This is a genomic window from Alistipes muris (assembly GCF_943193205.1).
Classification (GTDB): Bacteria; Bacteroidota; Bacteroidia; order Bacteroidales; family Rikenellaceae; genus Alistipes; species Alistipes muris.
Genome location: NZ_CALPDD010000008.1, coordinates 1 through 114,893, shown reverse-complemented (window position 1 = coordinate 114,893; position 114,893 = coordinate 1). Strand labels below are relative to the sequence as shown.

General features: G+C 60.8%; 97 protein-coding genes, 2 tRNA genes and 1 rRNA gene. 29 read left to right on the top strand and 71 right to left on the bottom strand.

Features of this window, described 5'->3' with window-relative positions:
- Positions 1 to 71, bottom strand: a 16S ribosomal RNA gene (locus tag NFR47_RS06195); the annotation flags it as partial.
- A gap of 123 nt (positions 72 to 194) precedes the next feature.
- The gene (locus NFR47_RS06190; protein ID WP_251214701.1) at positions 195 to 407 is read right to left on the bottom strand and encodes a hypothetical protein; all 213 of its coding nucleotides are present in this window, start codon (positions 405 to 407) and stop codon (positions 195 to 197) included.
- A gap of 440 nt (positions 408 to 847) precedes the next feature.
- Between NFR47_RS06190 and NFR47_RS06185 the strand changes: the two genes are divergently transcribed.
- On the top strand, positions 848 to 1,474 hold the full coding sequence (locus NFR47_RS06185; protein ID WP_251214700.1) for a YiiX/YebB-like N1pC/P60 family cysteine hydrolase: 627 nt from the start codon (positions 848 to 850) through the stop codon (positions 1,472 to 1,474).
- 117 nt (positions 1,475 to 1,591) lie between these two features.
- On the opposite strand, the gene NFR47_RS06180 is transcribed toward NFR47_RS06185, so the two are convergent.
- Together NFR47_RS06180 and NFR47_RS06175 are read right to left on the bottom strand one after the other, a co-directional pair.
- Positions 1,592 to 2,257, bottom strand: a complete 666-nt coding sequence (locus NFR47_RS06180) for an MgtC/SapB family protein (protein WP_251214699.1) — start codon at positions 2,255 to 2,257, stop codon at positions 1,592 to 1,594.
- Between the two features lie 9 nt (positions 2,258 to 2,266).
- Positions 2,267 to 4,297, bottom strand: coding sequence for a S8 family serine peptidase (locus NFR47_RS06175; RefSeq protein ID WP_251214698.1), 2,031 nt, complete (start codon positions 4,295 to 4,297; stop codon positions 2,267 to 2,269).
- A gap of 153 nt (positions 4,298 to 4,450) precedes the next feature.
- Here NFR47_RS06175 and NFR47_RS06170 point away from each other — a divergent pair, with 153 nt between their 5' ends.
- Entirely contained in the window at positions 4,451 to 4,918 is a 468-nt protein-coding gene (locus tag NFR47_RS06170; protein ID WP_251214697.1) for a lipocalin family protein, read from the top strand.
- 91 nt (positions 4,919 to 5,009) lie between these two features.
- Here the strand turns inward: NFR47_RS06170 and NFR47_RS06165 are convergent, their stop codons facing one another.
- The 3 genes from NFR47_RS06165 to rpmI form a co-directional block, all read right to left on the bottom strand.
- Positions 5,010 to 5,240, bottom strand: a complete 231-nt coding sequence (locus NFR47_RS06165) for a hypothetical protein (protein ID WP_251214696.1) — start codon at positions 5,238 to 5,240, stop codon at positions 5,010 to 5,012.
- Positions 5,241 to 5,433: 193 nt separating this feature from the next.
- On the bottom strand, positions 5,434 to 5,778 hold the full coding sequence (gene rplT, locus NFR47_RS06160; protein ID WP_251214695.1) for a 50S ribosomal protein L20: 345 nt from the start codon (positions 5,776 to 5,778) through the stop codon (positions 5,434 to 5,436).
- A 92-nt stretch (positions 5,779 to 5,870) separates the two neighbouring features.
- Positions 5,871 to 6,065 (bottom strand): 50S ribosomal protein L35, encoded by a 195-nt coding sequence (gene rpmI, locus NFR47_RS06155; RefSeq protein WP_251214694.1) that lies wholly within the window; start codon positions 6,063 to 6,065, stop codon positions 5,871 to 5,873.
- 214 nt (positions 6,066 to 6,279) lie between these two features.
- On the opposite strand from rpmI, the gene NFR47_RS06150 reads away from it, so the two are divergent.
- Positions 6,280 to 6,999, top strand: coding sequence for an MBL fold metallo-hydrolase (locus NFR47_RS06150; RefSeq protein ID WP_251214693.1), 720 nt, complete (start codon positions 6,280 to 6,282; stop codon positions 6,997 to 6,999).
- A 191-nt stretch (positions 7,000 to 7,190) separates the two neighbouring features.
- Here NFR47_RS06150 and NFR47_RS06145 read toward each other — a convergent pair whose 3' ends face one another.
- From NFR47_RS06145 to NFR47_RS06135, 3 genes are all read right to left on the bottom strand, one after another.
- A complete protein-coding gene (locus NFR47_RS06145; RefSeq protein WP_251214692.1) occupies positions 7,191 to 7,502 on the bottom strand; it encodes a heavy-metal-associated domain-containing protein in 312 nt (103 codons plus the stop codon).
- 164 nt (positions 7,503 to 7,666) lie between these two features.
- Positions 7,667 to 10,039: a TonB-dependent receptor gene (locus tag NFR47_RS06140; RefSeq protein ID WP_251214691.1), complete on the bottom strand. Its 2,373-nt coding sequence runs from the start codon at positions 10,037 to 10,039 to the stop codon at positions 7,667 to 7,669.
- A gap of 69 nt (positions 10,040 to 10,108) precedes the next feature.
- Positions 10,109 to 10,528 (bottom strand): hypothetical protein, encoded by a 420-nt coding sequence (locus NFR47_RS06135; RefSeq protein ID WP_251214690.1) that lies wholly within the window; start codon positions 10,526 to 10,528, stop codon positions 10,109 to 10,111.
- A gap of 179 nt (positions 10,529 to 10,707) precedes the next feature.
- On the opposite strand from NFR47_RS06135, the gene NFR47_RS06130 reads away from it, so the two are divergent.
- The 3 genes from NFR47_RS06130 to NFR47_RS06120 are packed head-to-tail and all read left to right on the top strand — an operon-like array spanning position 10,708 to position 14,446.
- Positions 10,708 to 12,615, top strand: coding sequence for a RecQ family ATP-dependent DNA helicase (locus tag NFR47_RS06130; RefSeq protein ID WP_251214689.1), 1,908 nt, complete (start codon positions 10,708 to 10,710; stop codon positions 12,613 to 12,615).
- A 26-nt stretch (positions 12,616 to 12,641) separates the two neighbouring features.
- Complete coding sequence (locus NFR47_RS06125; protein ID WP_251214688.1) at positions 12,642 to 13,253, top strand: 3'-5' exonuclease; 612 nt, start codon at positions 12,642 to 12,644, stop codon at positions 13,251 to 13,253.
- Positions 13,250 to 14,446, top strand: a complete 1,197-nt coding sequence (locus NFR47_RS06120) for a class I SAM-dependent rRNA methyltransferase (protein ID WP_251214687.1) — start codon at positions 13,250 to 13,252, stop codon at positions 14,444 to 14,446. Before NFR47_RS06125 ends, NFR47_RS06120 begins: the two co-directional genes overlap by 4 nt.
- A 136-nt stretch (positions 14,447 to 14,582) precedes the next feature.
- Here the strand turns inward: NFR47_RS06120 and yidC are convergent, their stop codons facing one another.
- From yidC to NFR47_RS06105, 3 genes are read right to left on the bottom strand one after another with little or no spacing between them, the layout of a single operon-like run.
- On the bottom strand, positions 14,583 to 16,511 hold the full coding sequence (gene yidC, locus NFR47_RS06115; RefSeq protein WP_251214686.1) for a membrane protein insertase YidC: 1,929 nt from the start codon (positions 16,509 to 16,511) through the stop codon (positions 14,583 to 14,585).
- A gap of 15 nt (positions 16,512 to 16,526) precedes the next feature.
- Positions 16,527 to 18,149 (bottom strand): CTP synthase, encoded by a 1,623-nt coding sequence (locus NFR47_RS06110; protein ID WP_251214685.1) that lies wholly within the window; start codon positions 18,147 to 18,149, stop codon positions 16,527 to 16,529.
- Positions 18,150 to 18,161: 12 nt separating this feature from the next.
- On the bottom strand, positions 18,162 to 20,249 hold the full coding sequence (locus NFR47_RS06105) for a DUF349 domain-containing protein (RefSeq protein WP_251214684.1): 2,088 nt from the start codon (positions 20,247 to 20,249) through the stop codon (positions 18,162 to 18,164).
- A 142-nt stretch (positions 20,250 to 20,391) separates the two neighbouring features.
- On the opposite strand from NFR47_RS06105, the gene NFR47_RS06100 reads away from it, so the two are divergent.
- From NFR47_RS06100 to buk, 4 genes are all read left to right on the top strand, one after another.
- Positions 20,392 to 21,057, top strand: a complete 666-nt coding sequence (locus NFR47_RS06100) for a response regulator transcription factor (protein ID WP_251214683.1) — start codon at positions 20,392 to 20,394, stop codon at positions 21,055 to 21,057.
- Positions 21,058 to 21,195: 138 nt separating this feature from the next.
- Complete coding sequence (locus NFR47_RS06095) at positions 21,196 to 22,398, top strand: acetate/propionate family kinase (RefSeq protein WP_251214682.1); 1,203 nt, start codon at positions 21,196 to 21,198, stop codon at positions 22,396 to 22,398.
- A gap of 82 nt (positions 22,399 to 22,480) precedes the next feature.
- Entirely contained in the window at positions 22,481 to 23,386 is a 906-nt protein-coding gene (locus NFR47_RS06090; protein ID WP_251214681.1) for a phosphate acyltransferase, read from the top strand.
- A gap of 139 nt (positions 23,387 to 23,525) precedes the next feature.
- On the top strand, positions 23,526 to 24,593 hold the full coding sequence (buk, locus tag NFR47_RS06085; RefSeq protein WP_251214680.1) for a butyrate kinase: 1,068 nt from the start codon (positions 23,526 to 23,528) through the stop codon (positions 24,591 to 24,593).
- 120 nt (positions 24,594 to 24,713) lie between these two features.
- Here buk and NFR47_RS06080 read toward each other — a convergent pair whose 3' ends face one another.
- The 15 genes from NFR47_RS06080 to aroQ all read right to left on the bottom strand — a co-directional run bounded on the left by NFR47_RS06080 (position 24,714) and on the right by aroQ (position 47,070).
- Entirely contained in the window at positions 24,714 to 26,276 is a 1,563-nt protein-coding gene (locus NFR47_RS06080) for a glycoside hydrolase 5 family protein (protein ID WP_251214679.1), read from the bottom strand.
- A gap of 4 nt (positions 26,277 to 26,280) precedes the next feature.
- A complete protein-coding gene (locus NFR47_RS06075; RefSeq protein ID WP_251214678.1) occupies positions 26,281 to 26,643 on the bottom strand; it encodes a sialate O-acetylesterase in 363 nt (120 codons plus the stop codon).
- A 3-nt stretch (positions 26,644 to 26,646) separates the two neighbouring features.
- Entirely contained in the window at positions 26,647 to 29,274 is a 2,628-nt protein-coding gene (locus tag NFR47_RS06070; protein WP_251214677.1) for a glycoside hydrolase family 2 TIM barrel-domain containing protein, read from the bottom strand.
- A 12-nt stretch (positions 29,275 to 29,286) separates the two neighbouring features.
- Complete coding sequence (locus tag NFR47_RS06065) at positions 29,287 to 31,626, bottom strand: glycoside hydrolase family 31 protein (RefSeq protein WP_251214676.1); 2,340 nt, start codon at positions 31,624 to 31,626, stop codon at positions 29,287 to 29,289.
- Positions 31,623 to 33,428 carry a glycoside hydrolase family 99 protein gene (locus NFR47_RS06060; RefSeq protein WP_251214675.1) on the bottom strand — a complete coding sequence of 602 codons (1,806 nt, stop codon included), beginning with the start codon at positions 33,426 to 33,428 and terminating at the stop codon, positions 31,623 to 31,625. The genes NFR47_RS06065 and NFR47_RS06060 overlap by 4 nt, the downstream gene beginning before the upstream one ends.
- A 71-nt stretch (positions 33,429 to 33,499) precedes the next feature.
- Positions 33,500 to 35,062 (bottom strand): hypothetical protein, encoded by a 1,563-nt coding sequence (locus NFR47_RS06055; protein ID WP_251214674.1) that lies wholly within the window; start codon positions 35,060 to 35,062, stop codon positions 33,500 to 33,502.
- 21 nt (positions 35,063 to 35,083) lie between these two features.
- A complete protein-coding gene (locus tag NFR47_RS06050) occupies positions 35,084 to 35,686 on the bottom strand; it encodes a fasciclin domain-containing protein (RefSeq protein WP_251214673.1) in 603 nt (200 codons plus the stop codon).
- Positions 35,687 to 35,705: 19 nt separating this feature from the next.
- A complete protein-coding gene (locus NFR47_RS06045; RefSeq protein ID WP_251214672.1) occupies positions 35,706 to 37,148 on the bottom strand; it encodes a RagB/SusD family nutrient uptake outer membrane protein in 1,443 nt (480 codons plus the stop codon).
- Positions 37,149 to 37,160: 12 nt separating this feature from the next.
- Complete coding sequence (locus NFR47_RS06040; protein ID WP_251214671.1) at positions 37,161 to 40,265, bottom strand: SusC/RagA family TonB-linked outer membrane protein; 3,105 nt, start codon at positions 40,263 to 40,265, stop codon at positions 37,161 to 37,163.
- 60 nt (positions 40,266 to 40,325) lie between these two features.
- Positions 40,326 to 41,504 (bottom strand): mannonate dehydratase, encoded by a 1,179-nt coding sequence (gene uxuA, locus NFR47_RS06035; protein WP_251214670.1) that lies wholly within the window; start codon positions 41,502 to 41,504, stop codon positions 40,326 to 40,328.
- A 14-nt stretch (positions 41,505 to 41,518) separates the two neighbouring features.
- Positions 41,519 to 42,331: an SDR family oxidoreductase gene (locus NFR47_RS06030; protein ID WP_251214669.1), complete on the bottom strand. Its 813-nt coding sequence runs from the start codon at positions 42,329 to 42,331 to the stop codon at positions 41,519 to 41,521.
- Between the two features lie 2 nt (positions 42,332 to 42,333).
- Positions 42,334 to 43,404: a LacI family DNA-binding transcriptional regulator gene (locus NFR47_RS06025; RefSeq protein WP_251214668.1), complete on the bottom strand. Its 1,071-nt coding sequence runs from the start codon at positions 43,402 to 43,404 to the stop codon at positions 42,334 to 42,336.
- 268 nt (positions 43,405 to 43,672) lie between these two features.
- The gene (locus NFR47_RS06020; RefSeq protein WP_251214667.1) at positions 43,673 to 45,139 is read right to left on the bottom strand and encodes a lipopolysaccharide biosynthesis protein; all 1,467 of its coding nucleotides are present in this window, start codon (positions 45,137 to 45,139) and stop codon (positions 43,673 to 43,675) included.
- A gap of 4 nt (positions 45,140 to 45,143) precedes the next feature.
- Positions 45,144 to 46,607, bottom strand: coding sequence for a pyruvate kinase (pyk, locus tag NFR47_RS06015; RefSeq protein ID WP_251214666.1), 1,464 nt, complete (start codon positions 46,605 to 46,607; stop codon positions 45,144 to 45,146).
- A gap of 19 nt (positions 46,608 to 46,626) precedes the next feature.
- Positions 46,627 to 47,070: a type II 3-dehydroquinate dehydratase gene (gene aroQ, locus NFR47_RS06010; protein WP_251214665.1), complete on the bottom strand. Its 444-nt coding sequence runs from the start codon at positions 47,068 to 47,070 to the stop codon at positions 46,627 to 46,629.
- A gap of 399 nt (positions 47,071 to 47,469) precedes the next feature.
- Here aroQ and thiL point away from each other — a divergent pair, with 399 nt between their 5' ends.
- On the top strand, positions 47,470 to 48,408 hold the full coding sequence (thiL, locus tag NFR47_RS06005; protein WP_251214664.1) for a thiamine-phosphate kinase: 939 nt from the start codon (positions 47,470 to 47,472) through the stop codon (positions 48,406 to 48,408).
- Between the two features lie 48 nt (positions 48,409 to 48,456).
- Here the strand turns inward: thiL and NFR47_RS06000 are convergent, their stop codons facing one another.
- The 18 genes from NFR47_RS06000 to trkA form a co-directional block, all read right to left on the bottom strand.
- Positions 48,457 to 48,738 (bottom strand): septum formation initiator family protein, encoded by a 282-nt coding sequence (locus NFR47_RS06000; protein WP_251214663.1) that lies wholly within the window; start codon positions 48,736 to 48,738, stop codon positions 48,457 to 48,459.
- A gap of 5 nt (positions 48,739 to 48,743) precedes the next feature.
- Positions 48,744 to 49,379 carry a 7-carboxy-7-deazaguanine synthase QueE gene (locus tag NFR47_RS05995; RefSeq protein ID WP_251214662.1) on the bottom strand — a complete coding sequence of 212 codons (636 nt, stop codon included), beginning with the start codon at positions 49,377 to 49,379 and terminating at the stop codon, positions 48,744 to 48,746.
- Complete coding sequence (hpt, locus tag NFR47_RS05990; protein WP_251214661.1) at positions 49,379 to 49,921, bottom strand: hypoxanthine phosphoribosyltransferase; 543 nt, start codon at positions 49,919 to 49,921, stop codon at positions 49,379 to 49,381. Before hpt ends, NFR47_RS05995 begins: the two co-directional genes overlap by 1 nt.
- Before the next feature lie 372 nt (positions 49,922 to 50,293).
- A complete protein-coding gene (gene rsxA, locus NFR47_RS05985) occupies positions 50,294 to 50,872 on the bottom strand; it encodes an electron transport complex subunit RsxA (protein ID WP_251214660.1) in 579 nt (192 codons plus the stop codon).
- A 2-nt stretch (positions 50,873 to 50,874) separates the two neighbouring features.
- Positions 50,875 to 51,459, bottom strand: coding sequence for an RnfABCDGE type electron transport complex subunit E (locus NFR47_RS05980; RefSeq protein WP_251214659.1), 585 nt, complete (start codon positions 51,457 to 51,459; stop codon positions 50,875 to 50,877).
- A complete protein-coding gene (locus tag NFR47_RS05975) occupies positions 51,452 to 52,102 on the bottom strand; it encodes an RnfABCDGE type electron transport complex subunit G (protein WP_251214658.1) in 651 nt (216 codons plus the stop codon). Before NFR47_RS05975 ends, NFR47_RS05980 begins: the two co-directional genes overlap by 8 nt.
- A gap of 13 nt (positions 52,103 to 52,115) precedes the next feature.
- Positions 52,116 to 53,075, bottom strand: coding sequence for an RnfABCDGE type electron transport complex subunit D (locus NFR47_RS05970; RefSeq protein ID WP_251214657.1), 960 nt, complete (start codon positions 53,073 to 53,075; stop codon positions 52,116 to 52,118).
- 40 nt (positions 53,076 to 53,115) lie between these two features.
- Complete coding sequence (gene rsxC, locus NFR47_RS05965) at positions 53,116 to 54,465, bottom strand: electron transport complex subunit RsxC (RefSeq protein ID WP_251214656.1); 1,350 nt, start codon at positions 54,463 to 54,465, stop codon at positions 53,116 to 53,118.
- Between the two features lie 191 nt (positions 54,466 to 54,656).
- Positions 54,657 to 55,553: a Fe-S cluster domain-containing protein gene (locus tag NFR47_RS05960; RefSeq protein ID WP_251214655.1), complete on the bottom strand. Its 897-nt coding sequence runs from the start codon at positions 55,551 to 55,553 to the stop codon at positions 54,657 to 54,659.
- A complete protein-coding gene (locus NFR47_RS05955) occupies positions 55,553 to 55,972 on the bottom strand; it encodes a SoxR reducing system RseC family protein (RefSeq protein ID WP_251214654.1) in 420 nt (139 codons plus the stop codon). The genes NFR47_RS05960 and NFR47_RS05955 overlap by 1 nt, the downstream gene beginning before the upstream one ends.
- 4 nt (positions 55,973 to 55,976) lie before the next feature.
- Positions 55,977 to 57,554, bottom strand: a complete 1,578-nt coding sequence (locus tag NFR47_RS05950) for an NAD+ synthase (RefSeq protein ID WP_251214653.1) — start codon at positions 57,552 to 57,554, stop codon at positions 55,977 to 55,979.
- 180 nt (positions 57,555 to 57,734) lie between these two features.
- A complete protein-coding gene (locus tag NFR47_RS05945) occupies positions 57,735 to 58,496 on the bottom strand; it encodes a zinc ribbon domain-containing protein (protein ID WP_251214652.1) in 762 nt (253 codons plus the stop codon).
- Positions 58,497 to 58,523: 27 nt separating this feature from the next.
- Positions 58,524 to 59,309, bottom strand: a complete 786-nt coding sequence (locus NFR47_RS05940) for a Nif3-like dinuclear metal center hexameric protein (protein ID WP_251214651.1) — start codon at positions 59,307 to 59,309, stop codon at positions 58,524 to 58,526.
- Between the two features lie 4 nt (positions 59,310 to 59,313).
- Entirely contained in the window at positions 59,314 to 59,889 is a 576-nt protein-coding gene (locus tag NFR47_RS05935; protein ID WP_251214650.1) for a MerR family transcriptional regulator, read from the bottom strand.
- 65 nt (positions 59,890 to 59,954) lie between these two features.
- Positions 59,955 to 61,331: a methyltransferase RsmF C-terminal domain-like protein gene (locus NFR47_RS05930; RefSeq protein ID WP_251214649.1), complete on the bottom strand. Its 1,377-nt coding sequence runs from the start codon at positions 61,329 to 61,331 to the stop codon at positions 59,955 to 59,957.
- A 1-nt stretch (position 61,332) separates the two neighbouring features.
- Positions 61,333 to 61,944 (bottom strand): deoxynucleoside kinase, encoded by a 612-nt coding sequence (locus NFR47_RS05925; protein ID WP_251214648.1) that lies wholly within the window; start codon positions 61,942 to 61,944, stop codon positions 61,333 to 61,335.
- 84 nt (positions 61,945 to 62,028) lie between these two features.
- Positions 62,029 to 63,507: a GH3 auxin-responsive promoter family protein gene (locus NFR47_RS05920; protein ID WP_251214647.1), complete on the bottom strand. Its 1,479-nt coding sequence runs from the start codon at positions 63,505 to 63,507 to the stop codon at positions 62,029 to 62,031.
- A 15-nt stretch (positions 63,508 to 63,522) separates the two neighbouring features.
- Complete coding sequence (gene trkA / locus NFR47_RS05915) at positions 63,523 to 64,863, bottom strand: Trk system potassium transporter TrkA (protein ID WP_251214646.1); 1,341 nt, start codon at positions 64,861 to 64,863, stop codon at positions 63,523 to 63,525.
- A 128-nt stretch (positions 64,864 to 64,991) separates the two neighbouring features.
- Between trkA and NFR47_RS05910 the strand changes: the two genes are divergently transcribed.
- Positions 64,992 to 65,252 carry a hypothetical protein gene (locus NFR47_RS05910; protein WP_251214645.1) on the top strand — a complete coding sequence of 87 codons (261 nt, stop codon included), beginning with the start codon at positions 64,992 to 64,994 and terminating at the stop codon, positions 65,250 to 65,252.
- A 538-nt stretch (positions 65,253 to 65,790) separates the two neighbouring features.
- Here the strand turns inward: NFR47_RS05910 and NFR47_RS05905 are convergent.
- From NFR47_RS05905 to NFR47_RS05890, 4 genes are all read right to left on the bottom strand, one after another.
- The gene (locus tag NFR47_RS05905; RefSeq protein WP_251214644.1) at positions 65,791 to 66,252 is read right to left on the bottom strand and encodes a PepSY-like domain-containing protein; all 462 of its coding nucleotides are present in this window, start codon (positions 66,250 to 66,252) and stop codon (positions 65,791 to 65,793) included.
- Positions 66,253 to 66,335: 83 nt separating this feature from the next.
- Positions 66,336 to 67,760, bottom strand: a complete 1,425-nt coding sequence (locus NFR47_RS05900) for a DEAD/DEAH box helicase (RefSeq protein ID WP_251214643.1) — start codon at positions 67,758 to 67,760, stop codon at positions 66,336 to 66,338.
- 112 nt (positions 67,761 to 67,872) lie between these two features.
- Positions 67,873 to 69,213, bottom strand: a complete 1,341-nt coding sequence (gene miaB, locus NFR47_RS05895; RefSeq protein WP_251214642.1) for a tRNA (N6-isopentenyl adenosine(37)-C2)-methylthiotransferase MiaB — start codon at positions 69,211 to 69,213, stop codon at positions 67,873 to 67,875.
- A 100-nt stretch (positions 69,214 to 69,313) separates the two neighbouring features.
- Positions 69,314 to 70,303: a YitT family protein gene (locus NFR47_RS05890; protein WP_251214641.1), complete on the bottom strand. Its 990-nt coding sequence runs from the start codon at positions 70,301 to 70,303 to the stop codon at positions 69,314 to 69,316.
- Between the two features lie 769 nt (positions 70,304 to 71,072).
- Here NFR47_RS05890 and plsY point away from each other — a divergent pair.
- The 4 genes from plsY to NFR47_RS05870 all read left to right on the top strand — a co-directional run bounded on the left by plsY (position 71,073) and on the right by NFR47_RS05870 (position 75,506).
- The gene (gene plsY, locus NFR47_RS05885) at positions 71,073 to 71,774 is read left to right on the top strand and encodes a glycerol-3-phosphate 1-O-acyltransferase PlsY (RefSeq protein WP_251214640.1); all 702 of its coding nucleotides are present in this window, start codon (positions 71,073 to 71,075) and stop codon (positions 71,772 to 71,774) included.
- Positions 71,775 to 71,847: 73 nt separating this feature from the next.
- Positions 71,848 to 73,548: an AMP-binding protein gene (locus tag NFR47_RS05880; RefSeq protein ID WP_251214639.1), complete on the top strand. Its 1,701-nt coding sequence runs from the start codon at positions 71,848 to 71,850 to the stop codon at positions 73,546 to 73,548.
- Between the two features lie 169 nt (positions 73,549 to 73,717).
- Positions 73,718 to 74,770 carry a sensor histidine kinase gene (locus NFR47_RS05875; protein WP_251214638.1) on the top strand — a complete coding sequence of 351 codons (1,053 nt, stop codon included), beginning with the start codon at positions 73,718 to 73,720 and terminating at the stop codon, positions 74,768 to 74,770.
- On the top strand, positions 74,763 to 75,506 hold the full coding sequence (locus NFR47_RS05870) for a LytR/AlgR family response regulator transcription factor (protein ID WP_251214637.1): 744 nt from the start codon (positions 74,763 to 74,765) through the stop codon (positions 75,504 to 75,506). The genes NFR47_RS05875 and NFR47_RS05870 overlap by 8 nt, the downstream gene beginning before the upstream one ends.
- On the opposite strand, the gene NFR47_RS05865 is transcribed toward NFR47_RS05870, so the two are convergent.
- Positions 75,501 to 75,977: a type I restriction enzyme HsdR N-terminal domain-containing protein gene (locus NFR47_RS05865; RefSeq protein ID WP_251214636.1), complete on the bottom strand. Its 477-nt coding sequence runs from the start codon at positions 75,975 to 75,977 to the stop codon at positions 75,501 to 75,503. The two genes, NFR47_RS05870 and NFR47_RS05865, sit on opposite strands and share 6 nt — an antisense overlap.
- A 181-nt stretch (positions 75,978 to 76,158) precedes the next feature.
- On the opposite strand from NFR47_RS05865, the gene NFR47_RS05860 reads away from it, so the two are divergent.
- Both NFR47_RS05860 and NFR47_RS05855 read left to right on the top strand, forming a co-directional pair.
- Positions 76,159 to 77,469 (top strand): glycoside hydrolase family 2 TIM barrel-domain containing protein, encoded by a 1,311-nt coding sequence (locus tag NFR47_RS05860; protein WP_251214635.1) that lies wholly within the window; start codon positions 76,159 to 76,161, stop codon positions 77,467 to 77,469.
- A 95-nt stretch (positions 77,470 to 77,564) separates the two neighbouring features.
- Positions 77,565 to 77,637 (top strand) — tRNA-Lys (locus NFR47_RS05855).
- Positions 77,638 to 77,781: 144 nt separating this feature from the next.
- Here the strand turns inward: NFR47_RS05855 and NFR47_RS05850 are convergent.
- The 5 genes from NFR47_RS05850 to NFR47_RS05830 form a co-directional block, all read right to left on the bottom strand.
- Positions 77,782 to 78,642: a sigma-70 family RNA polymerase sigma factor gene (locus NFR47_RS05850; protein ID WP_004328839.1), complete on the bottom strand. Its 861-nt coding sequence runs from the start codon at positions 78,640 to 78,642 to the stop codon at positions 77,782 to 77,784.
- A gap of 51 nt (positions 78,643 to 78,693) precedes the next feature.
- Entirely contained in the window at positions 78,694 to 80,184 is a 1,491-nt protein-coding gene (locus tag NFR47_RS05845) for a Do family serine endopeptidase (protein WP_251214634.1), read from the bottom strand.
- Positions 80,185 to 80,364: 180 nt separating this feature from the next.
- Positions 80,365 to 81,669: a methionine adenosyltransferase gene (gene metK, locus NFR47_RS05840; protein WP_251214633.1), complete on the bottom strand. Its 1,305-nt coding sequence runs from the start codon at positions 81,667 to 81,669 to the stop codon at positions 80,365 to 80,367.
- A gap of 316 nt (positions 81,670 to 81,985) precedes the next feature.
- Entirely contained in the window at positions 81,986 to 84,439 is a 2,454-nt protein-coding gene (locus NFR47_RS05835; protein WP_251214632.1) for an ATP-dependent Clp protease ATP-binding subunit, read from the bottom strand.
- A gap of 705 nt (positions 84,440 to 85,144) precedes the next feature.
- Positions 85,145 to 86,041: a hydrogen peroxide-inducible genes activator gene (locus NFR47_RS05830; RefSeq protein ID WP_251214631.1), complete on the bottom strand. Its 897-nt coding sequence runs from the start codon at positions 86,039 to 86,041 to the stop codon at positions 85,145 to 85,147.
- A gap of 150 nt (positions 86,042 to 86,191) precedes the next feature.
- Between NFR47_RS05830 and trpS the strand changes: the two genes are divergently transcribed.
- From trpS to NFR47_RS05805, 5 genes are all read left to right on the top strand, one after another.
- The gene (gene trpS, locus NFR47_RS05825) at positions 86,192 to 87,328 is read left to right on the top strand and encodes a tryptophan--tRNA ligase (RefSeq protein ID WP_251214630.1); all 1,137 of its coding nucleotides are present in this window, start codon (positions 86,192 to 86,194) and stop codon (positions 87,326 to 87,328) included.
- A gap of 180 nt (positions 87,329 to 87,508) precedes the next feature.
- Complete coding sequence (locus NFR47_RS05820; RefSeq protein WP_251214629.1) at positions 87,509 to 89,290, top strand: chloride channel protein; 1,782 nt, start codon at positions 87,509 to 87,511, stop codon at positions 89,288 to 89,290.
- A 4-nt stretch (positions 89,291 to 89,294) separates the two neighbouring features.
- Positions 89,295 to 90,059, top strand: coding sequence for an NADH-quinone oxidoreductase subunit B family protein (locus tag NFR47_RS05815; RefSeq protein ID WP_251214628.1), 765 nt, complete (start codon positions 89,295 to 89,297; stop codon positions 90,057 to 90,059).
- 1 nt (position 90,060) lies between these two features.
- Positions 90,061 to 90,609, top strand: a complete 549-nt coding sequence (locus NFR47_RS05810) for a chromate transporter (protein ID WP_251214627.1) — start codon at positions 90,061 to 90,063, stop codon at positions 90,607 to 90,609.
- Positions 90,609 to 91,181, top strand: a complete 573-nt coding sequence (locus NFR47_RS05805) for a chromate transporter (protein WP_251214703.1) — start codon at positions 90,609 to 90,611, stop codon at positions 91,179 to 91,181. Before NFR47_RS05810 ends, NFR47_RS05805 begins: the two co-directional genes overlap by 1 nt.
- A 393-nt stretch (positions 91,182 to 91,574) precedes the next feature.
- Here NFR47_RS05805 and NFR47_RS05800 read toward each other — a convergent pair whose 3' ends face one another.
- Together NFR47_RS05800 and NFR47_RS05795 are read right to left on the bottom strand one after the other, a co-directional pair.
- On the bottom strand, positions 91,575 to 92,456 hold the full coding sequence (locus tag NFR47_RS05800; protein WP_251214626.1) for a class I SAM-dependent methyltransferase: 882 nt from the start codon (positions 92,454 to 92,456) through the stop codon (positions 91,575 to 91,577).
- Positions 92,457 to 92,491: 35 nt separating this feature from the next.
- Positions 92,492 to 94,300: a peptidase U32 family protein gene (locus tag NFR47_RS05795; protein ID WP_251214625.1), complete on the bottom strand. Its 1,809-nt coding sequence runs from the start codon at positions 94,298 to 94,300 to the stop codon at positions 92,492 to 92,494.
- 85 nt (positions 94,301 to 94,385) lie between these two features.
- On the opposite strand from NFR47_RS05795, the gene serS reads away from it, so the two are divergent.
- Both serS and NFR47_RS05785 read left to right on the top strand, forming a co-directional pair.
- Entirely contained in the window at positions 94,386 to 95,657 is a 1,272-nt protein-coding gene (gene serS / locus NFR47_RS05790; protein ID WP_251214624.1) for a serine--tRNA ligase, read from the top strand.
- A 53-nt stretch (positions 95,658 to 95,710) separates the two neighbouring features.
- On the top strand, positions 95,711 to 95,878 hold the full coding sequence (locus NFR47_RS05785) for a DUF362 domain-containing protein (protein WP_087260820.1): 168 nt from the start codon (positions 95,711 to 95,713) through the stop codon (positions 95,876 to 95,878).
- A 418-nt stretch (positions 95,879 to 96,296) separates the two neighbouring features.
- On the opposite strand, the gene trmB is transcribed toward NFR47_RS05785, so the two are convergent.
- The 8 genes from trmB to NFR47_RS05745 form a co-directional block, all read right to left on the bottom strand.
- Positions 96,297 to 97,049 carry a tRNA (guanosine(46)-N7)-methyltransferase TrmB gene (gene trmB / locus NFR47_RS05780; RefSeq protein ID WP_251214623.1) on the bottom strand — a complete coding sequence of 251 codons (753 nt, stop codon included), beginning with the start codon at positions 97,047 to 97,049 and terminating at the stop codon, positions 96,297 to 96,299.
- Position 97,050: 1 nt separating this feature from the next.
- Positions 97,051 to 97,485 (bottom strand): hypothetical protein, encoded by a 435-nt coding sequence (locus tag NFR47_RS05775; protein WP_251214622.1) that lies wholly within the window; start codon positions 97,483 to 97,485, stop codon positions 97,051 to 97,053.
- Positions 97,475 to 98,830 (bottom strand): PSP1 domain-containing protein, encoded by a 1,356-nt coding sequence (locus NFR47_RS05770; protein WP_251214621.1) that lies wholly within the window; start codon positions 98,828 to 98,830, stop codon positions 97,475 to 97,477. The genes NFR47_RS05775 and NFR47_RS05770 overlap by 11 nt, the downstream gene beginning before the upstream one ends.
- A gap of 47 nt (positions 98,831 to 98,877) precedes the next feature.
- Entirely contained in the window at positions 98,878 to 100,239 is a 1,362-nt protein-coding gene (locus NFR47_RS05765; RefSeq protein ID WP_251214702.1) for an MATE family efflux transporter, read from the bottom strand.
- A gap of 429 nt (positions 100,240 to 100,668) precedes the next feature.
- Positions 100,669 to 101,301, bottom strand: a complete 633-nt coding sequence (locus NFR47_RS05760; protein WP_251214620.1) for a JAB domain-containing protein — start codon at positions 101,299 to 101,301, stop codon at positions 100,669 to 100,671.
- 7 nt (positions 101,302 to 101,308) lie between these two features.
- On the bottom strand, positions 101,309 to 102,007 hold the full coding sequence (rnc, locus tag NFR47_RS05755; RefSeq protein ID WP_251214619.1) for a ribonuclease III: 699 nt from the start codon (positions 102,005 to 102,007) through the stop codon (positions 101,309 to 101,311).
- A 92-nt stretch (positions 102,008 to 102,099) separates the two neighbouring features.
- Complete coding sequence (gene fabF / locus NFR47_RS05750; protein WP_251214618.1) at positions 102,100 to 103,347, bottom strand: beta-ketoacyl-ACP synthase II; 1,248 nt, start codon at positions 103,345 to 103,347, stop codon at positions 102,100 to 102,102.
- Positions 103,348 to 103,394: 47 nt separating this feature from the next.
- Complete coding sequence (locus tag NFR47_RS05745) at positions 103,395 to 103,631, bottom strand: acyl carrier protein (RefSeq protein ID WP_251214617.1); 237 nt, start codon at positions 103,629 to 103,631, stop codon at positions 103,395 to 103,397.
- A gap of 176 nt (positions 103,632 to 103,807) precedes the next feature.
- Between NFR47_RS05745 and pepE the strand changes: the two genes are divergently transcribed.
- From pepE to NFR47_RS05730, 3 genes are all read left to right on the top strand, one after another.
- A complete protein-coding gene (gene pepE, locus NFR47_RS05740) occupies positions 103,808 to 104,509 on the top strand; it encodes a dipeptidase PepE (protein ID WP_251214616.1) in 702 nt (233 codons plus the stop codon).
- A 6-nt stretch (positions 104,510 to 104,515) separates the two neighbouring features.
- Positions 104,516 to 104,878: a YraN family protein gene (locus tag NFR47_RS05735; protein ID WP_251214615.1), complete on the top strand. Its 363-nt coding sequence runs from the start codon at positions 104,516 to 104,518 to the stop codon at positions 104,876 to 104,878.
- 125 nt (positions 104,879 to 105,003) lie between these two features.
- Positions 105,004 to 106,230, top strand: coding sequence for a 3-deoxy-D-manno-octulosonic acid transferase (locus tag NFR47_RS05730; protein ID WP_251214614.1), 1,227 nt, complete (start codon positions 105,004 to 105,006; stop codon positions 106,228 to 106,230).
- Positions 106,231 to 106,302: 72 nt separating this feature from the next.
- On the opposite strand, the gene NFR47_RS05725 is transcribed toward NFR47_RS05730, so the two are convergent.
- Positions 106,303 to 107,589, bottom strand: a complete 1,287-nt coding sequence (locus tag NFR47_RS05725) for an L-cysteine desulfidase family protein (RefSeq protein WP_251214613.1) — start codon at positions 107,587 to 107,589, stop codon at positions 106,303 to 106,305.
- A 253-nt stretch (positions 107,590 to 107,842) separates the two neighbouring features.
- Between NFR47_RS05725 and NFR47_RS05720 the strand changes: the two genes are divergently transcribed.
- Positions 107,843 to 108,673 carry a 4Fe-4S binding protein gene (locus tag NFR47_RS05720; RefSeq protein WP_251214612.1) on the top strand — a complete coding sequence of 277 codons (831 nt, stop codon included), beginning with the start codon at positions 107,843 to 107,845 and terminating at the stop codon, positions 108,671 to 108,673.
- 156 nt (positions 108,674 to 108,829) lie between these two features.
- Here NFR47_RS05720 and NFR47_RS05715 read toward each other — a convergent pair.
- From NFR47_RS05715 to NFR47_RS05700, 4 genes are all read right to left on the bottom strand, one after another.
- A tRNA-Phe gene (locus NFR47_RS05715) sits at positions 108,830 to 108,902 on the bottom strand.
- A 194-nt stretch (positions 108,903 to 109,096) separates the two neighbouring features.
- On the bottom strand, positions 109,097 to 110,068 hold the full coding sequence (locus tag NFR47_RS05710) for a hypothetical protein (RefSeq protein WP_251214611.1): 972 nt from the start codon (positions 110,066 to 110,068) through the stop codon (positions 109,097 to 109,099).
- 33 nt (positions 110,069 to 110,101) lie between these two features.
- Positions 110,102 to 111,691, bottom strand: a complete 1,590-nt coding sequence (locus NFR47_RS05705) for a RagB/SusD family nutrient uptake outer membrane protein (protein WP_251214610.1) — start codon at positions 111,689 to 111,691, stop codon at positions 110,102 to 110,104.
- Positions 111,692 to 111,712: 21 nt separating this feature from the next.
- A complete protein-coding gene (locus NFR47_RS05700) occupies positions 111,713 to 114,859 on the bottom strand; it encodes a SusC/RagA family TonB-linked outer membrane protein (protein ID WP_251214609.1) in 3,147 nt (1,048 codons plus the stop codon).
- Positions 114,860 to 114,893: the final 34 nt, after the last annotated feature.

Here is a 114,893-nt window from a genome sequence, read left to right as displayed (position 1 = left end):
TGCCCCTCGACTTGCATGTGTTAAGCCTGCCGCTAGCGTTCATCCTGAGCCAGGATCAAACTCTCCATTGTATAAAATGTTTTGTTCTAAATCTTTAGCTCTAATCTCAAAGGTATTGTTTGAAATCACTCTCCGAAGAGAGTGGGAAAACTTTAGCTGCTCAAATACTTCAAAGAACGCTGTCCGTTATATTGCTATAAAGAACATTTCTGTTTCTGTCGGAGGGTTGCCCCTCCCGGTTCCGTCCGCTGCTTTCGCAGAGCGGAAAGTGGTGCAAAGGTAAAAAGCTTTTTTGAAACCGCCAAATCTTTTCGGAAGATTTTTTCAGAAAATTTTTCAGAATCTTTTCTTAAGCCGAGCGCAAAGGCGAACGTATTCGGACTTTGCCAAGGCAAGAAAAGTTGCATGTGAATGAACCTTTTTCGCTTCTTCGCCGACAAGGCGTCGTTGTCAAAGCGGATGCAAAGGTAATTCAAATTTCCGAAACTCCAAAAAATCCGGAACTTTTTTCAAAACTTTTTCAGAACCCGTGTCGCTTCGGAGGGTTGCTTTCTCTCTCGAAGCGGGTGCAAAGATAAAGGTTTCCGGATGTTATTTCCAAATATTTCAGCGACTTTTTTTTGACATTTTTCCGCGCTTTTTTACACCCGGCTATAAGTCAGGAAGTTAGTTATGAAAAATTTTTACTATATTTGGCTTCATCGCAGATGCTGCACCCCGGCAATGCCCGAACTTATTTGGCATTGCGTTCGATTTGCGTTATCTTTCGCCTTGCAATCGGGTCCCCGGACGACACAGCAACACCGGAAAGCCCGCAGTACGAATTCATACACAAAGATTCAATAGGATGCGAACCCTTATATTATATATAGGTATATTGGGGGCGGCCTGCACCCAGCAGCGGGAACAGCTACGCACGGGCGACCTGCTGTTCCAGGCGGGCAGCGAGTCGGCCATGAGCAGCGCCATCGCAGCCGCTACGGGCAGGGATGAAGCGTTGAAGTTCACCCATGTCGGAATCGCCGTCATCGGCAGCCGGGCCGATTCGGTACTGGAGGCCACCTCCGACGGCGGCGTGCGCATGACCGTACTCAGCGACTTTCTGAACAAGTCCGCCCGGCTGAATGGTCGGCCCGTCGTCGTTGCCAAACGCTTGAAAGACACCGCAGGCATCGCCGCTGCCGTCGCCCGCGCACGCACGTTCCTCGGACAGCCCTACGACTATTCGTTCCGCCCCGACAACGGGAAGCTATATTGCAGTGAATTGGTATGGGAAAGTTACCTCGCCCCCGATGGCCGTCGTTTGTTCCCGGCGCAGCCTATGAATTTCCGTGCCGCCGACGGTTCGATGCCGCCGTTCTGGAACGAGTTGTTCGCAAAACTGGGCGAAGAGATTCCCGAAGGATTGCCCGGCACCAATCCCAACGACATGTCGCGCGACACCTTGCTTACCGAGGTTTTCCGTTGGTTTTGAAAGCCGTGCCGCCGTCCCAGCTATCTGCCGCCGCTCCGAATCCGCCTTGCCGCAACACCACAGCAGCAAATCCGCCGCTCTCAGTTCGCCCTGCCGCCGCTCCGAACCCGTCGCGGCTCAGACAATCCGTTCGACCGTAATGTCCTGCGATTCCCGTAGCAGGTTGACGAATTCTTCCTCCTCGGCAATGCCCTTGGCCCGAATGACCAGCGTCGCCCGGTAGACGGTCGCACCGTCCATGCGGGTCGGTTCGATTTCGTAGGAGATGACCGTGTATTTCGAGGTCTTGAGTTTGTTGAACATGGCGTCGATTACCTCGCGGCGCCCCGACGAGTAGACTATCAGCGTGCGTTTGCGACCCAGCCCGCCGAAAAAGAGGGTCAGCGCTTCAAGCCCGAAAAGCGTCAGCAGCGTCGCCGCCCCGGCCACTACATACATGTGCGCACCCGCCGCCAGCCCGATGCCTGCCGTCGCCCACAGGCTCGCAGCCGTGGTCAGCCCGCGCACCAGCTGACGGTGCAGAATAATCGTTCCGGCGCCGATAAAGCCGATGCCGCTGACCACCTGCGCCGCAATCCGTCCCGGGTCGAAGCGCAGTCCGTCGTGCGTCGCCAGCAGGTCCTCGAATCCGTATTGCGACACAATCATCATCAGGGCGCTGCCCAGCGCCACCAGGAAATGGGTGCGGAATCCCGCATCCTTCACCCGGTATTCGCGGTCAAGGCCGATAATCGTGCCGCACAGACCCGCCGCGCACAGCCGCCAGATAAAATTCCATTCCATGTTTTTTCCTTACAGCCAGCCGTTGTTGGCCGCCACCCGTTCGCGGACGATCAGTGCGATTTCGCGCGACACGGAGGTCTGGCCGATCTGCGTCGAAAGGCGGACCGTCGCCACACCCGTTTTCGAGCACGCAACAACAAGTTTGCCATTGCGCACCGCCAGCGTCCCGATGCCCAGCCGATCCTTCGCCTCGGGCGTCGCTTCCGCTTTCAGCAGTACTCCGGTCGAGCCGCCGAAATAGCGGTCAAGCGGGATTTCGCTCTCCTTGCCGCGTTGTACGTACACGCCCGGCGTTCCCTGGATATTCAGCAGCAGCAGATAGGCATCCACATAGCCCGCTCCCATCTTCTTGCGGTAGTCCGTCAGATTGAGCAGCGACACACCGCCGTTCACATCCATAAAAGGTTTCGAGCCTTTCATATAACCATCTATGTCGTGTACGCTGCTCAGCAGCAGCGATTTGAACTGCGCAGGCGTAAAGCGTTTCCCGAGTTTGGAGGCATACGCAAGCCCCAGCGCCGCCACGCCCGACACATGGGGACAGGCCATCGAGGTGCCTTGCATGTAGCCGACCGACGCTTTCCGGCCGTCGCGGAACTGCATCGCAGGGTCTTCGAGTATCGTGCTCAGCACAGCGCCCTCTTCTTCGTACAGATAGTCGCCGCCCGGAGCCGTAATGTCGACCCAGCTTCCGTAGTCCGTATAGTAGGCAGGTGTGAAGTCCGGGGCCATCGACGCCACGGCCACCGTCGGCGAGTAGGCCCCCGGCCACATCATCTGGTCGCCCACTATGTCGCCGTCGTTGCCCGCGGCGAAAATCACCAGCCCGCCGTTCAGCGGTGCGTTCGGGTCGTCGGCACCCGCATACTTTATAAAATAGTCCACGGCACGTTTCTCCATCCCCTGGGCGATGCCTGCCCATTGGGCCTCGGTCTTCAGGTTCGTGCCGTAGCCCCAGCTGCACTGGGCAATCAGCGCGCCCCGGTCGGCCGCATAGACGAACGCCCGGGCCGCCGCGTCGTCCGCATCGTTGGCCGGGTCGCCGTCGCTGTCCAGAATCTGGCACGACATGATTTTGACGCCGCCTTTGCCGTCGGCTCCGCCCGCTATGCCGCAGACGTCGATTCCGTTGCCGTTGACCGCCGCAATCGTTCCGGCCACATGGGTCCCGTGGTCAGCGTACATCCACTCTTTGTTCTCGCTGTCGTAATAGTTCCCCTGCCAGTTGAGTTTGTCCGTGCGGTTGCAGAAGTTGTAGCCATGGAGGTCATTGCCGAACTCCGCATTTTCGCCCGCATGGGGATTGACCCACATATTGGCCGCCAAATCGGGATGGGTGGACTGCACCGGTTCGTCGAGCACCGCCACCACGATTTCGGGCGAACCCGTACAGAGTTTCCACGCGTCGAACAGATTCACGTCGCACCCCGCCTTGAACTGGAATACGAAGTTGCCGTAGGAACCCAGCGTCTTGTTCCCCGTGTTGTTATAGTGCCATTGGTCGGGCAGGCACGGGTCGTTGGCGGGCATCGCCGCACGCGTCGCAGGACGGGCCGCGGCGGCAGGAACCATCGGCCCCCGGCGCCCCGACTCGATGGGATGTCGGTACTCCACCGCCGAAACGCCCTCCACACGGCTCAGCAGCCCGGCCGCCGCGGTCAGCTCCTCCTCGCTGTCGAAACGGACCGTATACCAGCGGTGGAGCCCGAACTCGCGGTGCCGCTGCTCGTAGCGTGCTTCGTAGGGAAATACCCGGGCGAACCGCTCGGCCCCGATGCGCTCCAGCACAAGGTCCATGTCGGCCACGCCCGAACGGGTCATCGCTCCCCCGCCGCTGCGCGTCGCTGCCTGCGCCGTCTCGATACGCTCGGCCAGCCCGTCGGTCACTTCGACGGACAGGCACCCCGCAACAGCCCCCTGCGGCACACTGAGAATCTTCGCGCCGGACTGCGGAAGCATCTTATCGGAGGCGGTCTCCGTAGCGTCATTCGCACAGGCGGCAAGACCGAGCACCGCCGCTATCCATATCAGTCGTTTCATATCCTTTAATTATAAATATCCGTTTTTGCGCCGGAACACTCCGACCGCCGATAAAGGTAGGAATTTTTCGGTGAAAATCATATTTCGGCCGCCGGATTTTGCAATTTGCCGCCGAACGACTATATTTGTCTGAACATCCAAAACTTCCGAATCATGATGCGACTTTTACAATACGCTTTTCTCGCGTGCGCCCTCTTGTGCTCCTCGTGCAAGAACGACAAGGATTCTGTCCCCACGATTGAGCCCGCCGTGGGCATCGAAATCGCAGACTTCGCCGGGGAATGGCGTCTGAGTGCCTGGTCGGGCGGCACGGACCTCGACAAGGAAATCTATCTGCGGCTCAACGCCGACCAAACTTTCACTCTCTATCAGAACATCGTCTCGCACGGATTCGAGTGCTTCGACGGCACTTTCACGTTCGATTCGCAGAGCGCACTCATCCGCGGCACCTACGCCAGCGGCACCCCGTGGGGGGGGGAATACATCATCGGAGCGCTGACCGAAAACAGCATGCAATGGCAGATGGCCGGGACCAGCGACATCGCCACCTACACCCGCAGCGTCATCCCCAGCCTACCGCTCCAACCCGCCTCGCGCAGCGGCAGCGTACCGTTCCTGTAACAAATACAACAAAACAGCAGAACCTCGGTTCTGCTGTTTTTCGTTCTGGCATAGCGAACGCAACCAATCGGCGTCATGTCATTCTGAATATCTACCCCCTGCTTTCCATACTTTCGATGGAAGGGTTCGTCGCAGTAACGTCCTGCTCGATCTGCTGCTGCGTAGGCGCTTCGCCTGCGGCGGCAGGAGTGATGCGCTTCCCGTTCTCGGGCATGTTCTGCGTCACGGTAGGAATGCGCATGGCGCATCCGGGACGCGTATCGGCGGGGGTCATCTTGTTATTCTGGCCAGGCATGGGCTTGCTGCAATCGGTCTTTTCCATAATCGTCATTTTCCTGCGACCGCTGCAAAACACGTACCGCCCCGAAAAGAAGCAGGCGGGGAACGCCGAAACGCTCTCCGCCTGAAAACAGCTGCCGTCCCCCGATTCGGGCCGTCCGACCCACTACCGGAATCTTGCAACCATCGGACGGCCCTGCCTGCGGTGACCCGCAGCCCGGCCGTCGGCTACATTGCTATTTGACTGCTTTGACGATTGCCGCAAATGCTTTCGGTTCGTTCATCGCCAGGTCGGCCATCACCTTGCGGTTGAGCTCGATACCCTTGGCGTTGAGTTTGCCGATAAACTGCGAATAGGTCATCCCCTGCGCGCGGACCGCAGCGTTGATACGCGTGATCCACAGCGAACGGAACGTCCGCTTCTTGAGCTGGCGGTGTGCATAGGCATACTGCAAACCCTTCTCGACCGTGTTTTTCGCTACGGTCCAAACGTTTCCCCTTGAACCAAAGTTACCCTTGGCAAGTTTCAGAACTTTTTTTCTGCGTGCGCGGGACGCAACGGCATTGACTGAACGTGGCATAGTCTGAAATGTTTTTTTAAGAGCTGTCAGCGACGCGGTTCTCCCGCGTTCTTCGGGGCTGATTCGCTCCGGTTAATAATTTTGCCCGACGGTTATTTAACCAGCAGGTTCTTGATTTTGGCCTCGTCGGCCGGCGAAACGATCCCTGCGTAGCAAAGATTGCGTTTCTGCTTAGTCGTCTTTTTGGTCAGGATGTGACTGTGATAAGCGTGCTTACGCTTGATCTTTCCTGTGCCGGTGAAGGTAAAGCGCTTCTTCGCCGCGGCATTGGTTTTCATTTTCGGCATTGTCGCAAACAGTTATTTAGTTAAACATAGCCTGCAAAAGTACTATTTTTTTCGCATTCTGCAACCTTTTTTGCACGCATAAAACAAAAATTCTTCGTATCTTTGACTTTGTCTTGGATACCCGGGCCCCGGCGATGCCCGAATAAATTCGGCATCGCGTTCGGCTCACTCGTATCCTCGATTCACCCACATGTTGAAAGCAATACTCGTATCTATGTCTCTGCTCTCGTTTTTCGGCTGCGGCCGGACCAAGACTCCGGAATATCCCACCGACACACTGACGGCGCGCGACGGCACCGAATTCACGCTTACGTTCTTCCAACACGCCTCGATAGGCATCCGGATCGGCGGCCACCATATATATATCGACCCGGTGGGCAACTTCGCGGGCCAGCCCAAAGCCGACCTTATCCTGCTGACCCATTCGCACAACGACCATTTCGACCTGGCGACCGTCGAGAAACTGCGGACCTCGAAGACCGACATCCTCAGCGACCGCACCACGGCCGAAGCGTTCGGCATGGAAGGGCACGTGATGCGTCCGGGCAGCATCGCCACGCCGCGCGACTATGTGAAAATCGAAGCCGTAGCCGCCTACAACACGACCAAGGAACACCAGCAGTTCCACCCCAAACTGCGGGAAGACTGCGGCTATCTGCTGACCATCGGCGGCACACGGATCTACGTGGCGGGCGACACCGAACCGACGGCCGAAATGAAAGCCCTGCGCGACATAGACATCGCTTTCCTGCCTGTCAACCAGCCCTATACGATGACCGTCGACCAAGCTGTCGACGCAGTCAAGGCACTGAAGCCCACCATCTTCTACCCCTACCACTTCGGGCAGACCGAATTCAAGACCGACATGGACCGCCTCGTGCGCGAAGTCCGCGCCTTGGACACCACCGACATCCGCGTCTTCCCGATGGAATAAGCGGGCCTACCCTACGGTACACGCACGTTCGCCGAGTAACAGATTCTTCGTCGCCTATGGCACCACAGAATGACAGAGGGCGGGTAAAAGAACGCAGGGGCGAAGTGCGGAAAGGCTGACGGACCGCACAAAGCAAAAAAAAGCCCGGAACCCACTCAAGGCTCCGGACTTTTCATAAACAGCCGACCGAACTATTTGGCGGCTACGCTCTTGGGCTGGGCCTTGACCTTGAGCGAAGCGAGGCCCTTGACGATATTCTGGTCGGAATTCTTGGCGGCATCGTAAGTCACGCTGACTTCCTTGGCTGCCACATCGACCTGGACGTCTTTGATACCCTTGCCCAGCGAGGGAATGTTGTTCATGATTTTCTGCGCGCAATGGTCGCAGTCGATGTCGGTAACGAAGACCGTCGTCACGGTTTTCTTCTCGGCCGCGGGTTTCGCAGCCATCGTCATGCCTGCGCCCATCACCAGCGCCAGGCAAAGCATTGCAAGTTTTTTCATGGTTACTTAAATTAATTCGGTTATGATTATTTCAACTTCTTAACTACGCTACGCTTGTTTTCCTCCTCCTTGCATGGCAAAAAGATTCTTTTCTTCGTTCAAAATGACAAAGGTAAGGATTCAGCGGCACATTACTTTTCACCTTTCACTCTTCACCTTTCACCTTAATAAAGGTTCCAGCGCATGCCGATGTAGAATTTGCGGCCCATAAGCGGTCCCCAAACGTTCATCGAGTTGAACTCCGCCGACCACGGGTTGCCGGCCCCCACAATGGGGTCTTTCTGGCGATAGTCGGCAATGTTCTCGCAGCCCACATAGACGTCGAACTTACCCAGCTTGCGGCTCACCTGCGCATAGAACATCGGATAGCTGGGCGAATAGTTGTCGAAATCGGGCTGTCCGTCAGCCCCGAAACGCGGCACGCGCGACGGACCGTTGAGCTGCGCCGTAGCGTCGAAGACCCAGCGGCGGAACTTGGTGGCATACTGAATGTTGAGCAGCGTTTTGTAGCGGCTCACCAAGGGCCGTTCGACCCGCTTGGTAGTGCCGTCGGGACGGTCGATCGTCATTTCGCTGTCCGTATAGCGGAACGTCGCGAAGATGTCGAGCCGCTCGACGGGCGTCCACGAGAAATCCACCTGATAGGTATCCGTGAAGGAACGGCCGCGGCTGTCGTAGATGTTGATATACTGCGGGTTCCACTCTTGGTCGGCCACCACGGCACGGTAGAACTGCGTGCGGAAATAATCGAAGCTCAGCGTCATGTTGTCCTGCCCCAGCGCCGAGAAAGTCTGCGTCAGGCTTCCGCCCGCGGTCAGTGCCATTTCCATCCGGTCAAGGCTGCGAAAAGCCGTCTCGCTGGCCGCAGTGTCGCCGTCGAAGATAATCCGGCGCCCGGTGGCCAGGATGCCGATGTTGTCAGTGATGACGTTGGTCGAACGGTAGCCCAGGCCCGCCGAAGCTCGCAGCGTGGTCGTCGGCGTAATGTTCCACTTCACATGCCCGCGCGGCGTGAAGTAGAACTTGTCGTAATAGCTGTTGTAGTCGCCGCGCACACCTGCCACCAACGAAAACTTATCCTTGATAGTATAGGTATACTCGGCGTAGGCGCCCGCCTCGTGTTCGGTGCGGTTGAGCTTGTAAAGCGCCGACCCCTGCCCCGCAATCCAGGGCGTTTTGTTGAGCAGCGTCTCGCGCACGGCCGAAGTATGGCCCTGCAAACCCACGTTGAGCGACGAACGGTAGGTGAAATAATGGGCGTACATCAGATTGGCCGACAGCGTGTTTTCGTTGCCGCCGTAATCGTTGAGCCCGAAATAGGCGTCCTCGTTGAAGTGGTCGAAATCGACGACGAAAGCGAGGTTGGAACGCATCTCGTCGGCTTCCTCCTCATCGTAGACCGACGGACCGACGGGGGTGCCGACCTTGAAATACCCGTTGGCTCCGCGGTTGCGGATGTGCGAACCGTAGTGCGGCATGGGCTTGCCCTCGGTCTGCCAGTCCCAATCGTTGAGCATCGCTTCGCGCATGGCGGCCGTGTTCTTGTAGCCTATCATGCCGCCCAAACGGTTTTCCTGCACGAACTTCCAGCCCCAGCGCACCTGCGTACCGTTGTCGGCCGCGTAGAGCCACTTGTTGGCCACGTTGATCTGGTCGGCCTTGGGCAGGTCGCGGAATCCGTCGTGGTTGTGGTCCATCTTGCGCACGTCGGTGTCCATCGAACCGTGGAGCAGCACGACGGACGAAAGTTTCTTGTCGCGCGAAACGGGAAAAGCCGACGACAGATTGACTTCGGGCCGCAGCTCGTCGTCGAGGTAGAGATTGACGAAGAGCCGTTCGTCGTCCGTAGGCTTGCGGTGCTCCAGATTGATCTGGCCCGTGATGGCCTCGTGGCCCGCCGTCACCGACGAAACGCCCTTGGAGACCTGAATCGAGTTGAGCCACATGCCCGGCGTGTAGCTCAGCCCGTAGGGAGCCGACAGACCGCGCATGATGGGGCGGTTCTCGTCGAGAATCTGCGTGTAGGTTCCGGCCAGCCCGAGCATCTTGATTTGCCGCGCCCCCGAAATGGCGTCGCTGTAACCGACGGTGACCGACGCCGAATTCTCGAACGACTCGGCCAGGTTGCAGCAGGCCATCTTGCAGAGCCCCGCGAACGAAATCATTTCGCCCTTGAGAATGCCGTCGCGCTTGACGTAGTTGCCGCTGAGCGTGCCCTCGATCACCACGTCGTCCAGCGCGACGCCCTCGTTCTGCAAGGCGAATTCGACGCGCGGCGTACCGGCCGCCACCTGCAAGGTGTCGTTCAGATAGCCCAGATAAGTAGCTACCAGCTTATTGTAATTCTTGACACGGTGCAGCTGGAACGCACCCGTCGCATCGGTGCTCGCCCCCACGTTCGTGCCGGCCCAATAGACCGCGGCCCCGACCAAAGGCTGCCCTTCGGCATCGCGCACCGTCCCCCGCAGCTCCTGCGCGGCGACTGCGCCGCAAAAGGCAAGGGACAAAAACGAAAGAATGAATGTCTTGATTTTCATGATTTTCCGTAATCGGTTAAAAACTCTTTTCCGGTCGGATGCCTGCACGAGGTATCCGCCGCAACGTTTCTAAGCCGACACGGGAGGAGCCCGCAGTCCGCCGACCGCCAAGAACGGCGCGGCTATCAAAGGAACGGGCTGCGCGGGAGCATTCCGGCGCAGGGCGGGCACATGGGCGGGACACGGACACTCGACCGCCAGCGACGACGGCAGGAACGTCACGGCACAGCGCGTGGCTTTGTCGTCGTCGTTGTGGATGCCGGTGTAGAGCTTGACCGCGGTGGAATGGCGGTCGCAGGGACATGCCGTGTGCAGCGCTTCGGCGCCACCCACGGCCTCGGCGTCAACGTGCCCGGACGCACAGCAGAGGTGCTCCGCAGCGTGGACCGCTTCGAGACAACGGCACGACAACGAACGATAGGCCGTCCCACCCGTCGCCAGCAGATAGACGACGAGCAGCAAGGACGATATGTATCTTCTGAAGCCCATTGTTACCATGGCCGGAAGCCCGACGCTTCCAACGTCGAACGGCCCGACTGACCGCAAAGGTATGAAAAATAACGGAAACATCCAACAACCGGGCCGAAAGAGCAGCCGAAGGAACCCGAAGCGCGAATTATGAATTGCGAATTATGAATTGTGAATTCAAATTAAACTATCTTTGTGCTATGCAACCGGGCGACGAAAAAACATACGAAGCGCTGCGGCGCTACTGGGGATTCGGCGAGTTCCGGCCCGTACAGCTGGAAATCATCCGCTCGGTGCTGGCCGGGCGCGACACGCTGGCGCTGATGCCCACGGGCGGCGGCAAGTCGCTGACGTACCAGGTGCCGACGATGACCCGCCAGGGGCTCTGCATCGTCGTGACGCCGCTCATCGCCCTGATGAAGGACCAGGTCGACCGCCTGCGCGCACGCCGCATCCCGGCCGTCGCCATCCACTCGGGCCTCACACCGCGGCAAATCGACATCGCGCTGGACAACTGCGCCTACGGCGACGTAAAATTCCTCTACGTGGCGCCCGAGCGGCTGGCCACCGAAGCGTTCCGCCTGCGCGTCGAGCGGATGAACGTCCAGCTTATCGCCGTCGACGAAGCCCACTGCATCTCGCAATGGGGCTACGACTTCCGGCCGTCGTACCTGCGCATCGCCGAACTGCGCGAAAAACTCCCCGGCGTTCCGGTCCTGGCGCTCACGGCTTCGGCCACGAAACCCGTCACGGACGACATCATGCACCGCCTGCGATTCGCCGAACCCCGCTTGCTGCGAAGCAGCTTCGCCCGCCCCAATCTATCGTACAGCGTCCGCCGCACGGACGACAAGAACGGCCAGCTGCTGCGTCTGGTGCGCAACGTGGCGGGGTCGGGTATCGTCTACATGCGCACGCGCGAGGGCACCGAACAAGTGGCGGCGCTGCTGCGCGACGAGGGCATCGCGGCGCTGGCCTACCACGGAGGACTGCCCTCCGCCGAACGCGCCCTGCGGCAGGAAGAATGGGTCAAGAACAAGGTCCGGGTCATGGTGGCGACGAACGCGTTCGGCATGGGCATCGACAAGCCCGACGTGCGGTTCGTGGTCCACTACTCGATTTGCGATTCGCTCGAAAGCTACTACCAGGAAGCCGGGCGGGCCGGACGCGACGGACAGCGGGCCTATGCCCTGCTGCTCGCGGCGTCGGACGACAACGCCCGCGCAGAACAGCGCTTCAAGAAGGAATTTCCGCCGCTGGACCAAATCAAGGATATTTACGAACAGGTCTGCTCCTACCTCCAGGTCGGCATCGGCGACGGGGCCGGAACGGCCTGCCTGTTCAACCTCCACGACTTCTGCGCCCGGCAGCACCTGTGGTCGGGCACGGTCGTGGGAGCGCTCAGGCTCCTGCAGCAGAACGGCTATCTGACGCTGACCGACGCGCAGGAGAACCCCGCGCGCATCATGTTCGCCGTCCACCGCGACGACCTCTACAAGCTGCGCGTCGAGCGCAGCGACCTCGACCACTTCATCCGCACGCTCCTGCGCCTGTACAACGGCATCTTCACCGAATTCCGCCCCATCGACGAAGCCGAAATCGCCACCTGGAGCGGCTACACCGCCGACAAGGTCAAGGAGCTGCTCAAGCGGCTGTGGCAGCTGCGCGTCATCCGCTACGTTCCCTCGAACCGCTCGCCTATCCTCTATTTCAACCAGGAACGGCTGCCGCGCGCCGACCTCTACATCGCCCCCGAGACCTACCAGCGGCGGCAGGAGCTGCTGCGCGAACGCTTCAGCCACATGACCGCCTACGCCGCCAACGACACGGAGTGCCGCAGTGCGGTGTTGGAACGCTATTTCGGTTCGGAAGAAACAACAGCGTGCGGCATCTGCGACCTCTGCCTGGCGCGCCGCCGGGCCGCGAAACAGGATGACGGGCTGCCTGCGCGGATACTGGAGCAGCTCGCGGCGGGCCCGGCCAAGGCACGCACGCTGGCAGACGCAGTCGCAGCACCGCCCGAACGGGTGGCCGAAGCGGTGCGCCGACTGCTCGACGAAGGGAAAATCGCGGCCGACGAAGCGGGAAATCTGAGAATTATTGCGTAAATTTGCGGGAACATCACGGCTACCCAATGTCTACGACCAACACCTTTACGGACAAGATAAGCAACGAGCTGACGGCCGGGCTTCCGGCCATCGAATTCCGGGGCGAAATCCGCATTGTCGACCACGAACGCGACATCGCCGCGGCCTGCAAGGAACTTGCGCGGCACCCCGTCATCGGATTCGACACCGAGACACGCCCCTCGTTCCGGCCGGGAGTGACCTACCGCGTATCGCTGCTGCAGCTCTCCACGCCGGAACGCTGCTACCTGTTCCGGCTGAACAAGATACCTCTGGCCAAACCCATCCTGCAACTGCTCGAAGACCGCAGCGTGCTCAAAATCGGCGCCGACGTCAACGGCGACCTGCGCTCGCTGCACCAGATCCGCCACTTCCGCGACGGCGGGTTCGTGGATCTGCAGCTCCTTGCGGCCGAATGGGGCATCGCCGAAAAGAGCCTGCGCAAACTCTCGGCCATCGTGCTGGGCAAACGCGTATCGAAAGCCCAGCGCCTGAGCAACTGGGAAGCGGCGACGCTGACCGACAAGCAACAACTCTACGCCGCGACGGACGCGTGGGTCTGCACGCGCATCTACGAACGTCTGCTGCGAACTCCGAAACTCAAAAAACCGCAACCATGATACCTCAAGTATACCTGCGCAAAGGCAAGGAAGAATCGCTGGCCCGCCGCCACCCCTGGATTTTCTCGGGCGCCATCGACTACATCAAGGCCGAAGAGGAGGAATTCGCCGAAGGGGCGCTGGTCGAAGTCTACACCCGCGCAGGCGAATTCATCGCCCAAGGCCACTACCAGGTAGGCTCCATCGCGGTGCGCGTACTCTCGTTCGAGCGCGAGGCCATCGACCAGGCGTGGTGGAACCGCCGCATAGCCAGCGCCTACGGCGTGCGCCGCACGCTGGGACTGACCGACGACCCGTCGACGACGTGCTACCGGCTGATTCACGGCGAGGGCGATTCGCTGCCGGGGCTGGTGGTCGACATCTACGGCACGACGGCCGTGGTGCAGTGCCACTCGGTAGGCATGTACCTTGCGCGCCGTGAAATCGCCGAAGCGATCCGCGCAGCATACGGCGACAGCATCACAGCCATCTACGACAAATCGTCGCAGACACTGCCCTACAAAGCGGAGCTGAACGCGGTGGACGGCTATCTGTGGGGCACGACGGACCATGCGTCGCAGGTAGTGCTGGAACACGGCAAGAAATTCGTGGTCAACTGGGAAAAAGGCCAGAAGACGGGCTTCTTCCTGGACCAGCGCGAAAACCGCGAACTGGTGAAACGCTACGCCAAAGGCCGCACGGTGCTGAACACGTTCTGCTACACGGGCGGATTCTCGGTCTACGCACTCTCGGGCGGCGCCAAGGAAGTCTGCTCGGTGGACTCGTCGGAGCGGGCCGTAGCCCTGGCGACGGAAAACATGCGGCTGAACTTCGGCGAAGGAGCCCCCCACACCGAAGTGGCGGCCGACGCGGTGGAATACCTGCGCGACATAGGCGACAAATACGACCTGATCATTCTCGACCCTCCGGCCTTCGCCAAACACCACAAAGTGCTCGGCAACGCGATGCAAGGCTACAAGCGACTGAACGCCAGAGCCATGGCGCAGATAAAACCGGGCGGCATCCTCTTCACGTTCTCGTGCTCGCAGGCGGTATCCAAGGAGCTGTTCCGCACGACGGTATTTTCGGCGGCGGCCATAGCGGGGCGCAAGGTCCGCATCCTGCACCAGCTGACCCAACCGGCCGACCACCCGATCAACATCTACCACCCCGAGGGCGAATACCTCAAGGGGTTGGTGCTGTATGTGGAATAGATTTCGGGGCGTTCGCACCTCCGACAAACAAAACCCCGCCACTTCATTCATTATTAACTATACGCTATTCACTCAAAAAAACGCGCCGGAAAAACCGACGCGGTTACTGCATAAGCGGATGGCCCGCTAAGCATTCTTACTTCTTCCGTGCGTGCTGCTGGGCCTCCTGCTGGCGCAGAAGCTCCTCGTAACGCTGTTGGAACTTCGATTTCTTGCCGTTGGACTTCTTGGCGGCATTGGCGGCCATGACGGCCTGAATCTTCCCGTCGTCGACCAGCCGCCGGATGACGAGCGTCTGCCCGATAGTCAGCAAGTTGGAGAGCAGGTAGTAATAGCACAGACCGCTGGCGTAGTCGTTGAACCAGAAGAGCAGCATCAGCGGCATCATGTAAACCATCATGAACTTCATGCCGGCCATCTGCGGCTGCGAAGAAGCGGTCTGCTGGTAATTGTAGTAAGAATAAGCGAAAGTCGAAAGGCACATCAGCAGCGCGAACAACGACACATGGTCGCCGTAGAACGGAATCGAAAACGGCAGGTTCAAGATGCTGTCGTACGACGAAAGGTCGTGCGCCCACAGGAACGACTGCCCGCGCAGCTCGATGGAAGCCGGGAAGAAGCGGAACATGGCAATAAGGATGGGCATCTGGATGAGCATGGGGATGCACCCGCCCATGGGGTTGATGCCTGCCTTTTTGTAGAGCTCCATGGTGGCCTGCTGGCGTTTCATGGCGTCCTCCTGCTTGGGATACTTCTTGGTCAGCTCGTCGACCTGCGGCTTGATAAGGCGCATCTTGGCCATCGAAATGTAGCTCTTGTAGGTGAGCGGCGAAATGACCAGCCGGATCAAGACGGCGAGAATCAGGATGATGATGCCGAAGCTGCCTATGTAATTGCGCAGGAAATCGAAGACGGGGATGACGCACCAGCGGTTGATCCACCCGAAGATGCCCCAGCCGAGCGGGATGAGCCGTTCGAGCGAAAGGCGTTCGCCGCCGGCCTCGACCTTGCGCAGGATGGAATACTTGTTGGGCCCGAAATAAAAGGCGAAGTCGTAGCCCTGCGTCTGCGGAGTATAGGGCACTGCCATCTGTGCGGCGAAGTCCTTGACGTAACCGCTGCCGGGCTGTGCCGTGGCGAACGACATGTCGGCGTAGGAGACGTTCTGCGGAGCGATGAAGACCGACGAGAAGAACTGCTGCTTGAAAGCCACCCAGTTGACCGCCGTAGTGACGTTCTTGGACTTGGTGCCATCGCTCATGCCCAGCTCCTCGATGGACGATTCGTCGGGGAAACGGTAGGCGACGGTCGTATACATGTTCTCGTTCTTGAACCCGCGCTCATTCTGATAGGAGACGTTGGCCCACTGGATGCCGATGGACGACTGGTTGGCCATTTCGGGCGCCATGCCGACCAGCCGCACGTCGAAGTCGACCAGATAGTCGCGCTGGGGCGAGACCCCATTATATATAAGGTATTCGTATTCGAGCCAGGCCCCGCCGCTGACGGGCAGGCGCATGACCACCGACTGCGCACCCTCGGCCGTGGTCCGGACGGGCTCGGCGGCAAAGGTGTAGTCGGCCGTATTGACAGGCACGTTGTTCGTGCCGTTCTTGACGTAGAACGTGAGGGCGAAACGGGCGCTGGCCGGGTCGAACAGCTCGACCGGCTGGTGCCGCTCGTGACGCGGTGCATACTTCGTGTAATCCTTGAGCGTCACGCCCTTGATCTGCCCGCCGCGGGTGGAGAAACGCACCGTCATGACGTCGTTCTCGACGGTGAATTCCTCGGCAGCGGCGGCCTCGGCTGCTGCCAGCGTCTCGCCGACGAGCGAAACCCGGCGCTGCTGCTCCTGCTCGGTGGTCACCGATTCGGCGGCGCTTCCGCTCCCGGCCGCATCGGCGGGCAGCACGGCGGGTGCCGACGCTGCGGCGACCGAATCCTGATAAGCCTGCCACTGGGCCAGCTCCTGCTGGTAGCGCTTCTGCTCGCGGCTGCTGTAAAAGGTGAATCCCGCGAAGAGAAGCGCGATCACCACGATTCCTATGATTGATTTCTTATCCATCTATGAACTGACTATTTATTTTTTCTGTGCGTCGTACTTCAGCGCGGCGCCGACGAACGCGACGAACAACGGCGAGGGGCTCTGAACGGTACTCTTGTACTCGGGGTGGTACTGCGTCCCGACGAACCAGGGATGCCCTTCGATTTCGACCACCTCGACGAGCCCCGTATCGGGATTGATGCCCACGGCGTTCATCCCGGCGTTCTCGAACTGCGCCAGATAATCGCTGTTGAACTCGTAACGGTGGCGGTGACGCTCCGAAACGTTGAGCTTGCCGTAAGCGGCGGCGACCCGCGAACCCTTCTTCAGCTGACAGGGATAGGCCCCCAGACGCATGGTGCCGCCCTTGGCCGTGACCCCTTTCTGCTCCTCCATCAGGTCGATGACGGGATGCGGCGTAGGCTCCATCTCGCTGGAATTGGCGTCGGCGAGGCCCAGCACGTTGCGGGCGAACTCGATGACGGCGCACTGCATGCCGAGACAGATGCCGAGGAACGGAATATTGTTCTCGCGCGCGAAACGCACGGCTTCGATCTTGCCCTCGATGCCCCGGTTGCCGAAACCGGGCGCGACGAGGATGCCGGCCATCTTGCCCAGCTGGGCTTCGACGTTGTCGCGGGTGATTTTCTCGGAATTGACGTAGCGCAGCTTGACCTTGCAGTCGTTCATGGCCCCGGCGTGGACGAACGATTCGCAGATGGACTTGTAAGCGTCGGGCAGTTCGGTGTACTTGCCGACCAAGGCGATTTCGACCCGCCGCGACGGATGCTTGACGCGCTCCACGAAATCGCTCCAGGCAGCCATGTCGGGCTCCTGCTCGGAGGGCAGGCTGAGCTTGTCGAGCACCACCTCGTCGAGGTGCTGGGCGTGCATGCGCAAAGGCACCTCGTAGATGGTGGGCACGTCGATGGACTCCATGACGGCGTTGGCGTCGACGTTGCAGAACAGCGCGACCTTGCGCCGCAGGGCGGGCGTGAGCGGATGTTCGGTGCGCAGCACGAGGATGTCGGGCTGCAAGCCGTTCTCCAGCAGCGCCTTGACCGAATGCTGCGTGGGCTTGGTCTTCAGCTCGCCCGAAGCGGCCATGTAAGGGATGAGCGTAAGGTGGACGAGGGCCGTATTGCGGTGGCCGAGCTGGTAGCGCAGCTGACGCACCGATTCGATGAACGGCAGCGATTCGATGTCGCCGACCGTACCGCCGATCTCGGTGATGATGACGTCGTACTTCTTGGTCTGGCCGAGGAGCTGGATGCGCCGCTTGATTTCGTCGGTGATGTGGGGAATGACCTGCACGGTCTTGCCGAGGTACTCGCCCTTGCGCTCCTTCTCGATGACGCTTTTGTAAATCTTGCCCGTCGTGACGTTGTTGGCCTTGGACGTGGGATGGTCCGTGAAGCGTTCGTAATGGCCCAGGTCGAGGTCGGTCTCGGCTCCGTCTTCGGTGACGTAGCACTCGCCGTGCTCGTAGGGATTGAGCGTTCCGGGGTCGACGTTGATATAGGGATCGAGCTTCTGAATGGTGACCGAGTAACCGCGCGCCTGCAGCAGCCGGGCGATGGAGGCGGAGATGATGCCCTTGCCGAGCGACGAAGCGACGCCGCCCGTGACGAAGATGTACTTGGGTTTCGAGAGTTTCATATTGGATGTATGCTATTCGTTGCTGGTGGACGGCCCGGAGACAGGACGGTCGATTTCGCGTATCTTCTCGACGGTGGCAGCTATCTCGTCGCGCAGGCGGGCGATTTTGGCCTCGACATCGGCGATGAGTTTGTCGGCTCCCTTAGAGCGGGCGAAGAACCCGATGTTGTTTTCGAGCTGCGCGGCTTCCTGCTCCAGCTGGCGGACGCGCCCCGCGAGCTTCTCGCGCTCGGAGCGGAGCCGGCCCTCGCCGGAAGCCTTGAGCGAAGAAACCTTCTCGCGGAAACGGTTCAGCTGCCGGTCGCGCTCGGAACCCCGCACGGCGCGGAACAGCGCGTCGACAACTTCCTTGTAACGCTTCTGCAAAGTCTCCTTGTGCTTGATGGGCACGAAACCGATTTCGCCCCACCGCCGCTGGAAATCGCGGATAAGGTCGTAGCCGCCCTGCCGGACCTCGGCCGCCTGCATCTCGTCGAGCAGGGCGAGCTTCTTCTGCAAATTCTCCTCCTGCTCGCCGCCGACCGACGCGAAATGGGCGCTCTTGCGCTCGAAGAAGCGGTCGCAGGCAGCGCGGAAACGTTTCCAGAGGGCGTCGGAATGACGGCGCGAAACGGCGCCGATTTCTTTCCAGCGGGCCTGCAAGGCGATAAGTTCGTCGGTGGCCTTCTTCCACTCCTCGCTGTTCATCAACGATTCGGCCGCCTCGCACAACTCGCTTTTGAGCTGGAAGTTATGGTCCATTTCGGTCTTGAGCCCGGCGAAGAAGCGACGCTTGGCGTCGTAGAACTTGTCGCAGGCGGTGCGGAACCGTTCGTAAATCCGGGTATTGTCTTTCTTGGGCGCGAAGCCGATGGTCTTCCAGGTCTGCTGAATGGCGAGCAGCCGTTCGCTGGCACGGTTCCACTCCTTGCGGGCGGAGAGAGGCTGCGAAAGCAGTTCTTCGCAGGCGGCGCAAAGCTCGGTCTTAAGTTCGAGGTTCTTCAGTTGCTCGGCTTTCAGGGCGTCGAAATACTCCTGGTGCAGCTTGTTGATGCGCGAAGATGCCGCCTTGAAGCGCTCCCACAAAGTCTCCTTGAACTCGTGGGCCACGGGGCCCGTCTCGCGCCACTCGTCGTGGAGCTTCTGCAGCCTGCGGGAAGCCTCGACGATCGACGGTTCGAGCAGCAGCGCCTCGGCCTGCTCACAAAGGGCGACTTTCTGCTCGTAGTTCTTCTTGAGGTCAAGGTCACGCAGCTCCTTGTTTATCTTGATGAAACCGTAGAAATTCTCGACATGGAGGTTGTAGGTCTCCCACAAATCCTTGACATGGGCCTGCGGCACGATGCCGGTCTCTTTCCAGCGGGCCTGCAGGTCGCGGAACCGGGCAAAGGTATGGTTGAGCGTTTCGTCGGAAGAAACCAGCTCCTTGAGCTCTTCGATGATTGCCAGCTTGGTACGCAGATTGTTCTCTTTCTCGGCTTCGAGGTTGGCGATGAATTCGTCGCGGCGGGCGCGGTAGTCCTTGAAAAGTTCCTTGAAGCGCGTTTCGAGTCCGTCGACCGGGGCCACGAAACTCTCCTCGGGCTCGCCCGATTCAACGAACGCGCGGCGGACGGCTTCGACCTCGGCACGGCGAATCCGGTAGAATGCGATTTTCAGCGCTTCGACCTCGCGGCGGATGCTCTGGACAGGACGCTCGGAAAGCAGGCGGGCGAAGAGGGCCAACAGCTCCTCCTTGGTCTTGCCTGCGAAAGTCTCGGCCGCAGGCTGCGCTTCAGCTTCGCTCTCCTCGGCGGTCTCGCCCTCGATTTCGAGCCCGGCATCGCGGGCGGCCAGCGCGGCGTCCTCCTCCGAAAAATCGACCTCGGACAGCTCCTCCGTCTCCTCGGCGGCCGCGTCGGCGGCTCCGACGCTTTCGGCCTTGATACGGGGACGCCGGGCCCGCGGAGCCTGCTCCCCGGCGGAGCGGGTCTTTTCGGGTGCCGCAAGCGCATCGGGCGACGTTTCAGTCAGTTCGGTCGTTTCGGCCTGCGGCCCGGCCGCAGGAACGTTCAGCGCATCTTCGGCCGCAGGGCCGGCATGCTCCTCGGGAGCCTGGAGAAGAGGATTTACGGTAGCCATCTCAATCACTTTTAGGTCGGTTCCCGGCCGCTGAGCCGAGGAATCTTGCAAATATAGCCATTTTTCCCGGGCCGCCGCACGATTTCCGGGGAAAATTCGTATCTTCGCATAAGCGACGGAGCAAGAACCGAAACAACGAACGATGACAAAACACCGTATCCTGCTGGTCGACGACGAAGCCGACATCCTGGAATTCGTGCGCTACAACCTGCTCAAAGAGGGCTACGAGGTCCACACGGCCTCGAACGGCGCCGAAGCGCTGGAGGTCGCCGCCGCGACCCGCCCCCACCTGATCCTGCTGGACCGGATGATGCCCGTCATGGACGGTGCGGAGACGTGCCGGGCCATCCGCCGCGACCCGCGCCTGCGCGGCACGATAGTGGTGTTCCTCTCGGCGCTGGGCGAGGAAGAGCAGCAGCTGACGGGATTCGGAGTGGGTGCCGACGACTATCTGGTGAAGCCCATCCGGATGAAGCTGCTGGTGAGCCGCGTCAAGGCGATACTGAACCGCATAGACAGCCAGCCCGCACCGCCGCAGCCGGGCATCGCGATAGACCGCGAGCGCTACACGGCCACATGCGACGGCCGCGAAATAACCCTGCCGCGCAAGGAGTTCGCCCTGCTGGACCTGCTGATTTCCTCACCGGGAAAACTGATTCCGCGCGAAGAGATCTACGCCCGCATCTGGGGCCACGAAGTGGTGGTCGGCGACCGCACCATCGACGTCCATATCCGCAAGCTGCGCCAGAAAATCGGCGAACGCCACATCACGACGGTCAAGGGCGTGGGCTACCGTTACGAACCGTGACCGGCGTTTTTTAACGATTTTTCCACCGAAACGGGCAGAAATTCAGACGGACGGCAACTATTTTTATCGTAAATTTGTGCACTCGCAAAAAAATAGCTACATTTAACTTATCAATCTTTAACACGAAGAAATAACGACATGGTAATATTGGTACTCAACTGCGGTTCCTCGTCGATCAAATACCAGGTAATCGACATGGAAGCGGCATCGAGCGAACTGCTCGCAAAAGGCCTCGTAGAACGCATCGGACTTGCGGAGGGCGACCTGACCCACAAACCCGTGGGCAAAGAGAAATTCGAGCTGCACCGGCCGATTCCGGACCACACGACGGGCATCGAGCTGGTCATGGCGGCCCTGACCGACCCCCGGCACGGGGTCATCGGCTCGCTCGACGAGCTGAAAGCCGTAGGCCACCGCGTGGCGCACGGCGGCGAATTCTTCCCGCAGAGCTGCCTGGTCAACGAAGACACGAAAGAGAAGATACGTTCGCTGTGCCAGATAGCGCCGCTGCACAATCCGGCGAGCTTAGAGGGCATACACGCCATCGAGAAGGTCCTGCCGGGCGTGCCGCAGGTCACAGTGTTCGACACGTCGTTCCACCAGACCATCCCGGCCGTGAACTACATGTACGCCCTGCCCTACGAATACTACGAGAAATACCGGGTCCGCAAATACGGATTCCACGGCACGAGCCACAAATACGTTGCCCGCGCGGGTGCGAAGCTGGCAGGCATCGACCCCGACCGCTCGAAAATCATCACGTGCCACATCGGCAACGGCGGTTCGGTGACAGCCGTGCTCAACGGCCGCTCGTTCGACACCTCGATGGGCTTCTCACCGCTGGACGGTCTGGTCATGGGCACGCGCTGCGGCCAGGTCGACGCGAGCGCCGTCACGTTCATCGGCGAAAAAGAGGGAATGAGCTACGCCGAGCTCGACACGATGATGAACAAGAAATCGGGCGTCATGGGGCTGACGGGCATATCGAGCGACATGCGCGACATCGACCGCGCCTATGACGAAGGCAACCCGCGGGCCATCCTCGCGCGCGACATGTACTACAACCGCATCAAGAAATTCGTGGGCGAGTACGCGGCCGAAATGGGCGGTGTAGACCTCATCGTATTCACGGGCGGCGTAGGCGAAAATTCGGCCGAAATGCGCGAATCGGTCTGCACGGGGCTGAAATTCATGGGCGTGCGCTTCGACAGGAACGCCAACGCCGGGGCCCGCGGAGTGGACAAAATCCTTTCGGCGGCCGACTCGAAAGTGAAGGTGGCGGTCGTTGCCACGAACGAAGAGCTGGTCATCGCCACGGACACGTACAATTTGGTGAAATGAATAATTAATAATGAATAGTGAATAATGCGACCGAAGCATTGTTCCCGTTCGGAAAAACCGCGAAAACACTAAACAGATAACCATGATTCAACATCTTACCGAAATCGTCGAAGAGGCGAGAAAGAAAGGCCGCAAACGGCTGGCCGTAGCCTACGGGCAGGACGCCCACACGCTGGAGGCAGTCTACGAAGCCTATAAGGAAGGGTTGGTCGAACCGACCCTCTACGGCGAAAAGGCCGTCATCGAAGAAGTGTGCCGCGAACACGGCATCGACATCAACGCGTTCAACATCGTCGACGAAAAGAACGACATGAAGTGCGTGCAGCAGGCCGTGGCGGCCGTCGTGGCGGGCAACGCCGACGTGCTGATGAAAGGCCTGGTGTCGACCGACAAGTACATGCGCGGGATTCTGAACAAGGAAGCGGGCCTCTTTCCCCCGAAAGGCGTGCTGAGCCACGTGTCGATTTCGGAGATGCCCTGCTACCACAAGCTGCTCGTCATGTCGGACGTGGCGGTGATTCCGCAGCCCGACTTCAAACAGAAGATGAAGCAAATCGGCTACCTCGCGCAGACGGCCAACCTGCTGGGCGTCGAGACCCCGAAAATCGCCTGCATCGCCCCGTCGGAACAGGTGCTGCCGAACGTCGTGTCGTCGACCGAGGGCGCACTGCTGGCTAAGATGGGCGACCGCGGCCAACTGGGCAACGTCATTGTGGACGGACCTCTGTCGCTGGACGTGGCGCTGTTCAAGGAAGTGGCCGAACACAAGAAAGTCAAGGGCTCGTCGGTGGCCGGAGACCCCGACTGCCTGCTCTTCCCCAACCTCGAATCGGCCAACGTATTCTTCAAGTCGACGACCCACCTTTGCGGCGGCGAACTGGCTGCGATGGTCATGGGCACCAAGGTACCGTGCGTGCTGACCTCGCGCGGCGACAGCAGCAAGACCAAACTCTACTCGATCGCACTGGCCTGCCTGGCCGCCAAATAAGAGACTTCCCCGGATACCGCCCGGGCCCCTGCCGGCAGGGGCCCGGGAACGGACCGGAGACCGCACCTGCCGCCCTGCGCGGCGCCATGCGGCCGGGCCCGGAAACCGGACCACACATTCCCCAAGAACCGAGAAACCTATGAGCTACAAGATTTTAGCTTTGAATCCCGGCTCCACCTCCACGAAGCTCGCGCTCTACGAGGACGAGCGCCCTTTGTTGGAACTGACCCTGCGCCACTCGACCGAGGAAGTGTCGCGCTTCGCCAACGTCATCGACCAGCTCGACTGGCGCCGCGGGCTGATTCTCGAAAGCCTGCGGGACAACGGCTTCGGCCTCGGCGAGCTGTCGGCCGTCATCGGCCGCGGCGGACTGATACGCCCCGTCACGGCGGGCGTCTACGAGGTAAACTCGCGGATGCGCTACGACCTGCGCAACGCCCAGATGAAGCACGCCTGCAACTTAGGCGGACTGCTGGCGGCGCAAATCGCCCACATGGCCAAGGTCAAGGCCTACATCGCCGACCCGCCCGTGGTGGACGAAATGGACGACGTGGCCCGCATCACGGGGATGCCCATGTGTCCGCGCAAACCCATCTTCCACGCACTCAACCAAAAAGCCATCGCGCGCATGCACTGCCAGCGCGAAGGACGCGTCTACGAGGAAACGAACCTGATCGTGGCCCACATGGGCGGGGGGATTTCGGTGGCGGCCCACAAGCAGGGACGCATCGTCGACGTGAACAACGCGCTGGACGGCGACGGACCGTTCGCCCCCGACCGCGCGGGCAACATCCCGTCGGCGGAACTGATAAAGGTCTGCTTCTCGGGCAAGTACACCAAGGACGAACTGCTGAAATTCATATCGAGCAAGGGCGGCCTCGTGGCGCTCTTAGGCACGAATTCCGTGATACAGGTCATGGAGCGCATCGGGCAGGGCGACGAGCGCGCCGCCAAGGTGCTGGACGCCATGTGCTACAACATCGCCAAACAAATCGGCGCGATGGCGGCCGCTATGGCCGGAAAGGTCGACGGCATTCTGCTGACAGGCGGCATCGCCTACAACGGGCCGATCGTCGAAGCCATCCGCGAACGCTGCTCGTTCATCGCTCCGGTCCATGTTTACGCCGGGGAGAACGAGCTCGAAGCGCTCGCCCTCAATGCGCTGGTCGTCCTGCGCGGCGTTATCGAACCGAAGAAATACCTGTAAGCAGCCGTTCGGCAGAAGAAAGGCGGGCCGGGGAAATCCATCCCCGGCCCGCCCTGTTTCCACGGCCCGCAGCCCGGCATCGCCGGACCGCAGGCCGCTCTGCTTCGGGGCACCGAACCCCTACCGCCCGTCGGCATCGTAGTACGAAGCCAAGCGGTAGAGGTTAGCATGAAGCGTTTTCATCATCGACAGATAATCGGCATAGGGCTGGTACTCGACCGAGACAATCCCCTTGTTGGAACCCCTGCCGCCGCTGTAACCGTCGGTATACTCGAAGTGCATCCACCCGGCGCAGCGGCGCGTTTCGAGCAGACGCAGGCAGAAATTCTGGTAGAACTCGCCGCGGTTGCGCTGGGTGCGGACCAGCCAGCCGCCGCCGTCGGTATTGGGATAGGGGCGCCCCTTGTAGGAGGCGTCGTCGGCCTTGACGTAGAATTCGGAGATGATGAACGGCCGTTCGCCGCACCACGTGGCAAGGTTGGCCATGTAGACGGGCTCGGGCTGCCAGCGCGAATAGTAGTTGACCGACACGACGTCGCAATAGCGGGCGCACGCTTCGACAATCCCCTGCGTGTACTTGCTCCAATCGTGGAGACGCGCACCGAGAATCAGGTGGTTGGGGTCGGCCTTGCGGACGGCTTCGGTCGTGACGCGGAAATAATGGTCGGCGACCTCGGCGCGGAACTTCTCGCGGTGGGCCTCCGTGATGCCGGCTTCGGAAGCGATTCCCTCGCGGGTCATGAACGCCCGCGCGAAGTCGCGGGCGGCGCTGTAATCGTCAGGCAGCGAAAGGAAGTGCGCGAGTTCGACACCGAGAGTGACGCTGCCGTGTTCGTAGGCGACGAACGGCAGTTCGTTGTCCAGGTAATATCCGACGAAATGCTCGTCGTCGCGGAACAGGGCGCACTTCTCCTGCGCCAACTGCCCGGCGTACTCGGCGAACTTGGGCTCGAAAGCGAGCACCAGCCGGTTGTACTTGCCCGAATCGAAATTCTGCCCGTAGCCCAACGACTTCATGTCCCACATGAACGTGCGTAGCAGGTAGAGGTTCTCGCCGTAGGCGAGCTTCTTTCCCGCGGGGCAAAGCAGGTTGGAACGGATGTCGTCGGGGAAGCGCGCGATGCGCTTGGCGCCGTAGGAAATATAGTTGAAGCCGTTGGACGCAAGCAGGCTGCCCGTCTCGGCGCTCCAGGCGGCGTCGGACGAAAAACGGGCCTTGTAACCCGCTTCGTGCTCCGGAGTGGGCGTGTCGTCCATGTGGTAGGGACGGACGTGCTGCGTACCGCGCAGGATGACCGCCCCGCCGTCGGGGTCAAGGAAATACCAGCGGTCGCCGGCCTTGGCAACGCGGAAAAAGCCCTCGGCACCCCGCACCGAGACGGGTTCGCCGTAATCGAGCCGCCCGCCCCACGGGGTTTCGACATGGAAATCGACAGGCCGGAACCAGTTCATGCCCGCGACGGTGCGGGTCTGGGTGGCATCGGCGATGTCGCCCCCGGCAATGGCTTCGGAGACGGTCCAGCCGCGGAACTGGCCGTTGACCAGCCGCCGGAACTCGACCTGCGAATAGGTGTACTCGGGCAGGTCGCCGGGACCGGGCCGCTGTTCGGCGCCGGGCGCCGGGTCGTCGGTGCAGGCCGCAAAAAAGCCTGCGCAAAGAATCGGAAGGAGAAGTTTCTTCATGGTGCTAAAACGTTTTAACAGGTTGGTTTTCAGATTGGAGCTGCAACAAGGCGGCAGCGTAGCGCGCACCCAGTTCGCGCTGGCTCGCGGCGGCGAAAGCAACGGCGAAACTGCCCGCAGGCCCGACGCGCTGCATGCCGAGCTCCTTGCGCACGGACGAATAGCGGTTCAAAGGCCCGGCAGCAGGCTCGAAACGCCCCTCGGCGTTGAACAGAAAGACCCCGGGCAAGGTGTCGCGCGCCGCAGCGTCGAGCGGTCCCCGCCCTGCCATGTTGGACTGGCCGATGCAGAGCACAAGCTGCAACCGCTGCGGCTGGGCGGCAAGGCCCAGCGGCAGGAGCACGAAAAGGAGTAACAATCGCTTCATGGGTCAATGATTGCGGTAGATGCGGATGGCGTTCAAGACGGGTTCGCCCTCGACGGGGAGGAAGTCGATGCGGATGCCCTGCCCGTTGCGGACGACGACTTCGGCCTTGCGGACCAGGGCGCGGGCGAATCCGGCTTCCTCGGCGATGGAGAAATCCTGCAACAGCCTGGAACCGTTGACCACGACGTCGAAACGGCGCCCCCGGTAACGGGTCCCGGCGTCGTCGGCCCCGAGATTGTAGGCCAGCGCCTCGCGCTCGTCCTCGGTGTCGAGTTCGGCCCAGTGGAAATAAACAGAATAGGTGCCGTCGGGTACGTCGGCTCGGAACTGCTCGATGCCGACACGCTGGGTCTGGAACAGGGCGTTGCAGTCGGTGCCCTTGATGTCGGCCGCCGAACCGAGCCACCCGGTCCCCTCGCGGCGCAGGGGACGGCCGCCCACGTAACCCCAACTGCCGGGGGTGTAAGGCTGCTCGGGAATCCACGCCGTACCGGCCGCGCGGTCGTCGAAATAACGGGGCGAACCGAGCATGACGCAGAGTTCGGAGAACCCGCGCGGCGAAGCCTTCATCAGGCGGAAATCGACGGTGAGGGCTTCGGTGAGGGTGCCCGCCGTGGCGACGAGCCTGTTTTCGCCGTCGACGAACGGCACGTCGAACATGGCCACCCCGCCCTCGGTACGCTTGGTGGCGAGCTTGCGCCCGTTGTGGAACAGCGTGACGGACGAACGGTCGGTGAAGACCGGAACGGGCTGCATGCAGCGGCCCCTGCCGTCGTCGGCGCCGCCGCGGTTGAGCCAGCAACGGTTGCCGATCAGAAGCTGCGGCCCTGCCAGGCGGGCCTTATAGAAAAGGTAGGTATCCTTGGGCTCGCGGTCGAGCCCGGTGAGCCCCTTGAGATTGACGTGGGGCACGGCGTCGGCCCGCGGCTCGGAATAGAAGCTGTTGAGGTTCCAGACCGACGACCCGGCGACGAACGGCCGCCGCATGATTTCGCGCAGATAGTGCCGATGATAGACGAGCCCGTACTCCTGCGAAAAATCGAACTGCTCGGGCGCGAACGAATGGACCCGCTGGTCGACGTCGGCCCCGTACTCGGTGACCATCAGCACCTTGTCGGGATACTCGGCATGGAGACGGTCGAGAATCTTCTCGAAACGGGTGATGTCCTTTTCGTACCAGCCCTGGTAGAGGTTCCAGCCCTGAATCATGGGGATGCGGGTGAGCCCGGCCGCGGCGTAGGCGTCGGGCGCGTTGTGGTAGGCCATCATGGTGTAGCGCGAGGGGTCCTCGGCGCGCACAGCCTCCTCCAACGCCCGGGCGACGCGCTCGACGGCCTTGTAATAGACGGCGAGCTGCGCGGAGTCCCTGTAGGGCGGACGCAGCAGCACCTCGTTCATGTAGGCCCAGATGATGACCGAGGGGTGGTTGAAATCCTGCCGGATCATCTCGCGGGCCATGCGGACGCTGTTGTCGAGAAACGCGTCGCTCTCGGTGACGGCGTTGACAACAGGAATTTCGACCGACGCGAGGATGCCCAGCCGGTCGCACATTTCGAGCACGACAGGGTCCTGCGGATAATGCGAAATACGCAGGAAATTACCGCCCATCCGCTTCAAAAGGCGGATGTCGCGCTCGTGCATGGCATCGGTGAGCGCCCAGCCCCGGCCCTCGTAGTCCTGGTGGCGGCACGTACCGACGAGCTTGCGGGGCCGCCCGTTGAGGAAGAACCCCCTGTCGGGGTCGAACGAAAACCACCGGAGCCCCAACGAACTGGAGACGCAGTCGAGTTCGGAACCGTCCTCGGCGACGATGCGCGTGAGAACGCGGTAGAGGTTGGGAGCGTCGAGGTCCCACAGCTGCGGGTCGGCGATGCGGATGCCGCGGCACACGGGCTCGGCGACCTGGCCGGGCTCCACGACGAGGGGACACCCGGCGCGGGCGGCTTCGGAACCGTCGGGAGCGAAGATACGGTGTTCGACGCGCAGACGGGCCGTGCGGTCGGAGCGGTTGGCAACCAGCGTCCGGACGTCGACTTCGGCCGACTGCGCCGAGACGCGGGGCGTGGAGAGATAGACCCCCGAAGAACCCATGTCGGTGGGCGCGATGTGGACCTTATGGGTCAGCAACAGACTGACATCGCGGTAGATACCGCCGAAGAAAGTGAAGTCGGCCGAGAGGGGCGGCATGTCGGGGTCGTGGCGGTTGTCGGCCTCGACGGCGACGAGGTTCTCACCGACGGAGACGAACGGCGTAATGTCGACAACAAACCGCGTATAACCGCCCGCATGCCTGCCGGCGAAATGGCCGTTGACATAGACGCAGGCGGTCTGGTTGACCCCCTCGAAACAGAGGTAGACCTGCCCCGACACGGCGTCGCCGGAGAGGAAGAAGCGTTTGCGGTACCACGCCGGACCGCGGTAGAACCCGGGCTCGTCGTCGTCGGCATCCTGCGCGTTCCAGGTATGGGGAACGTCGACCGTCGGCCAGGCGGAATCGTCGGCCGCGGGAAGGAATGCCCCGTAAGGCGAACCCTGTGCAAAGCGCCACGCCTCGTTGATGGTGTAGCGCTCGCGGGCGGAGAGCTCCGCGAGCGACGCCAAGGCAAAAAAAAGAACGGAAAGGAATCTCATATCGTCGGAACATTAAAAAGTACACACGAGAGGCCGGCCGTCGTAACGAACCGTCTGTTCGGCAGGGGCGCAATCGGGGCGGAACAGCCGCAGGGCGAATTCCTGCTCGCAGGCCATCCCCTCGTAAGCCCCCTCGCGGCGGGAGATGCGCAGCGCGGAAGCGGCATCGTCCCAATCGAAACGCACGAGGGCATAGCGGCCGTCGGCGTAGCCGAACCCGTCGCCGGAATCGTCGTAGAGGTCGAAACGGGCGTCGGCTCCGGCGTAGATGCGGATTTCGAGCCGCGCATCGGGGCCCTCCATGACGGACTGCTTAGGCTCGCCGAGGGGCAGAACCGAACCCCCGCGCACATAGAGGGGCAGCTCGGTGAGGTCGCACGCCTTGGAGACGCGCTCGCCGCCGGGGTGCGCTTCGCCCGTGAAGAAATCGTACCACCACACCCCGCGGTGCTGCGGCAGCAAGGTGGCGACCTGCTGGTGCGAAGCCCCGGCGGGCATGGGCCGGAAGACGGGCCGCACGAGCAGCGCCCCGCCGAACAGAAAGGCGTCGTCGGCCGAAGCGACGGCGCGGTCGGCGGGAAAAGCCATGCCGAGGGCCTCGAACATGGATGCGTCCTCGGCGGCGACGCGCCGGGCGACGGAATAGACGAAAGGCGTCAGGCGGTAACGCAGGCCGATATACTTGAGCTGGTTGCGGTAGAACACGCTCTGCCCGCCGCCGAACTGCCACGGCTCGCGCGGAACGTCGGTGCCGTGGGCGCGGAAGATGGGCAGAAAAGCCGCGAACTGGAACCAACGGGCGTAGAGGTCGAGGTAATCGGGGTCGGCGAGCCCGCGCGGATAGGCTCCGCCGTTGGAACGGACGAAGAACCCGCCCGCATCGACCGTCCACCACGGAAACCCCGAAGCGGACAAACCGGCACCCGCAGCGAGCTGCCGCCGGAAATTGTCCCACGAAGCGACGACGTCGCCCGACCAGACGGCCGTGCCGAAGCGCTGCTGCCCGGCGAACGCCGAACGGGTGAAGAGGAAAGGCCTGCGGTCGGGCTGTGCGTCCCGCAGCCGCCCATAGAGGTCGGATATCCACACGAGCGAATACACGTTGAGATAACGGTGGAAAGGCCCCCAGGCGGTCTGCCCGGCCGACTTGGAGCGCTCCTCCTGCCGCCGCTGGGTGAATCCCTCGCGGAACGAGGGCTCGGTAGCGTCCATCCACCAACCGTCGACCCCCGCAGCGAGGAGCCCGCGGCTGAAATGGCGCCAAAAAACAGCACGCGCGGCAGGGTCGAAAGCGTCGAAAACCTTGTACCCGGCCCAAGTGCGCTCGTCGAACAACGCCCCGGCCTGCTCCAGCTCGCGGCAAACTTCCGTCCGGGGCCCGAAACCGGGCCAGACGGAGAGCATGAGCCGGACGCCGCAGCTGTCGTGCAGCCGGGCGATGCGGGCGGCAGGGTCGGGAAAACGCAGGGAATCCCACCGGAGCGAATTCCAGTGCGGCCTGTCGCCCCAGTACTCCCAGTCCTGCACGATGACGTCGAGCGGAATACGCCGCCTGCGGAACTCCTGCGCGACGCTTTCGAGCTCGTCGAACGACTTGTAACGTTCGCGCGACTGCCAGAACCCGAAGACCCACTTGGGCGGCAGCGATGCGGCCCCGGTGAGCTCGCGGTACCCCCGCACGCAATCGGCGGGGCTGTCGCCGCGGACGAACCAATAATCGACGGCATCGGCAACCTCGGAGACGAACGCGAACCGTTCGCCGCAGTCGCGGAACTCGGACGAAGAATAATTGTCCCACAAGATGCCGTAACCGCGCGACGAAACGAGGAAAGGATTGGCGATCTCCTTGTTGGCCTGGAGCAGGAGCACCGTATCGCGCTTATGGTCGACGCGGCCCGTCTGGTACTGCCCCAGCCCGTAGAGCGATTCGTCGGGCGAAGTGCGGAACGACTGCTCTATGGCCAGACAGGCCTCGCCGCCGACGGTGTCGGCAACCAGCGTGCGCGCGTCTTCTTCGAGCAAGGGCCGCTCCGAAGCAGGGTCGAAGAACGAGAAACGCCCCGACGCCCGGTCGTAACGGACCTCCAGGCGCGAAGTACGGAACAGATACCCATCCTTGTCGGAGAGACACCGCACGGCGACGGGCACGTCGGCAGGAACGGTGACAAGCCTGCGGGTGACAAGCCGCGCCGTATCGGGCCGCACGAGGATGCGCACGGCGCGCTCGGAACGGAACTCGACGCAGCAGGTCATGCCCCGGTCGTCGAAACGGAACGTATTGCCGTCGCGGGAGGGGCCGCAGCCCACGCAGGCGAAAAAGAGCGCGGCGAGGAGGGATGCCCGGCGAATCATCGGAACAAAGTATAGTGGAACGAAACGTCGCGCACCTGGACGGGCCCCTTGAACATGAAAGTGAAGTTGGGCGACGCGTCGTAACGGATATTTTCGGGCGGGAGCTCGACGCGCACCCGCTTCCAACGGCCCGAACCGTCGGTGCGGAACTTGGCGACGGTGGAGAACAGCTCCTTGGGGCTTCGGTCGGTACGCGAATAGACGAAAGCGAAGCGGTCGGTCGGCGCGCCGTCGAAGTACTCGAATTCGAGGTACCCGGAATGGGCCCGGGCGGTCATCAGGGGACCGAGCGCCCACGCGGGGAAGTAGACCTTCAACTCGGGGTCGGCGCTCCAAGCCCCGTGCAAGGGCTCGCTGCTGAAACGCAGGTCCGAAGCCGCTATGTCGAGCGCCCGCCGCCGGAACTTCTGCTCAACAGCGGCAAGGAGCCCGCCGGCGTCGTCGAGCAACTGCCGGGCGTCGGCATAGCGGGCGTTGGCGATACAAAGGGCGGCCTTGTCGAGCAAGGCGTCGGCACCGGGCGCCTTACGGCCTGCGGCGGCGAGAAAAGCACTGCGCTTCCGGGCACCGAAGAGCTGCGCGGGCAACTCCAGACCGGAAGAATCGGCGGCGAACTCCTTGAACGCCGAAGCGTAACGCAGCGTAGTGCGCAGCTCGCGGTCGCCGTTCTCGCGGGTGGGCTCGATTTCGTGACCCTCGGTATAATCGCTCCACGAAGCGATGAAAATCATGTCGAGGCTGTCGCGCGACTCCATGCAGAACTGCCACAGCCGCTCGTAGGTACGGCCCCCGTCGCGGGGGATGCAATAGAAATGCTGTCCGCCCCACCCTGCGCAGCCACGGTTGTCCATCCCGGGCGCGACGAACCCGGACTTGACGGTACAGGCGGGGTCGGGGCTCAACCAGACGGAATCGCGGAAAGGCTTCATGAACTCGATGCAATCATCGGGCGCGGCCCAATGGTCCCACTCGGCGTGGGCGGCATCGCGGGTGCGGACACGGGCGGGCAGCCAAGGGGTCGGCACGGTCCCGAGCCTGCGCCAGGCCTCGATGTCGTCGCTCCACCGGACGGGCTCGTAACGGTCGCCGTCGAGCCTGCCCCACTCGGCCCAGCGCCGCAGGACGGCAGGCCGCGGAGACCCCTCGGGGAAGCGGACCTGCGCGACGACGCGCGCGTACTCGGCGGGCGAAGCGCCGGGCCCGAAGAGGTAGAAGACGGACCGCCCGCCGACGCGGGGAGCGGTAGGACCGGAAAGGACGCTGTCGACGAGGTACTGATAACACCGGACGTAATAGTCGGTCTTCTGCTCGCGGGTGACGATGTCGGGGTGCAGCCGCGTAATCCAATCGTAATAGAGCCACCCGTCGCACCAATTGACGCCTATCTCGAAACCGTAGCGGGCCGCGACGGGCTGCATGGCCCGAAGCAAGAGGTCGTTCTCGTGGCCCATGAAACCCCACTCGATGAAGAAGCCGTCGATACCGGCGGTCTTGGCCGAGAGAATCTTGTACTCGATGGCGTGGGGGTCGAGGTCGGACTGCATGCCGACGGCGGGATAAGCGACGGCGGCGATGTCGTGGCGCCCGAGCGAATCGACGAAATCGGCGTTGTAACAAAGCCGCTCACGCCCCGTGGCCGACTTCCGGGTATCGGCGTGCATCTCCCAACGGCCCAGCTTGCCGTCGTGGGCGCGCGAATAACGCACGCCGTGGAAATCGGCATAGACCTTCTTGCCGTTCTGGGCCGAGAGGGACAGGACGCCGCAAAGCGCGGGCAGCAAAAACAGACGGAAAAGTTTCATACGAAAGAAATCGGAAAAAGGGGAATCCCCGGGCCCTTACGGACCCGGAGAATCCCGGAAAACAACGACGGCTACTCCTTGGGGAACTTGACGGAAACAATCACGGTCGACTTCTGGGTGTCTTTCGGAGCGCCCGTTTCGGTCGTATACGAAACGATGTCCATCACCTTGAGAATGCCGACCCTGTTACCCCCGGCCGAAGACTTGCCGCCCGTCTTGAAAGCGATGACGTCGCCGACGTTCGCGTCGATTCGGGATAAAGTCAACTGCCCTGCAACAATCTGCTCGGTAATCGTTGCCGCTGTGGCGCTGTCGAAGTCGATGTCGTTGCGAAGCTGGTAGCGGGTCAGAACGGCTGCCGGAAGATTGCTCAGCGTACGCCCGTCCGCCGCCTTATACTCGCTTTTCTTTTCGCCGTCGGGAGAGTAGATGCGGAAAGTCTTGTTACTCATGTTGTAGTAGCAAATGTCCACGTCGGCACTTGTGGAAGTAGCATTGTCGAGCACCTCGGTCATGGGGAGGGTCTTCATGTACTTGAGCGAAAAGAGCGAATAGACACCCGGCTGAGAGGCATTTCCATCGGTAAAGCCTATGCCCCCGATTACCGCGTCCTCGACGAACTCCATGCCGACTATGGCCTTGATGTCGACGGACGTCGAACGGCCGACGTTGTCGGTGACGACGGCCCGGACGCCGGAAACATCGTCGGAGAAAGCAAGCGATTCAGCGAAAGCAAGCGTATTGGGCTTATCGGCGTAAGTCTTGGAAAGGACAGGGTCGGAACCGAGCGTCTTGCCCTTGCGCAGGAACAGCTCGACCTTGACCACACCGGCCATGGATTCGATGTCGAGCACAACGGCCTTGCTTTCGTCGCGCTCGGCGACGATGGTTTCGGCGGCCGGCGTAACGGTCGGCGGGGGCACGGTCTTATACTTGACAGGGAGCGAGACGATGCGCACCTGGTCGTAGCTGTCGACGGCCCGGACGCGGAAACCGCGGTCGTTCTCGCCGTAGGCAATCAGCGCGTCGAACTCGTAACGCACCCACGGGTCGGTATCGCCGCCCGTGACGGTACCGCCGTACTGGGTCTGCCCCTCGGTGGAGACGCGGAACATCTCGATGCTCTTGAGCGCCACCTCGCTGGTGACGACGAATCGGGTATTGGGCAAGTCGCCGCCGACGGTTTCGTCGTACTCCCAGCTTTCGGGCGAGAAGACGATGACGGGAGGTTCGACGATGTCGATAATCCGGATAGGCAGTGCAGCCTCGGCGCGGCGGCCCAGCAAATCCTCGGCCGAAACGACGGCCGAAACGTAATCGGACTTGTAATTGATCTTCTCCGAAAGGCTGAAGCTGTGGCGGTCGAAGAACTCGGTGACGGTGCTGACGGGAATCGTCTCGCCCCCGTCGGTGAGGATGGCGAGCGCGACGCTCCGCAGCCCGGCCTCGGACTTGACGATGGCGACGACGGGCAGATTGTCGGCCTTGTTGAGGTCGGCGACGAGCGTCTCGTAGGGATAAGCCACGACGGGCTCGGCGGACGACGGGTCGATGCCCTCGCCGTCGGAGCAGGCCGCCAACGACACGGCGGCAAAACACCAAGCCAACAGGGATATGATTGAATGCTTGTTCATAAGGATTCGGTTTTGAGGCTGCTACTTCTTGTAATAACAATGGCTCTCGAAGACGTGCACGACGCCGTTCAAGGGCATGATGTTGGAGCTGACGGCCAGGCGCATGGGCGAGGAGCCGTTGCTGCCCGTGTTGTTGACGACGATTTTACCGGCGTCGGCCATCCACGGATTCTTGCGCGTGAGCATGGTCATCAGCCCCTCCTCTCCCCGCAGGAGCGTGAGCACGAAGATGGGCTCGACGGGCAAATCGCCGTAACTGCTGTAAACACCGTCGACGATGTGGTAACGGATCAGGTTCTGCAAACTCTCGGCGGGCACCTCCTCGACCGACGAGAACCCGGCGCCGGAGACGAAACCGTCGACGGCCGTATTGGTGAGGGCGAGGAACGTATAAGGATGCGCGGTCTGAGTGTAGTACTCCTTCATGTCGGCGAGCTCGATGGCGGTCATGAACTTCGAGAAGATGTCGGAACGCGTCTCGAAGTACTCCCACGCCGTCATGTCGATATGGGGGTCGAGCACCGAAGCGTCGAAATCGGCGTCGGTCTGCAACTTCATGTCGCCGCAGCCGACGGCCACGAGGGCCGCGAACAACGACAGGGAACGGATGATATGGCTGAACATAACTTTGCGAATTTGAAGATTATTCCTGGGTTTGGGCATAGTAGGCGTTCTGCTTGAGCGCCTTATTCTGGTCGAGGTGCGAATAATGGACGGGGAAGAGCTCGTTGCCCTCGGTGCTGCACCCGTTGATGGGCCCCATGACCGTCTTCCAGCGTCCGGTGCGCACGAGGTCGAACCAACGCCGCCCCTCGCCAAGAAGCTCGCGCTGGCGCTCGTCGAGGATGAAGTCGACCAGCTCGTCCTCGGTGGCGAACGAATCGGCCTGGGGCGTATCGAGCCCGGCACGCGTGCGGATGAGCTTGACCAGATCGAGCGCCTCCTCCCACTTGCTCAGACGGGCCAGCGCCTCGGCCTGCAAAAGAAGCATGTCGGAATAGCGGTAGACAGGATAAGCGACCTGGCAAGTCTTGTTGAGCGTGGACGAGATGTCGCCCGCGATGTACTTGCGCATTTCCCACCCGGCCTGGTACTCCTTGGCGACGAGGGGGAAGCGCAGGTCGCGGTCCTGCTCGAACTTATTGCGCAGGGTCTCCGAAACGACCCCGGCGCGGTTGCCCGACCCGGTGAACCACTGGTACATGTAGCTGAAACCGTTGGTCCCGACCTCGTCCATGTTGAAGTGGATAACGAAGATGAACTCCTTGGTCGAATAATCGTCGTTCTCGGGGGTGTTGTCGCTGGCCTTGCCGTTGAGTTCCTCGGTGAACATCTTCTTCCAGGTGTCGATGCTGGGCTCGAAAGCCATGAACGAGGCGTCGTTCTTCATCTTCTGGATGGTCTGGTCGGCAAGGCTGTACTCGCCCAGCCACATGTAGGCGTCGGCCATGATGGCCCAGGCGCCGTAGACCGAAATACGCTTGCGCTCCTTGTTCTTGGTGCGGTCGAGAAGCCCCTCGGCTTTCTTGGCGTCCTCAAGAATGATTTCGCGGAGGATGTAATCGCAGTCGGTGCGCTCGCGGTAGATAGCGTCGCTGTATGCCTCGTTGGGCTCGACGAACAAAGGCACGTCGCCCCACACGCGCACGGCATAGAAATAAGCCAGGGCACGCATGGCGTAAGCCTGCCCGAGCAGGTCGTCGCGCTCGGCGACCGACGGCGTGTCGATGCCGGGGATGTACTTGATGCAGAGGTTGGCCTGGTTGATGACCTTGTAGAGGTCGGTCCAACGGGTGCAGCGGTGGTCGGTGGTGAGCTGGTTGTCGATGACGCGCTGCTGGTCGGCGGCCGACGAAGCGCCGGGCGCGAGGTTGTCGGAACGGAACTCGCCCCAATAGAAGTAATTCTCGCGCATGGCGGTGCGGAAGAACCCGTAGATCTGGTTGACCCCGGCCTTGGCGTCGCGCGAAGTCTTCCACATGTTGCCTGCGGGAACCTCGCTGACGGGCTGCTCGTCGAGGAACGAACCGCACCCGGCGAGCGAAGCCGACAGAACGGCGGCGAGGATGACGATATGTTTTTTCATGGCGGTAATCGGTTAAAATTTGACGTTCAGGCCCGCACCGAACTCACGCTTGTGGGGATAACGGTACGTATCCTTGCCGATGCGCAGCGGATTGGCCGACGAAAATTCGGGGTCGTAGCCGCTGTAAGCGGTCCAGGTGAGGGGGTTGTTGGCGAAGAAGTAGACCTGCAGCGACTTGATGCGCACGGGCTTGAGCCACCGCTCGGGCAGGTCGTAGCTGAGCCGGATGTTCTGCAGGCGGATGAAATCGCCCTTTTCGAGGTAGAACGAATTGGCGTAGCGCGCATTGTTGAACTCGTCGTTATAAGGCCGCGGGTAAAGCGCCTCGTCGCCCTGGTGCACCCAGATGTTGTTGATGACATGGGGCGAGGGAGTGGTCGACGAATACTTGAACATGTTGCGCTGGTGCTCGGCGTCGTTGTAAATCTTGGCGCCGAACGAATAATAGAACGACACGAAGAGCGAAACGTTCTTATAGGTGAAAGTCGTGGAGAGACCGCCCGTATAGGTGGGCAGGGCGTTGCCGAGGACCATGCGGTCGTTCTCGTCGATGACCCCGTCGCGCGAACCGGGAGCCTCGTCCCAATTGATGTCGCCGCCGCGGAAAGGCTTGCCGTTGGGCAGCTTCTTCTGCACGACGTCGCCCGTATAGGCCTGGCCGTTGAGCGTATAGCCGCGGAACTCGCCCCCCTCGAAGACGGGCGTGAGCTGCTGCCACGTATCGGGCGTGAAGGCGTTGGACTGGTCGTAACGGAAGATGCCGAGCTGGCGGTAACCGTAGAAATCGCCGACCGAACCGCCCTCCTGCATCCACCACAGGTCGCCCTCAAGGTAAGGTTCGCCCGTCGAAAGACGCTCGATGCTGTTCCAGTTGCGCGAAATGTTGAACGACGCGTTCCAACGGAAATCGCGCGTGCGGACCAGGTCGCCTGCGACCGAGAGCTCGAAACCGCGGTTGCGGACCTCGCCGATGTTGGTGCGCATGGACCCGAAACCCGACTCCTTGGGCAGTTCGAGGTTGGCCAGCAGGCCGTCGGTATACTTGTCGTAATAATCGGCGGTGAGGGTGAGCCGCTGGCCGAAGAAGCTCAGGTCGAGACCGACGTCGGTCTGGCGGGTCTCCTCCCAGCGCAGGTTGTCGACGGCGAGCCGGGCGGGATAGACGCCGCCGATGCCGTCGTAGATGTCGCCCGTGGTGTAGGAATAGAGATAATCGTAATTGCCTATCTGCTCGTTGCCGGTGACACCCCAGCTGACGCGTATCTTGGCGTCGTCGAGCACGCGGCGCGAGAACTTCATGAACGGCTCGTCGGAGAGACGCCAGGCGGCCGACACGGAGGGGAAGTTGCCCCAGCGGTTCTTCTTGGAGAAGCGCGACGACCCGTCGCGGCGGACGGTGGCCTGCACCAGATAACGCGACTTGTAATCGTAATTGACGCGTGCGAAGAGCGACGCCATGGCGTGGTTCTGCTGCCAGGCCCCGGTTTCGGAGAGGATGAGGTTGGCCGAAAAGGCGTTCATCGTCGTGAGGAAGTCGGACGACGAATTGATGCCCGACAAGACGTTGCGGTCGTAACGCCACTGCTGCTCGCTGAAACCGACCATGGCGGTGAAGTTATGGCCGCCCCACGAATTTTTGTAGGTGAGGACGTTCTCGTTGAGCCAGTTCCAGTTGAGATTGTCGTTGGAATAGCCCGTATTGCTTTTCTGCCACTCGTCGGTAATCATGCTGGGATAGACGCGGCGGCGCTTGTCGAGGTAGAGATTGGCGTTGATGTTGGTGGAGAAAGTGAGCCCCTTGGCCAGCCTGACCTCGAAACCCTGGTAGAAATTGACCTTGTAGTACTCGGTGCGGTCGGTGGTGTACTCGACCTGTGCGAGCGGACTTTTCTGCCCCTGGAAGACGCCCGCGAGCGACCCGTCGGGATAATAGAGATTGAAATAGGGACGGCGCGAAAGCATGGCCGTCATGAGCTGGCCCTCGTTGATGCCGTTCTTCTGCGAATAGCCCAGCGAGACGCGGCTGTGGAGCGTGAGCCAGCTGTTGGCGTTGTAATCGGCGTTGAGACGGGCCGTGAGGCGCTGGAACCCGGTGTTGGGCACGATACCGCGCTCGTTGTAATAGCCCGTGGAGCCGTAGTACTTGATTTTGTCGGAACCGCCCGAGACGCTGAGGTCGACCTGGTCTTTCTGGCCCCATTGGAACAGGATGTCCTGGTAGTCGTTGTCGATGTTGAACGACGCGTTGAGCGAATCCTGGATAATCATGAAGCTCTCGTCGGGCGTACCGATTTTGTTCTCAAGGAAGAACGCCCGGCGCTTGAGGTCGTAGTTGCGGCGGTCGGCGCGGGTGGCCTGCGCGAGCTTGTGGGAGAGCTTGCCCCACGAATGGTAGTACTTGACCTCGACGCGCGGCGCGGAGACCGAACCGCCCTTGGTGGTGATGATGAAGACGCCGTTGGCCGAACGCGAACCGTACATGGCGGCCGATGCGGCATCCTTGAGCACCTCGACCGAGAGGATGTCGGAAGTGTTGATGCCGTCGATGTCCTCCATGGGGATGCCGTCGACGACGAACAGGGGCTTGACTCCCTCGGCCGAGAAAGTGGAGATACCGCGCACGTTGACCGAAGCGGACTCGCCGGGCTGGCCCGAACCGGCCGTGATGTGGACGCCGGCGACCTGTCCCTGCATGGCCTCGAAGACGTTGGAAGCCATTTTGCGCTCGATGGCCTCCTCCGAAAGGGAGGTGACGGCGCCCGTGATGTCGCGCTTCTTCATCGTGCCGTAAGCGACGACCATCACTTCGTCGATCTGCTGGGCGTCGGCCACCAGGTCGATGCGCAGGCGGTCGGCCTGCGCGCGCAGGGTGCGGGTCTCGTAGCCGATGAACGACACCTGCACCTCGGCGCCCCGCCGCGAAAGGCGGAGCGAGAAAGCGCCGCCGGCACCGGTGACGGTACCGTTGGAAGTGCCGGGCTCGGTGACCGTAGCGCCTATAAGAGGCTCACCGTCGGCGTAGACCTCGCCGGAGAAGGTAAAATTCCCCCCCCCCCGGCATTTTGCGCCGAAACAAGCCCCGGAGACAGCAGCACGAGCCCCGCGAGGAGCAGCCACTGCGAATGGAGTTGCGTCAAAAGTTTCTTCATAAAGGTTTATATTAAGGTTGGTCTGTCATTATTGGGCGAAGAGCGAACGGGCGATGCCCAACTCCAGCCCGCGCAGTTCGGCGAGCCCCCGCAGGCGCCCGTAGCACGAATAGCCGGGGTTGGAACGGCGGCCGAGGTCGTCGCACATCTGGTGTCCGTGGTCGGGCCGCATGGGGATGGAACGGCCCTGCCGCTGCTGGATTTCAAGCAGCGCCTTCATGACCTCGAACATCGGCACGTTGCCCTCCAAATGGTTGGCTTCGTAGAAATTGCCCTCGGCATCGCGCTGCGTGGAGCGCAGATGGACGAACCCCACGCGGTCGCCGAACTCGCGCATCATGGCGGGCAGGTCGTTGTCGGCGCGCACGCCGAACGACCCGGTGCAAAGGCACAGCCCGTTGGAGGGGTTGGGCACCGCGTCGGTGAGCTTGCGGAAATCGGCGGCGGTGGAGAGGATGCGCGGCAAGCCGAGAATCGGATAGGGCGGGTCGTCGGGATGGATGACCAGCACAGCCCCCGCCTCGTCGGCGACGGGGCAAACCTCCCGGAGGAATGCCACGAGGTTGGCCCGCAGCGTTTCGGCGCCGATGCCCTCGTAACGGTCGAGCTCGCGGCGGAACCGGTCGAGCGTGAAACTCTCCTCGGCACCGGGAAGCCCGGCAATCATGTTGCGCGTAAGGAGCTCTTTTTCAGCGTCGTCCATCCGCTCGAAACGGGCCCGGGCGACGGCCTTTTCAGCGTCGGAGTACTCTTGTTCGGCAGCGGGCCGCCCGAGAATGAAGAGGTCGAACGCCATGAAAGCCGCCCGCTCGAAGCGCAGGGCCTTGGAACCGTCGGCGACGGTGAAAGCGAGGTCGGTACGCGTCCAGTCGAGGACGGGCATAAAATTGTAGGTTATGGTACGGATGCCACAGGCGGCGAGGTTGCGGATCGACTGCTTGTAATTGTCGATATAGCGCTGGAACTCGCCCGACCGGGTTTTGATATGCTCGTGGACGGGCACGCTCTCGACGACGGACCAGGTGAGCCCGGCATCGGCGATGAGCTGCTGCCGCCTGCGGATTTCGTCGACGGGCCACACCTCGCCGTTGGGGATGTGGTGCAGCGCATGGACGATATCGGTGGCGCCTGCCTGCCGGATATACTCCAGCGATACGGGGTCATCGGGCCCGTACCAGCGCCAGGACTGAGTGCAAAGGATAGGCATGGGATGATTATTCGTTAAATCGAAAAGGCGTCGAAACCGCCGTCGACCACGGCCAGGGCCCCGGTCACGAACGACGAAGCGTCGCTGATGAGGTAATGGATGGTACCCAACAGCTCCTCGGGCTCGGCGAAGCGTCCGGCGGGCGTGTGGGCGATGATGGTCCGCGCGCGGTCGGTATAGGAACCGTCGGGGTTGGTCAGCAGCGCCCGGTTCTGGTTGGTGAGCAGGAACCCGGGGACGATGGCGTTGACGCGCATCTCGGGGCTGAACTTGGTGGCGAGCTCGGCGGCCATATATTTGGTATAGTTGCCGATGGCGGCCTTGGCGGCGCCGTAGCCCACGACGCGGGTAAGCGGACGCAGGGCCGAGTCGGAGCAGAAGTTGACGATGACGCCTTTCTTGCGGGCGGTCATGGCCTCGCCGAAGACCGTAGTGGGGAGTACCGTACCGAAAAGGTTGAGGTCGACGACCTTCTTGAAAGCGTCGATTTCGAGGTCGAGGAACGACTTGTCGGGAGCGATGGTCGCGCCGCCCATGTTGCCGCCTGCGGCGTTGAGCAGGACGTCGATACGGCCGTACTTGGCGAGGATGTCGGCACGGTTGCGCTCCAGCACTTCGCGGTCGAGCACGTCGGTGGTGAGGAAAAGCCCGTCGCCCCCCTGCTGCCGGATGGCGTCGAGCAGCTCGCCGCCCGCCTGCGCGTCGCGGTCGAGCACGACGACCGAAGCGCCCTGTTCGGCCAGGTAGCGGCAAATGGAACGGCCCAGGATACCGGCACCGCCCGTAACCACGACCACGAGGCCGCGAATGTCGAAAAGATTTTTCATAATCAGATGATGTGGCTATTATAAAATTGTACGTTTTCGCGGAGGACGATGTCGATGGGCATCAGGTTGTCGGTCGGACCGCGGCGGCCGCTGACCAGCATGTCGCAGAGCGCCATGACCCCGTGGTAACCCTGCGCCGCGGGACGCTGGGCGACGAGCGCCGTGACGACCCCTGCTTCGAGCATCTCACGGTTGCGGGGGATGACATCGTAGCCGACGAGCCGCACCCCGTCGCGGCCCGAAGCGCGGAGGTAGTTGGCGAGAATATAGCAAGTCGAATTGAAGGTGACGGCCCCGGCGATACGGGGGTTCCGGCCGAACAGCTCATCGAGCACGCGGCGGTTGTAAGCCTCGTCGTCGAGCCGGAGCGAAACCCCGAGCAGGCGGCCGCGGAACCCTGCGCGGCCGAGGTAGTCGCGGAAACCCGCCTCGCGGCTGCGGCACTGGTTGGACCCACCGTCGCCGCGGTGGACGATACTGCCCACGAGGATGTCGGCGTCGGGCGCGATGCGGTCGGCGAGCAGCCGGGCCGCGACGCATCCGGCGTCGGCCGACGAAGTGCCGAAATAGGCCAGGCGGTTGCAGCCGGCGATGTTGGAATCGACGAAGACGTAGGGAATCCCTTCGGCGTCCAACTCGTGCGCATAGGCCACGACCGAATCGGCAAAGAGCGTAGCGAGCAGCACGCCGTCGAAATGCTCGTCGCGCACGCGGGCGAGCGTCCTTAAAAAGGTGGCGTGGTCGTACTGGTCGAAGAAGAAACGGCGGACCCGGACGTTGAAACGCTCGGCCCCGACGGCGGCGCGCGAAATCCCGGCGTCGACGTCGGCCCAGTAATCGCCCTCGCGGAACGAGGGAATGATGACGGCCAGGGTCCGTTCGCGGCTCGAAGCCAGCGACCGGGCCACGAGGTTGGGCTGGTAGTCGACCGCCGAGAGCACCTCGCGGATGCGGCGCAGATTCTCCTCGGAGACCTTGCCCCGGTTGTGGAGCACGCGGTCGACCGTCCCGGCCGAAACTCCGGCCATACGGGCGATGTCGACGATGCGGATATGTTCTTTGAGCTTGTCCATCGTTGTATGCAAACATAGAAACAATTTTCCGAATATCCAAAGTGTGTGCGCACACACTTGCGATTTTCCAAAAAATACGACCCGGAAGCAACCCGCCGGACGCAATCTGCGAACCCGCCGGACGTCCGGAAAACCGAAGCCGGAAAAACCGCACGGCAAAGGATTTGCGTCGCGCCGCGACAACAAAAACGAACACTCCGGCAACAAAAAAAGAGGCGGAAAATCGCAGGATTTTCCGCCTATCAAGAAACGGCGATTTTTACGCTTACTAAATTTCGTGCGGCGGCGCGGCGAACTGCCTGCGGACGATGTCGCGAAGCTCGCGGAACGCCTCCAAGCGGAAAAGCAGCGAGAGAAGCAGATAGACGACCGCCCCGCAGACGACCTCCAACAGCAACCGCAGCCACGGGTTGGCGACGGGAGCCCCCGCCACCCCTCGGACGGCCGCATACATGGCCCCGGCGACGCACGCTATCGGAAACAGCGTCCGCACGAAACGCCGCGCCGGCAATGCCGAGACACGCAGGGCGGCCCAGACGTTGACAACCATTTCGCATGCGGCGAAAACGACCAGCCCCCACACAACGGCCTGCACGCTGCGGGGAATCGTGAGGGCGAAGATGGCCGTCAGGACAATCTTCTTGGAGACCTCCAGCCGGACGATAAGGGCCCCCCCGCACCGCACTTTCATGACGTTGTAAGCCACCATCGCCACCGGATAGAAAAGCCCGGCCAAGCAAACGGCCTCGAAATAAGGCACCGTAGGCATCCACTTGTCGCCCAACAGCACGGCGAACATGTCACGCGCCACAGCCGAAAGACCGAGCATGACGGGAAACATGGCATAGGCCACAATCATAGTCACCTGCCGGAAACTTTCGGCGAACTTGCGCCCGTCGCCGGCGATGCGGGAGAACGCCGGATAAGTGACCCCCTGCACGGCGGTCATGGTCGAAGAGACGGGCAGGTCCTTGAGCTTGAGCGCCTGGTCGAAGAAACCGAGGGTCTGGGCCGAATAGAGCCTGCCGATGAAGAGCTGCGGAATCTTGTTATAGACAGCCGAGATGAGGTCGGTGGCCAACAAACTGAAACTGAACGGCGCCATCTCGCGCAAGGCCGCGAAACTCCAACCCGCGCTGCGCCGGGGCCGCCAGTCGCTGAGCCACCACAACAGCAAGGCCCGCACGGCCATCTGCAAAACCCGCTGGGCAACCAAGCTCCACACCCCGCATCCGGCCAACGCCAACAGCACGGCCGCAACGCCGCTGACCAATGAAGCAGTGAAAGTGACCTTGGACAAAAGGGCGAATCGGAAACGCCGGGTGAAAATGGTATGTTGGATGACGCACAGCGCATTGACGGGCACCAACAGAAAGAAGACCGGGGCGATCTGCGTGATGACGGGCATGTCGTAATAACGGGCCACCACAGGCGACAAGGCCGTGAGCAACACGTAAAGCACGGCCGAAACCCCGATGTTGAAGAGGAACACCGAACGGTAATCCTCGGCCGAAGGCTCGGTCTTGCGGATGAGGGTCTGCGAAAAACCGCTGTCGACGACGACCACAGCGAAGGCGGCGAAAGCAGTGAGGATGGCTACGACGCCGAAATCGCCGGGCATGAGCAGACGCAACACGACGATCGACACTCCCATTTGCAGGAGCATCGTACCGGCCTTCTCGCCGATGGACCAAGCCACGCCGCGCGCGACGCGCTCTTTCAATTCGCCCGCCACGGCATCAATGGGTCTGGCAGGCGCTGTACTCGTTGCGCTCGCGGATACGCTTCACGTCGGCGATCTCGACGTAGGAAGCACCGCCGTCGGGACCGAAACTGCCGCCGACGATGGCCAGCAAATCGCTATCCTCCAGATGCCCCACCACCTCCATGGCATCCGTCAGGAAGTGGTAACGGTCGCACAGCTCCTGCTTGCGCAGGATGGGCACGACGCCGTAGGAAAGGGCCAGAATACGCTGGGCGTGAAGCTGGTAGCAAACGGCGACGACGGTTTTCTGACCGCGGAAAGCCGCCAGGTAACGCCCCGTGCGCCCGGTCTTGGTATCGAGAACGACGTAACGGATGGGCAGGTTGGTCGACGCCCGCACGGCCGACCGGGCGAGCTGGGCCGTAATCTCGTGGTTGACCGAAATCATGTCGAGGTCGACCATGGGCTTGAAATGGCTCTCGTCGCGCTCGATTTCGCGGGCGATGCGGGCCATCGTAGCCACCGCCTCGGCGGGATAATCGCCCATGGCGGTCTCGTCGCTGAGCATCACGGCGTCGACGCGTTCGTAGATGGCGCTGGCCACGTCGCTCACCTCGGCCCTCGTGGGACGCGGATTGCGGACCATGGAATAGAGCATCTGGGTGGCGATGATGACGGGACGCTTGGCCGAAATACACTTCTCGACGATGCGCCGCTGCGTATTGGGGATGACCTCGGCGGGCAGTTCGACCCCCAGGTCGCCGCGGGCGACCATGATGCCGTAGGAGGCCTCGATGATTTCGTCGATGTTGTCGAGCCCCTCCTGGTTCTCGATTTTGGAGATGATCTTGATAGGACTGCCGTGGGCGTCGAGGATGGCCTGCACGGCCTGCAAGTCGCGCACGGAACGCACGAACGAATGGGCAATGAAATCGACGTCGTGCGAAATGGCCCACTCGATGAAACGGCGGTCCTTGTCGGTGACCGACGGCAGGTCTATCGAGACGCCGGGAACGTTGACGCTCTTGCGCGACCTCAAAGCCCCGTCGCCGACGAACTCGCAGGCGAGCTCCGAATCGGACTTGCCGACGACGCGCAGCTCGACCTCGCCGTCGGCGATGAGCATGCGGGCCCCGACGGGGATGTCGGCGACGATGCCGGGCACGTTCATGTAGACCACCTCGCGGGTGGTGGCGTCGGAACCGTCCGACCCCCGAACGGCGACGCGGTCGCCGGCCTTGAACTCGATGCGCTCGCCGAACTCGGGCGCGAGGGTCGTGACGCGGATTTCGGGTCCCTTGGTATCGATCATGACGGGAATGGCGGGATTGACCCGATGGACCGTCTCGACGATGCGGGAAGCCCCTTCGAGGGTGACATGCGCCGAATTGATGCGCACGACGTCCATCCCGGCGTCGGCCAGCCGACGGACGAACTCCTCGGTACACCGGAAATCCGACATGGTGGCGACGATTTTGGTCTTCTTCAACTTATCCATTTTCTACTTGTTTTGTTTTTTACTGCTGCAAAGCGGATGCCCTTGCCCTTTCGAGCAGCGCCTCGATACCCAGTCTGTAAGAATCGAGCCCGAAACCCATGACCGAACCGACGGCCACGGGCGCGAGCAGCGAGACGTGGCGGAACTCCTCGCGGGCGAGAATCGACGAAATATGGACCTCGACGACGGGCACCGACACGGCGGCGACGGCATCGCGCAGGGCGACGGAAGTATGCGTATACCCCCCGGCGTTGAACACCACGCCGTCGAAACGCCCCTCGGCCTGCTGCACGGCGTCGATGAGCTCGCCCTCGATATTGGACTGGAAATACTCCAGCCCGACCTGCGGATAACGCTCTTGCAGCGCAGCGAAGAAGTTGCCGAACGGCTGCGTACCGTAGACCCCGGTTTCGCGCCGGCCCTGCAAATTGAGGTTGGGCCCGTTGAGAATCAATATTTTCATGGCTCTGCAAACTGCCCGGCACCCCGGGCGAATCCGGGCACAAAGATAACGCAAGCGAACCACAAAACAATGAATAATCAATAGTTAATAATTAACGGTTAATGATTTTTGCCGTGTCGGGCCGATCATTCATTAACTATACATTCTCTCCTCCCGCGGGCCCGGCCAGGGCGGTCGCGCGTAGGCGCGAGCCGGGCTCCGCGTAAAATTTGTCATTCAGAACGTATGTGAGGACCCGACGCTCGCAGCATGAGCCGAGACCGCTGGCGGGCTATGCCATGCAAGGAGGAGGAGGAAAACAAGCGCAGCGAAACATCTGAAAAAAGACCATTTGCTCTTTCAGAACGCCAGTATAATTTTTAATTCTTAATTTTTCATTTTTAATTACCTTTGCAGGGTATGACCGAATTCGGATTCATAGAGAGCCTCCGCACGCTGTGCGCCGACCTGCCGCCGGGCGGCTTCGAGGGCATCGGCGACGACTGCGCCGTCCTGCCGCTGGGCGACGGGCAGGCGCTGGTGTTCACGGCCGACCTGCTGACGGAAGGGGTGCACTTCCTGCGCGAAGCGACGACGCCCGAGGAGCTGGGCGCCAAGGCGCTGGCGGTCAATCTGAGCGACGTGGCGGCCATGGGCGCCCGCCCCGTGGCCACCCTGCTGTCGCTGGCCCTGCCGCCGGACGCGACGGACGAATGGGCGGCCCGCTTCATGCAGGGCTACCACGCACTGTCGGCCCGCTACGGAACGGCGCTCGTGGGCGGCGACACGACCCGCTCCGAACACGGCATCACCATCAATGTGACGGCCATCGGACGGGCGGACGAAAAGCATCTGAAACGCCGCAGCGCCGCGCGCGAGGGCGACATATTGCTGGTGACAGGTCCCTTGGGAGCGTCGGGCGCGGGCCTGCGCGACATTCTGGCAGGCAGGTACGACACCCCGCTGGCGGCGCTCCACCGCAGCCCGCTGCCGCAGGTCGCCGAGGGGCAATGGCTCGGAACGCGCCGGGAAGTACACGCGATGATGGACCTCTCGGACGGGCTGGCATCGGACGTGCGCCACATCATGGAACAATCGGGCATGGGCGCGGCTATCGAGCTGACGCAGATACCCGTGGCCGAGGGCAGCGACCTGCGCACGGCCGCCTGCGGGGGCGAAGACTATCAGCTGCTGCTGACGGCGGCGCCCGAAGCGGCAGAGAAGCTGACGGCCGACTTCGCACAACGGTTCGGCGCACCGCTCTACCCCGTCGGCCGCATCGAACCGGGCGACGGACTGCGCTGGCTGCGCGACGGCGCCGAAACCGAACTCGACTGGCGGGGATTCACCCACTACTAAGAAAAACGCCCGCCGGAACCGACGGGCCAACAATCCGAGCAGATACCCCTAACGGGATTCTTCGACGATGTAGACATGGTCGTCGTGCCGCCGCATCCGGTAATGCTCACGGGCGTACTGCTCCAGATATTCATCGTAGCGAAGCTGCCGGAGCAAAAGGCTGTCGGCGGTAATCTTGGTCTGAAAAACCGCCTTCTGCCGGTTCAGCTCGTTGATTTGCCGCTGAATCTTGATGGCGTGGACGACGTTCCGCCCCACGACGAAGAGGGTGAAAGCCATGATCAGCACCGTAGCGCCGATCCAGAATCTTTTGACAAGCCGGGCATCCATGGACATCAGGGAATCTGCATGTATTTGTGGGTCTGGACGGAGACGTTCCACCGCGGATGCGCCTTGACGTACTCCACAATGGCGGGCATGACCTTTTCGGCGACGCTCCATTCGGGCTGAAGATAGAGCAGGCACCCCTCGCCGACGCGCGCGGCGTTTTGCTCGGCCCACGCGAAATCATCCTCGCAGCCGACAACGACCTTCAATTCGTCGGCCCGTGCGAAAGCCTCGTCCAGCGGCGGCCGGCGGCGCTTGGGCGAAAGACACACCCAGTCGAAACGCCCGCTGAAAGGATGCGAGCCCGAAGTTTCGAGGTGAATCCGCACCCCCTGCCCGGCCAGCGCGCGGGTCAGCGGCTCCAACGGATAAATCAGCGGCTCGCCGCCCGTAACCACGACGGTCTGCGCCCCGCAGGCGGCCACGCGCCCGACGACCTCCCCGACCCCGACGGGCGGAAAGAGCGCCGGATTCCAGGCATACTTGGCGTCGCACCACTCGCACCCGACGTCGCACCCGCCCAAGCGGACGAAATAAGCCGCCCGCCCTGCATGGCGCCCCTCGCCCTGCACGGTATAGAAATCCTCGGCGACGGGCAGCGAACGCCCGCCGTCGAGCACGCCGCTATCGGGAAAAGCCGCCATTACTCGGTAACGACGTAAATATCCTTGAGACTGCGCCCCAGCTGGTCGTAGTCGAGCCCGTAGCCGACGATGAACTCGTTGCCGATCTCCATGGCGCGGTACTCGATGGGCCGCTGCTTGCGGTAGGACCCGGGCTTGAAAAAGAGCGTACAGACGGCGATGCTCGCGGGCTTGCGGGCTTCGAGGTCGCGAATCATGTGGTCGATGGATTCGCCCGTGTCGACGATGTCTTCGACGATGATGACGTGGCGCCCCTCGATGGAATTGTTGAGCCCCAACAGGCTCTTGACCTCCCCGGTCGAGGAAGTGCCCTCGTAGGACGAGAGCTTGACGAACGAAAGCTCGTTGTTGAACTCGATTTTCTTGATAAGGTCGCTCATGAACATGAACGACCCGTTCAGCACACCGACGAACAGCGGGGTCTGCTTGTCGGCATAATCGCGGTTGATGCGCTGGGCGACCTCGCTCACGGCCCGGTCGATCTGCTCGGCGGGAATCATGATGCGGAATTTCTTGTCGTGAAGCTGTATGATCTCCTTCATGGGGTCAGAATTTGTTTTTGCAAAAGTAACGAATTGCACGCAAGAAATAAGCGTTTCGGCAGAAAAATTATTGCGGGAGGGCGCAATTTCCTGCCCTGCACGGAAATCCCCCGCTGCACCCGCAATTCACCTTTAAGCCCCCTACCGGGGCTTGACTTGCCTGCGGCTTGGATGGGCGGCACCTCGGCATAGCTCAAGCAATGCTTGGCTCTGCACTCGGTTTGCACCATCATCTGCTCCCGCTCGGCATAATCCGCCTGCGGTGGCTTCTGCCCTCGCCTACTCGCAAAGTTCACCTTTCTAAAAAAGTTCGCCCCGGGGAAACACACTCCCCCGGGACGAAAACGAACGGTTCGCAGGAACTGCCCGGCACTACACGAGCCCGGAGAAACCCATGAACGCCATGGCAAGGATGCCGGCGGTAATCAACGCGACGGGAATCCCCTTGAAAGCCTTGGGCACGTCCTCGAAATCCAACCGCTCGCGGATACCGGCGAAGAGCACCAGCGCGAGGGCGAAGCCGAGGGCCGTAGCGACCGAGTAAGTGACGCTCTGCAAGAGGTCGAACTCCTTCTGAATCATAAGGATGGCCACACCCAGCACGGCGCAGTTGGTCGTGATGAGCGGCAGGAAGATGCCGAGCGCTTGGTAGAGCGACGGCGAGAGCTTCTTGAGGATGATTTCGACCATCTGCACCAACGCCGCGATGACGAGGATGAAGACGATGGTCTGCATGTAGACGATGCCGAGCGGCACGAGCACATAGGTCTGGATCAGCCACGCGACGACGGCGGCGATGGCCATGACGAAAGTTACGGCCGCCCCCATGCCCAGCGAAGTCTCGACCTTCGACGACACGCCCAGGAACGGGCAGATGCCGAGGAACTGCGCCAGCACGACGTTGTTGACGAAGATGGCGCCGATGATGATTGCGAAATAGGAAAGCTCCATAACTATCTTTTGGCTAATTTATTGAACAGAACCATGAGGTAGCCCAGCACGAGGAAGGCACCCGGCGCGAGGACGAAAATCAGGGGCGTGAAATCGGAAATGCCAAGGCTGAGCCCGAAGAACGAGCCGCTGCCCAGGATTTCGCGCACGGCGCCGATGACCGTCAGCGACAAGGTGAAGCCCAACCCGATGCCGATGCCGTCGAGCACCGAATCGAACGCCGAATTCTTCGATGCGAACGCCTCGGCGCGGCCGAGGATGATGCAGTTGACGACAATCAGCGGGATGAAGACGCCCAACGACGCGTAGAGCGCCGGCACGAACGCCTGCATCAACATCTGGATGATGGTCACGAACGACGCGATGATGACGATGAACGCCGGGATGCGCACCTTGTCGGGGATGATGTTCTTGACGAGCGAAATCACCAGATTGGACATAATCAGCACGGCCATCGTGGCCAGACCCATGCCCATGCCGTTTTCGGCCGAAGTGGTGGTGCCCAGCGTGGGGCACATGCCCAGCACCAGCACGAACGTGGGGTTGTTCTTGACGATGCCGCTCAAAATAATCTTCAACTTATTCATTCTGACCTCCTTCCTGAGCCTCGGGCTCGCTGGTTCGGGTGGCGCCGGACGCCGTGTCGGCAGGCATCTCGCCCGTCGAAACGCTCTTGAAAGCCATCCAGGCGCGGTTGATCGCGTCGACATAGGCGCGCGACGAAATGGTGGCGGCGGTCAGCGCATCGACGTCGCCGCCGTCCTTGGTGACGGCCAGCTTGCCGCCGACGAGCTTCTTCTGCTCCAGCTGCTGACCCTTGATGCTGTTGATAAGGGGGTTGCCCTCGTCGGCCATCTTGGTGCCGAGGCCCGGGGTCTCGGTCTGCTTGAGGACGTTGACGTTGATGACCTCGCCTGCGGGCGTGAAGCCGACCATCAGGCTGACGGGACCGCCGAAGCCCTGCTTGGAGATGGCTTCGACCGCATAGCCGACCGTCATACCGTCGAGCGATGCAGTGTGGACCGTGACAATCATGTCGTCGATGGTCAGTTCGTCGCTGAGCGTCTCGTCGAACGCGGGAAGCACCCCGTTGAGCGCTTCGGTCTTGGCGGCCAGCTCGGCCTGCGCGATGGGCTCCAGCGTAATCATGTTGACGACGCCGACGCCCGCCGAAGCGATAAGCGTAATGCCGAACAGAACGGCCGTCATGTTGAGAAGTGTGCTTTTCATCTTGCCGTTCCTCCTATTTGACGCCGAAGCGTTTGGGTTTGACATACTTGTTGATAAGGGGCACCGTCGAGTTCATGATAAGGATAGCGAACGACATGCCCTCGGGATAAGCGCCCCACAGACGGATGCACATGGTGATGGCACCGATGCCGACAGCGAAAATCACGCCGCCGCGCACGGTCATGGGCGAAGTGGAATAGTCCGTAGCCATGAAGATGGCACCGAGCATCGCACCGCCCGCCAGCACGTGGAACAAGGGGAACTGCCACAAGGCGGCCTCCTCGGCCCCGCGGCTCAGCGCCACGACGAAAGCGAACGCAGCCATCGTAACGAGCACCGTCACGGGGATGTGCCACGTAATGACGCGGCGCCACAAGAGGTACACGAAGCCTGCGAACAGCGCCAGCGCGGCGACCTCGCCCAGCGAACCGGGCATGTTGCCGAGCAGGAGGTCCTGCACGCCGAGAATGTCGGCGGCGGCCCCGTGCTTGACGGCGGCCAGCGGCGTAGCGCCCGACAAGGCGTCGAGCCCCTCGATTTCGGGGAACGCGGTCATCTGCACGGGATAGGCGATCAGCAGGAAGACACGCCCGACCAATGCGGGGTTGAACGGGTTCTTGCCCAGGCCTCCGAAAGTCATCTTGGCGATGGCGATGGCGACGAAGGCACCCATGACGACGATCCACCAGGGAATCGACGCGGGGAGGTTGAAAGCCAGCAGGACGCCCGTAACCACGGCCGACCAATTGCCGACGGTGGGCTTGCCACCGACCAGAAAACGCTGGATAAGGTACTCGAACCCTACGCACGAAAGCACCGAAAGGGCCGTGACGCAGAGCACGCTCCACCCGAAGACGACCGTCGAGACGATCAGCGCCGGCACGAGCGCGATGACGACGTCGCGCATGATCCGGCCCGTGGACTGCATGGTCTGCACGTGCGGAGCGGGAGCGACGATAAGTTTGTTAGCCATATTATTATATCGTTTTTTACTTTACTTGGTTGGCACCGCGCTACTTTTTAGGTGCTGCCGCGGCGGCGCGCTGGCGGATGATGCCCATGACGCTCTGTTTGCCCAAGCGGATCCAGTCCAGCAGGGGCAGGTACGACGGACAGGTCGACTGGCAGCAGCCGCACTCGATGCACGAAGTGATCATCTGCGCTTCCAGCTCGTCCCAGTTCTTCTTCTGGGTCATTTTGGAGAGGTAGTAGGGCTCCAGACCCATCGGGCAGGCAGCCACGCACTTGGCGCACTTGATACACTGCGAGGCATCGCGGCGCACGGCATCGCGGCCGCTCAGAACGGTGATGCCCGAGCAGCCTTTCGTGACGGGCGACGCAAGGTTGACCATCGCACGGCCCATCATGGGACCGCCGTTGATGACCTTGCCTGCGTCGGCGGGCAGACCGCCTGCGGCGTCGATAAGCGACTGAATGGGAGTACCCATGCGCGTCAAGAGGTTCTTGGGCTCCTTGACGCTCTTGCCGGTAATAGTAACAACGCGTTCGATGAGCGGCTTGTTCTTCTGCACAGCGTAGTAAACGGCCAGCGTGGTCGACGCGTTGCAGACCACAGCCCCCACGTCGATGGGCAGTGCGGGCGGCGGCGGAACCTGACGGCCCGTCACGGCGGCAATCAGCTGCTTCTCACCGCCTTGCGGATAACGTACCTTGAGGGGCACGACCTCGACGCCGTGGTACTCCTTGACGAGCTTGGAGAGATGGGCGATGGCGTCGGGCTTGTTGTTCTCGATGCCGATGAAAGCGCGGTCTACGCCGATGGCCTTCATCAGAATCGAAACGCCGACAAGCAGCTCCTCGCCGTGCTCCAACATGGTACGGTGGTCGGAGGTGAGGTAAGGCTCGCACTCCACGCCGTTGATAATCAGCGCGTCGGCTTTCTTGCCCGGAGGCACGGAGAGCTTGACGTGCGTGGGGAACGTGGCGCCGCCCATGCCGACGATGCCGGCGTCCTTGATTTTGGCGATTATCTGCTCGGCCGACAGGCTGCACTCCTTGACGAGCGTCTCCGAACGGTCGATGCCCTCGGCCCACTCGTCGCCCTCGCGCTTGATGGTAATCATCATCTGACGCAGACCCTGCCCGTTGGGCTGCATGTCCACAGCCGCGACGGTGCCCGAGACGGGCGAATGGATGTTGGCCGACATGAAACTGCCCGCCTCGGCGATAAGCTGCCCGGTGAGGACCTTGTCGCCCTTGGCGACCTTGGCCACGGCGGGCGCGCCGATATGCTGGGCCAGCGGAATCATCACCGTCTCGGGCAACGGAAGCACCTCGACGGGCTTGCCGCAGCTCAGCTTGTTTTCCGACGGATGAACTCCGCCCATTGGAAATGTTTTCATAGGTATGTATCCTTTCTTTGTACCGAGGGTCCGTTTCCGGTCCGAATCGCAGGTTCGACGCTGTTGCTCGCGGCCGCGGGCCGCGTATTCAGGTCCGCCCCTCCCCTAAATCCCCTCCTCGGAGGGGACTTGGTGCCGCTAACGCGGCAAAACCGACACTATCGATCCTCGGTACATGATTGAACGATTTCTTATTCAGCCTTGGCAGCCTTTCCGGCAGCGGGCGCAGCAGGAGCGGCTTTTTCGGCGGGAGCCTTGGGCTCCTTGGGCAGAGGCTCCATGTTGACCAGTTTGATGGCACCCGTGGGGCACTCGTTGACGCACTTGCGGCAGAGCTTGCACTTCTGCGGGTCGATGTAGGCGAGGTTGTTCTCGACGGTGATGGCACCGAACTGGCAGACTTTCTCGCACTTGCCGCAGCCGATGCAGCCGGCCTTGCAGGCTTTCATGACAACAGCACCCTTGTCCTTGGATACGCACGACACGTAGACGGCGCGGTCCTTGGGCCACTTCTTGCGCAGCTCGATGATGGCCTTGGGGCACGCCTTCACGCAGGCACCGCAGGCGGTGCACTTCTCGGGGTCGACCTCGGGAAGCCCGGTCGCAGGATTGATATGAATGGCATCGAACGCACAGACCGTCACGCAGTCGCCGAAGCCCAGACAGCCGAACGAACAGCCCGTCTCGCCGACATAGAGCGACGAAGCAACGGCGCACGAACGGGCCCCGTTGTACTCGTTGGTCCGGGAACGCTTCTCGCACGTGCCGCCGCAGCGGACCGTAGCGGTCTGCGGCTCCTTCTCGGCGGCCGCCTTACCCAGGTAGGCCGCGATGGACTTCATGCAGTCGCCGCCGCCCACCGGACAGAAGAGCGCCGAAATATCGTCGTTCTTGACCAACGCATCGGCCATGCCGCGGCAGCCGGCGAAGCCGCAGCCGCCGCAGTTGGCACCGGGCAGCATCTTCTCCACCTGGTCGATGCGCGGGTCCTCCTCGACGCGGAACTTCTGCGCGACGAAGTAGAGGATCACGGCGGAAAGTACTCCCAGGACACAGAGCGTCAGGATGGTGTAAAGTAATACTTCCATTAGTTTTTAGTTATTGTAAATTGAATTGTGTGTTCGATACGACGGCGGAAAAGCCACAATACCATATAATATAGGAGCACGGCCCCGAGCGATGCCAGCGCGCCGCGGCCCTCGCTCCACCCTGCCGCGCCGACCGTAAGACCCAGCACGGCCAGCAAAACGACGAGCGCCCCGCCATAGGCAAGAGCGACCGACAAAATTCCGATACGGCGCCGGACCCCCACGGTCACGGCATCGCCCGGAGCGAACGCCCCGGCATCGGAAGCGGCCACCTCGACGATTTTTTCCTGCGTCTCGGCCAGCCCGCAGGCCTGCCGCGCGTTGCACGTCCCGCAGGCGCTGTGCGAAGTAATCCGCACGAAGACTTTTCCGGCTTCCGTGCGTTCGACGGTCCCGCTATGTTCTATCAGTTCCGCCACGGTCTCAGTCCCCGTATTTGTTGGTCAGCGGCATCAACCGCTCGTGGCCGAACGAACACATCGACAGCCGCAGCACGGGCGGGAACTGGTAGCGCTTCTTCTCGTTGCGCATGATCATGGCGTGGATTTTCTCGACGACCTCGGAATCGAATCCGGCGTTGATGATCTCCTCGCGGTGCTGTCCCTCCTCGATCATGCGGAACAGAATGGCGTCGACCACCTCGTAGGGCGGCAAAATATCGGAATCCTTCTGCCCGGGATGCAGCTCGGACGACGGTTCCTTTTTAAGGATGTTTTCGGGAATAGGCTCGCCCTGCGTGCGGTTGATATAGCGGGCCATGTCGTAGATTTCCCCCTTGTAGAGGTCGCCCGTGGGGCTGAAAGCGCCCGCCGTATCGCCGTAGAGGGTACAGAAACCCAATGCGTTCTCGCTCTTGTTGGACGAATTGAGCAGGATATAGTCGTTCTTGTTCTGCACGGCCATCAAGAGGATGGTGCGGATGCGGGTCTGTATATTCTCCTCCGTAGCGTCGAACTCGGTGCCGCCGATGACGGGCTTGAGCGTGTCGATGACGCTTGTATAGATTTCGGAAATGGGGATGACGTTGTACTCGATGCCCAGCCGCACGGCCAGTTCCTTGGCATCCTCGACCGAATCTTCGGACGAGAAAGGCGAGGGCATCAACAAGGCCCGGACATTCTCCCGGCCGAGCGCATCGGCGGCCAGACACGCCACCACGGCGGAGTCGATACCGCCCGAAAGGCCGATGCAGGCTTTCTTGTAACCGTTCTTGAGGAAGAAATCGCGCAGGCCGCACCGCGCAGCCTCGTAGACCATCCGTGTGCGGTCGCCGGACGAAGGGATAGTGACCGGCTCGCCCTTGGAACGGGTATCGAAGACCCGGAAATCCTCCTCAAAACTTTTCATCATCAGCACGAGCTCGCCGCGGCTGTTGAACGCTCCGGACGTACCGTCGTAGACGATGTCGGTAGCACCCCCGACCTGGTTGACCAGCACAAGGTTCTTGCCCTCGACGAACGAGAGGTTGCGCATCATCTCGTAACGCCGGGTCATGGTCCCCTTGCCGTACTTGCGGGCGTTGATGGAGATAATCGTATCGACCGAACGGTCGAAATCGCGCTCGCGGCTCAGGTCGTCGCCAACGATGACGGCGCACTTGCGGCCCTTGACCGTGACATACTCGAACCCTTTGGACGGAACGAGAAAACCCATCTCGCGACGGGCCGTGATGTATTTCTTGCCGACGTACCGCAGCACCTTGCGGTCCTGGATGAGCGCCGCGGCGCTGACCGTGCCGTCGGCCGTGAGGAGCGGAAGCCCCACGATGGCGGCGATGCCGTCGCAGCACGACGCGATTTCTACCAGCGCCTCCTCGCACAACTCCAGGAAAGTGGTCTTACGCAGCAGGTCGAAACCCGGCGTTCCGCTCAGCGCCTGCTCGGCGAAAATCACCAGGTCCGCATTCCTGGCTTTCGCCTTGTGGATCGCGCCGATGATTTTCGACGCATTGCCGTCCACATCGCCGACGGTATAATTCAACTGGGCTATAGCGATTTTCATCTATGGCAATTTAAGTCCGAAATTACAACTTCGCAAAGTTAAGGATTATTTGTAAAAGTCGGAAAAATTTTCCATGTTAATAAATTAACATGACTGCGAGGGCCGGGCCGTGGCAACAATGAAACGCAAGACAGCCGGAACCCGCTGGGGCTCCGGCTGTCGGAACGCAATGCAGCTGCGCTACTCCTTCGCCGGCTCGGGGTCGGCGACGAGGATACGGCCGCAGTATTCGCAGATGATGATTTTCTTGCCCTGGCGGATGTCGGCCTGGCGCTGGGGCGGGATTCGGTTGAAGCAGCCGCCGCAGGCATCGCGCTTGACCGTCACGACGGCCAGCCCGTTGTGGACGTTGCGGCGGATACGCTCGTAGGCGACCAGCAGACGCTCGTCGATTTTGGCCCGGATTTTCTCGGCCTGCGCCCCGAACTCAGCGACCTGCGGCGCGGTCTCGGCCTCGATACCCTCCAGCTCGCTCTTCTTGGCTTCCAGGTCGGCGGCCCGCTCGCTGCTGAGCGCCTCGGCCTCCTCCAGGAGCACCTTCTTGCTCTTGATGCCGGCGGCATACTCCTTGAGCCGCTTGTCGGCCAGTTCGATTTCCAGCTCCTGGTATTCGATTTCCTTGGTGATGGCGTCGAACTCGCGGTTGTTGCGCACGTTGTTCTGCTGCTCCTTGTAGTTGGCAATCATGATTTTGGCCTGGTCGGTCTCGCGCTTGCGCTGCTTGATCAGGGCGTTGAGCTCCTCGATTTCGGCGTTGATCTTGTCGACGCGGGTCCGCATGCCCGCCATCTCGTCCTCGAGGTCCTGCACCTCCAACGGCAGATCGCCCTTGACCTTGTTGATCTCGTCGATCCTGCTGTCGATACGCTGCAGTTCGTAGAGCGCCAGGATCTTCTCCTGCATCGAGTAATCGGCCTCGGCGGTCTTCTTCTGTGTAGCCATATGATGTCGTAATGATTTTGAACCTAATTAAACCCAATAGTTCACCGGATTGCGCGTGCACGCGCTCCTGCGGAGCGCAAAGGTAAGCAAATTTTTCGATAAAATGTCAAACAGCAGCCGAATTGCGCAATATTCGCTCTCGAAGTGTCCCACGTCGGCCACCGTGAGGGCTGAATCGGGGGTCATGAAGTCGTTGTACTTGAGGTCGGCCGTGACGTAGAAATCGGCCCCGGCGGCCCGGGCGGCACCGATGAGCGAAGCCCCGGCCCCGGTGCAGACGGCTACACGGCGCACCTCGTCGCGGACGATGTCGCTGTGGCGGATGGCCCTGACGGCCAGTTCTTTCTGAAGCAGCCGCATGAAACCGGCCGCAGCCATCGGCTCCGGCAGCTCGCCGACGACCCCGAAACCCACCTTGGCGTCGGCGTCGGAAGGCTCCAGCACCCGCAGGTTCTCAACGCCCAGCTGCCCGGCCAGGTACCAGCTCATGCCGCCGGGCGCGCTGTCGAGGTTGGTGTGGCAGGCATAGAGCGCAATGCCGCGGCGGATGGCCCGCTCGACGCAGCGCTGCATCATGTCGGCCGAGTTGAAACGTTTCAGCGCATGGAAGACAATCGGATGATGGGTAATAACGAGGTCGCAGCCCTCGCGCTCGGCTTCGTCCAGCACCTCGTCGGTGACATCGACGGCCAGCAGCGCAGCATGCACCTCGTCGTCGGAACGCCCGACGATGAGCCCGGCATTGTCGTAGGGGGCCTGCCATGCGAGCGGCGCGAACCGTTCGATGACGTCGGTTATTTGCTTGATTTTCATCGGCTCAGAATAACGACTGTTCGTAAAAGGCGAAAAGTTCCTTGTTCTCGCCCTCCTCCGGCTTGCGGCGGGGACGGCGCGCGGCGCGCGGCTTCTTCTCCGCAGGGGCATCGGCCGCCGCGGCGGGCTCCCCGGCGGGCGTTTCGGGCTCGATTTTCACGACGGGCTTGCGGCGCGGCGCAACATCCTGTACGGCAGGTGCTTCGGCCGCAGGCTCCTCGTCGGCGACCACCCCCTCGCCGCCCGTCTTGAGGTCCTCGCGCACCTCGACCAGCAACGCCCGGATATGGCGCAGGCGGGTCATCAGCTCGGCCTCGCGCTTGATAGGGTCGTCGGCCCCTCCGGCGGCGCGGCGCTTCATGGCTTTCTTGGCCCCGTCGAGCGTCATGCCGCGCTCCTTGACCAGGTGGTAGATGACCTTGAGGTTCTCCACGTCCTGCGGAGAAAAAAGGCGGTTGCCCTTCTTGTTGCGCTTGGGCTTCAGCACGCTGAACTGCGATTCCCAATGGCGGATGAGCGACGTCTTGACGTCGAACATCTCGGCCAGCTCGCCCATCGAATAAAAAAGTTTTTCGGCCACGGCTTCGTCCGATTGAATTGATATGAAAGATTCTTCGTCGCTCTGCTCCTCAGAATGACGGTTCGCTATTGTTTGAGTATCCTCAACGAATTGGGATACAGATTGTTCACCCTGCCTCCTATGCGCTTGGCGAAGCCCAGGGCCCGCCCCTCGGCACACACCAGATTCATCCCCTCGGCCAACGCGTCGGGCCGCACCTCCGCCCGCCGCAGATAGCTTAGCGTCTCGTCGGGGCCGAACTCCGCCACAGGCACCGCCGCGCGGTCGAGACCCACGAAAAAGGCCAGCGCCGGGTCGGGCTTGAGCCGCCCTTTGAACAGCTGCCCCATCGCCACGCCCGAGCAGATGACGGGCAGCGCTTCGGAGAGGGTCCGCACGGCCTCGGCCTGCGCGGCAGGCCAGCCGTAGAACGTATCGCCCACCGTCACGAAACGCATGGCGGCAGGCTCCCGCACCCAACGGCCCAATTCGGCCACGGCCCCTTTGTCGGCCTGCCCGAAAAGCGTTCGGCGCCCCTTAGGGCTCCGCATCCGGCCGCCAAGGTCCGGCGACTTGCAGGCCACGGCGGCGAAAAAGCCCTCGCCGCAGGCCCTGTGCGGGAAAAACCGATAGGTCCGGAACGCCCCGACCTGCCCGCAGACGATGCCCCACTCCGCCCCGGCTTCGGGCACGGCGGCTTCGGCCACCTCGTCGCCCGCCCATGCGAGCATCCGTTCGAGCGTTCCCTCGTCCTCGTCGCGGTTGAAGGTGCAGGTGCTGTAAATCAACCTCCCGCCGGGTTTCAGTGCGCGCCACGCTTCGCGCAGAATCGCATCCTGCCGCGCGGCGCACAACCGCACATTGCCCTCGCTCCACTCGCCGCGCGAAGCGGGGTCCTTGCGGAACATCCCCTCGCCCGAACACGGAGCGTCGACGGCCACCGCGTCGAACCAATTCTCGAACTCCCCCAGCGCCTTGGGCTCGCAGGTCGTGACCGCCACGTTGCCCGTGCCCCACTTGCGCACGTTGTCGGCGAGGACCGAAGCCCGGCGGCGGTCTATCTCGTTGGCGACGACCAGCCCCTCGGGTCCCACGAGCGAAGCGTACAAAGTCGTCTTGCCGCCGGGAGCCGCACAAAGATCGAGCACCCGCCGCCCGGCGACGTCGCCGACCAACCGCCCGACGAACTGCGAAGCAGCCTCCTGCACGTAATAAGCCCCGGCATGGAACGCAGGGTCGAACGTGAACTGCGGCCGCTCGGTCAGGTAGTGCCCATCGGCACACCAGGGCACCTGTCCGCAGGCTCCGAGACGCCGCAGCAAAGCCCCGGCATCGCCGCACTTGGCGGGATGAAGCCGGACGCTCACGGGCGGCACGCCGTCGAGCGCCGCACAAAGCGCGGCCCCCTCTTCGGGCCCGAGGTCGCGGACGACGCGCCCGGCGAAAGCGACGGGAAGCTCCATGCTATTTCACGCCGAGGGCGTCGATACGGGCGCAGATACGCTCGAACACGGCGGCGTCCGAAACGAAATCCTCGTGGTCCTTGTCGATGACGAGCATGTCGCCCTCGTAGATATTATCGATCCAATGATTGTACTTGTTGTTGAGCCGCCGCAGGTAGGCCTCGTCGATATTCATCTCGTAATCGCGCCCGCGCTTGCGAATCTGCGAAATGAGCGTCGGTACGCCCGCCCGGAGGTAAATCAGCAGGTCGGGCCGCGGAATCAGCGTTGTGATGAGCCGGAAAATCTTCATGTAGGTCTCGATGTCGCGCGACGACATGAGCCCCATTTCGTGGAGGTTGTCGGCGAAGATGTGGGCATCCTCGTAGATGGTCCTGTCCTGGAAGATGATGCCCTTCCGGCTGTCGCCGAGCATCTCCATGGTCTGCTGGATACGGCTCCCGAGGAACGAAATCTGAAGGTTGAACGACCAGCGGTTCATGTCGTTGTAGAAGTCGCCGATGTAGGGGTTGTCGCTCTCTTCGTAATAGGCTTTGGCGCAATAGCGCTCGGTCAGCATTTGGGTCAGCGTGGTCTTTCCGCTTCCGATGTTACCGGCAATGGCAATATACATTAATTAAAAATTAAGAATTAAAAATTCAAAATCATGCGGCGGCGTTCAGGTCGGCACGTTCCAGCAACCTTTCATGGCCGGGGTTCAAACTTGCGCGCTTTCCGACACGAACTTCAGCAGGTCGTCGGCCACGCGGCGGTCGTTGACCAGCCGCGGCACCTTGTTCTTGCCGCGGGACTGCATCCAGCCCATGAAGGTCCCCGGTGCCACGACCGTCAGGTGCTGACGCTCCAGGGTGGTCTGCCGCTTGGCGTCGTAATCGGAATTGACGCTGCGCAAGGCCTCGTCGAGCGCCGCGGCGAACCGCTCCAAGTCGTCGGGCTGCCGGCCGAACTCGACGAACCACTCGTGGGCGCCCCGCTCGCTGAGCGACATGTAAAGCGGCGCCACGCTGTACTCCGTGACGACGGCCCCCGTGCGGGTGCAGGCTTCGGCCAGGGCACGGTCGGCGTTTTCGACTATGAGCTCCTCGCCGAAGACATTGATGTACTGACGCGTACGCCCGGCGAAACGGATGCGGTAAGGGTCGGTCGACGTGAACTCCACGCGGTCGCCGATTTCGTAGCGCCACAGCCCGTTGTTGGAGGAGATGATCATGGCGTAACTGCGGCCCGGCCGAACCCCTGCCAACGGCAGGACGGTATGTCCGTCGCGGAACTCGAAATAAGTGCCGTAATCGAGCATCAGCAGCATGTCGTCGCGCTGCGGGTCGTCGGCCAGCGCGAAGAAGCCCTCCGAAGCGTTGTAAGTCTCCATGTAGCGCATGCCGGGCGAAGGAATCAGCGCCTCGAACGAACGGCGGTAGGGAGCGAACTCGACGCCCCCGTGGGCGAACAGCTCCAAATCGGGCCACACCTCCAGCAAGTTGCTCTTGCCGGTGAACTCCAGCACGCGGCGCATCAACGCCAGATTCCACGACGGAACGCCGGCGAACGCCACGATATGCTGCCCGGAACACTCGCGGGCGATAGCCTCGGCCTTGCGGTCGAAATCGGAGATGATGGCCGTAGAACTCCTGGGAGCCCGGATCCCGCGGCTGAGGAAAGCCGTCTCGTGAATCAGCAAGGCCGAGAGGTCGCCGACGAGGTTGCGCCCCTCGCGGCGGCACGACCCGCCCAACGTGAGGGTCTTGCCGTCGAACATGCGGGTGCGGGGATTGGCATCGGCGACGAGCGCGGCCAGATCGCGCATGCCGAGCGTATGGTTCCACCAAAGCGACTCGCGCGTGACGGGGATATACTTGCTGCGGTCCGACGTGGTCCCCGACGACCGGGCGAAGAGACCGACGCGGCCGGGAGCGGCGACGTTGCGCTCGCCCGCGACCATGCGCTCGATCCACGGCTTGAACGAATCGTAATCGAACACGGGAACCAAGGCGCAGAAATGCGCGGGAGTCCGGGCCGCCGACAAGCCGTACCGCTTGCCGAAAGCCGTACCGAGCCCCCGGTCCACCAACTGACGGAACATCCGCTCCTGGGTCTCGGCGGGATGGCGCCGGAAACGGTCGATGGCTTTCAACCGCTGCGAAAACCAAGCCCTGCATATCGTACTGCGCAATGACATAACCCTGCTGCTTTGCTAATTGAAAAAATAACCCACCTTGCTCACCGACGCGGGCATGGCGAAAATCACCACGCGGTCGTAAGGATTGACCTCCATGTTGCCGACGGCGATGAACGCCTTGTCGCCGCGCACGATACCGCCCACGATGACGTCCTCGGGAAGCCCCCAATCGCGGATGCGCGCCTTGGTAGCGGGCGAATTGGGCTTGACGATGAACTCCAGCACCTCGGCGTCGCTGCCCGTCAGGCACTTGATGGCCTGCACGTCGGTCGACATGGTGAACCGGAAGATATTGGACGCCGTGACGAGCTTCTTGTTGATGATGGTGTCGATGCCGATGGACTCGGCGAGGTTGATGTAATTGAGGTTCTCGACCTCGGCGATCACCTTCTTGACCCCCATTTGCCGGGCGAGCATGGCGGCCAGGATGTTGGTCTCGCTGCGCCCGGTGACGGCCACGAAAGCGTCCATGTTGGCCAACCCCTCTTCGAGCATGGCCTCGGTGTTGCGCCCGTCCTCGTTGATGATAAGCGTCTTGTCGAGCATCTCGGCCAACCGGTAAGCCTTGTCGGCGTTGTAGTCGACCAACTTGATGTTGACCTCGCTCTGCAATTCGGTCGCAATCCGTATGCCGATGCGCGACCCGCCGAGAATCATCATGTTCTTGATCTCGACGTTGGAACGCCCCGAGAACTCCATGACCTCGCTCACAGCGTCCTGCCGCGCGATGATGTAGACGACGTCGCCTTCGGCGAGCTGCTCGCCGCTGCGTGGGATGATGGTCTGCCCGCACCGCGTAATGGCGACAGTCCGGTAACCCAACGGCGCGTCGTCCTCCTCGGAGGCACCGGGGTCGGTGCCGACCAACGGCGAAGCGGGCTCGAGCCGGAAGACGACGAGCGAGAGCTTGCCGCTCGAAAAATCGACGTACTCGGTAGTGGAGGTATGCCCCAGGAGGTTGATGACCTCGCGGGCGGCGACCTTCTCGGGATAAAAGAGGTAGTCGATGCCCATGTCGATGAAGACCTCCTTGTTGTTGGGTTCGAGATATTCGTTGTTGTCGATACGGGCGATGGACTTCTTGGCGCCGAGCTTCTTGGCGAGCATGGCGGCGACGATGTTGACGTTCTCCTCGTGGTTGACGGCGATGAAGAGGTCGCAGCGGCGCACCGAAGCCCTGCGCAAGGTAGCGAAGGTGGTGGAATCGCCCTCGACGGTGATGACGTCGGCCAGACTGCCCACCTCCGAGAGGAGCTTCTGGTCGCTGTCGACGATGGTGATGTCGTGGCCGTGGCCGCTCAACATCCGGGCCAGATGGCTGCCCATCTCGCCCGCACCCGCTATCACGATTTTCATGGCGCTGCTTGGATTCAGGCCCGCCGCAGCCCCGCAGGCTCCGAACGGACACGATTTTGCAATTTATCTTACAAATGTATACATTTGTCGGCGAAAGCCAAAATTTCGGCAGCTAAAAATCCAATATTATGCCAACGTGGACGATAGTCGTACTTTGCGCGATAGGAGCCGTGGGATTTTTCGTGGCGGGAATGTCGCTGACGCTGATATTCAAGGGCCGCCATATCGACTCGGAAATCTCGACCAACAAGAACATGCAGCGCCTGGGCATCAAATGCGCCGTCCAGGAGACCCGCGAAGCCGACGGCACGGCCGACTGCGCCCCGGACCCCGCGCAAAACGGATGCACGGGCAACTGCGGCGCCTGCGACATACAGCACAAGCAATAGCGAAAGGCTTGCATTCGGCCCGCTTGTCATTCCGCCATCCACCGCTCCTGTCATTCTGAGCAACCCTCTCCCCTCTGTCATTCTGTGGCCTTTCCTCTGTCATTCTGAGGAGGTCGCAAGACCGACGAAGAATCTAATACAAGGTCATTCTTCGCTACGCTCAGAATCTGTTCTCCCCAAAACTTTTGCGAGCAACTCGCAAGTCTCTTTTTTTCTCGTACTTTCTTGTGCAAGAAAGTACCAAAGAACCTTTGCACGGTGAAAATGGCGGCATCCGTCTTCGGTCGTTCGCTGAGCGGGCACGGAAGACTACGCTGTTCCGAACACCCGCTCCGGGCGCTCACTCCCTCGACGAGCGAAACCCCGCCATTTCCACGAGTGCGGGATTTCGCAAGAGCCATTCGCGGACCCGACTGGTTAAAGCACAAGCCGGGCGCCGCGCATTACTTAACCGGGGCTTGCTAAAACGTTTTAACAACGCGCAGCAAAAAAGCGGCGGCCGTATCCCGACCGCCGCACAACAGCGAAAACCGCAAGGCTAAATCAATGTCCCGTCGGGGAGCATATCGACCTCCGCCTCCCGGCCCGAAACCGGATCGTCCAACTCGAACCTGTACCACTCGCGCGCGGGACTGGCATAATGGTCGACCTCGTCGATCCGCCAAGTCCCGTACTGCGAAGCGCGCAAGGCATCCAGCACGACGGGCGGAACTTCGCTCAGCAGAATTTCGGTCTTGGTCTGCACCCATCGGTCCGCAGCGTCGAAACGCACCTCGCGCAAAGCCGTGCCGTCGACAATGTCGACCTCCAACACGTACAGCGGATTCCGCTCCCGCTCGCCCCCGATGATGCGGGAGCCGGGATATTGCTGCGCAATGAACTCCGTCACGGCCTGCGGAAGCTGATGCGGAAGCAGGTGACGGTCGTCGTCGTGGTCATCGCAAGCCTGCATCGCTGCTGCCGAAACCAACGCCAGCAGCCAAAATAACATTTTTTTCATCCTTATCATTATTATCCGAGACATACTATCAAAAAAGCGGCCATACCGCCCGGAGAACGGCGGGAACAGCCTGCTAAAACGTTTTAATCCTCCTGGGACTGAACGGGGCGCCGATGCCTGCGCCCGCCGCGATGCCGCCGCTTGCGGTCGCGAGACCCGCGGTTACCCTCGCCGCGGCCCGAAGCGTGGTTGCTGTCGGCAGGAGCGGCGGCGGCCGGATTGACGGGCTGCTCGGCCGCAGACTGTGCAGCTGCGGAACCGCCGGACTTCTGTCCGCTCCGCTTGCGCCCGCCCCGGTCGCGGCCACCGCGTCCGGAACCGGAACGTCCACGCCCGCCACGCCCGCGGTTCTCGGAGGGAGCGTACTTGGGCCCCTCGCCCACCGATTCGGGCAGGTCGGCCTTGCGGATGTCGCGCTCGATGAACTTCTCGATTTGGTGGAACTTGCCCTGCTCGTCCTCGCTGACGAACGTAATGGCGCTGCCCGTTGCGGCGGCACGGGCGGTGCGGCCGATACGGTGGATATAGTCCTCGGGGTCGTGGGGCACGTCGTAGTTGATGACCAGGCCGATGTCCTCGATGTCGATACCGCGCGCGACGATGTCCGTAGCGACCAGGATATTGATTTTGTTGTTCTTGAAAGCGAGCATCACCTCCTCGCGCTGGGCCTGCTCCAAATCGGAGTGCATGGCAGCGACGTTGAGCTTCATGCGCTTGAGCGTATGGGCCAGCTCCTTGACCTTGAGCTTCGACGAAGAGAAGATGATGGTCTTGAAATCGGCGGGCTGCGCGAAAAGCTCGCGGATGATGCCGAGCTTCTGGCTTTCGTAGCAAACGTAGGCCGACTGGTCGATGGCCTCGTTGGGCTTGGAAATGGCGATGTTGACCTCGGCGGGATTGCGCAGGATGGTCTTGGCCAGCTCGCGGATTTTCGGGGGCAAGGTGGCCGAGAACATGATGGTCTGCCGCTCCTTGGGCATGTAGGAGACGATTTTCATGATGTCGTCGCTGAAACCCATGTCGAGCATGCGGTCGGCCTCGTCGAGAATCAGGCACTCGACGCGCGAAAGGTCGATGCCGCTGTTCTGAAGGTGCGAAATCATCCGGCCCGGAGTGGCGATGACCACGTCGGAACCCATGAGCATGCCCCGCTTCTGAACGTCCCAGCCCTTGCCGTCGCCGCCGCCGTAAACGACCGTCGTAGAGACGGGCAGATAATAGGAGAAACCCTGGAACTGCTGGTCGATCTGCTGCGCGAGCTCGCGCGTGGGCACGATGATGACCGACTTGATGACGTTGTCGGGGTTGCCCTCGATGAGCAGCCGGTTCAGAAGCGGCAAAGTGTAGGCCGCGGTCTTGCCCGTACCGGTCTGGGCGCAGCCGATGATGTCGCGACCGGAGAGGATGACCGGAATGGTGTGCTCCTGCACGGGGGTCATCTCGCTGAAATTCATATCGTAGAGACCGTCGAGGATTTCATCCTCCAGGTCGAGTTCGTCGAATCGCATATGTCTTTTATTATTTATTTTAGATTCTTCGCTGCGCTCGGAACGACGGCATGAATGCCATGTCGGGCAAAGAGCGGACTGCGAACAATTTTTAATTCTTAATTTTTCATTTTTAATTGTCCCCGGCGACTTCCTCGCCGAACAGCGTAGCCGAAGTGCACCCCGTGATGCGCACGCGGACGTAATCGCCGATGCTGTGCGAGCCGCGGTCGAAGACAACGACCTTGTTCTGCGAAGTACGGCCCGAGAGCTGGCCGGCGTCGCGCTTGGAAACGCCCTCGACCAACACCTCGAACTCCTTGCCCACGTCGCGGAGGTAACTTTGGCGGCCGAGCTCGTTCTGCAAGGCGATGATTTCCTGCAAACGCCGCGACTTCACGTCGTCGGGCACGTCGTCGGGCAGATGCTTCGATGCGAAGGTACCGGGACGCTCGGAATATTTGAACATGAAAGCGAAGTCGTAGCCCACCTCGCGCATGAGCGAAAGGGTCCGGGCGTGCTCCTCCTCGGTCTCGCCGGAAAAACCGGCAATCAAATCGGTCGTGATACCGCAGTCGGGCATGTAGCGCCGGATGGCGGCGATGCGGCCGAGGTACCACTCACGCGAATACTTGCGGTTCATGCGTTCGAGCATCGACGTGGCACCCGACTGGGCGGGCAGATGAATCGAACGGCAGACGTTAGGCATCGAAGCCATGACTTCGAGCAAACGGTCGCTCATGTCCTTGGGATGCGACGTGGCGAACCGGACGCGCAAAAGGGGCGAAACCAACGCCGTGCGCCGCACGAGCTCGGGGAAGTCGACCTCCCCGGCGCGGTAGGAATTGACGTTCTGCCCGAGGAGCGTGACCTCGCGGTAACCGTTGTCGAAAAGGGTCCGGACCTCGGCGAGGATGGTCTCGGGGTCGCGGCTCCGCTCCCGGCCGCGGGTATAAGGCACGACGCAGTAGGAACAGAAATTGTTGCACCCGCGCATGATGGAAACGAACGCGCTGACGCCGTTCTTGTCGAGCCGCACGGGGGCGATTTCGGCGTAAGTCTCCTCGGAAGAAAGCAGCACGTTGACCCCCTTGCCGCCCGCCTCGGCCTCGCGGACCAAACGCGGCAAATCGCGGTAAGCGTCGGGCCCGGCGACGATGTCGACGCCCGAAGGGCCCTCGGTGAGCTTCTCCTTGAGCCGCTCGGCCATGCACCCGATGACGCCGACTATAAGCGACGGCCTGGTCTTGCGCAAACGCCGCATTTCGGCCAGACGCCCCCAGATACGCTGCTCGGCGTTGTCGCGGATGGAACAGGTATTGATGAGCACGACATCGGCCTCGTCGGGCACCTCGGTATGGACGAAACCCTCCTGCTGCATGATGGAGACGACGATTTCCGAATCGCCGACGTTCATCTGGCAGCCGTAGGTCTCGACGTAGAGCCTGCGCCCGGCACCCGCGAGGGGACGCAAGGTATTTACACTAAGGTTCAAAGTGAAAAATGAAAGGTGAAAGGAGGATTAAACATTTTAACAGATTCTTCGCTTCGCAACAGAATGACACGCAGCCGCGCTATTCGGCCTGTATCTCGTTCTTCTCGGGGAACTGCTTGAAACCCTCGCCGAAAGTCTCGTAGGCGTCGGTGACGACGACGAAAGCCCGCGGGTCGATCTCCTTGATTTTGTGCTGGACCTGGCGCACCTCCTTCCGGCTGACGACCAGGAAAATCATGTCGCGGACGGTATCGGTGTACATGCCCTTGGACTTGATATAGGTAGCACTGCGGTCCAGCTCCTCGATGATGAACTTCTTGAGCGGGTCGTGGTGGTCGCTGATGATGAAGAGCAGCTTGTCGTAGGATGCGCCGTCGAGCATGTAGGCGACCACGCGCGACGAAGCGTAGATCATCAGCAGCGAATAGAGCGTGAGCATCCACCCGTTGGACGACGCCTCGCCCGTACCGAGCCCGAAACCGATGACGGCCAAACCCGAGATGACGACGAACCCGTCGGCGAGGAAGATACCCGTGGAGAACTTGATGCCGCAGAACTTCTGCAACAGCATGCCTACGATGTCGGTACCCCCGGTCGTAGCCTGCTGCCGCACGACGAGCCCCTGCCCGATACCGACCCAGACGGCACCCATGATGCAGGTGAGCAACAGGTCGTTGGAGAGGTCGAGATGGCCGTTCAGAAGCAGCGCAGGGTCGAGCGACTCGACAGCCGCCTGGTCGGGATAGACCAACCGGGTGAGGATGTTCATGAAACCGGGCGTATAGAACGCGGCCACGACGGTACGTGTACCGAAATGGCCGCCGAAAATCCACAGAGCCGTCAGCATGAGAGGCACGTCGAACATGTAACCGAACGTACCGACCTGGACGGAGGGGAAGATATTGTGCAAGACGATGCCCATGCCATAGACGCCGCCGGGAACGAAGTTGTAGGGATTGATGAAGAGGACGAACCCCGCGCCCATGATCGAACAGCCCAGCAAAATAAGAACCCACGTGCGCCACCACGCCCACGAGCGCATCGGCTCAAGCAAAGACTTGGCATCCATAGCAACAAAAGTTTAGGAATGCAAAATTAAGAATTAAAAATGGAAAATTGAAAAACAAGGGGCCTTTCTGAGAAAAGAAAGAGGAGAGGGGCTCAAAATGTCAGGACGATACGTTGCGCGACCGCCCCGGCCAGGCTCGCGAATGATTCTTGCGAAATCCCGCACTCGTGGAAATGGCGGGGTTTCGTCCGTCGAGGGAGCGAGCGCCCGGAGCGGGTGTTCGGAACAGCGTAAGTCTTCCGTGCCCGCTCAGCGAACGACCGAAGACGGATGCCGCCATTTTCACCGTGCAAAGGTTCTTTGGTACTTTCTTGCGCAAGAAGGTACGAGAAAAGGAAAATAGAGCTGCGAGCCGCTCGCAAAGGTTTAGCGTAGAAATAGATTCTTCGCTACGCTCAGAATGGCGGGGATGGGGAGGGGCAGGGTTTTGTTCAGATTGCTGCGTCGCTGCGCTCCTCGCAATGACGATGCTGTGAAACAGATTCTTAACTGCACTACGCTTGTTTCCCTTCTCCTTGCATGGCATAGCCTGCAAGCAGTCTCTGTACTCAGATGAATATAGAGAATAATTAATAATAGGCATTTGTCATGTTGAGCGCAGCGAAACATCTGTACGCCGAGTAACAGATTCTTCGTCGCCTGCGGCTCCTCGGAATGACAGAGGGCGGGGCATGAAAAACGCAGTTGCGGCGGTCCGATTTTCGCACCGGGAAGTCCGAATATGGAAATTTTAATTATATTTGCATAACGAACCATACCGAACCGGACTATGATACTTACGATTTATACTGCTACGACGATGATTGTGCTTGCCTATCTGCTGGGCTCGATACCGAGCGCCGTGTGGATCGGCAAGAAATACTACGGCATCGACATCCGCGAACACGGCAGCAAGAACGCCGGAACGACCAACATGCTGCGCGTGCTGGGCCGCCGTGCCGCAGCCCCCGTCTTTGCGCTCGACTTTCTGAAAGGATTCGTCGCGGTGACCGTCATCGAACTGATGCAATACGACGATCTGATCGGCCACAACGACATCATCAATCTGAAAATCGGCGCCGTGGTGGCGGCCGTGCTGGGCCACATATTCCCCATCTTCGCGGGATTCCGCGGCGGCAAGGGCGTGGCGACGCTGGTGGGCGCCGTGACGGGCATCTACCCCCCGGCCGCACTGCTCTGCTTCGGCGTCTGGATCGTGGTGCTGATGATTTCGCACTACGTATCGCTCTCGTCGATGATTGCGGGCTGCTGCTTCCCGGTCTTCACCCTTATCTCGCCCAAGGTCAACGGCTCGAAAGCCTTTGTCGTCTTCTCGTTCATCATTGCGATACTGCTGCTGGTGACCCACCGCAAGAACATCAAACGGCTGCGCGAGGGGACCGAATCGAAAATCCACGTCTGGAAAACCCGCCGCACCCGCACCGACGGCCCGACGCCACCGAAAAACGACGGCGCAACACCCCGGGAATAGCCCGGTGCATGCCCCGCCGGGCAAGGGGCGATGCTCCGTCCGGTCCGGTTTTTGCGCACAAGAACTCCACGCTATGTTACAGGAAAACCTACTGAAAATCTACGAAGCGAGCTTCCGCGAAAACCGCGAGATGCCGGCGCTGACCGACTATTTCAAGGACGAGGAGTTCTCGTACTACGAAATGGCCAAGGAGATAGCCAAGCTCCACCTGCTGTTCAAGAAAGCCGGCATCAGGCAAGGCGACAAGATAGCGCTCATAGGCCGCAACAACCCCCGCTGGTGCATCACCTACATCGGCACTATCACCTACGGAGCGGTCATCGTACCCATTCTGCAAGACTTCACGCCCAACGACATCATCCACATCATCAACCACTCGGAGAGCCGCCTGCTTTTCTTGAGCGACAACTTCTGGGACGTCATCGAAGAAGAACAGATCCGCCAGATCGAAGCGGTCTTCTCGCTGACGGACTTCCAGGCGGTCTACGAACGCGACGGCAAGTCGCTGACGAAATTCCAGCGCGACATCGTCAAGAATTACCGGGCCAAATACCCGCGGGGCTTCAACATCAACGACATCAAATACCCGGAAATCCCCAACGACCGGGTGATTCTGCTGAACTACACCTCGGGCACGACGGGCTACTCGAAAGGAGTGATGCTGACGGTGAACAACCTGACGGGCAACGTGCTGTTCGCCAAGGAAGCGGTCAACACCCAGACGGGACAGCGCTACTTCCAGAAAGGCGGCCGGACCCTCTCGTTCCTGCCGCTGGCCCACGCCTACGGCTGTGCGTTCGACTTTCTGGCCCCGCTGGCCGTGGGAGGCCACATCACGCTGCTGGGACGCATTCCCTCACCGAAGATACTCATCGAAGCGATGTCGGTAGTACGGCCCACGATCATCTGCTGCGTGCCGATGATTCTGGAAAAAGTATACCGCAAGCAAGTCCTGCCGCTGCTCGAAAAAGGTCCGATGAGCCTGGCGGTGAAGATACCGCTGGTCAACGCGGCCATCTACTCGGTCATCCGCAAGAAACTGATGGACGCTTTCGGCGGCAACGTGTCGATATTCATCGTGGGCGGCGCGCCGATGAACCAGGAGACCGAAGCGTTCCTGATGAAAATCCGCTTCCCGATAACCATCGGCTACGGCATGACCGAATGCGCGCCGCTTATCAGCTTCGCCCCGGACAACGAATTCAAGGCGGGCTCGTGCGGCACCTATCTGAAGAACCTGCTGGAAGTGAAAATCGAATCGCCCGACCCGGAACGCACGGCGGGCGAAATCCTGGTACGCGGCGAACACGTCATGCAGGGCTACTACAAAAACGAAGCGGACACACAGAAGGTACTCGACGCCGAGGGCTGGCTCCACACGGGCGACATGGGCACGATGGACCCCGACGGCACGCTTTACATCCGCGGCCGCTCGAAGACGATGATTCTGTCGGGCAGCGGGCAGAACATCTACCCGGAAGAAATCGAAGACAAGCTGAACAACATGTACATGGTGCTCGAATCGCTGGTCATCGACGTGGGCAGCGGCCGTCTGCGGGCGCTGGTGGTGCCCGACTACGAACAGGCCGAGAACGAGGGCGTGGACAAAAACGACCTGCCAGGCATCATGCAGAGCAACCTGGAGGAACTGAACGCCCAGCTGGCGGCCTACGAACGGGTGGCGGAAATCGTGCTCTACCCCACCGAATTCGAGAAAACGCCGAAGCGAAGCATCAAACGCTACCTGTACACCACTTCGGTACGAGGTAAATAGCGGCCCCCGATTTTGAATCTTCCCCCGCTGCGGCCGGTTGCAGCGGGGGATTTTTGTGCAGCGGCCTACCGCGTCAGTCAACCCCACCGACCGACTACGGGCCCGCCGAAACGGGAAGACGAACGGCGGGCGGCGGCGGAGTTTCGAACTTTTTTGCTACCTTTACGACATGAAAATACAGAAGAAACAAGCCATCGGCGAAAACCTGCTCTACCTGATGGTGTGGTCGGCCATCATCCTGGTGCCGGTCCTCAACTCGCTGATGATGGCCGAACTGCACGTCAGTTTCGAGAACGTGCTGATAGCCTGGCGCCAGATTTCACCCTATCTGCTCATCTTCTTCGTGCACAACACGATACTGGCACCGCGCTACATGCTGCGCCACAAATACTGGAAATACATTGCGGGCAACCTCCTGCTGATACTGGGCATCTTCACCCCGGTCTACTTCTTCACCGACCTGCCCGAAGCCGCGCTTCTGCCCGAGAACGAACTCCACGGCGTGTCGTTCTCGAATCTGAAAATGTACTGGAACGTAGTGCTGGCCCTCTTCATGAACGGCGCCAACTCGGCCATCAAGCTGATGTACCAGTCGATTCGCGACGAACAGCACATGGAAGCGCTCAAGCAGCAGAACCTGCAGGCCGAAATGGACTATCTGAAGTACCAGATCAACCCACACTTCTTCATGAACACGCTCAACAACATCCATGCGCTGATCGACATAGACCCCGAATGCGCCAAGAACGCCGTCATCGAACTCTCCAAAATGATGCGCTACGTGCTCTACGATTCGGGCCGCGAACGCATCTCGCTCGAACACGACATGCAGTTTCTGATGAACTACATCGAACTGATGCGCATACGCTACACCGACGCCATCGACATCCGGGTCGAATATCCGCGCGACCTCTCGGCGCAGGTGTCGATTCCGCCGCTGCTGCTGATCGTCTTCGTGGAAAACGCGTTCAAGCACGGAGTGAGCTACAACCGCCCGTCGTTCATCCACCTGCGGGTGGGCTACGACGACGACAAGGTGCTGGCGACCATCGCCAACAGCCGCCACTCCGCCCGCGACGTGCGCCACAAGGCCGGAATCGGGCTGGAAAACGTCCACAAGCGTCTCGACCTGATTTACGGCCGCAAGGGCTACACGCTCGACATCCGCGAAGAACCCGACACCTACACCGTCAAACTCGTAATCCCCGCCCTCCATGCTTAAATGTATCGCCATCGACGACGAGCCGCTGGCCCTGCGCCAGATTGCGGCCTACATAGCCAAGCTGCCCTATCTGCAGCTGGCCGCCTCGTGCAACAACGCCCTCGAAGCCCAGCAGCTGCTGGCCGCACAGCCCGTCGACCTGATTTTCGTGGACATCAACATGCCCGACCTCAACGGCGTGGAGTTCGTCCGCTCGCTCACCGAACGGCCGATGGTCATCTTCACCACGGCCTACTCGGAATATGCCATCGACGGATTCAAGCTCGACGCCGTAGACTACCTGCTCAAGCCGTTCGGCTTCTCCGAATTCAGCCGGGCCGCGGCCAAGGCCAATTCGCTCCACGAACTGCGGCGCAACCAGCGCGAAGCCGCACCGGAGCCGACGCCCGAAGCGGAACCCAAGGACAAGGAATACATATCGGTGAAAGCCGACTACAAGGTGTCGCTGGTGCGCATCGCCGACATCGTCTACCTCGAAAGCGAGGGCGAATACGTGCGGATGCACCTCGCCGACGGCACGGCCATCACCACGCTGTTCCGGCTCAAGAACATGGAGGCGGCGCTGCCCGCCGACCAATTCATGCGCGTGCACCGCTCCTACATCGTCAACCTGCGGTGCATCAAATCCTACGTAAAGGGACGTATCTTTCTGAGCGACACGGAGTACGTGCCCATCGGCGAGAACTACAAGGAGACGTTCCAGCACTACATAGACACCAATTTCAAGAATCTATAAATCCACGGACAGATCGGGAAAACCCGGCAGCTGAGCGTAGCGCCCGTCGCGGTGTTCCCAGCAGAAGTGGCGCAGCCCGTTGGTGAGGACAATCCACCGCGCACCGAGCACCGAATTGTAGCGCATGGCCTGCGCCAGCGTCCGCTCGGTAATCGGCACGTCGGGCGCCTTGCACTCGGCGAGCAGAAGCGGCTCGCCGTGGTCGCCCACGACGACGACGTCGGCCCGCTGGGGCTGCCCGTTGAGCGCCACGGCATGCTCCTCGACGATACGCTTGGCCAACACGCCGCACGCCGAGACGAGGTAGGCGATCAGATGCTGCCGCACCCACTCCTCGGGCGTGAGCACCAGATAGATGCCCCGCAGGCCGTCCCAAATCTCGACCGCATCGCCGCGGCGCCGCGCCCGCAGACGGACGGGCGGGAAATTCAGATGCGGCATGCCGGGGTTTCCGGGGGCGGAAGAATTCATGAAAGCGCTTTTTTGCATGCGCAAGATAGCGATTATTTGACGAATAATGCACATGCGGCACGGAATTTCGTCCGCCTGCGAAACGCACTTTTCGGCCCCGACCTTTCGATTTTCACCGAATATATACTACCTTCGTAGCGAAAACCGCCCGGCCGACGGCCCGGGACAAGAGACGACGATTATGCGAAAGATGCTTTCGACATGGATGGCGCTGGTCCTCTGCGGCACGCTCGGCGCACAGGAATACACCCCCTCGCAGGGGCTCGAACTGCCGCGCGGACATGTGGCGCCCTGCCCGACGCGCGAAGAAGCTGCGGCGGCCGCGGGCCGGAACAACCGCTATTTCACACGGATCGACGGCTGGAACCGCGAGGGCGGCCGCTTCACGGCCCGGTTCACCGTTCCGTTCGCATGGGCCAACCGGCAAGTGCTGCTGCATGTGGACCACGCCTCGGGCGACTACGAGGTGCGGGTCAACGGACGGGCGGCGGCCCGCAACAGCAACGGCAGCGCGCCTGCCGAATACAACCTCACGCGGCTGGTGCACGAAGGGGCCAACACGCTCGAAATCGAACTGCTGCAACCCTCGGCCACGGCGGCGCTCGAAAGTTGGCAGGAATCGCCTGCGCCGACGCTGGGCGACGCGTGGCTCATGAGCCCGCCGACGATGTACGTCCGCGACGTGCTGGTCAAGAACAGCCGCGCCCGGGCCACGGACGATTTTCTGACGGCCGAAGTGGGCATCGTGGTCAAGACAGCGGCCCTCAACCCGCGCACCTCGCGCATCTACTACGAACTGCTTGCGCCGGACGGAACCACGGCGGCCATCGGCCACAACGACATGACGCTCGACATGCGCCGCGAAGACACGCTCCGCTTCCTGGCCCGCATCCCCGACACCCTGCAATGGAACGCCGCCAGCCCGGTGCGCTACACGCTGCGGCTGAAAACCCGCCACGAAGGACGCGACGTCGAACACCTGGAATTCCACCTCGGGTTCCGGACGGCGGAAACCACCGCCAACGGGCGGCTACTGGTCAACGGGCAGCCTGTCGCACTGCGGGTGCGCGAGGTACGACCGGACATCGGCACCGACGAAATCGAAGCGCTGCGCGACCAGGGCTACAACACACTGCGCCTGCTGCCGGGGGCGGCGAACGAATCGCTCTACGACACCTGCGACAGCTTAGGCGTCTATCTGATAGTCACGGCCCCCGTCGACACCCGCCGAAGCGGACTTTCGCGCCGCAAAGGAGGCAACCCGTCGAACGACCCGGCCTGGCAAGGCGCCTACATCGAACGGGCCGAAGCCGCCTACCACACGGCCAAACGCCATCCGTCGGTCATCGGCTTCGCGCTGGCCCGCCAATCGGCCAACGGAATCAACCTCTACGAAACCTATCTGCACATGAAGCGTTTCGACGAGACCCGGCCGTTCGTCTATCCCGACGCCGAGGGCGAATGGAATAGCGACCGCCTGCTGACCGAATAGACGGCAACGGGAAGTTTTTGCAAAAAAATCGGCATTTTTTTTGGAGTTTTCAAAATTATCCGTACCTTTGCACTCGCAATCGGATAACGATTGATGCCTCTTTAGCTCAGTTGGTAGAGCACGACACTCTTAATGTTGGGGTCCAGGGTTCGAGCCCCTGAGGGGGTACGAAGCGAGAATCGAAAGGTTCTCGCTTTTTTCGTACAATCTGCGGATGTTTCCAGGCCTGGCGCGCGCCACTCTTCCCTTGCAGCATACAACAAAAAAGGAGTTCTTTTGCAAAAGAACTCCTTTCAACTATTTTAGAAAGCCCTATCCCAAATACGACTTCAGTAACTTGGAGCGGGACGAATGGCGGAGGCGGCGGATGGCCTTCTCCTTAATCTGTCTTACGCGCTCGCGCGTGAGGTCGAACTTCTCGCCGATCTCCTCGAGCGTCATCTCGGAACACCCGATGCCGAAGAAATACTTGATGATGTCGCGCTCGCGCTCGGTCAGCGTCTCCAACGCCCGGTCGACCTCGGTCGAAAGCGACTCGTTGATGAGCCCGCGGTCGGCATTGGGCGAATCGGGGTTGACCAGGACATCCAACAGCGAATTGTCCTCGCCGTCGGCGAACGGAGCGTCGACCGAGACATGGCGCCCTGCGACACGAAGCGTATCGGTCACCTTTTCCTTGGGCAGCTCCAGCTCGTTGGCCAGCTCCTCGGGCGACGGCGTGCGCTCGTGCTCCTGCTCGAAACGGGCGAACGCCTTGTTGATTTTGTTGAGCGACCCGACCTGGTTGAGCGGCAGGCGCACGATACGCGACTGCTCGGCCAGCGCCTGCAAAATCGACTGCCGGATCCACCACACGGCGTAGGAAATGAACTTGAAACCGCGTGTTTCGTCGAACTTCTCGGCAGCCTTGATAAGCCCGAGGTTGCCCTCGTTGATAAGGTCGGGCAGACTGAGCCCCTGGTTCTGGTATTGCTTGGCGACGGAAACCACGAAGCGCAGATTGGCCTTGGTGAGCTTTTCGAGCGCTTCCTGGTCCCCTTTCTTGATTCGTTGGGCGAGTTCCACCTCCTCCTCGACCGTGATGAGCTCCTCCTTGCCGATCTCCTGCAGATACTTGTCCAGCGAGGCGCTTTCGCGGTTGGTGATGGATTTCGTAATTTTTAACTGACGCATGTTTTATCCTGTGTATGTTTCTTCCATTTTATTACGACCCGCCCGCCGAAGCTATTCGACCAGCACGTAGCTGGCGGCCCGGCCGTCGGGATAGATGCCGTCGATGGACCGCACCTTGTCGCTCAGCCGGCGCATGTCGGAGAGCGAACGGACCGCCTTGTCGTTGATGTGCGTGATGACGAATCCCTGCTTCACGCGCGCCCGGGCCAATATGCCGTCGGCCTTGACCCCCACGACCTGCACGCCGCCCCGGATTTCGAGCTGGCGGCAGAGTTTCTCGCCCGCATCCTGGAACTTGCCGCCCAGGGTCTCGACCACGTCGACGTCCTCGCGGGAGAGGAGTTCGGGTTTGTCAGCCTTATTACGCAAAGTGACCTCGAATTGTTTCACCTTGCCGTCTCTTTTTACCGACAAAAGGACCTTGTCGTTGGGCCGGTGGCGGGCGATCTGCTCCTGGAGCGTCGCCGAAGAGGTCAGCGCCACGCCGTCGATGTCCAGCACGACATCGCCCTTGCGGATGCCCGCCTCGGAAGCGGCACCGCCCTCGGTCACTCCGGCCACGTAGACACCGCCGATTTCACTGATGCCCAGCTCCTTGCCCTCGTTGTCGATGAAATCCTGGTCGACAGGGCGGAACATGATGCCCAGCATCGCCCGCTGCACGAACCCGTATTCCTTGAGGTCGACCACGACCTTGCGAACAATGGCTTCGGGGATAGCGAACGAATAGCCTATGTAGCTGCCCGTCTGCGACTTGATAAGCGTATTGATGCCCACCAGCTCGCCGTGGGTGTTGACCAGCGCACCGCCCGAATTACCGGGATTCACGGCCGCATCGGTCTGGATGAACGATTCGATGCTGAAATCGTTGGGGATGGCCCCCAGGTTGCGCGCCTTGGCGCTGACGATGCCCGCCGTGATGGTCGACTGGAGGTCGAACGGCGAACCGATGGCCAGCACCCATTCACCCAAGCGCAGGGCGTCGGACGAACCGAAAGCCAGCGTAGGAAGTTCCGTGGCGTCGATTTTCAGCAGCGCCACGTCGGTTGCCGAATCCTTGCCGACGAGCGTGGCGTCGAACGCCCGGCCGTCGTTGAGCTTCACGCGCAACTTGGTGGCGCCGTCGACCACATGGTTGTTGGTCACCACATAGCCGTCGGACGAAATGATGACGCCCGAACCGCCCGCACGCTGCTCGCGATACTGGGGCTCGCCATTGCCGCGCGAACGCTCCTGCGGGAACCCGAAAAACTCCAGGAACGGGTCGTAGCCGAACTGCCCGCGCCGGGGTACCTCGACCTGCTGAATGGCCTCGATATTGACCACCGCCTTGACCGCGTTCTCGGCGGCATAGGTGAGGTCGGGATACTGCCCCGCCTCGTAAGCGGCGAAATGCGCCCCGAGGGCCGGGGTCCGCTCGACCTCGCGCTCGACGTACTCGACCTGCGCACCGCGTCCGGCCTCGGCGACGGCCCAGGCCGACACACCGCCGGAAACGGCAGCGGCCGCAACAACTCCCAAAAACAAAAGTGCCTTTTTCATAATCGAATGATGGTTTGAATTATTCGTAGGCGATCTTTATCATAGGCAAAAACGATGTTCGTGCAGGACAAACGCGCGCTGCGACGGAAATAGTATATAAGGAAAGGGCGAAATTCAGTATTAACCGCCCGAAATGCGGCAAGAAAACCGGGAGCCGTTGAAAAGGCTCCCGATTCTGCGTTACAGGCCGAATTCGCGGCGGATGTCGTCGACGGCATCGAGCCGCTCCCAACCGAAGAACTCGATTTCGCGCTCGACCTCGCGGCCGTTCTCCCACACCCGTTCCACCTTTTTATAAGGACGGTTTCCGAAATGGCCGTAAGAAGCCGTCGCCTCGAAAATCGGGTTCTTGAGCCCGAACCGCTTGACGATGGCGGCGGGCCGCAGGTCGAACAGCTTGCCGATGCGGCGGGCGATTTCGCTGTCGGTCATCCCCTCCAGCGCCTTGGGACGCGGCGAGCGGTAGGTATCGACGTAAATCGAAAGCGGCTCGGCGATGCCGATGGCATACGAAAGTTCCACAAGCACCTCGTCGGCCACCCCGGCTGCCACCAAGTTCTTGGCGATATGGCGGGCGGCATAGGCGGCCGAACGGTCGACCTTGGACGAATCCTTGCCCGAGAAAGCACCGCCGCCGTGGGCGCCGCGGCCGCCGTAGGTGTCGACGATGATTTTGCGCCCCGTGAGCCCCGTATCGCCGTGCGGGCCGCCGATGACGAACTTGCCCGTCGGGTTGACGTGGAGGATGTAATCGTCGCCGATAAGCTCGGCGAGCTTATCGCCGGCACGCTCCAAGCGAGCCTTGACGCGCGGAATGAGGATGGTGCGGACGTCGTCGCGAATCTGTTCCTGCATCCGCCGTTCGGCCTCCTGCTCGGAAATGCCGTCGCCGGGCTTGATGAACTCGTCGTGCTGGGTCGAAACGACGATGGTGTTGACCCGCACGGGCCGTCCCGTCTGCTCGTCGTACTCGATGGTGACCTGCGACTTGGAATCGGGACGCAGGTAAGTCATCGTCCTGCCCTCGCGCCGGATGACGGCCAGCTCCTTGAGAATGACATGCGAGAGAATCAGCGTGGCGGGCATCAGCTCGCGGGTCTCGTTGCAGGCATAGCCGAACATGATGCCCTGGTCGCCTGCGCCCTGCTGCTGCTCGTCGCCGCGCTCGACACCCTGGTTGATGTCGGACGACTGCTCGTGGATGGCCGAGAGAATACCGCACGAATTGCAGTCGAACTGGTACTCGCTCTTGGTATAGCCGATGCGCTCGATGACACGGCGCGCCACGCCCTGCACGTCGACGTATGCTTCGGAGCGCACCTCGCCCGCAACAACCACCAGCCCGGTGGTACAAAGCGTCTCGCACGCAACCTTGGAATTGGAATCGCGACGCAGGAATTCGTCGAGAATGGCGTCGGAAATCTGATCCGAAACCTTGTCGGGGTGCCCCTCGGACACCGACTCCGATGTAAACAGAAAACCCATTGTTATACGTTTTTGTGGACCGCCCCGAGGCAGTCCGGTTATCGGTATAAAATGGGAAAAATTGGCTGTTTGGGAAATAAAAAACGAGCTGTTTTAGCGATTTTTTATTGTGGTTTGCAATCAGTCAAATCTTTCCACATTTCCCCGCCTTCCGGCTTGGGACCGCAAAGATAGCAATAATAAAATAAAAAGAAAAGAAGAGAGGATTAAAAATCACGATTCAGAATTATTCGGCCTTTCCTCGTCGCTGCGCTCAGAACGACAGCGCAGAGACAAAACAACTATGGGCAGCGGACAAAAGTCCGCCACCCATAGTCTACGCCACCCGGAGCCTTACGCCGCGGGCCTTGTCGGCCTCGACGACCACGGTGTCGCCCTCGTGGAGCTGTCCGTCGATGATGAGCGCCGAAAGCGGGTCTTCGACATGGTCCATCAGCGTGCGCTTGAGCGAGCGGACGCCATAGCGCTGTTCGTAGCCCATCGACGCCAGCCGGCGCTTGGCGCAGTCGGTGATCTTCACGTTGTAGCCCAGCCGGCGCGTCCGTGCGAAAAGGCCCTCCAGCTCCAGCTCGATGATCCGCTCGACGTCGCATTCCTCCAGCGTGCGGAAAACCACGATGTCGTCGATGCGGTTCAGGAACTCCGGCGCGAAGGTCTGCTCCAGCGCCTTGCGATACTCTATCTGCGGCGCCACGGTCTCCACGGCGCTCTTGGAGGTGGTGCTGTAACCCACCTGCACCTGCTTCTGCGCGGCGGCCCGCGAACCCACGTTGGAGGTCATGATGATAATCGTGTTGCGGAAATCGACCTTGCGGCCCGAACCGTCGGTCAGGTGCCCCTCGTCGAAAAGCTGCAACAAAGTGTTGAAGACCTCGGGATGGGCCTTTTCGATTTCGTCGAACAGCACCACCGAGTAGGGACGGCGGCGCACCGCTTCGGTCAGCTGCCCGCCCTCGCCGTAGCCGACGTAGCCCGGGGGCGAGCCTATCAGCCGCGCAACGTTGTGCTTCTCGCTGTACTCGCTCATGTCGATACGGATCAGCCCCATGCGCTCGTCGAAGAGCCACTTGGAAACCTCCTTGGCCAGGAGGGTCTTGCCCACGCCCGTGGGACCCACGAAGAGGAAGACACCGATAGGACGGTGCTCGTCCTTGAGCCCGGCGCGCGAACGGCGGATCGTGCGCGAAATCTTTTCGACCGCATCCTGCTGCCCCACGACGCGGCCCGACAGGTGGTCGCAGAGGGTGCGGAGCCGCCCGGCCTCGCCGTCGGTGACCCGTTCGGCGGGAATGCCCGTCATGACGGTGATGACCTCGCGGATGTCCTCCTCGGTAATCTCCGCAGGATTGGTTTCGAGCGAACGCCGCCACTCCGAACGCGTCTCGTCGATTTTGGAGCGGAGCGCAATTTCGCGCATGCGGGCCGAAGCGGCCTTGTCATAGGCCATCGCCCCGACCGCTTCGCGCCGCTCGCGCTGCACGTCGCCGACGGCCGTCTCCATGCGGCGCAGCTCGTCGGGCTCGCAGGCCGAACGCAGATGCACGCGCGACCCGGCCTCGTCCAACACGTCGATCGCCTTGTCGGGGAAAAAGCGGTCGGTGATGTAACGCTCCGTCAGCGCCACGCAGGCCCGCAAGGCCCCGTCGGTATAGCGCACCTTGTGGTGCTGCTCGTAGTGGGGCGCGATGTTGCGCAGGATGGCGAGCGTCTGCTCGGCCGTGGTCGGTTCGACCACCACCTTCTGGAACCGGCGTTCGAGGGCCGAATCGCTCTCGATGTTCTCGCGGTACTCGTCGAGCGTCGTGGCCCCGATGGTCTGGAGTTCGCCGCGCGCAAGGGCGGGTTTGAGGATGTTGGCCGTATCGAGACTGCCCTGCGTAGACCCGGCGCCGACGATGGTGTGGATTTCGTCGATGAAGATAATCGTATCCTTGGCCTTGCGCAGTTCATCCAACAGCTGCTGCATCCGCTCCTCGAATTCGCCGCGGAACTTGGTCCCGGCCACGAGCGACGAGACGTCGAGCGAAAACAGCGTCTTGCCGGCGATGGTATAGGGCACCTTTCCGGCGGCGATGCGCAGGGCCAGCCCCTCGACGATGGCGCTTTTACCCACACCGGCCTCGCCGATGAGGATGGGATTGTTCTTCTTGCGGCGCGAGAGAATCTGCACCACGCGCTCGATCTCCTCCTCGCGCCCGACGACGGGGTCGATGCGCCCCTCGCGGGCCATGCGCGTGAGGTTGACCCCGAACTTGTCGAGCAGGTGCGGCTCGTCCTTGGGCTCGGGCCGGCTGTCCGCCGAGAAATCGAGCATCTGCACCTGGATGCCGGAGCGGAAGTCGTCGGCGACGGCGAACTTCTGCAAATCGGCCGCGATGATTTCGGCCGTGACGCCGTACATCTCCAGCACGCGGGCCGTAATGGTCTGCGTGTCGGCCGCGATAAGCCGCAAGGCATGAATCGTCGAAATACTGCGCACGGCCCCCGACTTCTCGCACAGCTCCTCGCGGAAAGCGCGGAAGAACGTTTCGGGGTCGAGCTCCTCCGCGGGCTGCGCAGCGGCGATTTCGTGTTCGATGCGAAGACGTATCTGGTACACCTCCCAGTCCTTGAGACGCGACGAGAGGAGCTGGAAAGCCAGCGATCCCTCCTCGCGCAGCAATTCTACGGCCAGGCGGTCCTTGAGCGAATGGGTGATGCCCGCTTTAGCGGTGTCGAACGCCGCGCGAGCAAGGACGCTTTCGAGCGTCTTGGAAATTTTCATCTGCATGTTGCGTCGTTTTTGGTTGAATTCGCAGGAAAAACGCCGCGCAAAGGCCCTTTATTGTATGGGGCGGGAGCGTCGCGGATACGGTCCGGACGGATGCGCTGAACGTGCGCGGGTTACGGCCGAAAAGCCCACGAAGAAAAAAAAGCAGCCGCAGATGCTGGACGCAGCGCACGGAGAGGCCATCCGCACGGTAGGTGCCGCTGAGCGGGCCCACGCTGGCCGACCAGAAGACCAGACGGCCCACGTAGAGACTGCCCGCGTAATTGGACGAGGAAGACCAGGAACTGCCCCCGGTGCCGACACTCGTCAAGGCTCCCGACTCACGGGCGCGGTAGCCCGCAGCAGACGCTGAAGCAATCGCTCGGATGAATGACAGAAAAATGAATAATGAATAGTTAATAAGGAATAATTGGCAAAGACATGAAAAAGCAATTATTCACTATTCATTGTTAATTATTCATTAACCCAAGTTTTCTGCCAGACTGGGGTGCACAGCTGACGGCAGTTAAAACGTTTCAGCAAGTTGTTAAAACGTTTCAACAACAACACCGCCAGCGGATTGCTGAATCTGCGTGGCCACGCTGGCAGGCACCCCTTACGATAAGACGAAAAAAGGTAGCCGAAATGAGCCGTAACCCATGCCACTCCGGACCAAAACTGCCTGAATCTATGAAGTGAAAAACGATTTGCGGATGAACCGCCCGGCTATTTCGCCGGGACGACGTTGGCGAGAATGGTATCGGTGAGGGCACGGATGATGGAACTCTTCACATAGGTGCGCCGCACGGCGATGGCAATCTTGCGCGAAGTAGCCCCCTTGGCCAGCGTCTTCAGCCGGTCGCGCCGGTCGGCGGGGATATACTCGACGGCCATTTCGGGAATGATGGTCAGGCACGACGTGCAGTCGACGATGCGCATGAGCGTGTCGAGCGACCCCGACTCGAACGAATAACGGGCGGGCAGCCCGCGGCGCGCCTGGCACAGCTCGATGATCTGGTCGCGCATGCAGTTGCCGGGACTGAGGATGACCAGGTCCTTGAGGTCGATGTCCTCGATGCGGACGTTCTGCCGCTCGTAGAGCGGATTTTCGGGCGAGACGTAAGCGAAAAAACGGTCGTTGAACAACTCCTGCTCCAGGATGCCCTCGCCGCAGGTGCCGCTGGCGACCAGCGCGGCGTCGATGCGGTCGCGCTTGAGCGCCTCGATGATGTCGGCCGTGACCATCTCGGAAATCTCCAGCTCGACCTTGGGAAAATCGCGCACGAACGCGGGGATGAACTTGTGGAGCAGGTAGGGCGCGATAGTCGGAATGACGCCCAGCCGCAGCTTGCCCGCCGTTTCGCCCTTGAGCTCGGCCACAGCCTCCTTGATATAATTGTAGGCCGAAAGGGTCTGCCGGGCCTGCTCCAAAACCACCTCGCCCGCCTCGGTGGGGATGACGGGCTTTTTGGAACGGTCGAGCAGCACCACGCCCAGCTCCTCTTCGAGCGACTTGATCTGCATGCTCAGCGAAGGCTGGGTGACGAAACAATGTTCGGCGGCCTGCGAAAAACTGCCGCAGTTGGCCACGGCGAGGAGGTATTCGAGCTGAATGATAGTCATAATAACGGTTTATTCCGACATGCAAAAGTATAAAAAAAAACGATATTCATCAACTTTATTAGGCCGCGCGCGCGGATTTTCGTAAGTTTGCGCAGATAAACCGCGCCGGAAAGGGTTCGGAGCGGGATATTCCCGACACAAACGAAGACTATGGGCAAAATCATACTGACGGGCGACCGCCCCACGGGGCGTCTCCACCTGGGCCACTACGTAGGCTCGCTGCGCCGCCGCGTGGAGTTGCAGAACTCGGGCGAATTCGAGAAGATATTCATCATGATCGCCGATGCGCAGGCGCTGACCGACAATGCCGACAACCCCGAGAAAGTGCGGCAGAACGTCATCGAAGTAGCGCTTGACTATCTGTCGGCGGGCCTCGACCCCGAGCGCTCGACGCTGTTCGTCCAGTCGCAGGTGCCGCAGCTGTGCGAACTGGCGTTCTACTACATGAACCTGGTGACCGTGCAGCGCTTGCAGCGCAATCCGACGGTCAAGGCCGAAATCCAGCTGCGCGGATTCTCGGAAAACACTACCGAGGGCGACACGACCCAACGCCAGGGCATTCCGGCAGGCTTCTTCACCTACCCCATCAGCCAGGCAGCGGACATCACGGCGTTCGGCGCGACGACCGTACCGGCGGGCGAAGACCAGGAACCGATGATCGAACAGACGCGCGAAATCGTCCATAAATTCAACTCGACCTACGGCCCGACGCTGGTGGAGCCCGAAATCCTGTTGCCGGACAACGCGGCGTGCATGCGTCTGCCGGGCACCGACGGCAAAGCCAAGATGTCCAAATCGCTGGGCAACTGCATCTACCTGTCGGACACGGCCGACGAAGTGAAGAAAAAGGTGATGGGCATGTACACCGACCCGGACCACCTGCGTGTCGAAGACCCCGGCAAAGTCGAGGGCAACACGGTATTCACCTACCTGGACGCGTTCTGCCGCCCGGAACATTTTGCGGCCTACCTGCCCGAATATGCGTCGCTCGACGAACTGAAAGCCCACTACCGCCGGGGCGGACTGGGCGACGTGAAGGTCAAACGGCTGCTGATTGCGGTGCTCAACGAAGTGCTCGACCCCATCCGCGAACGCCGCCGCCACTACGAAGCCCGCATCGGCGAAGTCTACGCGATGCTGGAGGAGGGCTCGCGCAAAGCCCGCGAAGCCGCGGCCGCAACGCTCGACGATGTCCGCGAAGCCATGAAAATCAACTACTTCGACGACAAGGAACTGATAGCGGCGCAGACACAGGCGTTTGCGGAGAAAATTAAAAATCAAGAATGAAAAATTAAAAATTCCCGTCTCTGAAAATACCTGCCGCGAGGAGAGCTGCCCGCAAAATCCGTACATGAATCCGGCTCCCGACCGAGGAGGGTGACCTGCGGACTGCGGCCCTTGCAACACACAGGAAACGACCGACTGCGATTTTCGATTCTTAATTTTTCATTTTTAATTCCGGCAAGCATGCGTCTGCGCACCGAACGAATCTACACCTACTTCCTGCACCTGACACGCAGGCTCTCGACGCGGCAAATCATGATGCTGCTGGCGGTGCTGGTGGGTGTGCTGGCCGGCGTGGCGACCTATCTATTCGAGATGCTGCTCTACGCCATCAAGGGCGGGCTGACGCGTTGGTTCCCGGTCGAAAGCGCCCATCTGCTGTTCCTGATTTATCCGGCGGTCGGCATCATCCTGGCCTCGCTGTTCGTCAAATATGTCGTCCGCGACAACATTTCCGAGGGGGTGACGCGCGTATTGCAGGCCATGTCGCGCAAGAATTCGCGCATCGCCCGCCACAACTGCTGGACTTCGCTGGTGGGCGGCGCCACGACCATCGGCTTCGGCGGCTCGGTAGGCCCCGAGGCCCCCATCGTGCTGACGGGAGCCGCCATCGGCTCGAACGTGGGCAAGCTGTTCCGCCTCAACTACAAACACACCACCCTGCTGCTCTGCTGCGGCGCCGGAGCGGCCATCGCGGCCATCTTCAAGGCCCCGATAACGGGCATCGTCTTCGTGCTGGAAATCCTGATGCTCGACATCACCGCCGCCTCGGTCATCCCGCTGCTGATAGCCTCCATCACCGCCACGACCATGGCTTTCATCCTGCGCGACTTCGACCCCATTCTGGCCGTGACGCTGCGGCCCGAAGACGCGTTCGAGCTGTGGCAGATTCCGCTCTTCATCGTGCTGGGCATCTGCTGCGGACTGATGGCGTGGTACTTCACGTCGATGAATTCGCGCGTAGGCACGTTCTTCAAGGGGCTCGACAAGCAGTACAAGAAATGGATTGCGGGCGGCGCGGTGCTGGGCATTCTGATTTTCATCTTCCCGCCGCTCTACGGCGAGGGCTACGAGGGAATGACCGCGCTGATGCACGGCCACCCCGAAGAACTCTTCGACAGCTCGCTTTTCTACCGCTTCCGCAACATGGACTGGGTGGCGATTCTGTTCGTCGTGGCAATCATGTTCTTCAAGGTCATCGCCATGTCGGCCACCAATGCGGCGGGCGGCGTGGGCGGAACGTTCGCCCCGTCGCTGTTCGTCGGAGCCTTCACGGGCGCGGCCCTGGCGCTGACGTGCAACGCGCTGTTCGACTGGCACGTGTCGCTCGTGTCGTTCACGCTCGTGGGAATGGCCGGCGTCATGGCAGGCGTCATGAACGCCCCGCTGACCTCGATATTCCTTATCGCCGAACTCTCCAACGGCTACGGGCTTTTCATCCCGCTGATGATTACGGCCTGCATCGCCTTTGCGGTGGGCTACTGGCTTGACCCCGACTCGATCTACACCAAGCAGCTGCGCCTGCGGGGCGAACTGCTCACCCACGACAAGGACCAGTCGGTGTTCGTCTTTCTGAAACTCGACTCTCTGATGGAGACCGACTTCATCCGCATCCGCCAGCGCATGACCCTGGGCGACCTGGTGCACATCATCTCCACGGCACGCCGCAACATATTTCCGGTCATCGACGAATTCGGACGCCTGCTGGGCGTGGTGCAGCTCGACGACCTGCGCGAAGACATGTTCAAGCGCGAGAAATACGGCCACCCCATAACGGACTACATGATCCAGCCGCCCGACCGGATTCTGGAACACGAAACCGTGCAGAGCATCCTGCCCAAATTCGAGGACAAACACACGTGGATGCTGCCCGTGGTCGACAAGCAGGGGCGCTACTTGGGCTTCATCTCCAAGTCGCGCATACTGAACGCCTACCGCGAACAGCTGGTCCGCATCCAACAATAAAGAGATGATATTTCCGAAAATACGCGTACTGCACAGCCACGGCAGGCAGGCGATTCCCGACCTGGACGCCGTGGAACTGACCCCCGAATTCCGGGGACGGCCCGTGCTGACCTCCACCGACGACCTCGCCGAACTCGAACAGGCCGCGGCCATCTGCCCCACGGGCGCCATCACGACGGCGCCGTTCACGCTCGACCTCGGGCGCTGCGTCTTCTGCGGCGAATGCGCCCGCCGGGCCCCGCGCAACATCCGCTTCACGAACGACTACCGCATAGGCTCGCCCACGCGCGAGGGGCTGGTCATGCACCCGGGGCAGGAACGGGTGGAATTCGACCCTGCGGCCGTGCGGCCCGAAGTGCGCCGCTGTTTCGGCCGTGCGCTGCAACTGCGCGAAGTCTCGGCGGGCGGCGACGCGTCGGTCGAAATGGAACTGGGCGCCACGGGCAACGTCAACTTCGACTTCGGCCGCTACGGCGTAGGCTTCACCGCCTCGCCGCGCCATGCCGACGGCGTAGTCGTGTCGGGCCCGATAACGGCCAACATGGCCGAAGCGCTCGAAATCTGCTATGAAGCGGTGGCGGAACCCAAAATCGTGGTGGCCTGCGGCACCGACGCCTGCTCGGGCGGCCTGCTGGCCGGAAGCCGGGCGCTGGACCGCTCGTTCCTGGACCGCCATGCGGCCGACCTCTGGCTCCCGGGCGCCCCGACCCACCCGATGATTTTCATCGACGGCATCCGCACCCTCCTGGGCCACAAAACCCGCAAGTGACATGCAACGGCTGCCCATCATCTTCGGCACGTTCTTCAAAATCGGACTTTTCACCTTCGGCGGCGGCTACGCCATGATTCCGCTCATCGAACAGGAGGTCATCGACCGCCGGGGATGGGTCGAACGGCGCGAATTTCTGGACCTGCTGACCCTGGCCCAATCGGTGCCGGGCCCCATAGCGGTCAACACGGCGGTCTTCGTGGGCTACCGCATACGCGGCCTGCGGGGCGCGCTGGCGGCGCTGACGGGGACGATTCTGCCCTCGTTCACCATCATCCTGCTGATAGCGCTTTTCTTCGCCGACATCCGGCAGAACCCGGTCGTGGACGCGGCGTTCAAGGGGATGCGCCCGGCGGTGGTGGCGCTTATCATCGGCCCGGTCATCTCGCTGGCGCGGGGCATGCACTGGACCATGTTCGCCGTAATCGCGGCGGCCGCGCTGGCCATCTGGGGGCTGGGCTGGTCGCCCATCTATGTGCTGGCGGGCGCGGCCGTAGCGGGCATGGCGTGGGAACTGGCCGCGGCTCACAGGAAAGGAGGCACCCGATGATAGTGCTGTGGCAACTTTTCGTCAGCTATCTGAAAATCGGATTCTTCGGATTCGGCGGCGGCTACGCGATGCTGTCGCTTATCCAGAACGAAGTGGTCGTGCAGCACGGCTGGATGACCAACGCCCAATTCGCCGACATCGTGGCCGTGTCGCAGATAACGCCGGGACCCATCGCCATCAACTCGGCGACCTACGTAGGCTATACGGTGGGCTTGCAGACGGGCCACACGTGGTGCGGCATCCTCGGCTCGGTCATCGCCACGCTGGCGGTGTGCCTGCCGTCGCTGACGCTGATGATGCTGGTGGCGCGCTTCTTCCTGAAACTCAAGGGAAACCGCTGGGTCGAGGGGGCCATGCGGGGCATGCGGCCTGTGGTCATCGGCATGATTGCGGCCGCGGCGCTGCTGCTGATATTCCCCCGCAGCGACAACCCCGACGACCTCAACTTCATCGACGGCTGGAGCTGGGCGCTGTTCGGCGCCGTCTTCGTCGGCTCGTGGCGCAAGGTCAACCCGATTCTGCTGATATGCCTTTCGGCCGCGGCGGGAATAGGGATTTACTATCTGTTTTAGGCCTTGCTAAAACGTTTTAGCAAGGCGGGGATAAGGTGTCTTCTGAGCGAGAGCGAACCGACGAACGCAACATGACATTCTGCCGTTATTCCGAACGCAGTTAAGAATCTTTTCGCCCGTCTGCAGTCCACTCGCGGGCCCGGCTGGGGCGGTCGCGCGTAAGCGCGAGCCGGGCGCCGCGCAGGGCTATTTCACCGAATAATTAATAGTAAATAATTGCGGCATATGTCCGAAACATCTGTACAGGCACAATTATAGATTCTTCGCTTCGCTGAGAATGACAAGCGATTACGATGGAACCTTTCACCTGTAAGCCCTTTTCGAGGGCTTGACTTTGCTCCCGCTCGGCATAATCTACCTATGGTAGCTTCTGCCCTCGCTTACTCGCAAAGTTCACCTTGTAAACCGATAGTAAGTGCCCAAGGGCAGCTGCTTGCCGGCGCGGTCGGAGAAACAAAGCTCGCCCCACTGCTCGTCGCGCGGAGCACCGAAAGCCTGCCGCACGGCCGTGCGGGCCAGCGTGGACGAAAGCCCCATCGAATAGAGGTTGAGCACCAGAAAGGCCCCAGCAGGTTCCAGCAACTGCGCGCAACATTCGAGCATCTCGCAGATGTTGTCCTCCAAAATCCATTTTTCGCCGTTGGCACCGCGCCCGTAGGCCGGAGGGTCGAGGATGATGCCGTGGTAGCGGTTGCCGCGCCGGACCTCGCGCTGCACGAACCGGAGCGCATCTTCGACAATCCACCGCACGCCGTCCAACCCGCTGGTCTCCATGTTCTCGCGCGCCCACGTGACGACCTGCCGCACCGAATCGACATGCGTGGTCTCGGCCCCTGCGGCCCGGGCCGCCAAGGTGGCGCCGCCCGTATAGGCGAACAGATTCAGCACGCGCGGCCGCACGCCCCCGCTCTTCAGACGCAGGCAGCTGTCGTAGATGAAATCCCAGTTGGCCGCCTGCTCGGGGAAGATGCCCACGTGTTTGAACGACGTGAGCCCCAGCCGCATGCGCAGCTCCGTACTGCCGAGCCGATACCCCACCGACCAGCGGTCGGGAACGCCGGGCCGCAGCCGCCACTCGCCCCGCTCGTCGCTGCGGGCGTCGCGCAGGAAAGCGGCATCGGCCCGCTCCCACTCCCCGGACGGGAGCGACGGCCGCCAGATGGCCTGCGGCTCGGGACGCCGCGTGACGAAACGACCGAAGCGTTCGAGCTTCTCGAAATGGCCGGTGTCGATGAGTTCGTAGTCCCCGAAAAGGGGTGTGAGTTGTTCCTGCATATGTTTTATTTATGGGCAGCTCCGAGAGCCATGCGTTATTTTTCGGCCGCTATCAACTTCATCTCGCAATGCGCGCAGTCGAACTCCAACCGGTAACGCTGCGCACCGTGCTCTATATAAAGGTCGCCCTGCAGCCGCGGCCGCTCGCGCAGGCACTCGCCGATTTCGCGGCGGATGCAGTAGGCCGACCGCATGACGCACCGCCCCTCGAACGAAGGCGCCAGCTCCAGCGGCGGCTCGACATGCTGCACCCCGTGGTCGCGGTAAAAGGCTTCGGCAAGGCGGTTGGTCACATTCTCCTCGGCGGTCACCGTCGGCGACGGATAGCGGGCCGCGGGATTCTCGGGCAGGATACGATGACTGCGGGGACGGGCCGCACGCGCCTGCAACAGCTTTTCGAGCCCCTCGCGCCGCAACTCGGCCACCAGCGACGCCGGAACGAAGCGTTCCCCGCCGACCACCTCGACCCCGCCGACCGCGAAAATCGTATCGCCGCTCCGTGCCGCCTGCGTGCGGATGGCCGCCGCATTGGCATCGGGATTTTTGGCCGCGGCGAACTCTGCCGCACGCCCTACCTCCGCGGAAATGCCCTCGCAATCGGTAAAAACCAACCGGATGCCGGACGCCGTGACCTCGACTAAAGCCGTGACAGGTATTGCCCGGCGCATACGGCTGGCCGACAGCAGCTTGTTGAACCGATGGTCGTAATTGCGGAAGATTTCGGTCCCCGGCGCGATGCCGTCCATCCGGTTGGGCTCGACGCGCGGCCCCTCGGCGGCGTTGACATGGGTACCGACCAACTCGCCGTCCCGCACGAAACAGATGCCGTCGCCGGGCGCCAAATCGGCCGGGCGCTCCAACCGGAACCCCTTGGGCCCGACCTGCGCGACGCGGCCGATGCGCTCGCCGACCGACTTGGGCGTGTCGAACGACGCGACGCCCGCCCGCCTGCCGTCGAAGAAGAACTGCGATTCGCCGCGGGTGAAACTCTTGGAGGGGTCGGGCGCGAAATCGGGAATGCTCTCCCCCACCGACGACCGCCGCAGCCCGGGCCGCGCAGCCAACGCCTGGTCCACGGCCTGCCGATAGGCGGCCACGACGTTACGAATATAATTGACATCCTTGAGCCGCCCCTCGATTTTGAGCGAAGTGACGCCCGCGTCGAGCAAGTCGCCGATGCGCTGCGACAGATTCATGTCGCGCACCGACAGCAGATGCCTGGATTTCAGATAGGTATGTCCGGCCCCGTCGGTCAGGTCCCACGGCAGGCGGCAAGGCTGGCTGCATGCCCCGCGGTTGCCGCTGCGCCCGGAGACCGAACGCGAGAGGAAACAACGGCCGCTGTAACCCACGCAGATGGCGCCGTGGACGAAACATTCGACCTCGGCGTCGGTCGCGGCGCAGACGGCGCGGATTTCGTCGAGCGACAAGGCCCGTTCGAGGATGACGCGGGCGAACCCCGCCTCGCCGAGGAACCGGGCCATTGCAGGCGTACGGACCGAAACCTGCGTCGATGCGTGCAGCTCGACGGGCAGATTCATCCGCCGCAAAGCCATGTCCTGCACGATGAGGGCATCGACCCCGGCGGCGATCAGCTCGCGGGCCTGCGCCTCGGCATCCTCCAACTCACTGTCCCACAACAATGTATTGAGCGTGGCGTGGACCCGGACGCCGAACCGATGGGCGTAGTCCGCCACGCGTGCAATCTCTCCGACGTCGTTGCCGGCGGCCTGCCGCGCCCCGAACCGGGCGCCGCCGATATAGACGGCGTCGGCCCCGCTGTCGACGGCCGCGACGGCGGAAAGGTAATCTTTGGCCGGAGCCAACAACTCGACGGTTTTCACGCAGGGAGGAATTTTTAGCAAAATTACGATAAAATCCGGAATAAGTTTTATAATTTTGCGATTCGTATAACAAACATTCCGAACCATGCTGACGATAAAACAAATCCGCGACGACAAAGCGGCCGCCGTGCGCCGACTGGCCAAGAAAGGCGTGGACGCCGCCCCGGCAGTCGACCGGATTCTGACGCTGGACGACCGCCGCAAGGCCATTCAGGCAGAACTGGACGCCACGCTGGCCGCCCAGAACAAGGCCGCCAAGGAGATCGGCGCGCTGATGGGCCAGGGCCGCCGCGACGAAGCCGAAGAACGCAAACGCTTCGTAAGCGACCTGAAAGAGAAGTCCTCGCAACTGCAAACCGAATCGAAAGAAGTGCAGGACGAACTCCAGGCGACGCTGGTGACGCTGCCCAACTTCCCGGCCGAAATCGTCCCGGAAGGCAGGACGGCCGAAGACAACGTAGTGGTGAAACTGGTGGAAAACTACACGGCGCTGCCGGAGAACCCGCTGCCCCACTGGGAACTGGCCCGCAAATACGACATCATCGACTTCGACTTAGGCGTGAAGCTGACGGGCGCGGGGTTCCCGGTCTACAAAGGCAAGGGCGCCCGCCTGCAACGTGCGCTGATCAACTATTTCCTGGACTGCAACACCCGTGCGGGCTACCTGGAAGTGGAACCGCCCGTGATGGTCAACGAAGCCTCGGGCTTCGGCACGGGCCAGCTGCCCGACAAGGAAGGGCAGATGTACCACGCGACGGCGGACAACTACTATCTGGTGCCGACGGCCGAAGTTCCGGTGACCAACATCTTCCGCGACGTCATTCTCGACAAGAACGATTTCCCGGTGAAGATGACCGCCTACACGCCGTGCTTCCGCCGCGAAGCGGGCTCCTACGGCAAGGACGTGCGCGGACTGAACCGCCTGCACCAATTCGACAAGGTGGAAATCGTACAGCTGTCGCTGCCCGAGACCTCGTATGAAGCGCTCGACGGGATGGTGGCCCACGTGGAATCCATCGTCCAGTCGCTGGGACTGCCCTACCGCATCCTGCGGCTGTGCGGCGGCGACATGTCGTTCACCTCGGCGCTGACCTACGACTTCGAGGTCTACTCCGAAGCGCAGAAACGCTGGCTGGAAGTCTCGTCGGTGTCGAACTTCGAGTCGTTCCAGGCCAACCGCCTGAAACTGCGCTACCGCGACGACGAGAAGAAGACCCAGCTGGCCCACACGCTCAACGGCTCGTCGCTGGCCCTGCCGCGCATCGTGGCGGCGCTGCTGGAAAACAACCAGACGCCCGAGGGCATCCGCATCCCCGAAGCGCTGATTCCCTACACCGGATTTGATATTATCAAATAAATCCGTATATTTGCTAACCGAACACACATTAACAATTAATTCTTAACGAAACCATGGCTTACAAAATTACCGACTCCTGCGTTGCCTGCGGCACCTGCATCGGCGAATGCCCCGTCGAGGCCATCTCGGCCGGCGACATTTATGTCATCGACCCCGACAAGTGCATCGACTGCGGCACCTGCGCAGGCGTCTGCCCCAGCGAGGCGATCGTATCGGAATAAGTTCCGCCGAACGCATAAGCAAAAACGCTCCCTTTCTTGGGAGCGTTTTTTTTGTGGAACGCAACGAATGCGAACCACGGAACGGAATCGCCGAAAACAGACGGCCGCCGCATCCGAACGAAATATGATTGCGCCCGTATCTGTTAACAAAATAACACGTTACGGTCTTTTCACCGTTATTTTGGTCTGAAATTTGCGGGGGGGGGATTTTTGTATCTTTGACTTCGTCTTAGATACTCCCGTCTCGGGAATGCCCAAATAAATTTGACATTCCGCTCGGCTTATTCGTATCTTTGCACTGCCGGGCCGAAGCTGGATAGCCCGGTGCTGGGATGTTGACGCAACTCCACACCCTTCGGGGCACCGTCCGGAAATATTCGGACGGTGTTTTTTTATGCACCGAAAAAAAACGATGATTTCAGAACGCGCGGACGCGGCTCTCCTCGCAATCCTTGTCGAGCTTGTCGTCCTCGTCCCAATCGAACCACCCGAACTCGCGGCGCCCGCCCAAGGAAAAGCGCGTATAGGTAATAGGAAGCCCCATTTCGAGGAACCGCTGCTCGTAGGCCGTCTTGACGGAAAGCACCTCGTCGGCGAAACCCGAACCGTAGATGTCGGGATTCGAGACCTCGCACGGCAAACCGTAACGACGGATGACCTCGGCGGTATAACCGTAGAGATGCTGGGAATCGGTCTTCAGATGGATCAACCCCTCGGGCCGCAGCAAACGGGCATAACGTTCCAGAAAGAGGGGCGAGGTGAGGCGCTTCTTGGCCCGGCGGCTCTTGAGCTGCGGGTCGGGAAAGGTAATCCAGATTTCGGAGACCTCGCCCTCGGCGAACAGGCCCCCGAGAAATTCGATGCGGGTACGCAGGAATCCGACGTTGGTCATCTGCCGCTCGGTCGCAGTCTTGGCACCGCGCCACATGCGGGCCCCCTTGATGTCGATGCCGATGAAGTTGCGCGAAGGGTCGCGCTCGGCCAATGCCACGGTATATTCGCCCTTGCCGCAACCCAGTTCCAGCACGACAGGACGGTCGTTCTTGAAGAAATCGCGGTTCCAATGCCCTTTCAACGGGTGGTCGCAGCGGAACACGTCGTCGAACCCGGGCTGCACGAAACAGGCGAAACCGAGGTTTTCGCGGAATTTGCGGAGTTTGTCTTTTCCCATCTTACTTGGTCTCTACATACAGCCCCACGGCTTCGACGCCCACGACCCTGCGGGCAGGGGTCACCGAAAAACGGTAGTCGCCGCTGCGGCCGAAAACCGCCCGCCTGCGATAGACCGCCGCCGATTCGTGGAAGACCGCCGCGGGATGGCGCACGTGCGTCGCACAAAAGAGAAACGGCTCGGCGAAAAGCAACGAATCGGGCGTGCGCACCTCAACATGCAAAGTCAGCGTATCGTCCTTGAACCGAGGGTCGAAGCGCAGGAAAAACGACAGGTCGCACCGGGCGAGCGTATCGGAATTCGGCACCGTCAACTCGGCCGCCCCGCTCCATCCCAACGGGTCGACGTCCGCCGCCACCGACCGATGGGGCGTCCGGCAGGCAGCCGAAAGCAATGCGACGACGGCCAACGCCGTCCGTATCCACTTAGTTCTCACCGCCGTCCTTTTCGTCCCGGCCGGAACGCATGCGCTCGCCCTGCTGACGATTGCCGCGGAAACGGCTGCGGTCGTTGCGACGGCCACCGTGGGAACGGGAACCGCTGTTATTGGAACGCGGAGCGCCGCCGTTATCGTGCGCCTGCCGACCGCTGTGCTGCCGCTCGCCGTCGGCCCCCTGCGGCTGCCCCGGCTGGCGCTCGCCCCGACTATTACGGCCGTGCCTGCGGCGCTTGCTCTTATCGAAACGGGTGATGCTGTCCTCGACCGAACCGGCCCCATAGGTCGGCTCGCCGCTGGCGGCAGGAATGTCGTCGGCATGCTGCAATCGGTCGACCTTCTTGCCCTCCTGGTTCAGCGCCATGATTTCCCGGACCCGCGGCACGGAAAGCGTGGTCAGATTGGCCAACGTATCCTTGGACGAAGAGAAAGTCATCGTCCCGGCCAACACGTCGGTCTTGACGAGGAACCACTCGCCGTCGATGGTCTGCAACGGCTCGCGCAACCGCGGGAACGCCTTGCGGGCATCGACGTAGGTGTCGTACTCGTACATCATGCAGCACTTGAGCTTGGAACACTGCCCGGCCAGCTTCTGCGGGTTGAGCGAGATGTCCTGCGCCCGGGCGGCCCCGGTGGTGACGCTCGAAAAATTGGAAATCCACGACGTACAGCACAACTCGCGGCCGCAGGCCCCGATGCCGCCGATGCGCCCCGCCTCCTGCCGGGCACCGATCTGCTTCATCTCGATGCGGATATGGAACCGCTCGGCGAAGACCTTGATGAGCTCGCGGAAATCGACGCGCTCGTCGGCGATGTAATAGAAGATGGCCTTGATTTTGTCGCCCTGGTACTCGACGTCGCCGATTTTCATGTTGAGCCCCATGTCGGCGGCAATCTGACGCGAGAGAATCATCGTCTCGTGCTCCAAGGCGATGGCCTCCTGCCACCGCTCGATGTCGTAGGGCTTGGCCTTGCGATAGATTTTCTTGTACTCGCCGTTATAGGGAGTGAAGCCCGTGCGGCGCATCTGCCGGGCCACCATGTCGCCCGTGAGCGAGATGACGCCTATGTCGTGGCCGGGCGAAGCCTCGACCGCCACGATGTCACCCTTTTTGAGGGGAAGGTTGTTGACATTCTGGTAGAACGAACGGCGCGTATTCTTGAACCGGACCTCGAAGATGTCGGTCGGCACGTTGTCGGGATACTCCTCCAGCCAATCGGTCTCGTGCAACTTGAGACACCCGCCGCAAGGCTGTGCCTCGGGCTCGTCGCCCTCGTTGCAAAAGGCGCAGCCGCGGCCGATTTCGGGTTGGAACTTGCAGGTATGCTGTTTTTCGGAATCCATGGGACGATATTTTGTGTAAAGTTACACAAAAAAAGCGAACTGTGCAATTACGCCGCCTGCGTATAGAGCTTTCTGACGCTCCGCCGGATGCGCACGATCATCAGCAGGGCGGCCATCGAAAGCCCGAACGAGAACCCGAGGAACAGCCCCGACGGCCCCATGCCGAGCGTGAAGCCGAAAAGATACCCCACCGGCAGATTGAGCAGCCAATAGGAAATGAAAGCGATGGGCATGATGATTTTCACGTCCTGGATACCGCGCAGGATACCCACCGACACGTTCTGCACCCCGTCCGAAAGCTGGTAAAGCGCGGCGAAAATCAACAGCTGCGAAGTAATGGCGATGACCTCGGGGTTGGAAGTGAAAAGCGTGGGAATCCACCCGCGCAATGTAATGAAAACCAAGGCCGCAAAGAAATTCCACGCCAACACCAGGTGGTACGACGCCTTGGCCGCCAACGACAACTCGGCGATGTTGCGGACGCCATAGCAGTGCGAAATACGGATGGTGGTGGCCGCGCCGATGGACATGACGATCATGAAAGCGCAGTTGCCCAACGTAATGGCAATCTGGTTGGCGCTGATGGCCTGCGTGCCGAACCACCCCATCATCACGCTCGTACCGACGAACGCCGACGATTCGAGGAACATCTGCAACGAAATGGGCAAGCCCATGCGAAGCAGCTTCCGCACCGTCGACCACGAATAACGCCGGGGCGAAAAACCCTGCAAATAAGCCCGGTAAACGGGACGAGAACAGAAGTAGCCTATCATCAGCACGGGCGCAATCGTCCGCGAGAGCAGCGTACCCAATCCGGCCCCTTGGGCCCCCATTTCGGGAAATCCGTAACGGCCGTAGATGAAGACCCAGTTGAAAGCGATATTGGCCAGGTTGGCGATAATCGTGACGACCATCTCGACCTTGGTATTGCCCACACCCTCAAGGAATTGCTTGAACGCGAAGAAGAGCATCATCAACGGCATGCTGTAAACGAGCATCCGGTAATAAGGCACGGCCATATCGACCACTTCGACGGGCTGGCCGAGGTGGTAAAGCAACGGAATCGCGGCGAACTGCACGAGCGACAACCCGACGCCGAGCAACGTATAGAACAGAATGCCGTTCTGCAACAAGGCCGCCGAACGCTTGTGCTCGCCCTGCACGAAAAGCTCGCCGACCAGCGGCGTCATACCCAGCGCCAGCCCGATGGCGGCGATGCAGAGGATGAAGAAGACCGAACCGCCGAACGACACGGCGGCCAGCGGCAGGGGGTCTTCGCCGCCGTAGCGGCCGACCATCAGGTTGTCGGCAACCTGCGTAAGGATTTGTCCCACCTGCGTCAGTACGACAGGCAGGGCCAGTTTCAGATTGGCTTTGTATTGTTCCCGGTATTTCGCAAAATTGTACAGCATAGGGGGACAAAGGTAGTGCAAGGCGAGAGGAAAAGCAAACGAAGTTGGCATTTTCCCGAGCCGCAGCCTATCTAAGCGAGAGTTCAACTCTCGCAATGTAGTGCAAGGCGAGCGCAATGCCAAATTTATTTGGGCATTGCCGAGCCGCCGCCTACCTAAACCAAGCGGAGCGTAGGTAAAGTGCAAGGCGAGAGGAAAAGCAAACGAAATATATTAATTCGCTGCCGACACAATCCATAAAACCCGGCTCTTAGCCGGGCCGAGCCGCCGCCTGCCTAAACCAAGCGAAGAATCTACCTGATCAATAGGGAAGATGTTTCGCTATCGCTCAACATGACATATCTTTCCAATTATTCCCTATTTACCACTATTCACTCCGAACAAAGCACGGAAGCCCCACAACCAGCCGAAACAACAAGTCGACGGCTACAACATCTTGGACTGACGGAAAGAGAAGTACCCCTCGCGGGCAATGATGATATGGTCGAGCACGCGGATGTCGAAGAAGCCGGCAGCGCGCAGAATGCGCTTGGTCAACAGCTTGTCGTCGTCGCTGACCTCGGCGGAACCGGAGGGATGATTGTGGATAAGGACCAGCCGCGTGGCCAACAATTCAAGGGCGCGCTTGATGATGATCCGATGGTCGACAATCGTAGCCTGCACCCCGCCCTGGCTGATGCGCCAACTCTCCAAAATGCGGTTGGAAGAGGTCAGGTAAACGGCCCAGCACTCCTCGTGATCGAGCTTTTCGAGCCGGGGCCGGAAATAACGCACCACGTCCTCGGTGTTCGAGAGGGTTTCGGCTTCCTGCACCTGCATGGCAGCGGCCCGACGGCCGAACTCGGCGGCAGCCACCAACAACCGGGCCCGCCGCAGCCCCAGGCCGCCCATCATCCGCAGGCGCGCCAACTCCGCGGAACCCAGGCGCACCAACGAACCGCCCGAAGCCTTCAACAAAGCCTCGGCAGTCAGCTCGTCGTCGGTCAGCAACGTGAGCAGCTCCTTGTCGGTCAAGGATGCCGCGCCGCGCGCCGCCAATTTGTCGTACAGATTTTTCACGACCGGATCAATTGGTAAGCCTGTCCACCCGGTCGAGCAACGATGCGCACTGCTCGTCGCTCATATACTCGGCCACGGAAAACGCCGCCTGCTGCTCAGCCTCCTTCTTGGAATCGCCCGACCCGTGGCCCACCTCGATGCCGTCGACCAACACCGTGGCGAAAAACACGGGATGATTGGGCGCATAACCCTTGTCGTGCTCGGTGCGGAAAAGCACCTGCCGATGATGCTTCTGGCACCACTCGATCAGACGGCTTTTATAATCGGTCTCGGAAAGGGTCAGCTCGTCGACATTGAGGAAACGCCTGTATATATTATTGATAAGCAAACGATTGACGAACTCATAACCCTGGTCGAGGTACACGGCCCCCATCATAGCCTCGAACGCGTCGCCGAAGATATGCTTCTGGATGAAAGCTACCCCGCCGTTGGAAATGACATGCCTGTCGAGCCCGACATGCACGGCCAACGCGTTGAGCGACTGCCGCGAGACGATGCGGGCCCGCATCTTGGTGAGAAACCCCTCGTCGTGGCCGGGAAACTCGATGAACAGGAAATCGGAGGTGACAGCCTCGATGACGGCATCGCCCAAAAACTCGAGCCGCTCGTTGTTGATGGACTGCCCGTCCTCCAAAACCAAAGAAGCTGACTTGTGAACCAAAGCCAGCTTGTAGAGTTCGATGTTGTGCGGGACGAACCCGAACATCTCATCGACCATTGTGTAATACGCCTTGTCCCGGCCGAAGCTCCTCCGCAGAGGACGCAGCAGAAAATCCAACACGGCGGGCGGGACGAGGGTTAGAACTTCCGGAAAACGACCGTAGCGTTGTGGCCGCCGAAACCGAACGTATTGCTCAGTGCGCACTTCACCTCGCGGTGCTGCGGCTTGTCGAGCGTAAGGTTCAGCTTGGGATCGATCTCCGGATCGCGGTTCTCGCAATTGATAGTCGGGGGAATGATTCCCTTGGTGATGGCCATGATGCAGGCCAGCGCCTCGACGGCACCCGTAGCACCCAGCAAGTGGCCGGTCATCGACTTGGTAGAGGAGATGTTGATGTCGTAGACATGGTCGCCCAACACGCCCTTGACGGCCTTGAGCTCGGCAATGTCGCCCAGCGGGGTCGAAGTACCGTGCACATTGACGTAGTCCACCTCCTCGGGGCTGATGCCGGCGTCCTTGATGGCGTCGCGCATCGACTTCATGGCGCCGATACCCTCGGGGTGGGGAGCCGTGAAGTGGTGGGCGTCGGCCGACTCGCCGCCGCCGACGAACTCGCAGTAAATCTTGGCGCCGCGAGCCTTGGCATGCTCCAACTCTTCGAGCACGAGCGCACCGGCACCCTCGCCGACCACGAAACCGTCGCGGTCCTTGTCGAAAGGACGCGAAGCGTGCCCGGGATCGTCGTTGCGGGTGGAGAGGGCCTGCATCGAATTGAAACCGCCGACCGACGGCTCGTTGACCGCAGCCTCAGAACCGCCCGTAATCATGACATCGGCCTTGCCGTAACGGATGGCCTCCAAAGCGGCGATAAGACCGTGGTTGGAAGAAGCGCACGCCGAGACGGTGCAGTAATTGGGACCCATGAAACCGTACTTCATGGAGATGAATCCGGCAGCGATGTCGGAAATCATGCGGGGAATGAAGAACGGGCTAAACCGAGGGGTCATACCCCCCTCGGCGTAGCCCAGACATTCGTCGAAGAACGATTTGAGTCCTCCGATACCCGAAGCCCAGATTACGCCTGCGCGCTCCTTGTCGAGCTTGTCGAAATCGAACGCCGCGTCCTCGACGGCCTGCGTGGCCGCGATGAGGGCATACTGCGTGAAAAGGTCGTACTTGCGTACCTCCTTGCGGTCGAAATACTGGTTCGGGTCGTAATTTTTCACTTCACAGGCAAAACGGGTCTTGAATTTTTCGGCATCGAAGTGAGTAATGGGCGCGGCACCGCTGACACCTTTCTCCAGATTCCGGAAATACTCCTCGATATTATTGCCGAGCGGGTTGATCGTACCGATACCCGTGACGACTACTCTTCTTTCTGCCATAAAACGAAAAACCTTATTGTCGTGTGAATTGAATTAAGCGGGGGAAATTATTTCTTGTGCTCCTCGATGTAGCTGATCGCGTCGCCTACGGTGGCGATCTTCTCAGCGTCCTCGTCGGGAATCTGAATATCGAAAGCCTTCTCGAACTCCATGATCAGTTCCACAGTGTCGAGCGAATCGGCGCCCAGGTGGTTGGTGAAGCTGGCTTCGGGTACTACTTCCGTCTCCTTGACACCCAGTTTGTCTACGATGATCTCGACAACTTTAGCTTGAACTTCTGACATAATTTTAAGTTTTTAGTTAAACAATTATTTAGGAAACAAAATTTTATTTCCGACGTAGTTGTGCGCAAAAGTAACACTTTTTTTATTACTTTTGACAAAACCCCGAAAATTTTTGTTCACAATAATTCGGACATTCAGCACAATTTCAAAATTAAGGGATTCAAAACCACCGCCTTATGAAACTTCTTCTGATTTCCAATTCGACCAACGCCGGCGAGGAGTACCTGCGCTATCCGCTGCCCGAAATCGGGCGTTTCCTCGACGATGTCCGTGAAATAGCGTTCGTGCCCTATGCCGCCGTGACATTCTCCTACGCCGAATACGAACGCCGTGTGGCCGCCCGCTTCGCCGAACTGGGCATCCGCGTGCGCTCGGTCCACCGGGCGGTCGACCCGGCCCGTGCAATCCGCCGGGCCGAAGCGATCTGCGTGGGCGGCGGCAACACCTTCGCGCTGGCCAAGAAGATGCAGGAACAGGGACTGATGCAGGCCATCCGCGACCGCATCCGGGCCGGAATACCCTACGTGGGCTGGTCGGCCGGAAGCAATGTCTGCTGCCCGACGATTTCGACGACCAACGACATGCCCATCGTCGAACCCCGCTCGTTCCGGGCCATCGGCGCTGTGAAGTTCCAGATCAATCCCCACTACCTGGACGCCAACCCCGCAGGCCACGCGGGCGAAACCCGCGAACAGCGCATCCTCGAATTCATCGAAGCCAACCCGCGCCGCTGGGTCGCAGGGCTGCGCGAGGGGTGCATGCTCCGCTACGAAGACGACCGGCTCGAACTGATAGGCCAACGCCCGATGCGCATTTTCAAGAAGGGTCAGGAACCGTTCGAGGTCAAGGCGGGCGACGACCTGTCGTTCCTATTATAAATAGGTATGACCACCTCCGAAACGGGCCGGGCCGGCGAACAGGCCGCGGCGGACCATCTGCGCCGTGCGGGCTATGAAATCCGTGCGCTCAACTGGCGGCACGGACGCTACGAACTCGACATTGTGGCGCAGAAGGAGTTCACGCTGCACATCGTCGAAGTGAAAACCCGCCGCCAAGGCTCGCTCACCCCGCCGGAAGCCGCCATCACGCCGCAGAAATTCCGGGCGCTGCGCCGGGCCGCGAGCTGCTACATCACCGCGACGAACTGCGACATGGAGGTGCAGTTCGACCTCGCGGCCGTGGAACTGGCTCCCGACGGCACGGCCCGCGTGGAGCTGGTCGAACGGGCCATGGAATGCCATTGGTGAGAAACTGCCCGGCTATTTTGCATTTCCGACAAAATATGCTATCTTTGTTCTATATAAAAAACTTCGCAGCAGCGGAGCGGTCGCCGGACCGCCCGGCGCCGCAAAACGCACTACCGAGAAGCACCATGTTTTTCTACAATCTGGGACTGCGGATTTACGCATGGCTCATCCGTCTGGCCGGCCTCCGGATGCCGAAAGCCCGCCTGTGGACCGAAGGGCGCCGCGGCCTTTTCAAGCGCATGAAGCAGGCGATCGACCCCGACGCCCGCATCGTATGGCTCCACGCGGCGTCGCTCGGCGAATTCGAGCAGGGGCGCCCCATCCTCGAACAACTGCGCCGCGAACACCCCGAATACAAGATTCTGCTCACCTTCTTCTCGCCCTCGGGCTACGAAATCCGCAAGAACTACAAAGGGGCCGACTACATCTTCTACCTGCCCATCGACACGCCGCGCAACGCCCGGCGCTTCCTCGACATCGCACACCCCGAAATCGCCGTCTTCGTAAAATACGAATTCTGGCTCAACCTGCTCAAGGAACTGCGCCGCCGCAAGGTCCGCACCTATGTCGTCTCGGCCATCTTCCGGCCCGATTCGATTTTCTTCCGCCCCTACGGCGGCATGTGGCGGCAGGCGCTCGAAGCCTTCGACGCCATGTTCGTGCAGAACGAGGAATCGAAACGGCTGCTGGGCGAACTGGGATTCGACAACACGGTGGTCGCAGGCGACACGCGCTTCGACCGGGTGGCCGAAATCGCCCGGGCGGCCCGCAAAATCGACGTCGTGGAGCGCTTCAAGGGCGACAAAAGGCTGTTCGTCGCAGGTTCGACATGGGGCCCGGACGAAGAACTGCTGATTCGGCTGATGAACGACAATCCCGACGTGAAATTCCTAATCGCGCCCCACGAAATGGAGGAAGGCCGCATCGCCCGGCTCATGGAACAGACCCGCGGCGGCGCCCTGCGCTATACGGCCTGCACGCCGAGCACGGGCTACGGCTCGAAGCAGCTGCTGATTCTCGACACCGTGGGACTTCTCTCGTCGGTCTACGGCTACGCCGCATGGGGTTATATCGGCGGCGGATTCGGCGTAGGCATTCACAACACGCTCGAAGCCGCCACGTTCGGCCTGCCCATCGCGTTCGGCCCCAACTACCAGAAATTCAAGGAAGCCCGCGACCTGGCGACGCTGAGCGCCGCCTGCCCCGTCGAAAACTACGACCAGCTGCTCGCGTGGTTCATCCCTCTGCGCGACAACCCCGGCTTCCTGCAGAAAACCAGCCGTATCGCCCGCGACTACACCACCAGCCACCAAGGCGCCACGGCCCTGATTCTCCGCACGATTTTCCAGTAAACGGGCGCTTCGGCCACAAAAAAAGTCTCCTCCGTCGCGCGGAAGAGACTTTTTTCTGTTTCAGCGTATCGCTCAGCACTTGTTGGTCATGATATTCAGCACGAGACGGTCGGTTTCGTTCATGCCGTCGCGCCCGATGTCGGTCAGATTGCGGATACAGCGGTCGACGTCCTCGTCGATGATGCCCTCCACGGGCGTCACGCAATGGCCGTCCATCGCCATCAGGGCCGACAGAACCGCCGTCGAAACGCCGCTCGTGAGCTTCATGGCGCAGCTGGGTTTGGCTCCGTCGCAAATCATGCCCGTCAGATTGGCAATCATGTTCTTCACGGCGGCCGCGGCCTGCGCATAACCGCCGCCCATCAGATAGACGATGCCGCAGCTCGACCCGGTAGCCGCAACCACGCAGCCGCACAATGCCGACAAGCGGCCCAAACTCTGCTTGATGTAGATGACCGTCAGATGACTGAGGGTCAGCGCACGAATCGTCCGCTCCTCGTCGGCCCCCGTCTCCTCGGCGTAAACCACCACCGGAAGCGTTGCCGCGATGCCCTGGTTGCCGCTGCCCGAATTGCTCATGACGGGAATCATCGCCCCGGCCATCCGCGCGTCGCACGCAGCGGAGGTGTAGGAAAGAATCCGCGAGAAAATGCTGTCGCCGATGACTTTCAGTTCGCGCTCGCGCCGCAGGGTCCGGCCGACGCAATGGCCGAATTCGCCGCTGAACGACCGTTCGGCCGCCGCCTTGTTGAGCCGCCGCGTTTCGAGGATGAAACGAATTTCGTCGAGCGGTGCCGTCATGGCGAAATCCCACACCCGCTGCAACGACAGCGGCACCCCGTCTGTCTCCTGCTCCGCCGCTCCGGACCTACGCTCGTCGAGCTCCGCCACCCCGTCGCGCTCCAGATAGACGAACCGGGTATGCCCTCCGGCAATGACAGCCACGGCCCGATGCCCGGCAGCTTCGGCCTCGATTTCGATATAGAGTTTCTCGGCAATGCCCTCCTTGAGACCGATTGAAATGCGCTTTTCGTCGATATAGACACGCCCCTGCTCCACGGCTTCGGGCGTCACGTCGCGCAGCACCTCCAACCCGTACTGCGAACGTCCGACCGAAGCGCCCAGCGCCACGGCAATCGGCAGACCGATCATCCCCGTACCGGGAATCCCCACGCCCATGGCGTTCTTGAGGATGTTGGCGCTCAGCCGCACCGCGATTTTTTCGGGCAGCGCACCGAGCAGTTCGGCGGCCCGGGCGGTGCAAAGAGCCACGGCGATGGGCTCGGTGCAGCCGATGGCCGGAACGACTTCGCGGCGGATCAGGTCGATGATTTGTTGGCGTTCGGGTTGCGGAATCATGGCAGCTGTGTTTGCTTTTTGCCGAAAAAAACGAATCTTCGGCAAAGTCAAAGATACGAATAAGTCGAGCGAAAAAAGCAAGTTTACTTGCCTTTTTTCCGAGGCGCAGTATCTAAAACGGAGTTAAAGATACGAATAAGCGAGGGCAAAAGCAAATTCATTCGCATTTTGCCGAGCGGGAGTATCTTCAGCGAAGTTAAAGATACGAAATAATCCGCAGAAACCGTATCTTTACGGCGAAAAACCGACGACCATGCAACCCTCCGAAATCCGCACGCTCTTTTTCTCGCCGACAGGCACCACCCGCCGCGTAGCCGATGCCATTGCGCAAGCGGCCGCAGAAGGCTGTCCCGTCATCGCGACCGACCTGACCCACGCCAAGGCTCCGGCTCTGACGTTCGGGCCCGACACGGTCGCCCTCCTTGCGGCACCCGTCTACGGCGGCCATATTCCGCCCTTGGCTTTCGAGCGGCTGGCCGAAATCCGTGGCAACGACACCCCTGCAATAATCGCAGTCGTCTACGGCAACCGCGATTTCGGAAAGGCCGCCGTCGAACTGGCGGAATTCGCCCGCCGCCACGGATTCCGCCCCATTGCCGCGGCGGCATTCGTGGGCGAACACTCGTACAGCAGCCCCGCCGCTCCGATTGCCGCCGGACGCCCCGATGCCGACGACATGGCCGTCGCAACCGCATTCGGCGCAAACATCCGGGCCAAACTGCGCGCAGAACAGCCTGCAACCGTCGACGCTGCCCGGCTGAAAACACCCCGAACGTCCCTGCTCTCCCTGCTGCGATTTATCCGCTTCGTGCTGGCCTATCGGCGCCGGCAGCGCAAAAATCCGGTTGTACGCATCCCCGTCGTCGACGCCGCACGTTGCACCCGGTGCGGCCGCTGCGCAGCGCTCTGCCCGACGCAAGCCATCGCACGCGGCGACGAGCTGCACACCGACCCGCAGCGCTGCATCCGCTGCTGCGCCTGCGTCAAAGGCTGCCCAACCGGAGCACGGAGCTACGAAACGCCCTTCGCCGACGCCCTGGCCCGCAATTTCTCCCGGCGCAAACCGCCCGTCACCTTGCTATGAAAACAACCTCGATAGAACGCCTTGCCCGTCCCACAGCCACGGAACTCGATGCGCTGACCGCTTGACCCCTCCGGCAAGCCCTACCCCATCCTTCACCTGGCGCTCGCCGACGAGTAAACGAAAAAGCCGCCTACTTTCGTAAGCGGCTTTCGGCTGTGGTACCACCGGGAATCGAACCAGGGACACAAGGATTTTCAGTCCTTTGCTCTACCAACTGAGCTATGGCACCATCCGGATAAGAACGGATAACCGTATTATCGTGGCACAAAGGTAGGAATAAATTTTGAATTTGCAAATCCGAAAACAAAATTTATGCAAAATAAACCACTATTCGTCCGAAAAACCTGTCGCAAAAACAACCTGCACCCAACAAAAAAGAGAGCTTCCTTATCGGGAAGCCCTCTTGAACACATAACCGGAAAGCTATTTACCGTCTGCCATGACGAACGTTTCGCGAGCCGGATCACCGAAAGTACCGGCACTCACAAAGTACATCAGATGGAAGACGAATGTCTGTCCGCCGTCCCAATAACTGGGATATGTGCTGGCGGGGTACTTGTTCGGGTTGAAAGTTTGACCGTCGCAAACATAGACCTTGCCGTAGTCCGAGTGATCGGAGCCGATATACTGGTCGGAAACGATGACTGACGCATACTCCTTGCCATCCACAGTGACCGTCTTCGATGGATCGACTGAGAAGATGAAATTGACACCGCCGCCCCAATTGGTCAATCGGAATGTATTAGTACCTGCGGCACGCTCAAGTTTCGGCTCATTATCCTCACCTTCCCACCAGAAATTGTAGGCATACACACCACCCTGCAGAACGGGACTGCCATTGGCACCGAGCACATAATCGGCTTCGGTCAATTCGCTGGAAAGCAATTTTGAAAAATCCTTGAGTATATAACAAGGCTGCCAATTGAGCACGAGTGAAGCGCTGAAGACAAAAGAGACGTTCTTGGTACCGATCTGACTGGAACTTTGCGTTTCGGGATCAACTTCCGGATTGACCGCCGTAATTTTCACGGAATAATTGGAACCCGGAACAAACTCCTCAGTAAGCACTTCGAGCACAACCGGGGTTTTGTACTCCCCAGCTTTGAAAGTAACGGTTTCGGGGACACCGATCAGATCGACGTTGCCGGAAACCGAAAGAGCCACGGTAAACTCTCCGGCAGCATTCTGACGCAACAAATCGAGCACTACGGTCTGCACACCCTCTGCTGCGGGATCGAACGAAACCGAAGTTTCAGCGCTGGCAAAATAAGCCAGTTCGGAGTTTTCGCCCGAAGGATCGAACTTGGCGACCTCCTGGTCCTTGTTGCAACTCCCTCCCCCGATGACCGAAAGCAGAAGAGCGGCAGCAAAGCACTTTTTAACGACGTTTTTCATATCGTGTGAGTTTAATATCATTTGACCTTGAATTTATTCTGCGGTATCGCCGAGCGGATTCTGCACGATATTGGGATTACCGTCCAATTCCTTCTGCGGAAGGAGGAGAATCCATGCGAAAGTACCGGGCGTCTGCGTATCGCGGGACGGAATCAACGATGCGGGATCGAAATCGGGGTTGTCGGCCTCATCGACCTTCGTGCGCTTGAAACCCTGTCCCAGACGCTTGATGTCGAACAGACGGCCATACTCGCCCCACAACTCGATGCGCCGCTGAATGAGAATCTCCTCGAGCAACGAACCCGTAGTACCGGCGCCGTCGCTGCCTGCGGACAAAGTACCGAGCTCCTTGCCCGACTTCGACGAACCCGTGTAAGCGCTGTCGCGGTTGGCCATCAGGCGATTCAGATAAACTCGGGCCTGCGCATCGTTGCCCTGCTGGCAATAAGCCTCGGCTGCCGTCAGCAACATTTCCTCAGCACGCATATAAATATAATCACCCAACCAAGAATCGCCCTTGAACTTGAACTTCACCTGGCAATAACGAATAGCCTCACCCGAAGCCGCATATTTGGCATTGTCGAAATTCCCCAACCACCATGCACGGCGCGCATCGGTCGCACTCATGCGGTTCCAAAGCCATGCAGTGCAGCAACGACGGGCTTTTTGGGCGTAACCGTCATGGCCTGCGTCCATCTGCGAGTGGAACGAGAGATACATACCGTAGTTGTCGGTCGTCTTGACTTCGCCCCACATTACGCTGGGCAAAGCCGTCACATCATTCATGCCACTGGCAAGCTGAGCCGCAGTGAGTGTCTCCTTACCGGCATAGCCTTTCAACGCTTCGTCGGCAGCCTTGACAGCATCCTCCCACCGGTGCATCGTCAAAGCAACACGAGCCTTGATACCGTTGGCCACATAGTAGTCGATTTCGGTCTTGTCGCTGCGGACAATACCGGCATTTTGAGCCGCTTCCAGCAAACCGATACCGACAGTCAAATCGGGATAAATAGCTTCTTCGTAAACATACTTGTTGGTCGAACGCGCAGCGCCCTTGGTCTCGGAAGTCGTAGGATCCAGATAAACCGGAACGCACAAATCATCGGGATAATAGAAATAAGCACGGGCATAGACCTGGGCGAGCATATGGTAGCAGAAAGCACGCAAAACATAGGCTTGTCCCAAAATATACTTGCCTTGATCCGACTCCGAAAGCAACTCGCCTGAACCGATCAGGTTATTGCACGAATTGATAGTGGTATAATAACAATTCCATGTCGTAGCACACTGCAAACGAGGATCGTCGAACCAACTTTTGATGCTGTACGAATAGGTCTGCCACATCCAGCCCGAACCCGAACCCGAAAGCACGTAGTCTTCACCCAGCGCATCGCCGGTCAGATAAGTCTCGGTCAAGCCGAAACCGATACCCGAACTATAGTCGCCCTGCCAACCGCCACGGCCCAGATTGGCCAGCGTACCAGTCAATGCCGACTTGGCATTGTCGACGCTACCGTAGACCACGTCTCCCGGCACCTTGTTCCCGGGGAACGTCTCCAACGAATCCTTCGAGCAGGAGAACACGAGGGAGGCTGCGATACTCAACAAAAATATTCTTTTCATAATCTTGATCTCCGGTTAAAATTAAAATTTGATGTCCAAACCAGCCACGAAACTGCGCGACGGCGTATAAACGAAACTCGTCGAACCAGTCAGCGAATAGGTAGGATTCATACCTTTCATGTGGGTAAAAAGAGCCAGATTATCCAGCGAGCAGTACACACGCACGCTCTTCATACCAATGAAACTGGACGCCTTGCGAGGAATCGTATAACCTACCGTGATATTCTTGATGGCAAAATACGAAGCGTCGACAAGGAAGCGGTCCGAAGAAATACTGCTCGTACCCACCTCTACGCGCGGAACATCGGTAATATCGCCCGGCTGCTTCCATGCACGCAACTGATGTTTATGGAACGTCTGACCATAATAGAACGGATTCATCGTCGAACTGTAAATGCTTTCGTTGACCTTACCGCCGATCGAATAGGTGGTCAGAATCGAAACGTCGAGACCTTTCCAACGGAAGTTGGTACCGATGCTTCCGAACAAGTCGGGAATACGACTGCCGCAGTAATAACGGCTGCCCGAAGCCTTCGCGGTATTTGAAGTAATGTATTCGTTGACGATGTTGCCGTTCTCGTCCTTATCATAAGCCCAATAGAGCGCAACGCCCGTAGCCGGGTCGACACCTGCGAACTTAGGCAGATAATAAGTATAGATGGGCAGACCCTCGCGGATGATGCGCGAACCATCGACGATTTCGGGCGTCTCGGGTGTCAGCTTGAGCACCTTGTTGTTCTGCGTAGCGGCCATGACGGTCACATCCCAACGCATGTCGGGTTTGTCGATCAGCACGCCGTTCAACGAAATTTCCCAACCCGTGTTGCGCATCTCGCCGATGTTGTCCAGATAAGACTCGAAACCGCTCGAGAAAGCCATCGGACGCTCCAGAATCATGTCCGTCGTCTTCCGATTGTAATATTCGACCTCCAGATTCAGGCGGCTGCCGAACAAAGAAGCCTCGACACCCACGTTAAGATTGGCGTTCTTCTCCCACGTAAGGCTGGGATTCGCCAGCTGGGCCAGAGAGAAACCATAGCTGGAACCCGTCGAATTGACATCGTAGTAACCCTGCCAACCGTAGTAGTTGTCGTAACCGGAAGCGTCAAGAATGCCTTCGTTACCCTGCACACCGTACGAAGCCTTGAGAGTCAGGTTGTCGATCCACGACACGTTCTTCAGGAACTTCTCCTGCGAAATACGCCACGAAGCGCCGACCGACCAGAAATGGCCCCAACGGGTATCGGGCGCAAAACGCGACGAACCGTCGGTACGCCAGCTGGCGTCGATATAATACTTGTTGTCGTAACCGTAGTTCAGACGTGCGAAGTAGGATTCGATCCGATGGTCCTTGGTAGTGGATTCTGCCGAGTTGATCGTTGCGCCGACCACTTCGTAGAGACCTTCCACCAAACCCGAACGGCTGGCCTCAAGGTAATTCTCCTCGTAGCTATAAAACTCGTGACCCAACAGAGCATTGATTTCATGTTTGTCGGCGAACGTCCGGTTGTAAGTCAACAGCTGGTTGAACGTATAGGTCATGTAACGGTAATTGTACTTGTAAATCAGACCGCCGTTCGATGCCTGGTTGCCATGCAGACGGTTGAAATACTGCATGTTGTTGGACATCTGATAATCCACGCCGAAATTGGTCGTGAATTTCAAGCCCTGCAAGGCACCGGCTTTCTCGCTGTCGCTGCCGAACGTAAGGTAAGTACGGGCCGAAAGGCTCTCCGTAGTATTCGACGTCGGGTCATCATAGAATCCGGCAATCACATTGGTATTGGTATCCTGCGGACGCGCTTCACCATAATCGTACTGCTTCTTACCGTTCTCATCGAGAACATTCTTGCCCTCGGCATCCTTCATATAAACAGGATAGATCGGAGCCATCAGCTGAGCCGAGTAGAACACGTTGGACTGGGACGAATCCGTATAGCGGTTGGTGTTGGACTTCGAGTGAGCGAAGTTGGCGTTCATACCGCCCGAAAACCAATGCTTGGGCGTCGTATCGTAGCTAACGCGCCCCGTATAGCGCTGAAAATTCGTGGATTTGAGAATACCGTCTTCGTCAAGGAAACTAATCGACATGCTTCCGCGGTGAATGTTGTTACCGCCCGAAATCGAAGCCTGATATTCCTGACGGAGCGCCGCATTGTCGGTCACTGCGTCGATCCAGCTTTCATCCCATGCCGAAACAGCATCGGCACGAACCTTGCCTGTAGCAGGATCGACCAAATCGGCCCAACTATAATTCTTGAACGGATTATAACCGGCACCCAGCGTACCGCTCAGACGCGCCGAAGCATACTGACGCGCAGCCGCATCGGTATAACCGGCCGTAAAATAAGCCGAGTTGTAAAGCGACTGCCAGTTCAGTTCGACATACTCGCGCTGATTGACGAGGTCATAATTGGGAATCGCCCGCGACGATACGCCGAGCGTAGCCTTGAAATTAACGTCCACATCGCCCTGACGGCCGCGCTTGGTCGTAATGACGATCACACCGTTGGCACCACGGGCACCATAGAGCGCTCCGGCCGATGCGTCTTTGAGCACGGTAATCGCCTCGATGTCATCCGGATTGATCGCGTTGATCGACCCGGAATAGGCCACTCCGTCGACTACGTAAAGCGGCTGCGAACTGGCATTGATCGAGCCGAAACCACGAATAGAAACGGTTGCATTCGATCCCGGCTGACCTGTACCCGAGGTAGTCTGCACACCGGCAACTTGTCCTTCAAGAGCTTTCGAGACATTGGAAACAACACGTTTTTCGAGATTCTCAGACTTGATTACTGCGGCCGAACCAGTAAACGATTCTTTCTTAGCCGTACCGTATGCCACGACGATGACGTCGTCGATGGCCTGCGTATCTTCTGCAAGGACCACGTCGATGGAGGTTTTGCCAGCGACGGGTATCTGCTGCGACTGGTAGCCGATGAACGAAACGGTCAGCGTAGCGTCGGCAGGAGCCGTCAAGGTGAACTTACCGTTGGAGCCGGTGGTGGTGCCTGCCGACGTACCGTCGACCACGACGGTCGCTCCGACGATCGGCTGACCCTCGGGATTGGCAACCGTACCGGATATTTGCCGGTTCTGAGCCCCGACGAACAACGCTCCGGCTCCCAGAATCGCAATTAACGATAGTACAAGTTTTCTTACCATAAACGTTAATTTTAATTGGTTTTTAAAATAAAAA

Bases quoted from the DNA above. Each gene is read 5' to 3' on its own strand.
- serS (WP_251214624.1), top strand. From the start codon at position 94,386: ATGCTGACGATAAAACAAATCCGCGACGACAAAGCGGCCGCCGTGCGC.
- NFR47_RS06060 (WP_251214675.1), bottom strand. From the start codon at position 33,428: ATGAAACTTTTCCGTCTGTTTTTGCTGCCCGCGCTTTGCGGCGTCCTG.
- rnc (WP_251214619.1), bottom strand. From the start codon at position 102,007: ATGTTCGGGTTCGTCCCGCACAACATCGAACTCTACAAGCTGGCTTTG.
- NFR47_RS06110 (WP_251214685.1), bottom strand. From the start codon at position 18,149: ATGAAACTCTCGAAACCCAAGTACATCTTCGTCACGGGCGGCGTCGCT.
- thiL (WP_251214664.1), top strand. From the start codon at position 47,470: ATGACCGAATTCGGATTCATAGAGAGCCTCCGCACGCTGTGCGCCGAC.
- NFR47_RS06105 (WP_251214684.1), bottom strand. From the start codon at position 20,249: ATGGCTACCGTAAATCCTCTTCTCCAGGCTCCCGAGGAGCATGCCGGC.
- trkA (WP_251214646.1), bottom strand. From the start codon at position 64,863: ATGAAAATCGTGATAGCGGGTGCGGGCGAGATGGGCAGCCATCTGGCC.
- NFR47_RS05950 (WP_251214653.1), bottom strand. From the start codon at position 57,554: ATGAAAATCGCTATAGCCCAGTTGAATTATACCGTCGGCGATGTGGAC.
- NFR47_RS05875 (WP_251214638.1), top strand. From the start codon at position 73,718: ATGAAAATACAGAAGAAACAAGCCATCGGCGAAAACCTGCTCTACCTG.
- pepE (WP_251214616.1), top strand. From the start codon at position 103,808: ATGAAACTTCTTCTGATTTCCAATTCGACCAACGCCGGCGAGGAGTAC.
- NFR47_RS06090 (WP_251214681.1), top strand. From the start codon at position 22,481: ATGATTCAACATCTTACCGAAATCGTCGAAGAGGCGAGAAAGAAAGGC.
- NFR47_RS06095 (WP_251214682.1), top strand. From the start codon at position 21,196: ATGGTAATATTGGTACTCAACTGCGGTTCCTCGTCGATCAAATACCAG.
- NFR47_RS06055 (WP_251214674.1), bottom strand. From the start codon at position 35,062: ATGAACAAGCATTCAATCATATCCCTGTTGGCTTGGTGTTTTGCCGCC.
- NFR47_RS06185 (WP_251214700.1), top strand. From the start codon at position 848: ATGCGAACCCTTATATTATATATAGGTATATTGGGGGCGGCCTGCACC.
- NFR47_RS05995 (WP_251214662.1), bottom strand. From the start codon at position 49,379: ATGGCGGCTTTTCCCGATAGCGGCGTGCTCGACGGCGGGCGTTCGCTG.
- NFR47_RS05720 (WP_251214612.1), top strand. From the start codon at position 107,843: ATGCAACCCTCCGAAATCCGCACGCTCTTTTTCTCGCCGACAGGCACC.
- NFR47_RS06045 (WP_251214672.1), bottom strand. From the start codon at position 37,148: ATGAAAAAACATATCGTCATCCTCGCCGCCGTTCTGTCGGCTTCGCTC.
- aroQ (WP_251214665.1), bottom strand. From the start codon at position 47,070: ATGAAAATATTGATTCTCAACGGGCCCAACCTCAATTTGCAGGGCCGG.
- NFR47_RS05785 (WP_087260820.1), top strand. From the start codon at position 95,711: ATGGCTTACAAAATTACCGACTCCTGCGTTGCCTGCGGCACCTGCATC.
- buk (WP_251214680.1), top strand. From the start codon at position 23,526: ATGAGCTACAAGATTTTAGCTTTGAATCCCGGCTCCACCTCCACGAAG.
- NFR47_RS05920 (WP_251214647.1), bottom strand. From the start codon at position 63,507: ATGTCATTGCGCAGTACGATATGCAGGGCTTGGTTTTCGCAGCGGTTG.
- rplT (WP_251214695.1), bottom strand. From the start codon at position 5,778: ATGCCACGTTCAGTCAATGCCGTTGCGTCCCGCGCACGCAGAAAAAAA.
- NFR47_RS05815 (WP_251214628.1), top strand. From the start codon at position 89,295: ATGATATTTCCGAAAATACGCGTACTGCACAGCCACGGCAGGCAGGCG.
- plsY (WP_251214640.1), top strand. From the start codon at position 71,073: ATGATACTTACGATTTATACTGCTACGACGATGATTGTGCTTGCCTAT.
- NFR47_RS05850 (WP_004328839.1), bottom strand. From the start codon at position 78,642: ATGCGTCAGTTAAAAATTACGAAATCCATCACCAACCGCGAAAGCGCC.
- NFR47_RS06120 (WP_251214687.1), top strand. From the start codon at position 13,250: ATGATACCTCAAGTATACCTGCGCAAAGGCAAGGAAGAATCGCTGGCC.
- NFR47_RS05980 (WP_251214659.1), bottom strand. From the start codon at position 51,459: ATGAATAAGTTGAAGATTATTTTGAGCGGCATCGTCAAGAACAACCCC.
- NFR47_RS05945 (WP_251214652.1), bottom strand. From the start codon at position 58,496: ATGGCTACACAGAAGAAGACCGCCGAGGCCGATTACTCGATGCAGGAG.
- NFR47_RS05770 (WP_251214621.1), bottom strand. From the start codon at position 98,830: ATGGATTCCGAAAAACAGCATACCTGCAAGTTCCAACCCGAAATCGGC.
- NFR47_RS05710 (WP_251214611.1), bottom strand. From the start codon at position 110,068: ATGAAAAACGTCGTTAAAAAGTGCTTTGCTGCCGCTCTTCTGCTTTCG.
- trpS (WP_251214630.1), top strand. From the start codon at position 86,192: ATGGGCAAAATCATACTGACGGGCGACCGCCCCACGGGGCGTCTCCAC.
- NFR47_RS05890 (WP_251214641.1), bottom strand. From the start codon at position 70,303: ATGGATGCCAAGTCTTTGCTTGAGCCGATGCGCTCGTGGGCGTGGTGG.
- NFR47_RS06170 (WP_251214697.1), top strand. From the start codon at position 4,451: ATGATGCGACTTTTACAATACGCTTTTCTCGCGTGCGCCCTCTTGTGC.
- NFR47_RS05820 (WP_251214629.1), top strand. From the start codon at position 87,509: ATGCGTCTGCGCACCGAACGAATCTACACCTACTTCCTGCACCTGACA.
- NFR47_RS06140 (WP_251214691.1), bottom strand. From the start codon at position 10,039: ATGAAAATCAAGACATTCATTCTTTCGTTTTTGTCCCTTGCCTTTTGC.
- NFR47_RS06180 (WP_251214699.1), bottom strand. From the start codon at position 2,257: ATGGAATGGAATTTTATCTGGCGGCTGTGCGCGGCGGGTCTGTGCGGC.
- fabF (WP_251214618.1), bottom strand. From the start codon at position 103,347: ATGGCAGAAAGAAGAGTAGTCGTCACGGGTATCGGTACGATCAACCCG.
- NFR47_RS05975 (WP_251214658.1), bottom strand. From the start codon at position 52,102: ATGAAAAGCACACTTCTCAACATGACGGCCGTTCTGTTCGGCATTACG.
- hpt (WP_251214661.1), bottom strand. From the start codon at position 49,921: ATGAAGGAGATCATACAGCTTCACGACAAGAAATTCCGCATCATGATT.
- metK (WP_251214633.1), bottom strand. From the start codon at position 81,669: ATGGGTTTTCTGTTTACATCGGAGTCGGTGTCCGAGGGGCACCCCGAC.
- pyk (WP_251214666.1), bottom strand. From the start codon at position 46,607: ATGGATAAGTTGAAGAAGACCAAAATCGTCGCCACCATGTCGGATTTC.
- NFR47_RS05810 (WP_251214627.1), top strand. From the start codon at position 90,061: ATGCAACGGCTGCCCATCATCTTCGGCACGTTCTTCAAAATCGGACTT.
- rsxA (WP_251214660.1), bottom strand. From the start codon at position 50,872: ATGGAGCTTTCCTATTTCGCAATCATCATCGGCGCCATCTTCGTCAAC.
- NFR47_RS05800 (WP_251214626.1), bottom strand. From the start codon at position 92,456: ATGCAGGAACAACTCACACCCCTTTTCGGGGACTACGAACTCATCGAC.
- NFR47_RS05970 (WP_251214657.1), bottom strand. From the start codon at position 53,075: ATGGCTAACAAACTTATCGTCGCTCCCGCTCCGCACGTGCAGACCATG.
- NFR47_RS05725 (WP_251214613.1), bottom strand. From the start codon at position 107,589: ATGATTCCGCAACCCGAACGCCAACAAATCATCGACCTGATCCGCCGC.
- NFR47_RS06190 (WP_251214701.1), bottom strand. From the start codon at position 407: ATGCAACTTTTCTTGCCTTGGCAAAGTCCGAATACGTTCGCCTTTGCG.
- NFR47_RS05745 (WP_251214617.1), bottom strand. From the start codon at position 103,631: ATGTCAGAAGTTCAAGCTAAAGTTGTCGAGATCATCGTAGACAAACTG.
- NFR47_RS05705 (WP_251214610.1), bottom strand. From the start codon at position 111,691: ATGAAAAGAATATTTTTGTTGAGTATCGCAGCCTCCCTCGTGTTCTCC.
- NFR47_RS06050 (WP_251214673.1), bottom strand. From the start codon at position 35,686: ATGTTCAGCCATATCATCCGTTCCCTGTCGTTGTTCGCGGCCCTCGTG.
- NFR47_RS05900 (WP_251214643.1), bottom strand. From the start codon at position 67,760: ATGCGATTCGACGAACTCGACCTGGAGGATGAAATCCTCGACGGTCTC.
- NFR47_RS06150 (WP_251214693.1), top strand. From the start codon at position 6,280: ATGTCTCTGCTCTCGTTTTTCGGCTGCGGCCGGACCAAGACTCCGGAA.
- NFR47_RS05870 (WP_251214637.1), top strand. From the start codon at position 74,763: ATGCTTAAATGTATCGCCATCGACGACGAGCCGCTGGCCCTGCGCCAG.
- NFR47_RS06025 (WP_251214668.1), bottom strand. From the start codon at position 43,404: ATGGACAAGCTCAAAGAACATATCCGCATCGTCGACATCGCCCGTATG.
- NFR47_RS06065 (WP_251214676.1), bottom strand. From the start codon at position 31,626: ATGATTCGCCGGGCATCCCTCCTCGCCGCGCTCTTTTTCGCCTGCGTG.
- NFR47_RS05835 (WP_251214632.1), bottom strand. From the start codon at position 84,439: ATGCAGATGAAAATTTCCAAGACGCTCGAAAGCGTCCTTGCTCGCGCG.
- NFR47_RS06100 (WP_251214683.1), top strand. From the start codon at position 20,392: ATGACAAAACACCGTATCCTGCTGGTCGACGACGAAGCCGACATCCTG.
- NFR47_RS05880 (WP_251214639.1), top strand. From the start codon at position 71,848: ATGTTACAGGAAAACCTACTGAAAATCTACGAAGCGAGCTTCCGCGAA.
- NFR47_RS05930 (WP_251214649.1), bottom strand. From the start codon at position 61,331: ATGGAGCTTCCCGTCGCTTTCGCCGGGCGCGTCGTCCGCGACCTCGGG.
- NFR47_RS06130 (WP_251214689.1), top strand. From the start codon at position 10,708: ATGCAACCGGGCGACGAAAAAACATACGAAGCGCTGCGGCGCTACTGG.
- NFR47_RS05960 (WP_251214655.1), bottom strand. From the start codon at position 55,553: ATGGAAGTATTACTTTACACCATCCTGACGCTCTGTGTCCTGGGAGTA.
- NFR47_RS06000 (WP_251214663.1), bottom strand. From the start codon at position 48,738: ATGGATGCCCGGCTTGTCAAAAGATTCTGGATCGGCGCTACGGTGCTG.
- uxuA (WP_251214670.1), bottom strand. From the start codon at position 41,504: ATGCCTATCCTTTGCACTCAGTCCTGGCGCTGGTACGGGCCCGATGAC.
- NFR47_RS05910 (WP_251214645.1), top strand. From the start codon at position 64,992: ATGCCAACGTGGACGATAGTCGTACTTTGCGCGATAGGAGCCGTGGGA.
- NFR47_RS05845 (WP_251214634.1), bottom strand. From the start codon at position 80,184: ATGAAAAAGGCACTTTTGTTTTTGGGAGTTGTTGCGGCCGCTGCCGTT.
- NFR47_RS05700 (WP_251214609.1), bottom strand. From the start codon at position 114,859: ATGGTAAGAAAACTTGTACTATCGTTAATTGCGATTCTGGGAGCCGGA.
- NFR47_RS06075 (WP_251214678.1), bottom strand. From the start codon at position 26,643: ATGAAGCGATTGTTACTCCTTTTCGTGCTCCTGCCGCTGGGCCTTGCC.
- NFR47_RS05730 (WP_251214614.1), top strand. From the start codon at position 105,004: ATGTTTTTCTACAATCTGGGACTGCGGATTTACGCATGGCTCATCCGT.
- NFR47_RS05905 (WP_251214644.1), bottom strand. From the start codon at position 66,252: ATGAAAAAAATGTTATTTTGGCTGCTGGCGTTGGTTTCGGCAGCAGCG.
- NFR47_RS06080 (WP_251214679.1), bottom strand. From the start codon at position 26,276: ATGAAGAAACTTCTCCTTCCGATTCTTTGCGCAGGCTTTTTTGCGGCC.
- rsxC (WP_251214656.1), bottom strand. From the start codon at position 54,465: ATGAAAACATTTCCAATGGGCGGAGTTCATCCGTCGGAAAACAAGCTG.
- NFR47_RS05925 (WP_251214648.1), bottom strand. From the start codon at position 61,944: ATGTATATTGCCATTGCCGGTAACATCGGAAGCGGAAAGACCACGCTG.
- NFR47_RS06165 (WP_251214696.1), bottom strand. From the start codon at position 5,240: ATGGAAAAGACCGATTGCAGCAAGCCCATGCCTGGCCAGAATAACAAG.
- trmB (WP_251214623.1), bottom strand. From the start codon at position 97,049: ATGGGAAAAGACAAACTCCGCAAATTCCGCGAAAACCTCGGTTTCGCC.
- NFR47_RS05830 (WP_251214631.1), bottom strand. From the start codon at position 86,041: ATGACTATCATTCAGCTCGAATACCTCCTCGCCGTGGCCAACTGCGGC.
- NFR47_RS05865 (WP_251214636.1), bottom strand. From the start codon at position 75,977: ATGAATTCTTCCGCCCCCGGAAACCCCGGCATGCCGCATCTGAATTTC.
- rpmI (WP_251214694.1), bottom strand. From the start codon at position 6,065: ATGCCGAAAATGAAAACCAATGCCGCGGCGAAGAAGCGCTTTACCTTC.
- NFR47_RS06030 (WP_251214669.1), bottom strand. From the start codon at position 42,331: ATGAAAAATCTTTTCGACATTCGCGGCCTCGTGGTCGTGGTTACGGGC.
- NFR47_RS05860 (WP_251214635.1), top strand. From the start codon at position 76,159: ATGCGAAAGATGCTTTCGACATGGATGGCGCTGGTCCTCTGCGGCACG.
- NFR47_RS06145 (WP_251214692.1), bottom strand. From the start codon at position 7,502: ATGAAAAAACTTGCAATGCTTTGCCTGGCGCTGGTGATGGGCGCAGGC.
- NFR47_RS06135 (WP_251214690.1), bottom strand. From the start codon at position 10,528: ATGGGCTTCAGAAGATACATATCGTCCTTGCTGCTCGTCGTCTATCTG.
- NFR47_RS06125 (WP_251214688.1), top strand. From the start codon at position 12,642: ATGTCTACGACCAACACCTTTACGGACAAGATAAGCAACGAGCTGACG.
- yidC (WP_251214686.1), bottom strand. From the start codon at position 16,511: ATGGATAAGAAATCAATCATAGGAATCGTGGTGATCGCGCTTCTCTTC.
- NFR47_RS06175 (WP_251214698.1), bottom strand. From the start codon at position 4,297: ATGAAACGACTGATATGGATAGCGGCGGTGCTCGGTCTTGCCGCCTGT.
- NFR47_RS06070 (WP_251214677.1), bottom strand. From the start codon at position 29,274: ATGAGATTCCTTTCCGTTCTTTTTTTTGCCTTGGCGTCGCTCGCGGAG.
- NFR47_RS05735 (WP_251214615.1), top strand. From the start codon at position 104,516: ATGACCACCTCCGAAACGGGCCGGGCCGGCGAACAGGCCGCGGCGGAC.
- NFR47_RS05940 (WP_251214651.1), bottom strand. From the start codon at position 59,309: ATGAAAATCAAGCAAATAACCGACGTCATCGAACGGTTCGCGCCGCTC.